The 115,343-nt window shown below is 66.9% G+C and carries 101 protein-coding genes and 1 pseudogene (2 of these 102 only partly in view); 22 read left to right on the top strand and 80 right to left on the bottom strand.

Annotation, left to right across the window (positions count from 1 at the left end; translation table 11 throughout):
- Window positions 1–4,739, bottom strand: partial view of a non-ribosomal peptide synthetase gene (locus HWX87_RS16210; protein WP_176048059.1) — the 5' portion only. 247 nt of this gene lie to the left of the window's left edge; 4,739 of the gene's 4,986 nt are visible here — the first part of the coding sequence; its start codon is at window positions 4,737–4,739; the stop codon falls past the left edge of the window.
- A gap of 9 nt (window positions 4,740–4,748) precedes the next feature.
- Complete coding sequence (locus HWX87_RS16215; RefSeq protein ID WP_176048060.1) at window positions 4,749–14,420, bottom strand: non-ribosomal peptide synthetase; 9,672 nt, start codon at window positions 14,418–14,420, stop codon at window positions 4,749–4,751.
- A 274-nt stretch (window positions 14,421–14,694) separates the two neighbouring features.
- Between HWX87_RS16215 and HWX87_RS16220 the strand changes: the two genes are divergently transcribed.
- Window positions 14,695–16,440: a cyclic peptide export ABC transporter gene (locus tag HWX87_RS16220; protein WP_176048061.1), complete on the top strand. Its 1,746-nt coding sequence runs from the start codon at window positions 14,695–14,697 to the stop codon at window positions 16,438–16,440.
- Between the two features lie 128 nt (window positions 16,441–16,568).
- On the opposite strand, the gene HWX87_RS16225 is transcribed toward HWX87_RS16220, so the two are convergent.
- From HWX87_RS16225 to HWX87_RS16255, 7 genes are all read right to left on the bottom strand, one after another.
- Entirely contained in the window at window positions 16,569–17,615 is a 1,047-nt protein-coding gene (locus HWX87_RS16225) for an iron-siderophore ABC transporter substrate-binding protein (RefSeq protein ID WP_176048062.1), read from the bottom strand.
- The gene (fhuF, locus tag HWX87_RS16230; RefSeq protein WP_176048063.1) at window positions 17,612–18,412 is read right to left on the bottom strand and encodes a siderophore-iron reductase FhuF; all 801 of its coding nucleotides are present in this window, start codon (window positions 18,410–18,412) and stop codon (window positions 17,612–17,614) included. The genes HWX87_RS16225 and fhuF overlap by 4 nt, the downstream gene beginning before the upstream one ends.
- The gene (fhuB, locus tag HWX87_RS16235) at window positions 18,409–20,499 is read right to left on the bottom strand and encodes a Fe(3+)-hydroxamate ABC transporter permease FhuB (protein ID WP_176048064.1); all 2,091 of its coding nucleotides are present in this window, start codon (window positions 20,497–20,499) and stop codon (window positions 18,409–18,411) included. The genes fhuF and fhuB overlap by 4 nt, the downstream gene beginning before the upstream one ends.
- The gene (locus HWX87_RS16240; protein ID WP_176048065.1) at window positions 20,496–21,344 is read right to left on the bottom strand and encodes an ABC transporter ATP-binding protein; all 849 of its coding nucleotides are present in this window, start codon (window positions 21,342–21,344) and stop codon (window positions 20,496–20,498) included. The genes fhuB and HWX87_RS16240 overlap by 4 nt, the downstream gene beginning before the upstream one ends.
- A complete protein-coding gene (locus HWX87_RS16245) occupies window positions 21,344–22,351 on the bottom strand; it encodes a TauD/TfdA family dioxygenase (protein WP_176048066.1) in 1,008 nt (335 codons plus the stop codon). The genes HWX87_RS16240 and HWX87_RS16245 overlap by 1 nt, the downstream gene beginning before the upstream one ends.
- A gap of 45 nt (window positions 22,352–22,396) precedes the next feature.
- The gene (locus HWX87_RS16250; protein WP_039358664.1) at window positions 22,397–22,639 is read right to left on the bottom strand and encodes an MbtH family NRPS accessory protein; all 243 of its coding nucleotides are present in this window, start codon (window positions 22,637–22,639) and stop codon (window positions 22,397–22,399) included.
- A gap of 86 nt (window positions 22,640–22,725) precedes the next feature.
- On the bottom strand, window positions 22,726–23,394 hold the full coding sequence (locus tag HWX87_RS16255) for an RNA polymerase factor sigma-70 (RefSeq protein WP_176048067.1): 669 nt from the start codon (window positions 23,392–23,394) through the stop codon (window positions 22,726–22,728).
- Window positions 23,395–23,719: 325 nt separating this feature from the next.
- Here HWX87_RS16255 and HWX87_RS16260 point away from each other — a divergent pair, with 325 nt between their 5' ends.
- Both HWX87_RS16260 and HWX87_RS16265 read left to right on the top strand, forming a co-directional pair.
- Window positions 23,720–23,986, top strand: a complete 267-nt coding sequence (locus HWX87_RS16260; RefSeq protein WP_176048068.1) for a hypothetical protein — start codon at window positions 23,720–23,722, stop codon at window positions 23,984–23,986.
- Window positions 23,987–24,034: 48 nt separating this feature from the next.
- Entirely contained in the window at window positions 24,035–24,172 is a 138-nt protein-coding gene (locus tag HWX87_RS16265; protein WP_176048069.1) for an HHHH-motif protein, read from the top strand.
- A 363-nt stretch (window positions 24,173–24,535) separates the two neighbouring features.
- Here HWX87_RS16265 and HWX87_RS16270 read toward each other — a convergent pair whose 3' ends face one another.
- From HWX87_RS16270 to HWX87_RS16300, 7 genes are all read right to left on the bottom strand, one after another.
- Window positions 24,536–25,528, bottom strand: coding sequence for a fimbrial protein (locus tag HWX87_RS16270; protein ID WP_244137682.1), 993 nt, complete (start codon window positions 25,526–25,528; stop codon window positions 24,536–24,538).
- 29 nt (window positions 25,529–25,557) lie between these two features.
- Window positions 25,558–26,304, bottom strand: a complete 747-nt coding sequence (locus HWX87_RS16275) for a molecular chaperone (protein WP_176048071.1) — start codon at window positions 26,302–26,304, stop codon at window positions 25,558–25,560.
- A gap of 16 nt (window positions 26,305–26,320) precedes the next feature.
- Window positions 26,321–28,774, bottom strand: a complete 2,454-nt coding sequence (locus HWX87_RS16280) for a fimbria/pilus outer membrane usher protein (RefSeq protein WP_176048233.1) — start codon at window positions 28,772–28,774, stop codon at window positions 26,321–26,323.
- Between the two features lie 121 nt (window positions 28,775–28,895).
- Window positions 28,896–29,408: a fimbrial protein gene (locus HWX87_RS16285; RefSeq protein WP_176048072.1), complete on the bottom strand. Its 513-nt coding sequence runs from the start codon at window positions 29,406–29,408 to the stop codon at window positions 28,896–28,898.
- A gap of 855 nt (window positions 29,409–30,263) precedes the next feature.
- Window positions 30,264–31,727: an efflux transporter outer membrane subunit gene (locus tag HWX87_RS16290; RefSeq protein WP_176048073.1), complete on the bottom strand. Its 1,464-nt coding sequence runs from the start codon at window positions 31,725–31,727 to the stop codon at window positions 30,264–30,266.
- On the bottom strand, window positions 31,724–34,861 hold the full coding sequence (locus HWX87_RS16295) for a multidrug efflux RND transporter permease subunit (RefSeq protein ID WP_176048074.1): 3,138 nt from the start codon (window positions 34,859–34,861) through the stop codon (window positions 31,724–31,726). Before HWX87_RS16295 ends, HWX87_RS16290 begins: the two co-directional genes overlap by 4 nt.
- 15 nt (window positions 34,862–34,876) lie before the next feature.
- Window positions 34,877–36,076, bottom strand: coding sequence for a MexX/AxyX family multidrug efflux RND transporter periplasmic adaptor subunit (locus HWX87_RS16300; RefSeq protein WP_176048075.1), 1,200 nt, complete (start codon window positions 36,074–36,076; stop codon window positions 34,877–34,879).
- 150 nt (window positions 36,077–36,226) lie between these two features.
- Here HWX87_RS16300 and HWX87_RS16305 point away from each other — a divergent pair, with 150 nt between their 5' ends.
- The gene (locus tag HWX87_RS16305) at window positions 36,227–36,874 is read left to right on the top strand and encodes a TetR family transcriptional regulator (RefSeq protein ID WP_027787459.1); all 648 of its coding nucleotides are present in this window, start codon (window positions 36,227–36,229) and stop codon (window positions 36,872–36,874) included.
- Between the two features lie 338 nt (window positions 36,875–37,212).
- The gene (locus HWX87_RS16310) at window positions 37,213–38,478 is read left to right on the top strand and encodes a M23 family metallopeptidase (RefSeq protein WP_176048076.1); all 1,266 of its coding nucleotides are present in this window, start codon (window positions 37,213–37,215) and stop codon (window positions 38,476–38,478) included.
- 28 nt (window positions 38,479–38,506) lie between these two features.
- Here the strand turns inward: HWX87_RS16310 and HWX87_RS16315 are convergent, their stop codons facing one another.
- The 16 genes from HWX87_RS16315 to HWX87_RS16390 form a co-directional block, all read right to left on the bottom strand.
- Window positions 38,507–39,232, bottom strand: a complete 726-nt coding sequence (locus HWX87_RS16315; RefSeq protein WP_176048077.1) for an amino acid ABC transporter permease — start codon at window positions 39,230–39,232, stop codon at window positions 38,507–38,509.
- 2 nt (window positions 39,233–39,234) lie between these two features.
- Window positions 39,235–39,957, bottom strand: a complete 723-nt coding sequence (locus HWX87_RS16320; protein WP_176048078.1) for an amino acid ABC transporter permease — start codon at window positions 39,955–39,957, stop codon at window positions 39,235–39,237.
- A gap of 94 nt (window positions 39,958–40,051) precedes the next feature.
- Complete coding sequence (locus HWX87_RS16325) at window positions 40,052–40,867, bottom strand: ABC transporter substrate-binding protein (protein ID WP_176048079.1); 816 nt, start codon at window positions 40,865–40,867, stop codon at window positions 40,052–40,054.
- A gap of 224 nt (window positions 40,868–41,091) precedes the next feature.
- A complete protein-coding gene (locus HWX87_RS16330) occupies window positions 41,092–41,784 on the bottom strand; it encodes an alpha/beta hydrolase (protein ID WP_176048080.1) in 693 nt (230 codons plus the stop codon).
- A gap of 203 nt (window positions 41,785–41,987) precedes the next feature.
- Complete coding sequence (locus tag HWX87_RS16335) at window positions 41,988–42,248, bottom strand: hypothetical protein (RefSeq protein WP_176048081.1); 261 nt, start codon at window positions 42,246–42,248, stop codon at window positions 41,988–41,990.
- 39 nt (window positions 42,249–42,287) lie between these two features.
- Window positions 42,288–43,463 carry a fimbrial protein gene (locus HWX87_RS16340; protein ID WP_176048082.1) on the bottom strand — a complete coding sequence of 392 codons (1,176 nt, stop codon included), beginning with the start codon at window positions 43,461–43,463 and terminating at the stop codon, window positions 42,288–42,290.
- A 53-nt stretch (window positions 43,464–43,516) separates the two neighbouring features.
- On the bottom strand, window positions 43,517–46,537 hold the full coding sequence (locus HWX87_RS16345) for a filamentous hemagglutinin N-terminal domain-containing protein (protein ID WP_176048083.1): 3,021 nt from the start codon (window positions 46,535–46,537) through the stop codon (window positions 43,517–43,519).
- A gap of 83 nt (window positions 46,538–46,620) precedes the next feature.
- Window positions 46,621–47,373: a fimbria/pilus periplasmic chaperone gene (locus HWX87_RS16350; RefSeq protein ID WP_176048084.1), complete on the bottom strand. Its 753-nt coding sequence runs from the start codon at window positions 47,371–47,373 to the stop codon at window positions 46,621–46,623.
- A gap of 55 nt (window positions 47,374–47,428) precedes the next feature.
- Entirely contained in the window at window positions 47,429–50,062 is a 2,634-nt protein-coding gene (locus tag HWX87_RS16355) for a fimbria/pilus outer membrane usher protein (RefSeq protein ID WP_244137683.1), read from the bottom strand.
- Between the two features lie 206 nt (window positions 50,063–50,268).
- Complete coding sequence (locus HWX87_RS16360; RefSeq protein ID WP_244137684.1) at window positions 50,269–51,039, bottom strand: fimbria/pilus periplasmic chaperone; 771 nt, start codon at window positions 51,037–51,039, stop codon at window positions 50,269–50,271.
- 12 nt (window positions 51,040–51,051) lie between these two features.
- Entirely contained in the window at window positions 51,052–51,630 is a 579-nt protein-coding gene (locus tag HWX87_RS16365; RefSeq protein ID WP_244137685.1) for a fimbrial protein, read from the bottom strand.
- Window positions 51,631–52,486: 856 nt separating this feature from the next.
- Window positions 52,487–53,998 carry an agmatine deiminase family protein gene (locus HWX87_RS16370; RefSeq protein ID WP_176048087.1) on the bottom strand — a complete coding sequence of 504 codons (1,512 nt, stop codon included), beginning with the start codon at window positions 53,996–53,998 and terminating at the stop codon, window positions 52,487–52,489.
- Window positions 53,999–54,149: 151 nt separating this feature from the next.
- Window positions 54,150–55,262 (bottom strand): agmatine deiminase family protein, encoded by a 1,113-nt coding sequence (locus HWX87_RS16375; RefSeq protein ID WP_176048088.1) that lies wholly within the window; start codon window positions 55,260–55,262, stop codon window positions 54,150–54,152.
- Window positions 55,263–55,312: 50 nt separating this feature from the next.
- A complete protein-coding gene (locus HWX87_RS16380) occupies window positions 55,313–56,425 on the bottom strand; it encodes a polyamine ABC transporter substrate-binding protein (RefSeq protein WP_176048089.1) in 1,113 nt (370 codons plus the stop codon).
- Window positions 56,426–56,435: 10 nt separating this feature from the next.
- Complete coding sequence (gene aguB / locus HWX87_RS16385; protein WP_176048090.1) at window positions 56,436–57,350, bottom strand: N-carbamoylputrescine amidase; 915 nt, start codon at window positions 57,348–57,350, stop codon at window positions 56,436–56,438.
- 45 nt (window positions 57,351–57,395) lie between these two features.
- Window positions 57,396–58,433, bottom strand: coding sequence for an agmatine deiminase family protein (locus HWX87_RS16390; protein ID WP_176048091.1), 1,038 nt, complete (start codon window positions 58,431–58,433; stop codon window positions 57,396–57,398).
- Between the two features lie 101 nt (window positions 58,434–58,534).
- Between HWX87_RS16390 and HWX87_RS16395 the strand changes: the two genes are divergently transcribed.
- Window positions 58,535–59,464, top strand: coding sequence for a LysR family transcriptional regulator (locus HWX87_RS16395; protein WP_176048092.1), 930 nt, complete (start codon window positions 58,535–58,537; stop codon window positions 59,462–59,464).
- A 77-nt stretch (window positions 59,465–59,541) separates the two neighbouring features.
- On the opposite strand, the gene HWX87_RS16400 is transcribed toward HWX87_RS16395, so the two are convergent.
- The 17 genes and pseudogenes from HWX87_RS16400 to HWX87_RS38325 form a co-directional block, all read right to left on the bottom strand.
- Window positions 59,542–60,846 carry an MFS family transporter gene (locus HWX87_RS16400; RefSeq protein ID WP_176048093.1) on the bottom strand — a complete coding sequence of 435 codons (1,305 nt, stop codon included), beginning with the start codon at window positions 60,844–60,846 and terminating at the stop codon, window positions 59,542–59,544.
- Between the two features lie 234 nt (window positions 60,847–61,080).
- Window positions 61,081–62,760, bottom strand: a complete 1,680-nt coding sequence (locus tag HWX87_RS16405; RefSeq protein WP_176048094.1) for a SpoVR family protein — start codon at window positions 62,758–62,760, stop codon at window positions 61,081–61,083.
- Window positions 62,757–64,025, bottom strand: a complete 1,269-nt coding sequence (locus HWX87_RS16410) for a YeaH/YhbH family protein (RefSeq protein WP_176048095.1) — start codon at window positions 64,023–64,025, stop codon at window positions 62,757–62,759. Before HWX87_RS16410 ends, HWX87_RS16405 begins: the two co-directional genes overlap by 4 nt.
- A 125-nt stretch (window positions 64,026–64,150) precedes the next feature.
- Complete coding sequence (locus HWX87_RS16415; protein WP_011351905.1) at window positions 64,151–66,073, bottom strand: PrkA family serine protein kinase; 1,923 nt, start codon at window positions 66,071–66,073, stop codon at window positions 64,151–64,153.
- A gap of 549 nt (window positions 66,074–66,622) precedes the next feature.
- Window positions 66,623–68,383 (bottom strand): methyl-accepting chemotaxis protein, encoded by a 1,761-nt coding sequence (locus HWX87_RS16420; RefSeq protein ID WP_176048096.1) that lies wholly within the window; start codon window positions 68,381–68,383, stop codon window positions 66,623–66,625.
- 295 nt (window positions 68,384–68,678) lie between these two features.
- Entirely contained in the window at window positions 68,679–69,608 is a 930-nt protein-coding gene (rbsK, locus tag HWX87_RS16425) for a ribokinase (protein ID WP_176048097.1), read from the bottom strand.
- Window positions 69,605–70,636 carry a LacI family DNA-binding transcriptional regulator gene (locus tag HWX87_RS16430; RefSeq protein ID WP_176048098.1) on the bottom strand — a complete coding sequence of 344 codons (1,032 nt, stop codon included), beginning with the start codon at window positions 70,634–70,636 and terminating at the stop codon, window positions 69,605–69,607. The genes rbsK and HWX87_RS16430 overlap by 4 nt, the downstream gene beginning before the upstream one ends.
- Before the next feature lie 35 nt (window positions 70,637–70,671).
- Window positions 70,672–71,691, bottom strand: coding sequence for an ABC transporter permease (locus HWX87_RS16435; RefSeq protein WP_176048099.1), 1,020 nt, complete (start codon window positions 71,689–71,691; stop codon window positions 70,672–70,674).
- Window positions 71,688–73,298 (bottom strand): sugar ABC transporter ATP-binding protein, encoded by a 1,611-nt coding sequence (locus tag HWX87_RS16440; protein WP_176048100.1) that lies wholly within the window; start codon window positions 73,296–73,298, stop codon window positions 71,688–71,690. Before HWX87_RS16440 ends, HWX87_RS16435 begins: the two co-directional genes overlap by 4 nt.
- A gap of 145 nt (window positions 73,299–73,443) precedes the next feature.
- A complete protein-coding gene (locus tag HWX87_RS16445; protein WP_176048101.1) occupies window positions 73,444–74,394 on the bottom strand; it encodes a sugar ABC transporter substrate-binding protein in 951 nt (316 codons plus the stop codon).
- Window positions 74,395–74,718: 324 nt separating this feature from the next.
- On the bottom strand, window positions 74,719–75,105 hold the full coding sequence (locus tag HWX87_RS16450) for a DUF805 domain-containing protein (RefSeq protein WP_176048102.1): 387 nt from the start codon (window positions 75,103–75,105) through the stop codon (window positions 74,719–74,721).
- 334 nt (window positions 75,106–75,439) lie between these two features.
- Window positions 75,440–76,366, bottom strand: coding sequence for a CysB family HTH-type transcriptional regulator (locus tag HWX87_RS16455; protein WP_176048103.1), 927 nt, complete (start codon window positions 76,364–76,366; stop codon window positions 75,440–75,442).
- A 75-nt stretch (window positions 76,367–76,441) separates the two neighbouring features.
- Window positions 76,442–77,500: a sulfate ABC transporter ATP-binding protein gene (locus tag HWX87_RS16460; protein ID WP_047900604.1), complete on the bottom strand. Its 1,059-nt coding sequence runs from the start codon at window positions 77,498–77,500 to the stop codon at window positions 76,442–76,444.
- Window positions 77,501–77,513: 13 nt separating this feature from the next.
- On the bottom strand, window positions 77,514–78,458 hold the full coding sequence (cysW, locus tag HWX87_RS16465) for a sulfate ABC transporter permease subunit CysW (RefSeq protein WP_176048104.1): 945 nt from the start codon (window positions 78,456–78,458) through the stop codon (window positions 77,514–77,516).
- Complete coding sequence (gene cysT / locus HWX87_RS16470) at window positions 78,455–79,348, bottom strand: sulfate ABC transporter permease subunit CysT (protein ID WP_176048105.1); 894 nt, start codon at window positions 79,346–79,348, stop codon at window positions 78,455–78,457. The genes cysW and cysT overlap by 4 nt, the downstream gene beginning before the upstream one ends.
- A gap of 121 nt (window positions 79,349–79,469) precedes the next feature.
- A complete protein-coding gene (locus tag HWX87_RS16475; RefSeq protein ID WP_059234392.1) occupies window positions 79,470–80,507 on the bottom strand; it encodes a sulfate ABC transporter substrate-binding protein in 1,038 nt (345 codons plus the stop codon).
- A gap of 183 nt (window positions 80,508–80,690) precedes the next feature.
- Window positions 80,691–80,801, bottom strand: a pseudogene (locus tag HWX87_RS38325) (sodium:proton symporter); the annotation flags it as partial.
- Between HWX87_RS38325 and lexA the strand changes: the two are divergent.
- The 3 genes from lexA to HWX87_RS16490 are packed head-to-tail and all read left to right on the top strand — an operon-like array spanning window position 80,772 to window position 82,521.
- Window positions 80,772–81,419, top strand: a complete 648-nt coding sequence (gene lexA / locus HWX87_RS16480) for a transcriptional repressor LexA (protein WP_006754655.1) — start codon at window positions 80,772–80,774, stop codon at window positions 81,417–81,419. The pseudogene HWX87_RS38325 and the gene lexA sit on opposite strands and share 30 nt — an antisense overlap.
- Before the next feature lie 26 nt (window positions 81,420–81,445).
- Window positions 81,446–81,781 (top strand): hypothetical protein, encoded by a 336-nt coding sequence (locus tag HWX87_RS16485; protein WP_006476078.1) that lies wholly within the window; start codon window positions 81,446–81,448, stop codon window positions 81,779–81,781.
- A gap of 29 nt (window positions 81,782–81,810) precedes the next feature.
- Window positions 81,811–82,521, top strand: coding sequence for a DUF2939 domain-containing protein (locus HWX87_RS16490; protein ID WP_176048106.1), 711 nt, complete (start codon window positions 81,811–81,813; stop codon window positions 82,519–82,521).
- Between the two features lie 85 nt (window positions 82,522–82,606).
- On the opposite strand, the gene HWX87_RS16495 is transcribed toward HWX87_RS16490, so the two are convergent.
- Window positions 82,607–83,104, bottom strand: coding sequence for a universal stress protein (locus tag HWX87_RS16495; protein ID WP_039358765.1), 498 nt, complete (start codon window positions 83,102–83,104; stop codon window positions 82,607–82,609).
- A gap of 332 nt (window positions 83,105–83,436) precedes the next feature.
- Here HWX87_RS16495 and nodI point away from each other — a divergent pair, with 332 nt between their 5' ends.
- Together nodI and HWX87_RS16505 are read left to right on the top strand one after the other, a co-directional pair.
- Complete coding sequence (gene nodI, locus HWX87_RS16500) at window positions 83,437–84,351, top strand: nodulation factor ABC transporter ATP-binding protein NodI (RefSeq protein WP_176048107.1); 915 nt, start codon at window positions 83,437–83,439, stop codon at window positions 84,349–84,351.
- A gap of 6 nt (window positions 84,352–84,357) precedes the next feature.
- Window positions 84,358–85,191: an ABC transporter permease gene (locus HWX87_RS16505; RefSeq protein ID WP_176048108.1), complete on the top strand. Its 834-nt coding sequence runs from the start codon at window positions 84,358–84,360 to the stop codon at window positions 85,189–85,191.
- Between the two features lie 37 nt (window positions 85,192–85,228).
- On the opposite strand, the gene HWX87_RS16510 is transcribed toward HWX87_RS16505, so the two are convergent.
- The 4 genes from HWX87_RS16510 to HWX87_RS16525 form a co-directional block, all read right to left on the bottom strand.
- A complete protein-coding gene (locus HWX87_RS16510) occupies window positions 85,229–85,651 on the bottom strand; it encodes a hypothetical protein (RefSeq protein WP_176048109.1) in 423 nt (140 codons plus the stop codon).
- Window positions 85,652–85,747: 96 nt separating this feature from the next.
- Complete coding sequence (locus HWX87_RS16515; RefSeq protein ID WP_176048110.1) at window positions 85,748–86,806, bottom strand: permease; 1,059 nt, start codon at window positions 86,804–86,806, stop codon at window positions 85,748–85,750.
- A complete protein-coding gene (mnmH, locus tag HWX87_RS16520; protein ID WP_176048111.1) occupies window positions 86,803–87,930 on the bottom strand; it encodes a tRNA 2-selenouridine(34) synthase MnmH in 1,128 nt (375 codons plus the stop codon). The genes HWX87_RS16515 and mnmH overlap by 4 nt, the downstream gene beginning before the upstream one ends.
- A gap of 64 nt (window positions 87,931–87,994) precedes the next feature.
- Complete coding sequence (locus HWX87_RS16525) at window positions 87,995–88,948, bottom strand: LysR substrate-binding domain-containing protein (protein ID WP_176048112.1); 954 nt, start codon at window positions 88,946–88,948, stop codon at window positions 87,995–87,997.
- A 165-nt stretch (window positions 88,949–89,113) separates the two neighbouring features.
- Here HWX87_RS16525 and HWX87_RS16530 point away from each other — a divergent pair, with 165 nt between their 5' ends.
- Both HWX87_RS16530 and HWX87_RS16535 read left to right on the top strand, forming a co-directional pair.
- Window positions 89,114–90,535 (top strand): M20 family metallopeptidase, encoded by a 1,422-nt coding sequence (locus HWX87_RS16530; RefSeq protein ID WP_176048113.1) that lies wholly within the window; start codon window positions 89,114–89,116, stop codon window positions 90,533–90,535.
- Window positions 90,536–90,570: 35 nt separating this feature from the next.
- The gene (locus HWX87_RS16535; RefSeq protein ID WP_176048114.1) at window positions 90,571–91,857 is read left to right on the top strand and encodes an MFS transporter; all 1,287 of its coding nucleotides are present in this window, start codon (window positions 90,571–90,573) and stop codon (window positions 91,855–91,857) included.
- Between the two features lie 78 nt (window positions 91,858–91,935).
- Here HWX87_RS16535 and HWX87_RS16540 read toward each other — a convergent pair whose 3' ends face one another.
- Both HWX87_RS16540 and HWX87_RS16545 read right to left on the bottom strand, forming a co-directional pair.
- A complete protein-coding gene (locus HWX87_RS16540) occupies window positions 91,936–92,988 on the bottom strand; it encodes an NADP(H)-dependent aldo-keto reductase (protein ID WP_176048115.1) in 1,053 nt (350 codons plus the stop codon).
- Between the two features lie 146 nt (window positions 92,989–93,134).
- Complete coding sequence (locus tag HWX87_RS16545; protein WP_021156998.1) at window positions 93,135–93,572, bottom strand: PaaI family thioesterase; 438 nt, start codon at window positions 93,570–93,572, stop codon at window positions 93,135–93,137.
- A 176-nt stretch (window positions 93,573–93,748) separates the two neighbouring features.
- On the opposite strand from HWX87_RS16545, the gene HWX87_RS16550 reads away from it, so the two are divergent.
- Both HWX87_RS16550 and HWX87_RS16555 read left to right on the top strand, forming a co-directional pair.
- Window positions 93,749–94,237, top strand: a complete 489-nt coding sequence (locus HWX87_RS16550) for a helix-turn-helix domain-containing protein (RefSeq protein WP_176048116.1) — start codon at window positions 93,749–93,751, stop codon at window positions 94,235–94,237.
- 140 nt (window positions 94,238–94,377) lie between these two features.
- Complete coding sequence (locus HWX87_RS16555; RefSeq protein ID WP_174991448.1) at window positions 94,378–95,001, top strand: phospholipase D family protein; 624 nt, start codon at window positions 94,378–94,380, stop codon at window positions 94,999–95,001.
- Between the two features lie 151 nt (window positions 95,002–95,152).
- On the opposite strand, the gene HWX87_RS38035 is transcribed toward HWX87_RS16555, so the two are convergent.
- A complete protein-coding gene (locus HWX87_RS38035) occupies window positions 95,153–95,368 on the bottom strand; it encodes a hypothetical protein (protein ID WP_244137687.1) in 216 nt (71 codons plus the stop codon).
- A 264-nt stretch (window positions 95,369–95,632) separates the two neighbouring features.
- On the opposite strand from HWX87_RS38035, the gene HWX87_RS16565 reads away from it, so the two are divergent.
- A complete protein-coding gene (locus tag HWX87_RS16565) occupies window positions 95,633–96,604 on the top strand; it encodes a sensor domain-containing diguanylate cyclase (protein ID WP_176048118.1) in 972 nt (323 codons plus the stop codon).
- Window positions 96,605–96,667: 63 nt separating this feature from the next.
- Here HWX87_RS16565 and HWX87_RS16570 read toward each other — a convergent pair whose 3' ends face one another.
- The 4 genes from HWX87_RS16570 to HWX87_RS16585 form a co-directional block, all read right to left on the bottom strand.
- A complete protein-coding gene (locus HWX87_RS16570) occupies window positions 96,668–97,141 on the bottom strand; it encodes a VOC family protein (RefSeq protein ID WP_176048119.1) in 474 nt (157 codons plus the stop codon).
- Between the two features lie 165 nt (window positions 97,142–97,306).
- Window positions 97,307–97,846 carry an aspartyl-tRNA synthetase gene (locus HWX87_RS16575; RefSeq protein WP_176048120.1) on the bottom strand — a complete coding sequence of 180 codons (540 nt, stop codon included), beginning with the start codon at window positions 97,844–97,846 and terminating at the stop codon, window positions 97,307–97,309.
- 107 nt (window positions 97,847–97,953) lie between these two features.
- Complete coding sequence (locus HWX87_RS16580) at window positions 97,954–98,184, bottom strand: hypothetical protein (protein WP_176048121.1); 231 nt, start codon at window positions 98,182–98,184, stop codon at window positions 97,954–97,956.
- A 205-nt stretch (window positions 98,185–98,389) separates the two neighbouring features.
- On the bottom strand, window positions 98,390–98,698 hold the full coding sequence (locus tag HWX87_RS16585) for a phosphatidylserine/phosphatidylglycerophosphate/cardiolipin synthase (RefSeq protein ID WP_176048122.1): 309 nt from the start codon (window positions 98,696–98,698) through the stop codon (window positions 98,390–98,392).
- A gap of 184 nt (window positions 98,699–98,882) precedes the next feature.
- On the opposite strand from HWX87_RS16585, the gene HWX87_RS16590 reads away from it, so the two are divergent.
- Together HWX87_RS16590 and HWX87_RS16595 are read left to right on the top strand one after the other, a co-directional pair.
- The gene (locus HWX87_RS16590; protein ID WP_176048123.1) at window positions 98,883–99,626 is read left to right on the top strand and encodes a DUF695 domain-containing protein; all 744 of its coding nucleotides are present in this window, start codon (window positions 98,883–98,885) and stop codon (window positions 99,624–99,626) included.
- Between the two features lie 533 nt (window positions 99,627–100,159).
- Window positions 100,160–100,513: a hypothetical protein gene (locus HWX87_RS16595; protein ID WP_176048124.1), complete on the top strand. Its 354-nt coding sequence runs from the start codon at window positions 100,160–100,162 to the stop codon at window positions 100,511–100,513.
- Between the two features lie 70 nt (window positions 100,514–100,583).
- On the opposite strand, the gene HWX87_RS16600 is transcribed toward HWX87_RS16595, so the two are convergent.
- Entirely contained in the window at window positions 100,584–100,994 is a 411-nt protein-coding gene (locus tag HWX87_RS16600; protein WP_176048125.1) for a hypothetical protein, read from the bottom strand.
- Window positions 100,995–101,307: 313 nt separating this feature from the next.
- Here HWX87_RS16600 and HWX87_RS16605 point away from each other — a divergent pair, with 313 nt between their 5' ends.
- Window positions 101,308–101,772, top strand: coding sequence for a hypothetical protein (locus tag HWX87_RS16605; RefSeq protein ID WP_176048126.1), 465 nt, complete (start codon window positions 101,308–101,310; stop codon window positions 101,770–101,772).
- A gap of 42 nt (window positions 101,773–101,814) precedes the next feature.
- Here the strand turns inward: HWX87_RS16605 and HWX87_RS16610 are convergent, their stop codons facing one another.
- From HWX87_RS16610 to HWX87_RS16620, 3 genes are all read right to left on the bottom strand, one after another.
- The gene (locus HWX87_RS16610) at window positions 101,815–102,330 is read right to left on the bottom strand and encodes a GNAT family N-acetyltransferase (RefSeq protein WP_176048127.1); all 516 of its coding nucleotides are present in this window, start codon (window positions 102,328–102,330) and stop codon (window positions 101,815–101,817) included.
- Between the two features lie 523 nt (window positions 102,331–102,853).
- Window positions 102,854–103,084 carry a DUF6566 family protein gene (locus HWX87_RS38330; protein ID WP_347880176.1) on the bottom strand — a complete coding sequence of 77 codons (231 nt, stop codon included), beginning with the start codon at window positions 103,082–103,084 and terminating at the stop codon, window positions 102,854–102,856.
- Window positions 103,085–103,439: 355 nt separating this feature from the next.
- Window positions 103,440–104,099 carry an SOS response-associated peptidase family protein gene (locus HWX87_RS16620; RefSeq protein ID WP_176048129.1) on the bottom strand — a complete coding sequence of 220 codons (660 nt, stop codon included), beginning with the start codon at window positions 104,097–104,099 and terminating at the stop codon, window positions 103,440–103,442.
- Window positions 104,100–104,179: 80 nt separating this feature from the next.
- Between HWX87_RS16620 and HWX87_RS16625 the strand changes: the two genes are divergently transcribed.
- Window positions 104,180–104,557 (top strand): hypothetical protein, encoded by a 378-nt coding sequence (locus HWX87_RS16625; RefSeq protein ID WP_176048130.1) that lies wholly within the window; start codon window positions 104,180–104,182, stop codon window positions 104,555–104,557.
- Between the two features lie 25 nt (window positions 104,558–104,582).
- On the opposite strand, the gene HWX87_RS38040 is transcribed toward HWX87_RS16625, so the two are convergent.
- The 5 genes from HWX87_RS38040 to HWX87_RS16650 are packed head-to-tail and all read right to left on the bottom strand — an operon-like array spanning window position 104,583 to window position 106,466.
- Entirely contained in the window at window positions 104,583–104,738 is a 156-nt protein-coding gene (locus HWX87_RS38040; protein ID WP_244137688.1) for a hypothetical protein, read from the bottom strand.
- 31 nt (window positions 104,739–104,769) lie between these two features.
- Window positions 104,770–105,108, bottom strand: coding sequence for a hypothetical protein (locus HWX87_RS16635; RefSeq protein WP_176048132.1), 339 nt, complete (start codon window positions 105,106–105,108; stop codon window positions 104,770–104,772).
- On the bottom strand, window positions 105,105–105,917 hold the full coding sequence (locus HWX87_RS16640) for a lysozyme (protein ID WP_176048133.1): 813 nt from the start codon (window positions 105,915–105,917) through the stop codon (window positions 105,105–105,107). Before HWX87_RS16640 ends, HWX87_RS16635 begins: the two co-directional genes overlap by 4 nt.
- Window positions 105,904–106,188 carry a hypothetical protein gene (locus HWX87_RS16645; protein WP_176048134.1) on the bottom strand — a complete coding sequence of 95 codons (285 nt, stop codon included), beginning with the start codon at window positions 106,186–106,188 and terminating at the stop codon, window positions 105,904–105,906. The genes HWX87_RS16640 and HWX87_RS16645 overlap by 14 nt, the downstream gene beginning before the upstream one ends.
- Window positions 106,185–106,466 carry a hypothetical protein gene (locus HWX87_RS16650; RefSeq protein WP_176048135.1) on the bottom strand — a complete coding sequence of 94 codons (282 nt, stop codon included), beginning with the start codon at window positions 106,464–106,466 and terminating at the stop codon, window positions 106,185–106,187. The genes HWX87_RS16645 and HWX87_RS16650 overlap by 4 nt, the downstream gene beginning before the upstream one ends.
- Window positions 106,467–106,720: 254 nt before the next feature.
- Between HWX87_RS16650 and HWX87_RS16655 the strand changes: the two genes are divergently transcribed.
- Together HWX87_RS16655 and HWX87_RS16660 are read left to right on the top strand one after the other, a co-directional pair.
- Window positions 106,721–107,002 carry an XRE family transcriptional regulator gene (locus HWX87_RS16655; RefSeq protein ID WP_176048136.1) on the top strand — a complete coding sequence of 94 codons (282 nt, stop codon included), beginning with the start codon at window positions 106,721–106,723 and terminating at the stop codon, window positions 107,000–107,002.
- Complete coding sequence (locus tag HWX87_RS16660) at window positions 106,999–108,141, top strand: hypothetical protein (protein WP_176048137.1); 1,143 nt, start codon at window positions 106,999–107,001, stop codon at window positions 108,139–108,141. Before HWX87_RS16655 ends, HWX87_RS16660 begins: the two co-directional genes overlap by 4 nt.
- A 1-nt stretch (window position 108,142) precedes the next feature.
- Here the strand turns inward: HWX87_RS16660 and HWX87_RS16665 are convergent, their stop codons facing one another.
- The 10 genes in view from HWX87_RS16665 to HWX87_RS16710 are tightly spaced (at most 8 nt apart) and all read right to left on the bottom strand, a layout consistent with a single transcriptional unit that may run on beyond the window.
- Window positions 108,143–108,355, bottom strand: a complete 213-nt coding sequence (locus tag HWX87_RS16665) for a hypothetical protein (RefSeq protein WP_176048138.1) — start codon at window positions 108,353–108,355, stop codon at window positions 108,143–108,145.
- On the bottom strand, window positions 108,355–110,346 hold the full coding sequence (locus tag HWX87_RS16670) for a hypothetical protein (protein WP_176048139.1): 1,992 nt from the start codon (window positions 110,344–110,346) through the stop codon (window positions 108,355–108,357). The genes HWX87_RS16665 and HWX87_RS16670 overlap by 1 nt, the downstream gene beginning before the upstream one ends.
- Before the next feature lies 1 nt (window position 110,347).
- Window positions 110,348–111,007, bottom strand: coding sequence for a DUF2612 domain-containing protein (locus HWX87_RS16675; RefSeq protein ID WP_176048140.1), 660 nt, complete (start codon window positions 111,005–111,007; stop codon window positions 110,348–110,350).
- A complete protein-coding gene (locus HWX87_RS16680; RefSeq protein ID WP_176048141.1) occupies window positions 111,008–112,243 on the bottom strand; it encodes a baseplate J/gp47 family protein in 1,236 nt (411 codons plus the stop codon). It abuts the gene before it with no gap.
- 8 nt (window positions 112,244–112,251) lie between these two features.
- Entirely contained in the window at window positions 112,252–112,602 is a 351-nt protein-coding gene (locus HWX87_RS16685; protein WP_176048142.1) for a hypothetical protein, read from the bottom strand.
- Window positions 112,602–113,357, bottom strand: coding sequence for a phage baseplate assembly protein (locus tag HWX87_RS16690; RefSeq protein ID WP_176048143.1), 756 nt, complete (start codon window positions 113,355–113,357; stop codon window positions 112,602–112,604). Before HWX87_RS16690 ends, HWX87_RS16685 begins: the two co-directional genes overlap by 1 nt.
- Entirely contained in the window at window positions 113,347–114,216 is an 870-nt protein-coding gene (locus HWX87_RS16695) for a hypothetical protein (protein WP_176048144.1), read from the bottom strand. Before HWX87_RS16695 ends, HWX87_RS16690 begins: the two co-directional genes overlap by 11 nt.
- A complete protein-coding gene (locus HWX87_RS16700) occupies window positions 114,213–114,515 on the bottom strand; it encodes a hypothetical protein (RefSeq protein WP_176048145.1) in 303 nt (100 codons plus the stop codon). The genes HWX87_RS16695 and HWX87_RS16700 overlap by 4 nt, the downstream gene beginning before the upstream one ends.
- Window positions 114,515–115,189 carry a hypothetical protein gene (locus HWX87_RS16705; protein WP_176048146.1) on the bottom strand — a complete coding sequence of 225 codons (675 nt, stop codon included), beginning with the start codon at window positions 115,187–115,189 and terminating at the stop codon, window positions 114,515–114,517. The genes HWX87_RS16700 and HWX87_RS16705 overlap by 1 nt, the downstream gene beginning before the upstream one ends.
- 1 nt (window position 115,190) lies before the next feature.
- Window positions 115,191–115,343, bottom strand: the 3' portion of a protein-coding gene (locus tag HWX87_RS16710) for a phage tail tip lysozyme (RefSeq protein ID WP_176048147.1). 1,716 nt of this gene lie beyond the right edge of the window; 153 of the gene's 1,869 nt are visible here — the last part of the coding sequence; the start codon falls outside the window, past its right edge; its stop codon occupies window positions 115,191–115,193.

Below are 115,343 nucleotides of genomic sequence, written 5' to 3' on the forward strand. Positions count from 1 at the left end.
GACGACGGTGCGTGGCCCCGTGCTTCCGTGCTCGCGTGTGCGCTGGACGCGGCGTGCGCGGCGGCGCATGCGTCGGGCATGCCGAGCGCCGCTTCCGACGCGCCGGCGAAGCGGGCCACTTCATCGTGATAGACATCGACGAGCGCATCGACGAAACCGCGGTCGAGCAGTTCGTCCGCATACGAAAACGCAGCGCTCACGCGGCCGTCCGGATGCTCGACGACGTCCAGCTCCAGCGTGAACACGACGCGATGGCGCACGTCGTCGAATTCCGCAAGCGACAGGCCGGCCCAGTCGCGCGCGGCCGCGCCGGTCGGACGCAGGTAGTTGAACATCACCTGGAACAGCGGATTGGCCTGCGCGGTACGCGGTGCGCGCAGCGCGGCGACGACGTCGGCGAACGGCACGTCGGCATGCGCGTACGCGGCGAGCGCCGTGTCGCGCACCTGCGCGAGCACGTCCGCGCGGCGGGCAGCCGGGTCGATCCGCGTACGCACGACGACCGAGTTGATGAAGAGACCGAGCGCTTCGCGGGCCGCGTCGCCGGTCAGCTCACGCGTCGACGCAAGCACGCCGACCGGCTGGTCGGCCGCGCCCGTCGCGCGGAACAGCGCGGTATTGAGCGCCGCGTGCAGCAGCATCGGCAACGTGGCGTGCGCGGCCGACGCGGCGTCGCGTGCGGCGCGAATCAGGTGGGTGTCGAATTCGAACGCGATGCGGGCGGCCCGCCATTGCGGGTTGGCCGGCGCGCCCGCACGCTGCGGCAGCACGCGCGACGGCAGATCGGCCAGCGCATCCTGCCAATACGCGACGCGGGCAGGATTGCTCGACACCGGCAGCACGAGCGGCAAGGCCGGTTGGGCGGCTTCCAGCGCCGGCAACGCATCGCCTTGCACGTGGGCGACGTAGCGTGCGCGTATCGCGTCGAACCACCGATCGATCGATTCGCCATCCGACACGATGTGATGGACCGTCACCGACAGCACGTGGTCGTCCGCCGCGAGCCGCAGCACGCGGGCGCGCCACAGCGGCGTATCGGCCGCGAGGTCGAACGACGTCAGTGCGTCCTCGTCGGTCAGCACGGCGGCTCGAGCAAGCGCATCGGCTTGCGCCGACAGGTCGATCACCGGCAGTTCGACCGAAACATCCGCATCGATCCGCTGGCCCGGCAGCGCGCCGTCGCGTGCAACGAGTCGCGCGCGCAGCGCCGGATGCACGGCCGCGACATCCGAGAACGCCGTGCGCAGTGCATCGACGTCGAGCGGGCCGCGCACGCGCAGCGCGACCGGAATGTTGTACGCGGCGCTGTCCGGCTGCGCGCGCCACAGGAACCACAGCCCGAGCTGCGCGGGCGACAGCGGCCACACGCCATGTGCATCGGGCCTGGCCACCGCGACGCCCGGCGCCGTGGCGCCGGCATGCACGGCGCGCGGCGCATCGACCACCTGCAACGCGTACTGCGCCAGCACGGGCGCCTCGAACAGCGCGCGCACCGGCACGTCGCGGCCGAGCCGTTCGGCCACGCGCGTCGCGACGCGTACGGCGGCAAGCGAATGGCCGCCGAGATCGAAGAAGTGGTCGCCACGGCCGACGCGCTCGAGATTCAGCACGTCGCACCAGATCGCCGCGAGCGCGGCTTCGTCGCCGTCGCGCGGCGCCTCGTACGCGCGCTCGACGCGCACCGGCGCAGGCAGCCGCGCGCGGTCGACCTTGCTGTTCGCGTTGCGCGGCAGCGCGTCGAGCACGATCAGCTGCGCGGGCACCATGTAATCGGGCAGCGTGCGGCGCAGGTGCGCGTCGAGCGTCGCGGCTTCGACCGGCTGCGCGGCGGCCTGTGCATCGGCGGTCAGTTCGACATACGCGACGAGCTGCGCGAGCGCGCCCTGCCCGTGCACGACCGCGCACGCTTCGCGCACGGCGTCGTGCGCGGCCAGTTGCGCTTCGATCTCGCCAAGCTCGATGCGCAGCCCGCGCAGCTTCACCTGGTGATCGACGCGGCCGATGAAGTCGAATACGCCATCCGCGCGGCGGCGCACGAGGTCGCCGGTGCGGTACAGCCGCGCGCCCGGCGCACCGTACGGATCGGGCACGAAGCGTTCGGCCGTCAGCGCCGGACGGTCGAGATAGCCGCGCGCGACGCCGATCCCCTCGCCGCCCAGGTACAGTTCGCCGATCACGCCGACCGGCAGCGGATGCAGCCGCTCGTCGAGCACGTGCGCGGTGCGCGCGCCGACCAGCGTGCCGATCGGCAAATACGCGGCGTCGCCGAGTTTCGCGAGATCGTCGCCGGGCCGGAACATCCACAGCGTCGGCGTGATGACCGTCTCGGTCGGGCCGTAGCCGTTGACCACGCGCACGTTCGGCAGCGCGCGGCGCAGCATCGCAAACGCTTCGCGCGACGTCGCCTCGCCGCCGACGGTCAGCGAGCGCAGCGTCGGCGGCGCGCCGTGCGCGAGCGCCCATTCGGCGAGCTGCGCGGCGCAGCCGGGCGGCACGTAGGTCATCGTCACGCCGTCGCGGACCATCATCGCGCAGGTCTGCGCGGGCGGCCACAGCACGTCGGCCGTCACCGACACGGCGGCGCCCGACATGTATTGCGAAAACCAGCCTTCGTGCGCGCCGTCGAAGTTGACCGACTGGAACAGCAGGAACACGTCGTCCTCGCCCGCGCCGTAGCGTTCGGCGATCGCCGCGCAATGCAGCGCGAACGACGCATGGTCGACGATCACGCCCTTCGGCTTGCCGGTCGAGCCCGACGTGTAGATCGCGTAGGCCGCGTGGCCCGGCAGCACGTCCGGCAGCGCGATGTGCGCGGCTTCGTCGAGTGCAGCGACTTCATCGGCACGCCATACGCGCAGCGCCGGCAGCTCGGGCAGCGACGCGGCGCTCGCGCCGTCGGTCAGCACGTGCGCGATGTTCGCGTCGCCGACGATCTGCGCCAGCCGTTCGCGCGGATGCGCGGGATCGAGCGGCACGAACGCGGCGCCCGACTTCAGCACCGCGATCAGCGCAACGAGCAGGTCGACCGAGCGTTGCAGCGCGACACCGACGCGCATCTCGGGTCGTACGCCGGCCGCGACCAGATGGCGAGCCAGGCGCGCCGCGCGCGCGTCGACCTCGCCGCGCGTCAGCGCGCGGTCGATATCGGCGACGCCACGTGCATCGGGCCGCGCCTGCGCATGCGACGCGATGCGTGCATGCACGGGGACGAATGGCTCGGCGTCGGCCGCCCCTGCCGGCGCGTTCCACGCAAAGAGCTGCGCGCGTTCGCCGGCCGGCAGCCAGTCGAGATCGCCGACCGGCATGTCGGGGCGTGCAAGCGCATCGCCGAGCAGCGTGACGAAGCGCGCGGCCAGACGCGCGATCGCGTCGGCATCGAACAAATCGAGCGCATAGATGAATGCCGCGTCGAACGTGCCGTCGGGCGTCGCCTCGACGGACAGCGTCAAATCGAATTTCGCGGACGGCGTGCCGGACGGCAGCAACGCGGCCGCCGCCGCGCCGAGCGCCGGCAGCGCACGGCGTTCGCCATACGCGGCCATCACCTGGAACAGCGGATGGTGGCTCGCGCTGCGCGGCACGCCGAGCGCGTCGACTACCTGCTCGAACGGCACGTCCTGGTGCATCTGCGCGTCGACGAGCGCGCGCTGCGTGCGCGCGACCAGCGACGAGAAATCGCCGTGCGCGGGCACGTCGACGTCGATCGCCAGCGTATTGACGAAGAAGCCGATCAGGCCGGCGACTTCCGCGCGTTCGCGGTTTGCGGCCGGCACGCCGACGCAGATCCGTGCGTCGCCGGTCGCGCATGCCAGCAGCGCATCGAGCGCGGCGAGCAGCACGGCGAACGGCGTCGCGCCCGATGCAGCGGCAAAGGCACGCAGTTGCGCGCCGACGCGCGCGTCGAGCGAAAACACCTGACGCGCACCGCGCGCGCTGCGGCGCGCCGGCCTTGCGGCCGCGCCCGGCAGCGTCAGCACGCCGCGCTGTGGATCGAGCCGTTCGCGCCAGAACGCGAGCTGGCGATCGCGCTCGCCGGCATCGAGCCAGCGGCGCTGCCACAACGCGTAATCGGCGTACTGGATCGGCAGCGGCGCGAGCGGCACCGGCCGGTCGGACGCATACGCACGATAGAACGCCGCGAGTTCTTCCAGCATCACGCCCGACGACCAGCCGTCCGACACGATGTGATGCACGGTCAGCGCGAGCCAGTGATGCGTCGCGTCGAAGCGCACCAGGTGCGCACGCACGAGCGGCGCCGCGCCGAGATCGAACGGCTCGGCTTCGTCGGCCGTCGCGACGGCTTCCGCGCGCGCCACGCGCTGTGCGTCCGGCAGCGCTTCGAGATCGGTTTCGCGCCACGGGCAGCGCAACGGCGCGTGGATCGTTTGCGCGACACCGTCCTGCGCTTCGTCGAAGGTCGTGCGCAGGGCTTCATGACGGGCAATCAGCGCATCGCATGCGAGCCGCAGCGCGTGCGCGTCGAGCGGGCCCGTCAGCGCCAGACGTTCGGTGATGTGATACGCGTCGGGCGCATCGATCAGCCGCGCGTGCAGCCATAGCCGCGTCTGCGCGAACGACGCCGGCACGCGTTCGCTGCGCGGCGTGCGCGGCGGGATCGGCAGCACGCGGAAGTCGATGCCGGCCGCGCCGAGCTTGTCGATGAAGACCGCGCGCTGCGCGTCGGGCAGTTGCGCGAAACGCGTCGCGAGCGCGAGCCAGTCGGGTTGAACCTTCGTCATCCGTCGTCCTTATTGGGTTTCCAGTTCGCCGAGCAGCGCGTCGATCGCGCTTGCCGCATCGGTCTCGCCGCGTGCGGCGCAGGCCGCGTCGATCGCTTCCGCGCAGCGCGCCAGCGTGCGCGTGTCGAACAGCGTGCGCAGCGGCAGCGCGAGCCCCCAGTGCAGGTTGGCTTGCGCATGGGCCTGCGTCGCGAGCAGCGAGTGACCGCCGAGCAGGAAGAAATCGCCGTCGCGGCCGATCGCGTCCACGTGCAGCACGCGCTGCCAGATCTCCGCAAGCGCGCGCTCGGTATCGGTCGCGAGTTCGACGGCTTCGGCCGTTTCGCGCACCGGTGCGGGCAGCGCATGGCGGTCGCACTTGCCGTTCGGCGTGACGGGCAACGCGTCGAGCTCGATCAGTTGCGACGGCACCATGTACGCCGGCAGTTGCGCGCGCAGTGCGTCGAGCAGCGCCGCGCGATCGAGCGGGCCGGCATCGCCGCGGGCGACGTAGCCGATCAGTTGCTCGTCGCGCACGATCACGACCGCATCGTTCACGCCGGGCGCCGCGCGCAGCAGCGCTTCGATTTCACCCGGCTCGATCCGCTGGCCGCGCAGCTTCACCTGCGTGTCGACGCGGCCGAGGTAGTCGAGCGCGCCGTCGGCGCGCCGGCGCGCGAGGTCGCCGGTGCGGTACATGCGCGCGCCGGGCACGAACGGATCGGGCACGAAACGATCGGCGGTCAGCGCCGGACGGCCGAGGTAGCCGCGCGCGAGGCCCGCGCCCGCGAGGTACAGTTCGCCGGTCGCGCCGGCCGGCACCGGCTGCCAGGCCGCATCGAGCACGTGCAGCTGCAGGTTCGCGATCGGATGACCGATCGGCACCGCGACCGCGTGCGCGTCGTCGGGGCCGCAGGTCCAGTGCGACACGTCGATCGCGGCTTCGGTCGGCCCGTACAGGTTCACGAGCGTTGCATTCGGCAGCAGCCGCGCCATCTTCGCGACGAGTTCGGGGGCGAGCGCCTCGCCGCTCGCGACGATCAGGCGCACGGTGTCGCATTGCGCGGCGGCCGAGAAGTCGTCGAGATGCGCGGCGAACGCGGCCAGCATCGACGGCACGAAATGCAGCACCGTCACGCCGTGCGCGTGGATCGCGGCCGCGAGACGCGCCGGGTCGCGATGGTCGCCGGGCGCGGCGATCGCGAGCTTCGCGCCGATCGCCAGAGGCCACACGAATTCCCAGACCGACACGTCGAAGCCGAACGGCGTCTTGTGCAGCACGACGTCGTCGCGCGTCAGCCGGTATGCGTGCTGCATCCACGCGATCCGGTTCGCCAGTGCGCCGTGCGTGTTGCCGGCGCCCTTCGGCTTGCCGGTCGAGCCGGACGTATAGATCAGGTAGGCGAGCCGTGCGTCGTCGATCGTTGCGGCTTCGCCCGCGGGCAGGTCGTTGACTTCATCGGCAAGCAGGTCCGCCACCGTCAGCAACTGCGTGTCGGCGCCCTCGCCCAGCGCGGCCTCGACCTGCTCGCGCAGATGGTCCTGCGTGATCGCGACGGCCGCCCGCGCGTCGCGCAGCAGGTAGGCGATGCGCTCGGCCGGATAGTCGGGATCGACTGGCAGGTACGCGGCGCCGGCCTTCAGCACGCCGACGAGCGCCATCACCATGTCGAACGAACGCTCGACGCACAGCGCGACCGGCGTGTCGGGTTGCACACCACGCCGACGCAACGCGGCCGCGATGCGCGACGTCGCTGCATCGAGTTCGCGATAGGTCGCGCGATGCACGCCGCCGTGTACGTCCGCGTATTCGAGCGCGATCGCGTCGGGCGTCTCCCGTGCCGCGTCGGCGAATTGCAGGTGCAGCGGCTGTCGTTGCGACGCCGGCCATGCGCGCGCCGTATCCTGGGCGAGCGTGAGCGCGTCGCGGGTGGCGTCGTCGGCAATCGACAGCGTGCCGAGCAGCGCGTCCGGCGTACGGGCCAGTGCATCGAGCGCACAGGCAAACGCACGGTGCCAGGTCTCGACCTGCCGCGCATCGACGCGTGCGGTGTCGTAACCGTAGTCGATCGTCAGTTCGGCGCCGCTCTCGATCACGAGCGTCAGCGCGAAGTCGGTCGATTCGATGCTGCGTACGCCGCTCAACGCCAGCGCACGCGGATCGGCGTCGCGCGCCGTGTCGTCGACCGGGTAGTTCTCGAACACGACCAGCGTATCGAACAGTGCGCCGCCCGCACCGCGCGCCCAGCGCTGGATGTCGGCAAGCGGCGTGTGTGCATGCTCGGCGGCGGCCGCGTTCTCGCGTTGCAGCGTCTGCAGCCAGTCGGCCGCGCGTTGCTGCGGCGCCGGCGCGGTGATGACCGGCAGCGTGTTGATGAACAGGCCGAGCACCGAGTCGACGTCCGCGAGCGCGTCGGGACGACCCGCGACGGTCGCGCCGAATGCGACGGCCGGTTGATGCGTCATCCGCTGCAGCGCGAGCGCCCATGCGCCCTGCACCAGCGTGTTGACGGTCAGCTTCAGCGTACGCGCCGTCTGCGCGACACGCGTCATCGTGTCCGCATCGAGCGTCGCGCGCCACGTGACCATCTCGGCATCGGCCCGATCGGCCGTTCGTTCCGCGATCAGCGTCGGTGCATCCAGGCGGGCAAGACGCTCGAGCCAGAAACGTTCGTCGGCGTCGCGATCGCGCGTGCCGAGCCATGCGATGAAGTCGCGGTAGCGCAACGCCGGACGGCTCGCGAACGGCGACACGGCGTCCGGGTCGCGATAGTCGCGCAGCACGTCGCCGAGCAGGCGTGCGGTGCTCCAGCCGTCGAGCAGCACGTGATGACGCGTCCACACGACGCGCCAGGCGTCGGCCGACACGCGGATCAACGTGAGCCGCATCAGCGGCGGCTCGCGCCAGTCGAAGCCGCGCGCGCGGTCGGCGGCGAGCCAGGCGTCGAAATCGGCGTCGAGCGTGTCGCCGCGCTCGCGCCAGTCGAGCTGCTCGACCGGCGTCCGCGCATGACGGTGGACGCACTGCAGCGGCGCGGCTTCGTCCGGCATCACGCTCGTGCGCAGGATGTCGTGACGCGCGACGGACGCGTCGAACGCGGCCGCGAGCCGGCCGGCGTCGAGCGCGGTCGCGGTTGCGACGAGCTGGTTCACGTAGCTCGCGTGGCCCGGCGCGAACAGCGCATGGAACAGGATGCCCTGCTGCATCGGTGACAGCGGGTACACGTCGTCGATCGCGCGCCAGTCGAGCGGCGTGCGCTCGATCGCGGCCTGCGTGAGACCGGCGGCCTGGGCCAGCGGGAAATCGCCCGGCGTCGCGCCGGCGCCGCGGTGTGCAATGCGCGACGCGCACGCGTCGACGAGTTCGCGCAGCGCCGACGCGAAGCGTTCGGCGAACGCGTCGATCGTCGCGCGCTCGAATTGCGGCGCGCCGTAGACCCAGTGCACCTTAAGCGTGCGCGCGCCGTCGCGGTCCGTATCGAGGTACGCGTGGATCGCGAGCGTATTGCCGAGCGGGCCTTGCGGATCGCGTTCGACGCCGGTGCCGCCGAAGCGCGGCACGAGCGTGGCATCGCGCGGCGCGTCGAACTGGCCGAGGTAGTTGAACGTGACGCGCGGACGCGGCACGGCGGCCAGCGCCGCGCGCGTCGCCGCATCGCCGTAGTGTGCGAGCACGCCGAAGCCGAGCCCCTTGTGCGGCACCGCGCGCAGCGTGTCCTTGACGGCGCACAGCGTGTCGCGCGCCGTTGCCGCGACCGGCAGCGTCACCGGGTAATGGCTCGTCAGCCAGCCGATCGTCCGGCTCGCGTCCGCGTCGTCAAACAGCGCCTCGCGGCCATGCCCTTCCAGTTCGACACGGCACGATGCGGCGTGGCGAGCGCCGGCCAGTGCCAGCGCGAGCGCCGCACCCAGCAGCTCGATCGTCTGCGTGCGATAGGCGGCATGCGCATCGGTCAGCGCCGCGCGGGTCAATGCCGCGTCGATCGTCTGCACGACGACGGCCGCATCGGCGTTCGTCGCCGCTGCGCCAGGATGATCCGGTACGACGTCGTCGCCCTGCGCCATGCCGGCCCAGTACGCGGCCTCGCCGGCGAATGGCGATGCGGGTTCCGTCGCGGCACGCGCAAGCCGCGCGGCCCATGCGTCGGCACGCAGGCCCGGCTGCGACAGGCGGATCGGCGAACGTTCGCATGCGGCGCGGTAGGCCGTGTCGAGGTCGTCGAGCAAGATGCGCCACGACACGCCGTCGACGACCGCGTGGTGAATCGCGAGATAAAGCTGCGTCGAGCCGTCCGGCAGCCGTGCCGCGCACGCGCAGGCGAGCGGCCCGCGGCCGAGGTCGAGACGGCGCTGCAGCGCGTCGAAGCGTGCGAGCGCGTCGGCTTCGTCGTGCGCGACGACTTCGACGAACGGCAGCGCATCGTACGGCTTCGCGGCATCGCTCGCGTGCCACGAGCCGTCCGCGCCGCGCGCGAAGCGCTGGCGGAATGCGTCGTGATGCGTCAGCAGCGCGTCGAAGGCGTGCGCGAATGCGTCGGCATCGAACGAACCGCGCGCGTCGAATGCAACCGACTGGTTCCAGTGACCTGGGTTCGGGATATCGAGCGCGAAAAAGCGTTGCTGCGCGGGCGTCAGGATCGGGGCGGCTGCCGGCGTCGCGGCTGCCGTTGCGGCCGCGCCCGCAGGCAGTACGGCGGCGGCCGTGTCATCCGTCTTCGCGATACGCGCGAGTTCGGCGACCGTCGGGCCGTCGAACAACTGCTTCGGCGTGAAGCGCACGCCCCGCTTGCGCGCACGGGCGATCACCTGCAGCACGAGAATCGAATCGCCGCCGAGTTCGAAGAAGTTGTCGTCACGGCCGACGTGCGGCGCCTTCAGCACGGCCTGCCAGACTTCGGCAAGCACGGTTTCGACCGCGCCCTGCGGTGCGTCGCCGGACGCGACCGCAACCGCAACCGTTGTAGCAGCCAGTTCGCGCAATGCCGCGCGATCGATCTTGCCGTTCGCCGTCACCGGCAGGCGAGCCAGCGCGACGAACTGCGCAGGCACCATGTAGTCGGGGAGCTTCTCGGCAAGCGCCGCACGCACGGCAGCCTCGTCGAAGTTCGCGCCGTCGCGCATCACGACGAACGTCGCGAGCCGCAGGCGGCCATCGTGTTCGATGGCAAGCGTTTCGGCCTGTGCGACCGGGCCGGCTGCGCGCACCGCCGCACTCACCTCACCGGGTTCGACGCGATAGCCACGGATCTTCACCTGGTCGTCGATGCGGCCGAGGAAGGCGAGACGGCCGTCCGCGCGCAACCGCACGCGGTCGCCCGTGCGATACAGCCGCGCGCCGGGCGTGAACGGATCGGGGACGAAGCGCTCGGCGGTTTGCGCCGGGCGGCCGAGATAGCCGCGCGCGACGCCCGGCCCGCCCAGATACAGCTCGCCCGTCGAACCGGCCGGTACGCACGCGCCGAACGCGTCGAGCACGAGCGCACGCGCATTCGGCAGCGGCTGGCCGAGCGGCACGCCGCTCGCGGGATCGCGTGCATCGGCGGCAATCGACGCCGTGTCGCAGGCGATCGCGCCGACCGTCGCTTCGGTCGGCCCGTAATGGTTGATCACGCGGCAGGCCGGTGCGAGCGCGGCCAGGCGCGCGACGAGCGCCCACGTGAGCGTTTCGCCGCCCGTCACGAGCGCGTGGCGCGGCAGCACGTCGGCCGGCACGCGCGCGTCGAGCAGCGCCTGCAAGTGACTCGGCACGATCTTCAGCACGCCGACTTCACGACGGCGCATTTCGTCGGCGAACAGGTCCGGATCGAACGCGCAGGCGGCCGGCAACAGGTGCAGCGTGCGGCCCGCGCACAGCGCGCCGAACAGCGTCGTGTGGCCGAGGTCGGCCGCGACGGTCGAGACCATCGCGAACGATGCATCCGGTGCGAACGCGAGTTCGTCGAGCATCCCCTGCACGTAGTCGGCCAGTGCGCCGTGCGACACGACGACGCCCTTCGGCGTGCCGGTCGAGCCCGACGTATAGATCAAGTACGCGCCCTGTTCCGGGTGCGGCGCGACGCGCACGCCGGCCGCATGGGCGAGCGTCGCATCCTGCGCGAGCGTGTCGACGTCGAGCGGCTGCGTGTCGATGCCGGCCGGCCACGCGGCCGTGTCCGCGACGAGCGCCCAGCGAGCGCCACAGTCGGCCGCCGCGGCACCGAGACGTGCGGCCGGCTGCGCGGGATCGAGCAGCACGGCGAGCGCGCCGGCCTTCAACGCCCCAAGCAGGCCGACGACGAAACGTGCCGACCGTTCGATGCAGACGATCACGGCCGCTTCGGCGGCCACGCCGCGCTGCGTCAGTGCGCGTGCGACGCGGTTCGTCGCGTCGTCGAGTTCGGCGAACGTCAGCGATGTCGATGCGTCGGAAAGCGCGACGCGATGCGGGTAGGAAGCCGCCTGCCGCGCGAACGCGGCGACAATGTCGGCGTGCTCGATACGCAGCGCGCGTCCGTCTCGCGGCTGGCGCGATGCGGCCGATGCGTCGCACGGCAGCGCGGCCGTCGTGTGGTGCGGGTCGTGCGCGGCTGCGCCGACGAGCGCCGCATAGCTGTCGAGCCATGCACGCGCGGTGTCGGCGTCGATGCAGTCGGTTGCATACGCCGCGACCAGTTCGATGCCGTTCGCGTCGTCGGTGAAATCCAGTGCGAAGTCGAAGCGCGCGGCGAGATCGGGCCCCGGCGTCGCGACTGCCGTGGCGCCCGGCAGCACGCTGTCGTGCCGCGCGTCGAACTGCTGCGCGAACTTCACGCGCAGCCATTCGTCGCCGCGCTTGACCGGCGGCTTCACCGCATCGACGACGCGCTCGAACGGCACGTCCTGGTGTGCGACCGCGTCGAGCGCCGCCGTACGCGCCGCGTCGACGAGCGCGCGGAACGGCAAGGTGGGCGCCACCTGCACGCGCAGCGCGACCGTATTCAGGAAGAGCCCCAGCAGCGCACGCGTTTCGGGATGCTGACGATGTGCGACCGGAACCGCGACGACGATATCCGTTGCGCCGGTCACGCGCGACAGCCACGCGTCGAGCGTGGCCAGCAGCACCGTGAAGACGGTGGCCTGTGCGTCGCGTGCGAGTTGCCGCACGTCGGCCGCCGCCGCATCGGGCAGACGCACCGACACGCGTGCGCCGTGTAGCGTGCGCACGGCGCCCGGCTGGCGGTCGACCGGCAGCGCGAGCGAGCCCGGCACGTCGCGCAATGCGCCGCGCCAGTAGTCGAGCTGGCGTGCGCCCTCGCCGCCGGCCAGCATGTCGCGCTGCCAGTCGGCGTAGTCGGCGTACTGGATCGGCAGATCGGGCAGCGACGGTTCACGGCCCTCGGCAAACGCGCGGTACGCGGCCGACAGTTCGTCGAACGCGCAGCGCGAGCTCCAGCCGTCGGTGATCGCGTGATGCGCGGTCAGCAGCAGGCGGTGACGGTCGTCGGCGAGCGCGACGAGCGTCGCGCGCAGCAGCGGGCCGCGCGCGAGATCGAACGGTTCGGCCGCGTCGCGCTCGGCGAGCCGCGTCGCTTGCGCGTCGCGTGCAGCGGGCGGCTCGTCCCGCAGGTCGATATCGGCGATCGACACCGGCAGATGCGCATGAATCCGCTGCATCACGACGCCGTCGTCGTTGTCGACGAGCGTCGTGCGCCACGCTTCGTGACGCCCGATCACGTGATCGAGCGCGCGCTGCAGCGCGTCGCGGTCGAGTGCGCCGTCGATCGTCCAGTGCGCGGCGATGTGATACGCGGCGCTCGCGTCACGCGTTTGCGCGAGCACCCAGAAACGTTGCTGCGCAAGCGAAGCCGCACGGTCGACATGCGGTGCGCCCGATACAGCCGCACCGGCCGGTGCGCGGCGTGCGGAAATCGTGGCCAGCGGCTCGCCGGTCTCGCGTTCCGCACCATCGACCTGCTCGGCCAGTTCGGCCAGCGCCGGATCGGCGAACAGCGTGTCGAGCCGCAGGTTCACGCGCACGGCCGCCCGGATCGCGGCCTGCAGCTGCATGGCCGCTAGCGAATCCGCGCCCAGCGCGAAGAACCGGTCGTCTCGCGACGGGATGACATCGAGGCCCAGCAGCGTTTGCCAGAGGCCGGCGATCTGCTGTTCGGTCGGCGTACGCGGCGCATCGCCGGCACCTTGCGTCGTGTCGCGGGCAGCGGCAATCCGTTCGCGCAGCGCGGCACGGTCGATCTTGCCGTTCAACGTATACGGCAACGCGTCGCAGCGCACGAACCGGTGCGGTTGCCACGCAGCCGGCAATTGCGCCGCCACGTGCGCCTTCAGCGCCGCATCGTCGGCCGCCGCGCGCAGCGCGACGCATGCGATCAGCCGCGTCGGCCCGTTGCCGGTTTCGGCAACCACGGCCGCGTCGGCCACGGCCGGATGCGAACGCAGGCACGCGGCGATTTCCGCGGGCTCCACGCGTACTCCGCGCACCTGAACCTGATCGTCGAGGCGGCCGAGGTAGTCGAATGCGCCGTCGTCGCGCAGCCGTGCAAGGTCGCCGGTGCGATAGACGCGCGCGCCGGGTTCGCCATCCGCATCGGGAATGAAACGCTCGGCCGTCAAGGCCGGGCGGCCGTGATAACCGCGTGCGACGCAAACGCCGCCGAGCAGCAGTTCGCCCACGCCATCGGCCTCGGCGCCGTCGACACGCGCGACGCGCGGGCCGATCACGCGGCCGATCGGCAACGAGGCATACGCATCGTCCGCGGCCAGCACGGGTGTCTCGCCCGGCTCGACCGGCCACAGCATCGGCGAGATCACGGCCTCGGTCGGCCCGTAGCCGTTGATCAGTCGTACCGACGGGAACGTGCCGCGCACGAATTCGAATGCCTGTTGCGGCAGCGCCTCACCGCCGAACGCGAGCACGCGCAGCGCCGGCGGCACGCCGTCGCGCGCGGCGACGGCCGCGAATTCGCGCAGGTAGGCAGGCGGGAACGCGGCGACGTTGACCGACTCGCGCACGAGCAGCGCATGCGCGGCGTCCGGTGCGAACGGTTGCGGCGGCGCCACGACGATGCTGGCGCCGACGGCGAGCGGCGCGAGCCAGCATTCATGCGCGGCATCGAAATTGACCGATGCGAAATGCAGCAGACGGTCGCCGGCCTCGATCGGCAGCGCGGCCGCGAGTGCGGCGCAATGTGCGGCAAGCGGCCCGTGCTCGACGACCACCGCCTTCGGCGTGCCGGTCGAGCCCGACGTGTAGATCATGTAGGCGGCCGAACGCGGATGGACCGGTACCGCTTCGTCGTCGGCGCCGGGAGCCGGCCCGCCCGCGGCTTCGGCTGCGGGGTCAAACGCGTGTTCGAACGGCGTGCCGAGCGCTGCACGGCCGGCGGCATCGACGATGCCGTGCCGCAGTTGCGCATCCTGGACGATCCAGTCGAGGCGCGCGGCCGGATGGCGCGGATCGAGCGGCACGAACACGCCGCCCGCTTTCAACACGGCCAGCAGCGCGACGAACAGTTCGCACGAACGCTCGACACACACGCCGACCCGCACTTCCGCGCCGACGCCGGCTGCGCGCAGCCGCCGGGCCAGGTGCGACGCTCGTGCGTCGAGTGCGCCGCGCGACAGGCGCAGGTCGTGCTGGAAAGGGACCGCGATGGCGGGTGCGTCGGGCGCGATGCGCGCCAGTTCGCGGATTCGGTGATGCAGCGCAGTCGGGAAACTCGTCATGTGCGTGAAGTCCTTCGGTCCGGCCGCTTCGGCCAAGTCTCGGGGCCGCTTGGGGCGGCTTCACTGGTGTGACGAACGACGCGGCCGATTTTTTACCGTTTTGCGCGCAAAGTGCGTGCGGCCGCGTTTTTTTGACGGTGCTGCTAAATATTTGCGTGGCCCGTTCGTCTATCAGGGAGGAAAGCCGGAACGGGGCCCCGCCTCGCTCGCTGCTTTCGCGTCAGATTCGCCGTTTCCGCGTTTTTTGCTTGCCTTCCCTTTACCGACGTTGCCGATGACAGCCGCCCACGAGCCTTCTTCCCCGCCGTCCCTCGACGCCTCCCCCGGCCGCCCCGCTGCGCGCCTGATCCTTGCACTGCTGCGCGAGAGCCGCGTGTCGCTCACGCTCGCGCTCACCGCGTGCGTACTGAACGGCGTCGCGAGCGTGCTGCTCGTCGCGACGCTGAACCGCGCGCTGTCGCAGCCCGGCGCGGCCGATGCGTCGCTCGCGTGGCGCTTCGCACTGTGCGCGGTGATCGCGCTCGTCACGCGGATCGTGTCGGGCACGCTGTTCGCCCGCCTGTCGCAGGACACGATGGCGCGGTTGCGCGTGCATCTGGCGCGGCGCGTCGGCGCGGCCGAGCTGCGCGACATCGAGCGGATCGGCGCGGCGCCCGTTCAGTCGGTGCTGACCGACGACGCGACCAACGTGTCGATGCTGTTCTTTGCGCTGCCGAACCTGGTCATGCACGGCTCGATCGTGTTCGGCTGCCTCGGCTATCTCGCGTGGCTGTCGTGGCCCGTGTGCCTGCTGGCGCTGGCCGCGATCATCGCCGGCTCGCTCGGCTATCACACCGGCGACCGCCGCGCGATCGCGTCGCTCGAGGCGGCCGGCCAGGCGCAGGACCGCCTGTTCGGTTATCTGGGCTCGCTGTTCTCCGGCGCGAAGGAGCTGAAGCTGCACGATGCGCGCGCCCGCCAGTTCGTCGACGGCCAGCTGGGCGCCGCGATCGGCGAAGTACGCGACCACCGCCGCCGCGCGTTCAGCGCGTATGCGGTCGGGGTCGGCTGGATCATCTTCCTGTTCTACGTGTTCCTCGGCGTCGCATCGTTCTGGCCGCAGCTCGGCGTGCACGCCGACCCGGCCGCGGCCGCCGGCTACGTCGTCGTGTTCCTGTTCATGCTCGTGCCGCTCGACGGCCTGCTGAACAACCTGCCGACCGTCAATGCCGCACGCGTGTCGCTCAAGCGGATCGAAGGCGTGATGACCGAATTCGGCGCGCTGCGCACGGTGCCGCCCGCGGCCGATGCGCCCGACGTGCCGCCGGCCGGCGCCGTCACGCTGCGCGGCGTCACGCACGCGTACTTCCACGAACGCGACGAGCGGATGTTCAGCATCGGGCCGATCGACCTGACGATCAAGCCGGGCGAGCTCGTGTTCATCGTCGGCGGCAACGGCAGCGGCAAGACGACGCTTGCGAAGGTGCTGACGGGGCTCTACGAGCCGGAGGAAGGCACGATCGAGGTCGACGGCCGCACGATCGGCTGGCGCGAGCGTGCCGCGTACCGGCAGCGCTTCAGCGCGGTATTCAACGATTTCCACCTGTTCGATGCGCTGCTCGGCATCGTCGACCCCGACGCGCCGTCCCGCGCACAGGCCGATGCCCGCGCAAACGCGCTCGTCGCGAAGCTCGCGCTCGACCACAAGGTGAAAGTAGTCGACGGCGCGTTCTCGACGCGCGCGCTGTCGACCGGGCAGCGCAAGCGGCTCGCGCTCGTCGTCGCCTATCTGGAAGACCGGCCGTTCTACCTGTTCGACGAATGGGCGGCCGACCAGGACCCGTCGTTCAAGGCCGTGTTCTACGAGCAACTGCTGCCCGAGCTGCGCGCGCGCGGCAAGGCCGTGATCGTGATCACGCACGACGACCGCTACTTCGATCTCGCCGACCGGCTGCTGAAGCTCGACAACGGGCGCATCGTCAGCGACACGATGCCTGCGCGGCTGCGTGCGCAGGATGGCGTCGATGCGCTGAGCGCTTAAGAAGCAATAAGAAAAATCGCCGACGCGCTGCCATGGCAGTGCGTCGGCGATTTGCATTTCGGAAGGGAATGTTGCCGATGCGTGGCGCCCCGGTTACGCCGGTCGCGCCGAATGCGACACCCTGCCCGTCACGTTTTGCTCACGGCCGGCAGCTTCAGCATCGTGTCGGTCATCACGTCGGCCAGTTTCAGCGCCGACATCGGCCCGCCGAACCCCCAGATATTGCGTTCGATCAGCGCGATCCGGTGTTCCTTCATCGCGGGAACGAAACGCCACACCGGCGAATCTAGTTTCGCGGACAGCGGCACGTCCAGCCCCGATGCGGTCACGAACATCACGGCGAGGTCGCGCTGCCGGAGCAGATCGGCCGACGTCACGTACAGCGTGCCTTCCCGCGTCGGCTTCTTCGGCCACGGATCGAGCCCGAGCGCACGCGCGAGACCAGCCGACGTACTGTTGCCCGTATAGGCCCAGTAACGATCGGGCAAGCCGAGATCCTGCAGCAGCGCGATGCGCTCGCCGTTGCGGCCCGCACCCGCGAGCCGCGCCGCATTGCGCGCGATGCCCGCATCGAGTTGCGCATCGACCGCCTGCGCGCGCGCGTCGCGCCCCGTCACCGCACCGATCGTCCGGAAGATCTGCCGCATCCAGTCGAGCTGCGTGACGGGGACACCGCCGTCGGACACGTTCGGGCTGAACTGGAACAGGATCGTCGGCGCGATCCGGTCGAGCGCCTCGAAGATCGGCGCATGGCGGAAGCCGACGCCGATGATGAGATCGGGCTTGACCGCCGCGATCGCCTCGAGCCCCGGCTCCTGTCGCGAGCCGATGTCGGTCACGTGCGCGAGCCGCTCGCTCTGGTAGCCGAGCCAGCCGGGATAGAACGCCGTATCGGCCATCCCGACCGGCACGATGTCGAGCGCGATCACGCTCTCCGCGAACATGAAGTCGAGCGCGACCACGCGCTGCGGCCGCACGGGCATCGTCGCGCTCGCCTGCGACACGACGGGGTTGCCGGCCAGCGACACGGCGCCCGGCGCACGCACGCCCTGCGCGCGATGTGCATCGAGGGTCGCGGCAACGGCGCCGGACGATGCGCCGAGCGCACCGCAGCACGCAGCGCCGAGCGCCGCCGCAAGTGCGCCGAGCGCATGCCGGCGGCCGGCGTGCGTCACCGGATCGCGTCCTGCTCGGCCAGCGCCGCGTCGTCCATCGTCAGTAGCAGGGGGCAGCTTCCACACAGTTGCGTTTCTCCAGGAATTTCATAGCGCAGGCAGCACACGCGGCGTGCGCGAAACGGTGTCGGCAACAACGCCGAGCGCGGCACGGCATCGCGCACGGGCATGCGCAACGGATTCGGTTCGCACCCGAAACACGTCGCGCCGAACAGCCAGCCCGCGTCGCGCACCGGATCGGCCACGCACGGCAGCGCACGATACGTGTCGAGCAGATAGTCGAGCAGATTGCCTGCGTTGCTCCACAGCACGCGCGGCGTGACGCGGCCCATCGCCGCGAGCAGGTCGATCACCGCGCCGAGATGCGCGATGAGCGGTGCATAGCGCGGCGCCGGATCGTCACACGGCGCGCCGAGCGCGTCCGGCGCGAAATACAGCGCGGCAGGCATGCCGTCATCGAGCGCGACGAACGTACGCTCCGGGTTCATGTCGAGCGGCCGGCCGAGCGTCAGCGCGGCAACGACACCCGCCGGCGCCGCGCGGCCGAAATAGTATTTGCTCCATTGCGACATCAGCGCGCGCGCATGCTGCGCGGGATCGCCGCCGTAGTGGTCGACCATCGCGCCGAGCACCGTATCGCGATGCGCGGGCAATGCGCTGACGGGTACGACGATGCGGCCCGGTGCGCGCGCATCATCGGGCATGCCGAGCCAGACGACGTCGAGATGGTCGGCGAACGGTTCCGGCGCGAACGCCGAAAAGCGCGTGGCGCGCGCGCCGTCGAGCGCCGGGGTCATCGCCCTGCGCGCCGCGCGCGGCGCCCCTCGAGAATCAGCAACCCGAGCAGGTACGGCGCGCCGATCAGCGCGGTCAGCACGCCCGCCGGCACTTCGCGCGGCGCGACGACGGTGCGCGCCGCGAGATCCGCGACACCGAGGATCAGCGCGCCGCACGCAGCCGCGAGCCACAGCCGCGTGCGATGCCGGCGCGCGCCGAGCATCGTCGCGACGTGCGGCGCCATCAGTCCGATGAAGCCGACCGGCCCGACCGCCGCGACGGCCGCGCAGGCGGCGAGCGTCGCGATCGTCAGTGCGAGCGGCCGCAGCACGGCCACCGGCAGGCCGAGCGCGGCCGCCTGGTCGTCGCCGAGCGCGAGCATGTCGAGCGGCTTCGCGAGCCATGCGAACACGGGCACCGCGAGCACGCACCACGGCAGCAGCATCGACACCTCGCCCCAGCTGCGGCCATAGGTACCGCCGACGAGCCACACGACGAAGCGCGCGGGCTGCACGCTTTCCTGCGTGATCAGCCATTGCGCGAGCGTGGTCCACAGCGCGCCGATCACGATGCCCGTCAACGCGACCGCGAGCGGTGCATAGCGATGCCGGTGATTCAGCGCGAGCGTGATCGCGAGCGACAGGCCGCCCCCGATCAGCGCGGCGGCCGCAAGCGTCACATGGCCCATCAGCGGCCACGTCGACAACGCGAACAGCGTGACGAGCCCCGCGCCCTGCGTGACGCCGAGCACTTCGGGGCCCGCGAGCGGATTGCGCACGACGCTCTGCATCGCGACGCCGCTGACGGCGAGCAGCGCACCCGCGAGCAGCGCGCACAGCAGGCGCGGCATGCGCAGGTCGATCAGCATCCGCGCGAGCGCGTCCTGGCCCGACAGCGCGGCCGACCAGCGCGCGGGCGACAACCATTCGGGGCCGGCCGACACGCCGCCCCACACCACGAGCGCGCCGACCACGACGAACAGCGCCGTGCGCAGCGGCCAGCCGAGCCGTTCGAGCCAGCCGACGAACCGCGTCGAACCGCCACCCGCCGCGCGCTCTGCATCCGCATGCAGCACGCCCGACCATGCGGCGCCGCGCCGGATCATCGCGAGCATCAGCGGCGTGCCGACCAGCGCGATCGCGACGCCGGTCGACAGCGTCGCGTCGAGGCCCGACGCGAGCACCGCACTGTCGGTGACGAGCACGAGCGCACCGCCGGTGAGCGCCGACAACGGCACCAGCACGCCGAGCCGTGCCGCACGCGCCCCGCGTACCTGGCGCAGCAGGTTCGGCGCGACGAGGCCGACGTACGACAGCGGGCCCGCGATGCTGACGGCCACACTGGTGAACGCGACCGCGACGATCGTCGCGGCGAGCCGCGTCGCGTCGACGCGCACGCCGGCCGCGGCCGCCGCGTCGTCGCCGAGCGTGAGCGGATTCAGCGGCCGGATCACGAACGGCAGCGCGACGAGCGGCACGACGAGCCAGCGCGCGGCGAGCGCGAGGCCCGCTGCGCCCGGCTGGTACAGGCTGCCGTTGGTCCACAGCGCGGCACCCGCGATGTTCTGTTCGAAGAACGCGAGCACGAGCGTCGACAGCGCGGCGAACAGCAGCATGCACACGCTGCCCGCGAGCACGAGCCGCAACGGCGTCGCGCGCCAGCCGCCGGCCGCGACGATCGCGCACGCGGCGGCGGCCAGCCCGCACACGAACAGCAGCGGCACCGACGCGACGCCGGCCAGCGCCGGCACGAGCATCGCCGCGAGCAGGCCGAGCTGGGCGCCGCCCGTCACGCCGAGCAAGTCGGGCGACGCGAGCGGATTGCGCGTGAGCGACTGGAACAACGCGCCCGCGATGCCGAGGCAGCCGCCCGCGACGAGCGCGGCCGCGACGCGCGGCAGGTTGAGGTCGAACAGGAACACGTGCGCGAGCGACGCGGCATCGCTGCCGGGCACCGCGCCCCACCACACGCGCAGGTCGGGCGCGACGCGCAGCGCCGCGAGGATCGCGATCAGCGCGACGAGGCCGAACGCGATCGCGCCGGCCCGCCCCGTGGCCGCCCCCTTCCCCGTCGCCGCGAGGCGCTTGCGCATCGCGAACGTGGTCATACGGCGAGATCCCGGTCGAAGACGCCGGCCGCCTGCGGCGCGCCGTCGGTGGTCGGGCCGTAGGCCGGCACGCACATCGGCGCGCCCGTCTGCGGATGCGCGAGCTTCAGCATCTCGACGCCGAATGCCGCGCGCAGCCGCGCCGGATCGAGCATCGCGTCGGGCGTGCCCTGCGCGACGAGACGGCCCGCGCGCATCAGCACGATTTCGTCGCTGTATGCGGCCGCCTGGTTCAGGTCGTGCAGCACCCACACGATCGTCAGCCCGCGCGTGCGGTTCAGCGTGCGCAGTGCGTCGAGGATGTCGAGCTGGTGATGAATGTCGAGATAGGTCGTCGGTTCGTCGAGCAACACGATCGGCGCCTGCTGCGCGAGCGCCATCGCGATCCACGCGCGCTGGCGTTCGCCGCCCGACAGCGCGCCGACGTCGCGATCCGCATCGTCGGCGAGGCCGCTCGTGGCGAGCGCCTCGTCGATCGCCGCATGGTCGGCCCGCGACAGGCCGCGCAGGAAGCCGCCGTACGCATAGCGCCCGTAGGCGACGAGTTCGCGCACCGTCAGGCCAGACGGAATCTGGTTGAACTGCGCGAGCATCGTCAGCTCGCGCGCGAGCGCGCGTCGGCGAAACGCCGCGAGCGGCTGCCCGTTCACTTCGACATGGCCGGCACGCGCGGGCTGCAGGCCCGCAAGCGTGCGCAGCAGCGTGCTCTTGCCGCAGCCGTTCGGTCCGCACAGCGCGGTTACGCGGCCGGCCGCGATCGACAGGTCCAGCCCGTCGATCACGACATGGTCGCGATATCCTACCGACAGCCCGCGCGCGGCAAGCGCGGCGGTACTACGCGTCATCAATCCTCCGTTCGGTCGCGCGGGACCGTATGACTCTGCGCCATCGCGACGACGACCTTGCGCGGCCCTTCGAACGGGTCGCGTGCATGCGCGGTCAGCATGTTGTCGAGCATCAGCACGTCGCCCGTGCGCCACGGAAACACGATGCGCTGCTGGTCGAGCACGCCGCGAATCTCCGCGAGCGCGTCGGCCTCGAGCGGTTCGCCGTCGCCGTAGTACACGTTGCGCGGCACGTTCTCGAGCCCGACCGCGTCGACGAGCGCTTCCTGCATGTCGTCGTCGAGCGCCGACAGGTGAAACAGGTTCGCCTGGTTGAACCACACGCGATCGCCAGTGCGCGGATGGCGTGCGACGGCCTGGCAGCGTTCGCGCGTGCGCAGCAGCAGCTCGCCGTCATCGTCGGTGCGCCATGCGCATTCGATGCCGCGCGCCGCGCACATCCGTTCGACCTCGGCCGGTTCGGCGGTGCCGAACGACTGCTGCCACGGCAGGTCAAGCCCCTGGCCGAAATTGCGCACGTACAGCAGCTCGCGCTTCTCGAAACGCGCGACGAGCGCCGGATCGAGCGCGCGATACACCGCGCGGCTGTCGGCGATCGGCGTCGCCCCGCCCTTCGGCGCGGCGAGCGCGCAGTGGAACCAGATCCGCAGCGGCCATTCGCGCGTGTACGACTGCTCGTTGTGCAGCGGAATCGCGCGATGCGGCGGATATTCGGTCGACGTGTAGACGGCGCCCTCGACCTGGCTGCGCGGCGTCGACGCGTATTCATAGCCGATCAGCGGATCGCCGAACGATGCCGCGAACTGCTGGAACGCATCGATCGACGGCACGTGAAAGCCCGTGAACAGCACGCCGCCCGCCCGTTCGAGCGTGTCGGCCGCGATCTCGCGCGCCAGCGGCGCGACGTCATCGATCGACAGGCCGTCGCTGCTGCGCGGCGACACGACGGTGGGCAGCCCCGGCTCGATACGCAGGTCGTCGAGCGTCGGCAACGAAAGCAGGGTCATGCAACGTCCTCTTCAGGTGGCGCGCCGCAAACGCGGCGCAGCAGGTCACGATGCGCGCGACGCGCGCTCGCCGTCCATGGCGCGGCGCAGGCTCGCGGGGCGCATGTCGGTCCAGACCGTCTCGATGTGCGCGAGACAGTCCGCCTTCGGGCCGCTCACGCCGACCTCGCGCCAGCCGGCCGGCACGGGCCGGAACGTCGGCCAGATCGAGTACTGTTCTTCGTCGTTGATGACGACCGTGTAGACGAGATCGTCGGTGTCGGCGGAAGGCGTCGGGGCTTGCGTCATGATCGGAAATCGCTGAGACGGTTGAAGGAGGCGAAGCGGCGGTTTCGGCCGCTCCTGCCTGATAGACGATTGGCCGGCGCGTTTTTTTACCGCCGCCGCGCGCGGCCGCCCAGGAACACCGGGCACGCGACGCCACGCTGGCACGCGTCGAGGCATTCCGCGCAGTGACGCTCCGCGTCGCGCACCATGAAATGCACGAGCGTCTGCGACACGTTCAGCGCGCGCGCCGCGGTCTGCAGCGTTTCCTCGCGCAGCCGCACCATCTCGAAGGCCGCGCGGCTGCGCGCCGGCAGGTCCTCGAGCGCGGCCCATACGCGCCGCAGCGTATCGCGCGTCATCAGCGCGGCTTCCGGTGTCGGCTCGGGCGACGGCACGTCGAAGCCGTCGTCCTCTTCCGTGTGATAGACGTTCTCGAGGCTTTGCCGGCGGCATGCGTCGATCGACGCATTGCGCACCATCCGCGTCACGTACGCGACCGGCTGGCGCACCGCGTCCTGGTTCGGGAATTCGACGAGCTTCACGAAGACGTCGTGCACGACGTCCTCGGCGCGGCTCGCGCAGCCGACGAAGCCGCGCGCGACGTTGACGAGCATCGATCGATGCGAGATCAGCACGTCGAGCAGCGCACCCTGCGCGCGGGGCTCCGCGGCACGGCGCGCCCGTGGCGCGGCGCGCGGCGGCAGGTCCGGATAACTGCCGAGGAACGGGTTCGCCGCTGCTGCCGCCGGTCGGTCGAGCACTTCCGCCATGGCCATCGATCTGCTCCGTCTAATTCCGAGATAGCGCAATTTAACGTAAACGCAAATCATTCTCAATCTGATTACCGAATGGCCCTTTCAGTTGTCAGGATTTGTCTGAACAATTACCGGAATCGTTGCTGGGGTAGATAGGACGCGTGTCGGTGGGCGTGGTACGCGGTCGTCGGTCAATCCGAACGGCGTGACCGGCTTGCGGCGCGCCGACACGAGCTTTCACCCGTCTGACGAAGCGCCTGCGCCTGTCATGTGCGGTAGCAACTTCTTACCACGTGAAATTTTGGGGGCTCGTACGATCGGGGTGCCGTTTCCAAGGGAGAAAACCATGAAATCCATCGTGTTATCCGCCGTCATCGTTGGCGCGCTGTCGAGCGTGATGCTGACCGGGTGCGTTGCCTATCCAGCCGGCCCGGCTCAAGTCACGATCGGCTGGCATGGCGATCGTTACTGGGACGGGAATCGCTACTGGGAGCGCCGCGACTGGGAAGCCCAGCATCAGCGCGGATATGACGACCGCCGCGACGATCGCCGCGACGATCGCCGCGACGACCATCGGGACGACCGGCGCGACGATCAACGGCCGCAGTGGTAAGGCCCGCCCGCTTCCCGTGATTCACTTTTCAACGACAAGGACTTCAACATGAAAACGCTACTGAAATCGCTCGCCGTCGCGGCCGTTGCCGCCGCCGTGCTCGTGCCGGCCATCGCCGAAGCGCATCCGCACCGCGTGTGCCACTTCGACCATCACCATCACAAGATGTGCCGCTGGGTGCGTTGAGCATCACGCAGCAGATAAAAAGAACGCCGGCTTGCCGGCGTTTTTTGTTTTACCCGCGTTGCGGCAGCGACCTGCAGCGAACGAGCCACGCGCGCCCGGTTGGCGTGTGGCCTCCATCGCCGCGCGTCGCAGGCGATCGTTTCGCCGCCGACGCGCGTGCCTCGAGTTTCAGCGTGGATGTCTGCACGCGTTTCGCATCGGCACTCGGCGCGGCAGGCGGCAGGCGCCAATGCACGCAACGTCGCTGCCTCGATATGCACTTGCCGGAACCGAGGCCGCCCCTCGGGGTCGTCCTCACGGTATCCCTGGCCCGTGACGGTCTGCCCGTCCGGACTCAGTCCGCTCGGGCCGTGCCTGCATGCGTCAGTAAATAAACAGGCGGATCGTCGCCGTTGCGTCGAACCTGCCGATCTTCGGTGGACCGAACGACTTCAGCACCGCGTCCATCAATACGCTCTGGTTCATGACGTTCGACGCGAATTGCGCGAGCGTGAACTGTTCGTTGAACGGAATCGCCTTGCCCTGGCTGTCCTCGATGCCGATCCCGAAATTGCTGTCCGACGCGGGCACCAGCAAACCGTTCTGCACCGGATAGCTCGTTTCGAAGTACCCGTCGACGCGTACCGCGACGTTGCATTTCTTCGTCAACGACAGCGAAAACCGCTTGCGCGGTACCGCGGGCATGAAGCCCTTGCCCACCGCCTGCACCTGTCCGAAATTGATGATGCCCGGCTCGGGCGTCACGAGCACGTCGACGAAACACGGCGTCGGCTTGAGATTGCGCAGCCCGCTCAGGCGGTACTGGAAACTCGGATTGATTGCATTCAGCCCCTTCGCGCCGTCGAACTGGAATACCGTGTAGATGTCGCTCGGCGGTTGCACCCATGAACCGCGCTTGCGAACCACCACCTGATAGGCGATATCGATCGGAACTCTCGGGCAACGACCCGCGCTCAGTTCGCGATCGGTACATGGCGGAACCGTCTTGCCGGTCGGCACGCCCGTGCCGGGCTGACTCCCCGCGCCGAAATAGTCGGTGCCCAGATAGCGGATACCGATTTCCAGCCCCCAGGCCGCCGGGTTCTGCTTGTTCGGATTCGCATAGAACGAGATCGGGTCATCGATGTCGATGTTGCCCTTGCCGCCAAGGTCCTTGAAGCAGTAGCCCGTCGTCGTACGCATCGGCGACACCCAGATGACATAACCATCCGGCGCATCCGTCGGATAAGACGCAACACCCCCGATCGGTTCCGTCATCGACGTCGCGCCGCTGTTGGTCACGCAACGTACGGCAAGAGCGGGCTGCATGGCGACGACCAGCGCCGCGAACATCATCCAGCGCAGCCAGGACGCCATCGCTCGCCCTCCTCGTTGTCGGTCGCCGCTCATTTCTTCACGCTCTTGCAGGCACCGCCCTCACACGCATACTCGACCGCCACCTGGCCGCCGTAATCGTCGATATGCGTGACGAACAGCGTGGAAGGCGTCGCGGCCTTGAACGGCACGTCGGCCGTGCTCATCGGGCTCACCATCACCGGCTCGATCGGCGCCGGCGTCTTCTGCGCGCCCGATGTCACCTCGACCACCGTCACGTGATACGGCGTCGGATTGTCGAACACCAGCTTGTGCGCGGCAGCGTCGATGCGCAGCGTCATCGGCAGCGTCCAGTCCTCGTCGCGCGCGGGCTGCACGGCCTTCGGCCGGTAGAACAGCTTCATCTGCGTATGCAGTGCGATCTGCAGCGTGTTCGGCGTGTCGGTCTTCGGCGGCACTTCGCGGATGTTCAGGTAGAACACCGATTCGCGATCGGCCGGCAGTTCGGTGCCCGGCAGCTTCGCGATCCGCAGCACGTTGCGCTCGTTCGCCTCGATGCGCTGCAGCGGCGGCACGACCATCAGCGGCGTCGTGATCTTGTTGCCTTTCGCGTCCTCGAGCCACGACTGAACGAGATACGGATACGTCGTGCTCTTGTTCGTGATCGTGACGATCGCGGCCTGCTCGCCTTCGTTGAAGATCACGCGCGTGCGATCGGGGACGATCGCCGCCTGCGCGGCGCCTGCAAGCAGCGCGCCGGCGGTCGCGAGCACGCACCACGCGCGCCGCGAAAAGGAAAGGGAGAAAGCGTTCTTCATCACTGGATCCATGAAATCATCGTTCGAGCCGCGCGGCCGCTGCATGCGACTCGCCGGGCGTCTGGCACGTCACCGGGATCGGCGTGCCTTCGAGTTGGAGCTGGTTCGGCAGTGCATCGACCGTGCAGAGCGTGCGCTCGCCCGCGCGCACCGCCAGCGTGGACTTCGGCTGAACCTGGGTCAGGAACGCCGCGCCGCCCTCGCCGACGATGCCGAGTTCCCTGCCGTTCGCCGCGTCCTGCACCGACGCGCCGAACGGCAGCGGCTTGCCGGCCGGGTCGGTCAGTGTCAGGTACAGGTTGCTGCCGCGCGCGGCGGAGAACTTCACGAAGCCGATCGCGCCGTCGGTCAGCACCATGCGCTGGATCGGGTTCGACACCTGCACTTCGAGCGGCAGCTTCTCGACGTTGACGGTCGCGTCGTACACGTTGTACGGCGAGATGCCGTCGAGCACCGCATAGCCGCGCGAATCGGTGTGCGAGAGCGTGCCGGACAGCGGCACGTCTGGCACGCCGTCGGTCGACACCAGCAGCCGCGTATCGCCCGCATTGCCGTTCGCATGCGCGGACACGCCGTACTGCGTCGCGACGAACGAACCGTCGACTTCCAGCGACGCGGCCGCGTAGGAATTGGCCACCGACGACGCCTGCGCGGTGAGCTGGTACGCCGACGTGCGCTGGCGGAAGCTCGCGTTCGCCGACGCGCGGCCGTCGGTCGCGCCCGCATTGACCTGATAGGTACGGCCGTCCGGATCGTCGTAGATATAACCGGCGTTCACGCTCGTGCTGCCGCTGCCGGTCGTCAGGTTCGACGTGACGGTATGGCGGCCGCCGATCGGCAGCGTCGCGGTGACCGAGAACTGGTTGCCGCTCGCGCCCGCGCTCTGCGTGCGGAATGCCGACACGCTGACGTTCACGTTGCGCAGCGTGCCGATCGAGAACGCGCGCGTCAGCGTGAGGCCGACACGCTGCTCGGACGAACGCGCCCAGTAGGTCGTCTGGTCGTACGAGAAATAGGTCGACGTGTCGCCGAAGCGCTTCGACATCGTCGCCGAGTAGCGCTGCTTGCTGTTGGCGAGGCCGTACGCGGTCGGGTCGCCCGAGAATTGCGCGAAGTTCGTGTAGTCGCGTTCGGAGAAGCGGTAACCGAAGAAGCGCACGTCGGCATCGAGCCCGTCGAAGTGCTTCGAATAATTGATGCGATACGAGTTGCCGTTGCGCGTCGCGCCGCTCCACCACAGACGCGCCCGCGCATGCGTGACGTCGGCCGATACCGCGCCGAACGTCCCGAAATCGCGGCCGACGCCGAGCGCGACCGACGTATAGCCCGACGCGGCGATGAAGCCGCCGTACGCGGTAATGTCGAACGGCAGGCCGTACGCGATTTCACCGAAGCCGAAGAAAGGCGTGATGCCGGCGCCGCCGAACAGGCGCGGCTTGCCGACGGCGGCCTTGTAGCGCAACTGCCCGGTGCGCGCGAGGAACGGCACGGCGGCCGTGGTCACCTGGAAGCGCTGCACGCTGCCGTCCTCTTCCTCGACCGCGACGTCGAGCGTGCCCTGCACGCTCGTGTTGATGTTCTGCAGCGCGAACGCGCCCGGCGACACGCGCGTCACGTACAGCACGCGGCCCGCCTGCGACACGGTCACCGTCGCGTTGGTGCGCGCCACGCCCGAGATCAGCGGCGCATAACCACGCAGCGAAGGCGGCAGCATGCGGTCGTCGCTGCGGATCGACGCGCCCGTCAGGGCGAACGTGTCGAAGATGTCGGAGGTCAGGTAGTCATCGCCGAACGTCACCGTCGACTGGATCGACGGCAGCGCGCGAAATGCATACAGCCGGCTGAAGCGGAACGTGCGGTCCGCGTATGCCGTGTTGCCCACGTTCGATTGCGCCTGGTAGTCGCCACGAAAGCGCCACGCATCCCAATTCGCGCCAACCGTCCCGTAGGCCTGGATCGAATTCGTCTGCCCGCCGCTCGTGCCGAAGTTGCGGTTCGTGTTCGCGATCACGCGATAGTCGAGCATCGCGCCGGGGATCCCTTCCGACCACCGCTCCGGCGGCAGATAGGTCGAGTCGCTGAATTCGAGCGCAGCCTGCGGAATCGTGATCTTGAGCCGTCCGTCGCTCTTCAGGTAACGCACGGTCGCGCCCTCGATCGCGCCGAGGTCGACGCAACGTCCGCCCTGGAAGCGCGGCAGGTCCTTCGCGAGCGACGGTTTCAGCCCGAACTGCGCGACGAGCTCCGGCGGCAGGCAGGGCTTGCCCGCGCCGGACGTGTCGACGGCGATGAATTCGATCGCCTGCAGTCCGTAGAACAGGTCGTTGACCTGCACGTCGAGCATGTACTCGCCCGGCAACGTGAAGTCGGCCTGCGAGAACTGCGACAGGTCGACATTGCTCGTTCCGTCGATGTCGAGGAACGACGAATTGAATTCCGTCGCATGGCTCTGGCTGCCGACGACCAGCACGGAGACGCAAAGGAAGGAATGTCTGATTCGCACGCGGCGCTACCGGAAGTCCGAGGAGAAGGAAACGGGAGGAAAGCAGAAGGAGGAAGGGATGCACGCATCCTTCCTCCGGTACGGACGCTTACTGGTAGCGGACCGTGAAGTTCGCGACGCCGTCGGCGGTACCCGGCGTCACGTCGGCAGCCGTCGACTCGTACATCGCCGCGAAGCGCACGACGTTCGTGCCGTTCGCCAGCACGGTCGGCGCCTTTTGCTCGACACCGTTGTCGAGGTATTCACCCGACGCGGACTGCAGGCGGATGCCGACGTTGGTTGCCGAACCGATCGTCGCGATCAGCTTCGGCTGGCCTGCGCTCGACGTGCCCGTGAACGTGAAAAGCGCGGTCTTCGAGATGCTGGTGTCGCAGTCGGTCAGGTTGATATCGAACTTGACCGGCGTGGACTTGTCGCCGACTTGCTTGAACGTATGGGTCGGCACCTTGCCGAGCTGCACCGTCTGGTTGACCGAGCCCGAATCGATGCCGCATGCGCCCGCGACGATCTCGCCCGTGAAGTTGATCGTGCCGGTGCCCGCTGCGAAGGCCGAGGTCGACAGGGCCGCGAGTGCGACAGCGGTCAGGATGGATTTTTTCATGACGTTTCCCGTAAGGAGTGCAAATGGATTGGACGACGTGGCGGACACAAACGGCAGCGCATGGTGGCTTCCGTCCGACACGAGGCGGCATTATCGAGATAATCGTGAAAGATTTCTGTAAATCATTGTCAAATGCATCTTACAATGTCCGATTTACCCCTCCAGATCTCCATTCTTTCCACTCAATTTTCAATCCCGTATTCTTTATCCGCAGTCCTTTTTTATTTCACGGAACCGATTGAAGATTAAGGGAAATTCTTTCCGATAACCGCCCGCACCCCGCACTGCCTTGCCAGCATTGGCCGCGACGACATCCATCGCCCCAAAGACAAAATATTGTCCAATGCCGCCATCGTTGCCCGACGGCAACGCCAATATCCAATCATTTTCAACTGACAGGAAATTAACCGAGGCATTTCATCAATACGAATTTGCCGCGCAAACGATTGCGAATAAATACAAACGTTTTACTGCGACACTTTGCCACCCTCATTGATTCCAATTCATTGATTAATCCGCCCGCCAATTCAAGATTGGAAATCGCACGCATGCGCGGTCATCGGAATGCGATTTTCCGGCCTGGATGGACGCGATGAAATGACGAGGATGCAGCGCAACCGTTTGCGCCGGTGGGCGGCATGATCGGTCGCCGGATGCGGATTCTGCGGAAGGTGTGCTTCGGCCCTGCCGCGAGATGAAGACGTCGGGATGGTTCGCCGGACAGCGAAAGGAAATGCCGGCCGTGATCGGCGATACGGCGGGCAGCACGACAATCGAAGCGGCGGCCGCACGTCGGATCGTACGGCCGCCATCAGGTCGCCCGACACGCAGCGGCGTCGGGCGATGGCACACACCTCAAGCGGAAGCCGCGGCCTCCGCCGATGCCGGTGTCCAGCCGCCGCCGAGCGCACGGTACAGCGCGATCGCATTTGCGAGCCTGAGCTGCTTGAGCCTGATCAGCTCCTGCCCCGACTCGTACGTGCTGCGCTGTGCGTCGAGCAGTTCGAGATACGTCGAGACGCCCCCCGCATAACGGCGCTCCGCGAGCTTCAGCCGCGCGCCGTCGGCCGCATACACGTCCTGCTGCGCGGCAAGCTGGCGATCGATCCAGTCGCGCGCGGCGAACGCGTCGGCCACTTCGCGGAACGCGGTCTGCACCGTCTTCTCGTATTCGGCGACCGCAATGTGCTTGCGCGCGTTCGCGACGTCGAGGTTCGCGCGGTTGCGGCCGCCCGCGAAGATCGGCAGCGTGATGCGCGGTGCAAACGTCCACACGCTCGTGCCGGCGGAGAACAGGCTCGAGAACGCGTCGCTGACCGAGCCGTAGTCGGTCGTCAGCGCAATGCGCGGAAAGAACGCCGCGCGTGCGGCGCCGATCTGCGCATTGGCGGCCTTGAGCCGCGCCTCGGCCTGCCGGATGTCCGGCCGCCGTTCGAGCAGCTCGCTCGGCGCGCCCGGCGCCACCGGTGCGATCGACAGCGTGTCGAGCGCGCTCGCCTCGCCAGGCGCGTGACGCGCGAAATCGCCCGCCAGCAGCTGCAACGCCCGCACGGCCTGCGCATGCTCGCGCTGCAGTGCGGCCTGCGACGCGCGCGCCGATGCCACCAGCATCTCGGCCGAGCGCAGCTCGATCGCGTCGCTCGTGCCGGCCGCGTAGCGGCGCTGCGTGAGCGCGGCCATGCGTTCGCGCGCGTCGAGCGTGCGCTGCGCGAGCGCAAGCTGTTCGTGCAGCGAGCGTTCCGACACGTACGCGCCCGCCACTTCGGCAATCACGCCGATGCGAACCGTGCGCTGTGCATCGGCCGTCGCGAAATACTCGGCGAGCGCCGCATCGGACAGGTTGCGTACGCGGCCGAACAGGTCGAGCTCGTACGCACTGACACCCACGCCCGCGCGGTACAGCCCGCTGATCGCGCTTTCGCGTACGACCGGGTCGTACTGCCGGGCGCGCTCGTAGCCGAGATTCGCGTCGACCGACGGCATCAGGTCCGCGCGCTGCACGCCGTACAGCGCGCGCGCTTCGTCGAGCCGGCCGGCCGCGATCCGCAAATCGCGGTTGTTCGCGAGCGCGGCGTCGATCCACGCCTGCAGCGCCGGATCGGTGAAATACGCGTGCCAGTCGTCGAGCAGCGCGGCGTCCTGCGCCGCGGCGCGTTCTGCAGCCGGCGCCGCGCTGCCGTCGACCGGCGCATAAGTCGCCGGCACCGGCGCCGCCGGCCGCTCATAACGCGGCGCGAGCGAACACCCGACGAGCGCGAGCGCGGCGGCCAGCGCGAGCTGAACCCGCAGCGCGGCGCGTGCATTCAGCGCAAACTTCATTGCGAACCCTCCATCGCCGCCGGCTGCGCCGCGCCGCGTCGGCGCGGGCCGACGTCGAACAAGCGGCCGACGATCACGAAAAACAGCGGGACGAGAAACACCGCGAGCACGGTCGCCGTGATCACGCCGCCGAGCACGCCGGTGCCGATCGCCATCTGCGCGCCGGATGCGGCGCCCGACGCGAACGCGAGCGGCAGCACGCCGACGCCGAACGCGAGCGACGTCATCACGATCGGCCGCAGCCGCAGGCGGGCGGCCTCGAGCGCTGCGTCGACGAGCGACATGCGCTGCGCCACGAGATCCTTCGCGACTTCGACGATCAGGATCGCGTTCTTCGCGGACAGCCCGATCGTCGCGATCAGCCCCACCTTGAAATAGATGTCGTTCGGCATCATCCGCAGCGTGACGCCGAGCACCGCGCCGATCACGCCGAGCGGGACGACCAGCATCACCGCGAACGGAATCGACCAGCTCTCGTAGAGCGCCGCGAGCGCAAGGAACACGACGAGCACCGACAGCGCGAACAGCATCGGCGCCTGCGCGCCCGACAGCCGCTCCTCGAACGATTGCCCCGACCACGAATAGCCGATGCCGGCCGGCAGCTTCGCGGCGATCCGCTCGATCGCGGTCATCGCCTCGCCGCTGCTGTGGCCCGGCGCGGCCGAGCCGTTGATCGTGAACGACGGATAGCCGTTGTAGCGCGTGAGCTGCGGCGGCCCGAGCGTCCAGTGCAGTGTCGTGAACGCCGCGAGCGGCACCATCTCGCCGCGCGCGTTGCGCACGCGCAGCTTCTTCACGTCGTCCGGATCGAGCCGGTGCAGCCCGTCGGCCTGCACCATCACGCGCCGCACCTGCGTGCCGTGCATGAAGTCGCCGATATAGTCGGAGCCGAACATCACCGCGAGCGTCGTATTGATCTCGTCCATCGACACGCCGAGCGCGGATGCCTTCGCGCGATCGATGTCGAGCTTCAGTTGCGGCGCGTCCTGCGTGCCCGCGAACATCAGGTCGGTGAGCGCACGGTCCTTGCCGCCCGCCGCGAGCAGTTGCTCGCGCGCGGCGCTGAACGTCGCGTAATCGAGCCCGCCGCGGTTCTGCAGCCGGAAGTCGAAACCGCTCGACGAACCGAGATCGGGCAGCGCCGGCGAATTCATCGCGAACACCGTCGTGTTCGGCGTGCCCGTGAAGCGCTCGTTGACGCGCGCGACGATCGACTGCACGTGATCGCGCTCGGCCTTGCGCTCCTTCCAGTTCTTCAGCGTGACGAAGATCATCCCGCCGTTCGGCCCTTCGCCGTACAGGTTGAAGCCGCCGAGCGCGAACGTGTACGCAGCCGGTTCGTCCTTGCGGATATACGACTCGACCTCGCGCACGCTCTGCATCGTTTCCGCGAGCGGCGTGCCTTGCGGGCGGATCACCATCACCATGAAGTTGCCCTGGTCCTCGTCCGGCAGGAACGCGGTCGGCAGTTGCGTGAGCATCAGCGCCGCGGCCGCGGTCAGCGCACCGTATACGACGAGCCAGCGCACCGGCTTCTTCAGCATCGCGCCGACGCGTGTCGCATAGCGCTGCGTCGCACGTGCGACGCAGCGGTTGAACCAGCCGAAGAAGCCGCGCTTCTCGTGATGGTCGCCGGACACGGGCTTGAGCAGCGTCGCGCACAGCGCGGGTGTCAGCGACAGCGCGAGGAACGCCGAGAAGCCGATCGACACCGCGAGCGACAGCGCGAACTGCCGGTAGATGTTGCCCACCGCACCGCCGAAGAACGCCATCGGCACGAATACCGACGTCAGCACCACGGTGATCCCGATGATCGCGCCGCTGATCTGCTTCATCGCCTTGACGGTCGCGTCGTAAGGCCCGAGCCCTTCCTCGACCATCAGCCGCTCGACGTTCTCGACGACGACGATCGCATCGTCGACGAGGATGCCGATCGCGAGCACCATCCCGAACATCGTCAGCACGTTGATCGAGAAGCCGGCCGCATACATCACGCCGAACGTGCCCGCGAGCGCGACCGGCACGACGAGCGTCGGGATCAACGTCGCGCGCAGGTTCTGCATGAACAGGAACATCACGAGGAACACGAGCACGCCGGCCTCGATCAGCGTCGTGACGACCTTGTTCATCGATACGCGCACGAACGACGACGTCTCGTACGGGATCTGGTACTTCACGCCCGGCGGAAAGTACGCGGACAACTCGTCCATCGTCGCGCGCACGCGCTTCTCGGTGGACACCGCGTTCGAGCCCGGCGCGAGCTTGATGCCCATGCCGGTCGCGACCTTGCCGTTCACGTACGACGGATAGTTGTAGTCGTTGCCGCCGAATTCGATGCGTGCGACGTCGCGCAGAAACAGCGCGGACCCGTCGGCCTGCGCACGCAGTGCGATCGCGCCGAAATCGGCCGGCGTCTTCAGCGGCGCGTCGGCGAATACGGTCGCCGCGATCGGCGCGCTGTCCGGCACCGCGCTGCGGCCGATGTCGCCGATCGTCACGCGCGCGTTGTGCGCACGCACGGCCGACGCGATGTCCGACGCGGTGAGGCCGTGCCCGGCCATCTTCACCGGGTCGGGCCAGATCCGCATCGCATATTCGGCGCCCCAGAACTGCACCTTGCCGACGCCCTCGACGCGGCGCAGCGCCTGCACGACGTTCGCCGACGCATACTCGCCGAGCTGCACGTCGGTCATCCGGCCGTCGTCGGACGTCAGCGACACGACGAGCTGGATGTTGTCGGCGGCCTTCTCGACCTGGATGCCGTCGCGGCGCACGGGCTCGGGCAGGCGTGCGTCGACCGTCTTCAGCCGGTTCTGCACTTCGACGGCCGCGAGATCGGCATTCACGCCCTGCTTGAACGTCAGGTACAGCGACGCCATCCCGGCGCTGCTCGTCGCGGACGTATACATCAGGCCCGGCGCGCCGTTCATTTCGCGCTCGATCAGCGCGGTCACCGATTCCTCGACGACCTGCGCGGATGCGCCCGGATACGTCGCATAGATGCTGACGACAGGCGGCGCGATGTCCGGGTACTGCGCAACGGGCAGCGCGCGGATCGCGAACATGCCGCCCAGCATCATGAAGATGGCGATCACCCACGCGAAGACGGGGCGATCGATGAAGAAACGTGCCATGTTGGTTTGAACCGGTCAGGTTTGACGGGCGGCCGTCTGCGAAGCGGCCGCTGCCGGCGCCGCCTTCGACGGCGGCGACTTCTCGACGGGCTTGACGGCCGTATCGGGCGCGAACTGCGCTGCGTCGTCGACGATCACGCGCTCGCCGCCCGCGAGGCCGCGCGTGATGCGCCAGTCACGGCCGCTCATCTGGTCGGCCGTGACTTCGACGTCCTTGACCTTGCCGCTCGTGCCGACCACGCGCACCGACGTGCGGTCGGCCGTGCGCAGCAGCGCGTCGCGCGGCACGAGGATCGCGCGCTGGTCGACCGCCGTGTCGAGCGCGATCCGCACGTACGCACCCGGCAACAGTTCGCGTTCGGGGTTCGGGAACAGCGCGCGCATCGCAACGGTGTCGGTGGTCGGATCGACCGCGAGATCGCTGAACAGCAGCTTGCCCTTCAACGGATACGCGGTGCCGTCGGCACGCAGCAGCGTCACCGCGACGTCGTGCTGCGCGATGCCCGTCGCGCGCCCGCTCTTCACCGCGCGGCGCAATGCGTCGACGTCGGCGGCCGGTTGCGAGAAGTTCACGTAGATCGGATCGAGTTGCTCGACGGTCGTGAGCGGCGTCGCCTGGTCCTGGCCGACGAGCGCGCCTTCGGTCACGAGCGCGCGTCGCGCACGGCCCGCGATCGGCGCGGTAACGGTTGCATAGTCGAGTTGCAGTTGCGCACGCGCGAGTTCGGCCTTCGCCGATGCGACCTCGGCCTTCGCCTGCGTATCGGCCGCAACGGCTTCGGTATGGTCGCGCTCGCTCACGGCGCGGTCGCGCACGAGATCGTCGTAACGGCGACGCTTGTCGCTCGCCGCCAGCACGGCGGCCTGCGCCTTCGCGAGCGCGCCCTGCGCGGCATCGCGTGCGGCCTTCAGCGGCGCGGGATCGATGCGGAACAGCACCGCGCCCTGCTTCACTTCCTGGCCTTCCTCGTAGGTGCGCGCGGTGACGACGCCCGCGACCCGCGCACGGACTTCCGCCTGCCGGTATGCGTCGAGCCGGCCCGGCAATTCGACGGTCATCGGGACGGCCGTCGGATGCACCGTCACGACGGTGGCCTGCTTCGCGGTCTCCGGCGCGGCGTCCTTGTCGCCCTTTCCACATCCGGCCACGGCCAGTACGGCCGCCAGCGCGAACGGCGCCAGCCCGTGGCGCAACAGGGAGCGATTGTTATTCATATGTGACCTCGGATCGTTCGCCGCCGATACAATGCGGCGGCTCAGGGTGGCCGATTATAATCAGTCACGACTGATTAAATACATGCGGTTTCAATCTGACCGACACTCTGTCTCAATAAAACGACAGCGAATTGTAAGGAATTTCACGACATGGCCCGCAAGACCCGGGAAGAATCGCTCGCCATCAAGCACCGGATCCTCGACGCCGCCGAACTGGTGCTGCTCGAGAAAGGCGTCGCGCAAACCGCGATGGCGGACCTCGCCGAGGCTGCCGGGATGTCTCGCGGCGCCGTCTACGGCCACTACCGCAACAAGATGGAGGTGTGTCTCGCGATGTGCGACCGCGCGTTCGCGCGCACGTCGGAAGGCTTCGACGCAGGCGACGGCCTGCCGCCGCTCGCCACGCTGCGGCGCGCCGCGTCGCACTACCTGCAGGAATGCGGCGAGCCGGGCCCGATGCAGCGCGTGCTCGTGATCCTCTATACGAAGTGCGAGCAAAGCGAGGAGAACGGCGCGCTGCAGCGGCGCCGGATGCTGCTCGAACTGCAGATGCTGCGGATCACGAAGGCGCTGCTGCGCCGCGCGATCGCGGCCGGCGAACTCGCCGCCGATCTCGACGTGCATCTGGCCGCCGTCTATCTCGTGTCGCTGCTCGAAGGCGTGTTCGCGTCGATGATCTGGACCAACCGGCTGCGCGGCAATTTGTGGAACGACGCCGAAGCGATGCTCGACGCCGGGTTCGACACCGTCCGCACGTCCGCCGCGTTGCGCGGACGCGCGCACAAATTGCCGGACTGATGGAATTTATCGTAACAAATGCTGATTTAGCCCGATTTACCGCACTGCGAAACGAATGAGCTGACCCCCTTTAAAATTTTTAACGTTTCGCGGAACATCGGTAGACTGACGCTGTCATCTTTCTTTAGCGTCTTCGTGATAACCGGGTTCGACCCGGTATGCACGCCGCCGTTCGAAGCGGGCCCGCCCCGTGTGTTGGGTCGAACGGAAACGACACAGGCCCCTGGCGGGGCCTGTTTTGTTGCACGCCCGCCACCCGCCCCGTCGCCGTTCGACGGATGAGCCGCCGGCGGCCCCTGCCCACACCCCTTTGAACCGCTTTCCTGGATGTGGACACCTTGGTCAAGTCTGCCGCTACCCCTGATGCTTTCGCGCCCGGCCGCGCGCAGCGCGTCGCGCGCGCGCTCGTACCGGCCGCCGTGCTCGGCGCCCTCGCCGCATTCGGTCTCGCCGCCGCGCTGCCTGCCGTATCGCAACTGCCCGGCGCCGTCGATTCCGGCACGGCCGCGCTGCCGCAGCGCGTGCTGTCCGACACGCCGTTTCCCACCGCGCAGCATTTCGTGACGAGCGAACTCGCGCGCACGATCGGCGAGCGCAACGAACACGCCGATCGCATCGACCGCAGCCCGCAGCCCGGCCTGTTCGCACCGCTCAGCGCGCACCGCAACGACATGCTCGGCTATGCGAGCCTGTTCCAGTTCGCGCCGGCCGAGAGCCAGCACGGGATGCGCGCGGGCGACATCGAGCTCACGCTGTCCGATACGCTGAACCGTCTCGACGTCCCGCCCGAAGTACGCATCCAGCTCGGCGATCTCGTCACCGGCAAGGTTGCGATGCGCGCGAGTGCGCAGCGCGGCGACTACTACCGCGTCGCGTTCGACACGAACGACGGCACGCCGCGCCTCACCGCGCTCGAGCTGCGCGTCGCCGGCCGCACGTTCGGCGCGATCTGGTTCCGCGCGCCGGGCGCCGACCACGGCGCGTACTACACGCTCGACGGCTCGCCGCTCGAAGCCGCTGCCTTCACGATGCCGGTCAAGTGGACGCGCATCAGCTCGTTCTTCGGCGAGCGCATCCATCCGCTGTCGCAGGCGATGGCGTTCCATACGGGCGTCGATCTCGCCGCGCCGAGCGGCACGCCCGTCGACGCGGCGGCCGACGGCGTCGTGTCGTTCGCCGGGTTCGATCCGGGTGGCTACGGCCGCTACGTGGTCGTCGATCATGCGGATGGCTACTCGACCTACTACGCGCACCTGTCCGCGTTCGCACACGGGCTCAAGGTCGGCGAAACCGTCAAGCAGGGCCAGCGGATCGGATCGGTCGGGATGACGGGCGCCGCCACGGGCCCGCACCTGCATTTCGAGGTGCGTGTCGCGAACGATCCGGTCGACCCGCTCGTCACGCTCGCCAACGCGCAGACGGCGCTGTCCGACATGCAGCTCACCGCATTCCGCCAGGAAGCCACGCAATGGCGCTTCCGCCTCGCGTCGATCAATACGACGCCGTTCGCGTTCGCGCAGAGCGACGGGCCGCTGTGGGGTGATTTCGCCACCGACACATCGACGCTGCGCGCGGTCTTCAACACGCACTACTCGGCGTCGTGATGCACATGCCGCAGGGTGCGGCACGCCGTTACCGCGCGGGTTCCGTGTATTCCGCCGTCGCCTGCGCGGCGCGCTCCGCGCGCGGGCGGCGCGACAGCAGCCAGCGTGCCGCGCCGTCGAGCGACGTGCACAGCACCAGATAGATCACGGCGACGAACAGGAAGATCGGCGCCGGATACACCATCAGCCGGTTGTTCACCTGCGTCGCGACGAACGACAGTTCCGGCACGCCGACGATATACGCGAGCGACGTGTCCTTCACCAGCGCGACCCACTGGTTGACGAACGACGGCGTCATGATCCGGATCGCCTGCGGCAGCAGCACGTAACGCACCGTCTGCCAGCGCGTGAGCCCGAGCGACAGCCCGGCCTGCCACTGCCCGTCGCCGGCCGCGACGATGCCCGCATGCACCGCATGCGCGAGATACGCGCCGCCGATCAGCGCGAGCGCGCACACGACCGTCGCGAGCCCCGGCACGTCCATGTGCAGCAGCACGGGCATCAGGAAATACGTCCAGAAAATCAGCATCAGCACCGGAATCGCGCGAAAGAAGCCGATGAACGCGAGCAGCAGCACGCGCACCGGCCCGCGAGCGAGCGCCATCGCGACTCCGAGCGCCACGCCGAGCACGGCCGACGCGACGGCCGACGCGATCGCCAGCACCAGCGACAGCGCAGCGCCGCCGAGCGGGCCGTCCGGAAACGCGCCGACGAGCAGGTACGGGAGGTTGGAGAGAAGCAGCGAAAGATCCATCGTCAGCGCCCTGCTCCGAGCCGGTCGCGCCATTGCGTGGCCGCATACGCGCCGGCCTCGATCGCGGCCACCGCCGCGACGTACAGCAACGTTGCGACGCCGAACGCGGCGAACGTCTTGAACGTCTCGGTCTCGACCTGCCTCGATGCATACGACAGTTCGGCCACGCCGATCGCCATCGCGAGCGACGAGTTCTTCACGAGATTCATGTACTGGCCGAACAGCGGCGGCAGCGCGATGCGCACGGCCTGCGGCAGCACCACGTAACGCAGCGACTGCATCGGCGTGAGGCCGAGCGCCGCCGCCGCGTCATGCTGCGCGCGACGCACGCCGCGCAGGCCGGCTTCGCATTCCTCGGCAACGAACGCGGCAGTATACGCACTCAGCCCGACCCAGCCCGCGACGAATTCGAACGACGGCCACGCAAGCGTGAACGGGCCCGCGCTCAACGCATGGCGCGCATTCAGCCACGCGATCCACGTGTCGGGCAGCAACGACGCGACGCCGAAATACCAGAACAGCAGCTGCACGAGCAGCGGCGTGTTGCGGAACGCGACGACGTACGCGGCGGCGGCCGCGCGCGGCGCCGCGCCGCGTGCGTGACGCATGACCGCGAGCAGCAGCCCGCCCGCGGTCGCGGCAATGGCCGACGCGGCCGCGAGACCGAGTGTCAGCAGGAAGCCCTGCCAGAGCCAGGACAGATATTTGGGAGCCAACCCGAGCATGCTGGGGGGCGCGTGCGAGGCACGCGATCGGAAGAAAACGAAAAGCGCCGCGACGCCGAGGTTCCGGCCGGCCGCGGCGCGCGTGCGGCGAAGGTCAGGTCTTGTCGCCGATCCGGAAGATGCGCGTGAGCGGCGTCTTCGTCGCCGGTCCGAACCATGCGTCGTAGATCTGCGTCGCGCGGCCGTTCGCCTCGAGGCCCTTCAACGTGTCGTTGACGAAACCGAGCAGACGCGTCTCGCCCTTCGGCACGCCGACGCCCATGTAGTCGTTCGAGATCGTGAACGCCGGGATCTCGTAGTTCTGCTTGTCGGGCACGTTCGCGAGCAGGCCGATCAGCTTCGGGCCGTCCTGCGTGATCGCCTGCACGTTGCCGGCGCGCAGCGCGGCGAACGCGAACGGCGTGTCGTCGTACGCGACGATCGTCGCCTTCGGGAATTTCTCGCGCAGCGTGATCTCGTTGGTCGTGCCCTTGTCCGCGCCGACGCGCAGGCCGTTCAACTGGTCGGCCGATTTCAGCACGCCCTTCTTCGAGAGAAACTGCTGGCCCGACGAGAAATACGGAATGCTGAAGTCGACCTGCTTCGCACGCTCGTCGGTGATCGTGAAGTTCGCAAGCACGAGGTCGACCTTGCCGGACGTCAGGAACGGAATGCGGTTCGCGGGATTGGTCGGCTGCAGTTGCAGCTTCACGCCGAGCTTGTCGGCGAGCGCCTTCGCATAGTCGACGTCGAGGCCGACGATGTGGTTGTTCTTCGCATCGACATAGCCGAACGGCGGGTTGCTGTCGAACGTCGCGACGCGCAGCACGCCGGCCTTCTTGATATCGTCGAGCCGGTCCGCATGCGCGACGGTGCCTGCGGTAATGAGCGCGGCCCCGACGAGCCACGTAGCGAGAGTGTGGAATTTCATGAGCACGACCTGATTTGTTATGAAGGCCGCCGCGGATCGCGCGGCGGCCCGGTTCGAAGAACATCGCGACGGAGTGTGTCGTCGCGAAGCCGCTAACGTATCAGTGCGTGCGGCGAATCCGAACCAACAAATGGTGCTTTGCTCTGCGGGTTTCGTGATGAACCACGTGGGGCACGGGCGCGGCATCGCGCCGTGCCCTGCCCGTCATCGCTGCTTCCCGCGCTCTACCCGGCGAGTGCCGTCGCGGCCTCGTCGATCAGCGCGGCAACGGCCACCGCTTTCGACGCAAGCGACGCATGGCTCGCATCGAGCGTGATGATCTTGCGCGCGCCCATCCGCGCCGACATCCGCTGCTGGTTTTCCGGCGCGATCATCCGGTCCTCGCTGGAGATCTGGTACCACGACGGTTTCGAGCGCCATGCGGGCGTACTGATGGTGTCCGCGAAGGTACTCGCCACCGGCGCCTTCTGCGTGACGGCCATCACCAGTGCTTCGTCCGACGAAAGATCCTGGCAGAAGCTCTCGTGGAACTTGTCGGGCTTGATCCACAGATAGCCGTCGCTGTCGGGCGCGAGATTTGGCGCGGCTTCCGGCAGGTGTTCCTGCGTGATCGCGCCGGGGCTTTCGCCGGCATCCGGCGCGAACGCGGCGATGAACACGAGGCCCGCGACATTCGGCAGGTTGCCTGCCTCGCTGATCACGGCGCCGCCGTACGAATGGCCGACCAGCAGCACGGGGCCGGCCTGCTGCGCGACCATCTTGCGCGTGCGTTCGGCATCGTCGGCGAGCGACGTCAGCGGTACCTCGACCGCATGCAGCGATGTACGGCCTTTGCGCGCGAGTTCGACGATTACTTTTGCCCAGTGCGCGGCGCCGCCCCAGAAGCCGTGCACGAGCACGATCGCGGGTTTGCTCATCGTGTATCTCCTTGACGTGGCATGTCATCGAACCGTCACCGGCCCGGCCGATCCGGACCGGCGCGCGGACACGCAGCAACCAGCATAGGCGAGCGGCCGCACGCCACCAACCCTGCCGGTGCCGGCATGCGGTGCAGCGCACAAAAAAAGACGCCCGCTGCACGCAGCGGGCGCGAATCCCAGTCAAGGAGGTGTTACACGAACTACGCCGTCAGGGTGCGGAAATCTCGCGTGATGAACAACGAATCGATTTCGATATCGATATGACGGGACACGCATTCGTGGAATCTTCCCGCGTCGAGCCGTGAACGCCGCAGCCCGACGCGAGGCCGGGGAGCGCGGCGGCCCGGCTCGACGAACATCGCGAAGCGTGCCGGTCGCGAAACCGCCAGTGCATCGGCGCGCGTCGCGAATCCGAACCGGCAAATGGTGCTTTGCGCCACACGCAGTGCGATGAAGGCCACTGCACGCATCTTCTCCGCATGCGCGCAGTGCCGGGGCCGTTACGGAAACGTGAACGTAAACTCCGCGGCGCCGCCCGCGTAGCCGGCCCTGAGTTCGCTGTCGGTGCCGGTCCGGATGTACTGCGCGCTCAACGGCATCACGGCGGTGTCGCCGACGCGCTTCATCGGATACTGCTTCGCGCTGTCCGGTTCATCGTAGCTGATCCGCTCGCCAGTCAGGCCGTTCGTCATCACGATGTTGAAGCCGCGGGCGGTCGCCTGCCCTTCGGGCGCGCTGAGCTGCAGCAGCGTCTTGTCCGCATTCGGCTGGACGGCCTTGTCGCGGAAGCTGATCGTCGGTTTCGCCGCCGCCGCGCACCGGCTGAGCGTGATGTTGAAATCGACCGGCTGCGACGTTGCATGCAGGCTCGGGAACTGACCGAGCGACGCTCTGCCGAGATTGACCGGAACGATCATGTTCGACTCGACTTCGCATTGCTTCGGTATCGGAATGCCGCCACCGCCGCCGATCGTCAGGTTGCCGACGCCGGTATAGCTAATCGACTGCTTGCACATGTTCCATGGAAGCGGTGGGGTCAAGATCACTTCGTTGCCGAGCGACGCGGCGTTTTCCGGCAACGTATACGCGTACAACGTGATGCGCGGCGTCCCGAGCAGGTCGTTCACGACGATCTCGCCCTCCGGCAACGAGGTCGCCGCCTTGGTCAGCATGAGGTGCTGCTCGAAATAGACCATGATCGTATCGCCGGCGGACGTCCCGCCCCCCTCCACGCGATTGATCGCCGACTTCGCGACCGCGGTCGGATAGACACTCTGCACCAGCTTGCGCGATTCGCCGTCGCTGTCGACACCCGACCAGCGCAACGCGATGCCGTCCACGTTCGTCCGCGCGAGGCCGTCGGTAACGACCGTCCCCACCTCCCAGTGCCCGGCACTCACCAGCTCGTACGCGTAGGGCCCTTGAGGTCCGTACCTGTACGCCACCATGAGCGACACCATGCGCTGATAGAGCACGGCGCCGACCGGTGTGCTGTTCGTCAGGCGCGTGACCTGCCTCCAGCTCGTCGCCTGGACGTTGCTGAACGTGCAATCGACGGCCGTCGTCCCCGCCGTTGCCGCATAGACATAGCATGCGCACGCCGCGCACACGGCGGCCCTGAACAAGCGCGCGGGCGTACGCCCCCATCGACATACGCGCCGCAGTATCGTTGTCATGCTGTCTCCCGTTGAAGCGGCGACGGGCGTCGCATCGCCCGTCGCCGAATGCCTTACTGTTCGATCACACCGAGGTTGACGCCCGCGATCTTTTGCTGCGCGGCGGCACCGACCGCATGGCTCCACCGGAACGTGCCGCGATTGACGCCGACGAGGCCGCCGTAAACCTGCTGCCACGACGAATAGGCGCTGTTGTTGACGCGACCGCTTGCCGCCGAGCTCTCGACCAGCCCCGCGTTCAGCCCGACCAGGCCGCCGAGCGTTGCCTGGCAGCCACCGCCGACCGTGCCCGACGCCGACGAGCCGAAGATCTCGCCGAGGTTGTCGCCGACGAGCCCGCCCACGACGCTCGACGTACTGCCCTGAACGTTGCCCGTCGCCGATGCGACGGCGAGCGTGCCCGACGTTGCGTTGGTACCGGCAAAGCCGCCCACCGACGCATACATGCCGGCGGATACGTCGCCGCTCGCATCGTTGTCGGCCAGTACGCTCTCGTTGTAGCCGGCGAAGCCGCCCGTCTTGCTGTAGTTGCCGCCGGTCGTCTTGCCACGCGCGACCGAATGCGCGATCGTCCCGTTGATGTGGCTGCCGACGAAGCCGCCGACGGTGCCCTGCCCGCCGGAGACCGTGCCGTGTGCCTGTGCATCGTCAATCAGCGCATCGCGGCCCTGGTTGATGCCGACAAAGCCGCCGGTTGCGCCGGACGACGCGCTGGTGACCGCGCCCAGCGCCTTGCTCTTGACCACGGAGCCCTGGTTCAGCCCGGCGAACCCGCCGATGGCTTGCGCGGACCTGCCGTCGACCACACCGCTTGCAGTCGAATCGGAAATCTTGCCGGTGTTGTAGCCGACAAAACCGCCCGCCGTACCGGCCGTGCCACCCGTCGTGCGTCCGGAGGCGCTGCCCTGCACGACCCCGTTGGCCAGGTTCGCGCCGACCAGGCCGCCGACGTTGACGCCCGACAAGCCATAGGCGGATGTCGAGCCGAGGCTCGTGCCGTTGCGAATCGCACCGTCGCGGTTCAGGCCGACGAGACCACCCAGCGATGCGATGTTCGACGCGCCTCCCGACACGGTGGCGTTCGCCGTGCCGTCGGATATCGTTGCCATCGCATGCCCGGCAATCGACGCCTGCTCGCCGACGAGGCCACCCGCGGCGTAAGTCATGCCGTTGCCTTCCACCCTGCCGGTAAACGACGATTGCGCCACGCTGCCGCGGTTGATGCCGACGAGGCCGCCGAGCACGTTGCTGCGGCTCGCGCCGGCTCGCACCAGCGTGTTGTCCGACACGACGACGTTCGCGATCTCGCCGCGATTCTCGCCAGCCACCGCACCGATCGCGACCGGTCCCGGGCCTGTGGCCGCACCGACGCTCGACGATTTCAGCACGAGGTTCGCGATGCGGCCCGTATTGAGGCCGAACAGGCCCGCATAGGGGCTGCCGCTCGTCATCGACAGCCTGCTGACCGAATGACCGAGGCCGTCGAACGCACCGGAGAACGGCGTGTCGGCGCCGATCGTCTGGAACGTGGTGTTGTAATAGCCGCCGGCGATGTCGTTGCCGAGCACGTACAGGCCGCCCAGGTTCGCGTTGATCGCCTGCAACTGCGCGAGGGTCTGGATCACCGTATGGAGAAACCCGTTCGACTCGAACCCTGCGCCCGCACCGGACAGCGTGACGGATGCGCTGTTGCCGAGCGAATACGCGCCAACGTAGTCGAGCTTGAAACGGGCGTTCGCGCCGGTCAGCGCGACCGGCGCGTTGATCTGCGCGCCTTGTGCCGCGTCGATGGCCACCCCGGCGTTCGCACCCGTTGCACGTAGCGCGCCGTTCACCGCGACGTCGCCCTGCCGGCTCGTCAGCGTCAGCTGATTGCCGGTTGCCCAGTTCACCGGGCCGTCGACCGACAGCTTGCCCTGCTCGGCGACGAGTTCGATATCCGTCATCCCCAGGTTGCGCGACAGCGTATCGGCGACGATCGTCCCCTGCCGGCTCGCACCCGGCGTGACCGACAGGTCGGACGACGCAATGCGCCACACGCCGTTGCGTCCGTTGGTGGCACGGGTATCGACCGTCGCGCCGAGCGCAACCTTCACGTCCGCACCGCGCGTGTCGATCGTGCCGCCGTTGCCGGGGGTCGTCGCGCTGGCGTTCAGCGTACCGGCAACGTTGACCGTCCCTGCATCGTGACCGTCCAGCGAGATCCGCCCGGCGGAATTCCTGAGCGTGCGCGCCTCGATGGCGCCCTGGTTGTTCACCACCGTCTGCAACAGCGCATTGGCAGTGCGCGCGCTCATCAGCACCTGACCGCCATCGGCCTTGAGCAGACGTTCATTGCTGACCAGCGCGCCGACCGCACGCTCGTCGACCTGCAGGTTGAGCAGCTTGCTGCCGTCGAAGTTCAGCGTGACGGCGTCGCCCGCGGCGAGCGCGACGGTGCCCATCTGGGCCTGGACGACGCCACGGTTCACGACCTGCGCGCCGAGCAACGCAATAGCGCCGCCTTCGGCCGCGACGAGGTTGCCGCGGTTCTGTACGTTGCCGATCGACGAGCCGGAGAATCGATAATTCCCGGCGGCGAAATCGGCATTCTTGATGTCGAGCGTCGAGGCCACGAGGCCGCCGACGTTGACCTGCGCACCGTTGCCGAACAGGATCCCGTTCGGGTTGACGAGAAACACGCGGCCGTTCGCGTCGATGCTGCCGTGAATCGTACTGCCTTGCTGCCCCACGACCCGGTTCAGCGCGATCGACGACGCGGACGGCTGGTTGAACTTGACGCGCTGCCCCGCATCGACGTTGAACGACGACCATTCGGTCAGCAGCTTGTCGCTGTGCTGGTTGATCGACATCTGCCGGCCGTTGTCGTAACGCAGGATGTCGGCACTCCCGGACACGACGTTCTCGCCGACCGGCAACGCATGCGCGGCGCTCATCGCACCGCCGGCGACGCATGCGACGGCCAGCATCCTCCTGGTGCGCGTCGATGCCTTGCCTCGGCGACGCGCGCGTTCACCTGCAACCTGCCACACTCCCTGCCCGCTGTTCCACACCAGAGCGTAGGTTTTGTTCATTGTCGATTTGCCTCGTAATGGTTGAATCCCTGCCGATATCCCCGGCAGGACGGGTATTGCATGGTTTGCCGGGGTACCGGCGATCAATGCGCATCGAGCCGCCCCCGGTGCTCGCGCGACCGGCCGCCGTCATCGACCGCGTCAAAGAGGATGTCGTCCGCCGGTGGGCCTGACGGCGCATCGAGCGGAATCTCGGTGCGACCGAACGGCTCGACGTCGACCGCGCCGCCGGCCAGCACGATGGGCCGCCCTTGCACGACGACGCGCGTCAGCGTCACGTAGTACGGCGTCGGGTTGACCGACACGAGGACGGGATGCGCCCGCGCATCCGACACCGTCCACCTCAGGCGATCCGGTGCGTCGCGCGGATCGCCGTCGATGCCGCGCGGCCGGTACAGCAGCTTCATGCGCAACCGGTACGCGATGCGCAGCATGTTGTCGGCCTGCCCGGCAGGCGGAACTTCGAGCAGGTTGATCCAGAAGCGGGATTCCCGATCCGTTGCCAACTCGTCGCCCATCGCGCGCACCTGTACCGCCAGCGCCTGCTGCGGGTCGAGCCGCGCAAGCGGCGGCGCGACGACGAAGGGCACACGAAGCCCGCCCGGATCGGCGTTCGCGTTGCCGTCGTCGAGCCAGATCTGAACGAGGATCGGCGTGCTGCCGAGATTGCGGGCGGCGATCGTCTGCGCGCGCGCACCGCCGGAATAAATGAAGCGCGTGCCGACGACCGACAGCGCTGCCGACGCGGGGACGGAAACGATGGCCGGCACGAACACGGCGGCCGCGAGCAACGCCACCCGTATCACGTGGGGCAGAATGTGCGCGTTGCGCCGCATGGACGGCCTCCGGGCCGCGAGCGATACGAAACGGGAGAGAACGACGCGCATCGAACTACGGCCTCCCGGCCCGCGGTGGCAGTGACGCGGGCGCACGGCACACGCGCGTGAGCGTCACATAGCCCGTGCCCGCGCGTTGCTCCGCCGGCACCGAATAGTCGATCGCGCACTGCTGATCCTGTCGCTGACCCCACTCGACCCGGATTCGGCCGTCATGCTCGCCGCTGCGCACGAACAGACGACTGCCCTGGCCGACTGCCCCGAGCGGTGCGCCCGTCCGCGCATCGAGCGCGCGCGCGGCGAACGGCAACGGGCGGCCGTCCTCGGTTGTCGCGTCGATCAGCAGCGCGCGCGCCTTCACCGTATCGTATGAAAGCATCACGACCGCGCCGGCGCGGGGCGCGACGCTGCGCGAGACCGTCGTCATCTCGACGTCGTCCGCCACGTCCTTCGGATCGATGTCGACCCGGTTGAGTTGATAAGGGACGAGACTCGGGACGATCGCATAGCCGAACCGGTTGACCCTGGCATCCGAATTGCCGACCGACGCGCCTTGCGCGTCCGGCGCGCGCACGACACCGACCGTCTCGCCCAGCGTCGGCCCGGGCGTCACGCCGCCCGGGTGCACGACCAGCCCGCCCGACGCACTGAGCGACGCCTGCTGGTAGCCGCTGCCCATCCCGAAGTTACCCGCGAGCGACGCCGTCGGCATCCGGTAGCCGACACCGACACTGCCCGACGACGCGCGGTTGCTGCCGTCGTAGGTCGCCGACAGCGAGTACGAGCCGTCGCCCTGTTCGCCGAAACGCCCGGACACGCCTGCCATTGCACTCGTGCCCGCGCTGCTGTCGTGCGTGACGAGCGTGTTGAACGTCGGTGCGCGACGCGCGTTCCGGTCGAGCGGAATCGACACGCTCACACTCGCGAGCGTGTTGCCTTCCGGGCGCCCGAACGACGACATGCCGGCCGACATGTTGCGCACCCGCTGGACCGACGCGCTCAGCGTCACGTCACGCCACTGCTTGCTGTAGCCGAGCGTGAAGCTGAGCGTCTGGCCGCGTCCCGCCCAATAACTGAGCGACGAGCCGTTCAGATAGACATTGCCGGCCTGCCCGATCTGCTGGCTGATGTTGAGATCGACGCGATTGCGCAACCGGGGAAACGCGTCGGCCGACAGCCCCTGGGCCGTCCTGCCGGCCAGTTGCAGCGCATCGCTCAGGCCGAGATAGCCTTTCGTCGAATAGCGATACGCAAGCAGCGAGAAGTTCGTGCCGCTGTTCGGCAAATTCTTGCTGTACGACACGCGGATACTGGACCCGTTCATCCGCTCGGCGCCGGCCGGCTGCGTGCGCGCAACCGTGACGTCGGCCGCGATGCCGCCGATCGGTGTATTGAACGCGATGCCCATCAGCGCCGACTGGTAGCGCCCGGTGAACGCGCCGCCGCCGTATGCCGTCACCAGGTTGTTGATCCCCCGCTGCACGGTGAACTGGCCGACATACTGCGCGCCGCCGCCGGTACCTGAACCGAAATCGATCGCGCGGCCCGCCATCGCGCTGAATCGTGTGCTCCCCGGCCGCAGCAGCTGGACCGTCGTCGCGAACGGCACGATGAAGCTGTGCGCGTCGCCGTTCGCTTCGGTCACCGTCACGTTCAGGTCGCCGCCGTAACTCATCGCCTGCAGGTCGTCGATCTCGAACGGACCCGGTGCAACCGTCGTTTCATGCACGAGATAGCCGCGCTGGCGAATCGTCACGCGCGCATTGGACTGGGCAACGCCGCGCACGACGGGCGCGTAGTAGCGCAGCGTATCGGGCAGCATCCGGTCGTCGCTCGAGATCTGGACGCCGCGAAACGATACGGCGTCGAACAGGTCGCCGCTCGTCGAGCTTTCCCCGACGAGCAACTGGGCCCGCCATGCAGGCAGATCCGTCTGTGCGTAGACGTTGCCGCGCTGGTAGCGCACGACACCGCGCTGCGACCAGGTGAAATTGCCCGTATGGCGAATCCGGAACGGCCCGGCGCTCGCACCCATCGTCAGCCCCGTATAGAGCTGCGCGAACTCGTAGCCGCCGGCGCGCGTCGTAAACGCCATCGCGTTGTAGTTCACGAGGGCGGCCGGCACGCCGTTCGTCCAGGTCGACGGGTCGACGTAAGTGCTCCGGTTCGCGAGCCGCATGTAGAACTGCGGGACGACCAGATACAGCTTCTGTTCGTCCTGATCGAACGACAGCTCGGCCCCGGGAACATGGCGGGCGATCGGCTCGCAAAGCAACCCGTCGGGCATCGGTTCGGGCCGCGCATCGCGATCCTGGCCGCGCTCGCTGCGCGCCAGATCGACGCCCGCGCGCTGCAGCATCGCACGGTCGTAGCACGGCCGCACGCGGCCGTCGCCGGCGCGCCGGAACGCGATCTCTTCCACGCCGCGCCATTGCCCGTTGACGACGAAATCCACGCGACGCTGCCCTTCCGTCAGCACGTTCGGACGCTCGTAGGGCGTCGTGTCGATCGGTGTGGCCCCGGCCCCGTGCATCAGCATCGATTCGTCGAAGCGGACCGTGTCGCCGGCCTGCGATGCCGGCTCCGCCGCAACCGGCGTGTCGTGGCCTGTGTCGTCGTGCGCCAGCGTTGCGGTTGCCGCGGCCGCGCGTTCCACGAGCAGGCCCGCGCTCGCGACGGCGACCGCCACCGGCGTCAGTGCCGATGCGATCGCCCGCCGACGCGATCGCGATCGGCGGCGCGACGCCGGTACCGGAGCGTGCAAGGTAGGAATAACCGAAAAGCTCTGCATGAGAAATTTCGTTTTTTCGCATGCCGAATCAACTGGTCGTCCATATCGACCCGTGAAACGGCATGTTGAATCGTGCCTCGATACGGTGTGGCCTGACGCCCTGCTCAGTCCGCCAGTTTTTTCGTTATCGTGGTGCGACCGCCGTAGTCGTCGATGACCATGTACCGCACGGTTGCCGGCTTCCGCGTCGATGCGGCAACACCCGGCAGTACAAACCGGGCGTGGTCGAACGGTGCGACCATTCCGCCGCCTGCCGATACGAACGTGCCACCCGCATCGCTCTCCACCTTGCCGAACGAAACGTAATACGGCGTGGGGTTGGCAACCTCGAGTACGACCGTGCGGCCGCCCGCGCCCGGCGCTGCCGCGGCCGCTTTCCAGATGAGTTGATCGGGTGCGGCATCCACGCCGTCGGCAATCGCCGCCGGTCTGAAGAAGAGCTTGATGCGCGTCCGGAATCCGAAGCGCAGCTGGTTACCGGCATCCTTCGGGCCGGCCGGCACCTCGAGTACGTTCAGCCAGTAGATCGATTCGCGGTCGCCGGGCAGCGATGCCGGCGTGTGCGTGATGCGTAGCACGGCACTGCGGCCAGGCTCGACGCGCTTCAGGGACGGAGCGACGATGAACGGCACCTGCAATTGTTCGGGCGGCACGTCGACACGGCCATCGTCGACCCAGCTTTGCGCAAGCACCGGCTGCTCCGACGTGTTTTCGACGCGCACCGTCACGTCGCGCTCGCGTTCCGGGAAAACCACACGCGTGCCGTTCAATACAAGCGCCGCCTGCGCCGGCACGGCGCAGGCAGCCCATGCCACGACGCAACACGTCACCACATAATTAATAGTCCGAAATGACAAGATCATGGCATGGAACATGGACAGCAACGATCAGTAGTAAGCGAGCGTGTAGCGGATGAACGAATTGCCCGAGCCGGTCTTGATGGCGGCCTGGTCGACCGTCGACACGTAGACGGCCGAATAGGTCAGCGTCGCCGTATTGTTCTTCACGGTTGCGACCTGCGCATCCGCCAGGTTTTGCGGCTTGCCGAGCCAGATCTTGCCGGCCTTGCCGTTGCCGGCGTCGCTGACCTGAATCTCCACGCCTACGGCCGGTTTCGTCCCGACGAGCTTCAGGTTGCCGGTGGCCGGATTGACGTTGACCGATGCCGGGTCGAAATCGATCACGACCTTGGTATCGTCGGTACAACCCGCGTTGCCGCCGATATTCAGCGCAAACGGCACGGGTGTGGACGTCGAGCCGGCCGTGGCGAACGTGCTGGGGTTGATATGGTCGCCCAGCGACACTTCGCGGATATTGTCTACGCCAGGCGCCTGGCCGTTGATGTTGCACGTCACGTCCGAGATGCTGCCCTCGAACTTGATCGTCCCGTCGTATGCATGGGCAACCGTCGGAGCCAGGACCGCGCTTGCGATACCGGCCGCAACCCAGCACTGAAGAAGTTTCATCTTCATTTCCACTTTCCTATGAGATTGATTGGCTTGTGGCATACCGGCCGACATGCGCAATACCGCTTGCTTCAACGACATGACGCGAAATGACGGCCGCGCCGTCATTCCCGGAGAAACGGAATGCTCCGTTCCCCTTCGAATATTGACGACCACGCAATTCTATTTATCCGAGCCTGAAATTAATATCGTACAAGTAAGAAATTGACGGAACCGAAAGCATGCGTGAAGAACCGGATTCGGGCAGATTATTTTCGCATCCGCTATCGAAACGGCTCTCCAGTCAACGAGGCCATTCCGGCACGCCGGTGCCGCCGTCCCGGCAGGCCATTCAACGACCGGCTCAGGCATGGATAAATAATCGTGTCAATACGCTCAACGGCAGAGATTTTCGGGTCAGCAGAAAAGTCCTAATTCAATACACAAAGTCGGGATAAAACCCAATCCAGCTACCGTGATTCATGATTGAAATGGAAAGCGGCCCTGTCCGCGAGAAAAAGCAATGCGCCAGTGTCCGATGTTTTCGTTTTTTATTACTGCGGCACGTCGGGAGAACGCGCGGTGTCCATTACCGCAAATCCGAACGGCCTGGACCCGAAGGCAAGGAAATATCGTGATGCAGGCCGGCGCCTGCATGCGTCGGTCGGGCGGCCGCGCGCGAAGTCCGCGCGCTTCGGCAGACGTGAAGGGACCGATCGTGGCGCCGTGGCCGGCGGCACGCAAAAAAAGACGCCCGCTGTACGCAGCGGGCGCGAATCCCAGTCAAGGAGGTGTCACACGAACTACAGGCCCAGATTAAGGAAATCGCGTGCAACGGACAACGAATCGATTTCCATATCGATATGACGGGATACGCTCATGCCGGTACTTCCCGCGTCGCACAGTGGATGCCGCCACCGCCGGACGCGATGCCGAGGATGTCGACCTGCACGATCGCGCGGTTCGCCGCATATGGCCGGATCGCGGCAACCGCGGCCGCGTCGGCCGCCGCGTCGTTGAACTTCGGCATCACGATCGCGCCGTTGCACGTGTAGAAATTGATGTAGCCGGCCGCGAAATGCGACATCTGCCGCGCGCTCAGCGTCGTACCGGCCGACGTGCCGTAGTTGACCGGCGGCACGAGTTCGACGATCTGCAGCGGCCGGCCGTTCGCGTCGGTCTGGCCGGCCAGGCGTTTCCGGTTCGCATCCGTCAATGCGCGCTCGCCGGTCGAATTCGACGCGTCGTAACAGCATGCGACCACGCCGGGCGCGAGAAAGCGCGCGTAGAAATCGACGTGACCGTTCGTGATGTCGCTCTCGTCAGCCGGCGACGCCGCGCCGCCGGCGCCACCCACGCCGCTGCCGCGCGGGTAGGTCGCCGTGCCCGGCAGCCAGATGATCTTCTGCACGCCGAGCGTGCGCTTCAGTTCGGCCAGCACGGTATCGCGGGCCGTCGGCAACAGCGTCGCGTTGGCGATCGCGCCGTTCGGGATGTCGAACAGCTGCGGATTGCGGTTCACGTGCAGCACGGCCGACTCGGTGAGGATCGCCGTCGCGTCGCCGTCGAATTCGATCGCACCGCCTTCGAGCGTCAACGTGCTGCGGATCAGGTTCGCGCCTCTGGTCTGCGCCATCCAGCCCGCCACCCTGCTGTCCTGGCTGAACGACTGGAAGAACTTGCCCGCTTTCGACCGGTTGCTCGCGGCCAGGATCGCCGGCGGAATCGTCCCCGCACTCTGGCCGGCGCCGTCGGTGTTCGCGTTGCCCCAGCCGTTGAAATTGAAGCCGATCGCGTTCAGCGCATTGCCGTTCGCCGTATCGCGGACGAACACGCAACCCGTGTCGCGCACCCAGAAATCGTTGAAGCCGCCGGCGAGCGGCACGAGGGTGATCCCGCCGGTACCCGCGGCGCGCGTCGCATAGCGCGCATGCAGGTCCGGATTCGCGACGCTCGCGGTCGCGAGCAGCGTGCGCGCCGCGTCCAGATCGACCGGCAGCACCAGCATGTTGACCGGCTCGGTTGCGCCGATCGCCTTCGCGACGTCCATCAGGTCGGCCCGCACGCGGTCGATGCCGGCATCCGTACTCTGTGACGTGACGGGCGCCCAGATGCCGTCCACGGCGGACGCGAAGGTCATGTAGGTCAATGCGTGCGGCGTATCTTCGGCCGGCATCCGGTACCCGGCCGGCCGTGCCGACGGCGTCGGGCGCGACGCGGACGCCGCGTCGGACGTGCCGCCGCCGTCGCCGCCGCCGCACGCGGCCAGGCTGCCCAACAGCGGCATGCCGAGCCACGCGGCCGAACAGCGGATGAATCCGCGTCGGCCGGCATCCGGCATGGGCGGCGCGTGCGGGTTCGTGCTCGCGTTGTTGCCTTTCTTCGTCATGTATTTCAACTCCGTTGCGCGGACGGCGCGCAGGCGTGCACGCCGGCTTCCGTCCCGTGGGACGGATTCCGCCTTGTTTTCAGTAGTCCGGAAAGACTGGAAAATGGAAGCAGCCTGCGGACCGGTCACGCGGACCGGCCCGTCGCCGTGCTCAGGCCGGCTGCTGTTGCGTGGTGCAGTGGATGCCGCCGCCGCCCGCGGCGATGCCGTCGATGTTCAGCTGGATGACCTCGCGGCCGGGGAACAGGTCGACGAGCGTGTCGCGCGTATTGCGGTCGGCGCGACTGTCGCCGAACTGCGGTGCGATCACCGCGCGGTTGCACACGTAGAAGTTGATGTAGCCGGCCGCGAACTCCGCGTTCTCGTAGGTGTGCCGGACGGTCTTCGGCCCCGGCAGCACGACGACCTTCAACGGGCGCCCCTTCGCATCGGTGGATTTCCGCAGGATCTCCAGATGCTGCCGCGTCACCGCGTGATCGTACGACGACGGATCGGTGTCGAGCCCGGCCACCACGACGCCCGGGCTCGTGAAACGCGCGTAGAAGTCGGTATGCCCGTCGGTGATGTCCTTGCCTGCGATGCCGGGCAGCCAGATGATCTTCTTCAGCCCGAGCAGGCGGCTCAGTTCGGCCTCGCACTGCGCCTGGCTGACGCCCGGGTTGCGGTTCGCATTCAGCACGCAACTGCGCGTGATGATCGCCGTACCCTCGCCGTCCACCTCGATGCCGCCGCCTTCCAGCACGAGCTTCGTGTCGATCAGCCGCACGCCGGCGCGCTCGGTCACGAACGGTGCGACTTCCGCATCCTGGTCGTGCTCCTGCTTGTTGCCCCAGCCGTTGAAATTGAAGCTCACGCCGCCGAGCTGGCCCGACGCGTTCTTCACGAACACGGGCCCCGTATCGCGCATCCACAGATCGTCCACCGGATGCTGGACGAGCTCGACCGACGAACCGCACAGCCGCGATGCGATCGCATAGTCCTGCTCCCGCACCAGCATCTTCAGCGGCTCGTGCGCCGCGATTGCCTTCGCGACGGCCGCGAGGTTCTCGCGCACCACCGGCAGCAGCCGCGCGCCCCAGATGTCCTCGCTCGGGCCGAACGCCATCCAGGTCGCCGTGTGCGGCGCGCCCTCGTCCGGCATGTGCCAGGTGGCGCCCTGCTGCGCGTACGCGGCGCGGCCGAACAATCCGCCCAGCGTACCGGCGGCCAGCGCCGCGCCCGATACGGACAGGCCGCGTTTCAACAGTTGACGTCGTGTGGTCATGGCATTCCTCTTTCGCTTGCCGGTTGCTTCAATGATTTCATGGTGCGCCGTCACGGCCGCGCGGTCTTGAAGCCGAGCCAGGTCCGGCCTTCCAGACGCATCGCGGCCGGCGACTCGGCGATCGGCGTGAACAGTGTGCGCCGGGTCGCGTCGTCCGGATAGATGCCCGGATCGCGAACCAGCGCCGGGTCCATCAGCTTCAGCGCGCCCTGGTTCGCGTTCGCGTAGCGCGTCGAATTCGAGATCTTCGCGATCACGTCCGGACGCAGGATGTAGTTGATGAACGCGTGCGCGTTGTCCGGATGCTTCGCCGACGCCGGGATCACCATCGCGTCGAACCACATCAGGGTGCCGATGCGCGGGATGTCGTACACGACGTCGCGCTTCGGATCGCGCGCCTTCGCCTTCTGCGCGGCCAGGTTGATCGCGCCGGAGAAGCCGACCGTCACGCACAGCTCGCCTTCGATCAGCTCGTTGGCGTCGGACGACCCGACGAACTGACGGATGTACGGCCGGACCTTCATCAGCATCGCCTGCGCGGCCGCGTAATCCTGCGCGGACGGACGCATCGGATCGCGGCCGATGTAGCGCAGCGCCAGCGGCAGCACCGTGCTCGCGGAGTCCTGCAGGCCCAGCCCGCATTTCGCGGCGACGCGCGCCGCGATCGCCGGGTTGAACAGCAGGTCGAGACTGTCGGCCGGCATGTCCTTGCCGAGGATCGCGCTCACCTTCGCGCGGTCGTAGCCGACGCCCACGGTGCCCCACATGTACGGCACGCCATACTGGTTGCCGGGATCGGACTGCGCCATCTGCTTCAGCAGCGACGGGTCGAGATACTTCAGGTTCGGCAGCCGGCCCTTGTCGAGCTTCCGATACACGCCGGCCTGGATCTGCTTGGCCATGAAGTCGTTGGTCGGCCACACGAGGTCGTAGCCGCTGTTGCCGGTCAGCAGCTTCGACTGCAGCGTCTCGTCGCTGTCGTACGCGTCGTAGCGCACCTTGATGCCGGTTTCCTTCTCGAACGCGGCAATCGTATCCGGCGCGAAGTAGTTGCTCCAGTTGTACAGGTTCAGCACCTTCTCTTCGTCGGCGCGGGCCGCAGCGGCCAGCACGCACAACGCGAGGCCCGGCGCCGCGACGCGCAGCCATCCTTTCCGTTTCATGGCGAATCCCTTATCGATAACAGGACGACACGCCGTCGCTGGTCAGCAACGTGCGATACATCTCCGGGCGGCGATCGCGGAAAAAGCCCCACGATTGGCGGTCGGCGCGGATCGCGTCGAGGTCGAACGTCTGCACGAGCACGGCTTCGTCGGTGCGGTTCGCCTCGGCCCGTTTCTCGCCGGTGTGATCCGCGATGAAGCTCGACCCGTAGAACACGCCGGTCAGCCCCTGCTGCTGCGGATTGCCGTTGCCGAAGCCCGTTTCGCGGCCGATCCGGTTGGCCGCGACGACCGGCACCATGTTGGCCGCCGCATGGCCCTGCATCGTGCGCTGCCAGTGGCCGGCCGAATCGAATTCGCTGCTGAACGGCTCCGAACCGATGATGGTCGGAAAGCACAGGATCTCGGCGCCCATCAGCGCGAGACTGCGCGCCGTCTCCGGATACCACTGATCCCAGCAGATGCCGATGCCGATCCGCCCGAAACGCGTGTCCCACACCTTGAAGCCGGTGTCGCCCGGCGTGAAATAGAACTTCTCCGTATAGCCGGGCCCGTCCGGGATATGCGTCTTGCGATAGACGCCGAGTACGCGCCCGTCCGCATCCGCCACGGCGATCGAGTTGTAGGCGGCATTGCCCGCACGCTCGAAGAAGCCGATCGGCAGCACGATGCCGAGCTCGCCGGCCAGTGCCGCGAACCGGGCGATCTGCACGTTGCCTTCGAACGGCTGCGCGAGTTCGAGATGGCGCACGTTCTGGTCGAGACAGAAGTACGGCATCGCGAACAGCTCCGGGCACAGCACGAGATTCGCGCCCTGTGCGGCGGCCACACGGATCAGGCGCTCCGCGGTGGCCATGTTGTCTTCGAGATTCCAGCTGCCCGACGCCATCTGCACGGCGGCGACGGTAATGTATTTGGACGGCATTGCGTTGCTCCTCGGTAGGACCGGAAACCGCTGATGGAACGTCGCTCAGCGCGCGACGGACGGCTGCTGCTGCGTCGAACAGTGGATGCTGCCGCCGCCGATCGACAGCGTCGGAATCGGCAGCATCTCCACCTTACGCCCCGGGAATGCCTGGCTGAAAGCGTCGCGCGCGGCCTCGTCCTGCTCGACGCCGAACGCGGTCACGATCACCGCGCCGTTCACCAGGATGTAGTTCGCATAGCAATCGCAGTAGCGCTCCGAGCCGAAGCGTTCGCTGACGATCGGCGACGGCAGGTCGAGCAACTCGAAACGGCGCCCCGCCGCATCGGTCGCGAGTTCCAGCGCGCGGCGGTTTTCGCGCATCACGCGGAAATAGTCGCCCTGCTCGGGTACGGCGGTCTGGCACAGCATCCGGCCGGGCGCGATGAACGACGCGATGCCGTCGACGTGCCCGTTCGTCTCCACTTCGTCGGGGTTGCCCGGCAGCCACACGATCTTCTCGACGCCCAGCATCCGGCGCAGCTCCGCCTCGATCTCCGTGCGGCTCAGGTGCGGATTGCGGTTGGGATGCAGCAGGCAGCTTTCGGTCGTGACCAGCGTGCCCTGCCCGTCGACGTAGAACGAGCCGCCTTCCAGCACCATGTGCGAGTTGAAGATCTCGGCGCCGGCCGCGCGCGCGATGTCCTGCCCGGCCTGCTGGCAGCCGTCGTACGGCTGGTACTTCTCGCCCCAGCAGTTGAAGCGGAACACAGCCGCGCCGAGCCCGTGCTGCTCGCTCACGAGGAAGATCGGCCCGCAGTCGCGCAGCCAGTTGTCCTCGGCCGCGACCGGCAGCACGTCGACGCTCGGGCCCATCAGCTCTCGCGCGGCGTCGGCCTGGCTGTGGTGCGCCGCGACCACGCAGCGCTGGTAGCGCGCGATCGTCCGCGCGACCAGCGCGAATTCGCGGCAAACCTGCGCGTAATGCGTCCCCCACAAGTCCTCGCGGTCTTCGAGAACCGGCCATCCGAGCCACGTGGCGTGCATGGATTCCCATTCGGCGGGCATCCGGTAACCGCGCTGGCGAGCATCAAAGCGACCCATCGATCCGACTCCGTTGTGATTGATGAGCGATTGTCCGTCAGGTTAAACTTGATGAATATTGATATTTCTTGGCCGAATTAATCAATTCACCTCATACCTTCATGCAACGCGTTCCGTCCCTGAAACTGCTGAGCGGCTTCGAAGCCGCAGCCCGGCTGGGCAACTTCTCGCGTGCCGCCGACGAGCTGCACCTGTCGCAATCGGCGATCAGCCATCAGATCCAGCAGCTCGAAGCGCAACTCGGGCAGCCCCTGTTCCGCCGGCGCGGCCGCGGCGTCGAGCTGACCATCGCCGGCGAGGTCCTGCAGCGCAGCGTGCAGCGTGCGATGGACACGTTGCGCGGCGGGCTCGACCGCATCGCGACCTACCTGAACCCGGGGCTCGTCGTGCTGGTGTGTCCGGCGCCGTTGCTGCACGGCTGGCTGCAGCCGCGCCTCGAGCAGTTGCAGCAGGTGCTGCCGGACCTGTGCCCGCTGCTGTCGACCGACGAGACGGCGCGCTATGTCGACGAGATCGACGTCGACATGACGATCGGCACGCGGCCGATGCTGCAGCCCGGCCTGGTCGATATCCCGTTCATGCGCGACGAGTGGGTGACGGTGTGCGCGACGCCGCTGGCCGAGACGCTCGCCCGCGTGCCGCGCGCCGAACACGCGCGGCACGCGGGGCTCGTCTGCCTCGAAGCGAGCCTGACCGACGAGCGCATGGCGACCGTCTTTCGCGAGCAGCTGTCGGACTTCCGGATGCAAGCGATCTATGACGATCAGCGGCTCGTGCTGGACGCCGTGCAGCGCGGTCGCGGCATCGCGTGCCTGCCGCGCCTCGTCGCACAAGCCGGCCTCGACCAGCACGCGCTGACCGTGCTCGCCGACTACCCGCGCCTGCCCGGCACCACCTGGTGGCTGTCGCGGATGGAAGGCCCGTCGCGCTCGCCGATCGTCGAGCAGATGTTCGACTGGCTGGTCGAGCAAGGCATCCTGTCGAGCGTCGCCGACCCGGCGCCCGACCGCGCGAAGCCGCCGTCCGCGTAATCGCGCGCCGCAAAAAAAACGTCCCGCCGGTTGGCGGGACGTTCGTCATCACACACATGCGCGCAACGCGCAGCCGATCACGGCTCGTGACGCAGATAGCCTTCCTTGCTCGGGTCGCGCATCCGCCACGACACGATCAGCGAGATCGCGCACAGCACGGTCACGTACCAGTAGAAGGTTTCCTCGCTGCCGATCGACTTGAACCACAGCGCGACGTACTCGGCCGAACCGCCGAAGATTGCGTTCGCAACCGCATACGACAGGCCGACGCCCATCGCGCGCACTTCGGGCGGGAACATCTCGGCCTTGATGAGGCCGCTGATCGACGTGTAGAAGCTGACGATCGCGAGCGCGACCGTGATCAGCACGAACGCGGCCACGGGGCTCGTCACGTCCTTCAGCGCATGCATCAGCGGCACGGTGCCGATCACCGCGAACGAGCCGAACAGGATCATCGACGTACGGCGGCCGATCCGGTCGGACAGCGCGCCGAACACCGGCTGCATCAGCATGTAGACGAGCAGCGCGACGGTCATCACGTTGCTGGCCGTCTTCGCATGCATGCCGGCCGTGTTCACGAGGTACTTCTGCATGTACGTCGTGAACGTGTAGAAGATCAGCGAGCCGCCGGCCGTGAAACCGACCACCGTGAAGAACGCGCCCTTGTGCTCCCACACGCCGCGGATCGTGCCGGCATTCTTCTTGTCGCGCGATTCGCTGGTCGACGTCTCGTCGAGCGATTTCCGCAGGTACAGCGAGATCAGCGCGGCCGCCGCGCCGACCACGAACGGAATGCGCCAGCCCCATGCCTTCAGCTCGTCGGTCGACAGCGTCTGTTGCAGGATCACGAGCACCAGCAGCGCGCACAGCTGGCCGCCGATCAGCGTCACGTACTGGAACGACGCGAAGAAGCCGCGGCGCCCCTTCAGCGCGACTTCACTCATGTAGGTCGCGCTGGTGCCGTACTCGCCGCCCACCGACAGGCCCTGGAACAGGCGCGCGACCAGCAGCAGCGCCGGCGCGAGCGCGCCGATCTGTGCGTAGGTCGGCAGCACCGCGATCACGAGCGACCCGCCGCACATCATCAGCACCGAGATCATCATCGCCGCGCGGCGGCCGTGACGGTCGGCGATGCGGCCGAACAGCCAGCCGCCGATCGGACGCATCAGGAAGCCGGCCGCGAACACGCCGGCCGTGTTCAGCAGCTGCGTCGTCGTGTTGCCGCTCGGGAAGAACGCCGGCGCGAAGTACAGCGCGCAGAACGAGTAGATGTAGAAGTCGAACCACTCGACGAGGTTGCCCGATGAGGCGCCGACGATGGCGAACACGCGCCGCCGGGTGTCATGCGCGGACAGCGCAGCTTGGTCGGTCTGGACGTCCATGGGTTGGTCTGTTCCTTTTAGTGCTTTCTGGGCGAGACGGCTGGGGGCCGCCGCGTGCGGTCGCACGTGGCACCGGTTCCGGCGCACGGCGCTACGGGATTTTAGCGAAATGTAAAGTAACAAGCGCTCCGGGTTCGTCCGGATGTAGAAAAATTTTCTCCCGCCACGTGTTCGTCATATGAAAACGCCAGCCGTCAGGCTGGCGTCCGATGCAAACATTTTCGAAGGCACCGATCAAACGCGGATCTCCGGCGGCACGTAGCGGCACTCGTAGCGCTTGCGCACCGTACCGGCCTCGTCGACGCTTTCCAGGTACACGTCGAACTGCCAGAGCCGCGCCATGTGCTTGAGCACTTCGTCGCTGTCGTTCGACAGGTGACGGTTGTCGGTCATGAAGTGGCGCAGCGTGAGGCTGCGGTCGCCTCGCGTGTTGACGGCCCACACCTGGATATTCGGCTCGCGGTGATGGATGTCGTACTGCCGCGACAATGCCTGCCGCACGTACTGGTAGCCGGAATCGTCGTGGATCGCCGACACCTCGAGCGAATCGCGCATGTCGTCGTCGAGCACCGAGAAGAGCCGCATGTCGCGGATCAGGCTCGGCGACAGGTACTGCGCGATGAAGCTCTCGTCCTTGAAGTTGCGCATCGCGTAATGCATCGCCGGCAGCCACGGGGTGCCCGCGATCTCCGGAAACCACTTGTAGTCTTCTTCCGTCGGCGCTTCGCAGATCCGCCGGATGTCGCTCATCATCGAGAAACCGAGCGCATACGGGTTGATGCCGCTGTAGTACGGCTTCGTGACGGGCGGCTGGTAGACCACGTTGCTGTGCGAATGCAGGAACTCCATCATGAAGCTGTCTTCCAGCTTCCCCTGGTTGTACAGCGTATTCAGCAGCGTGTAATGCCAGAACGTCGCCCAGCCTTCGTTCATCACCTGCGTCTGCCGCTGCGGGTAGAAATACTGGCCGATCTTGCGCACGATGCGGATCACTTCCCGCTCCCACGGCTCGAGCAGCGGCGCATTCTTTTCCGCGAAATACAGCAGGTTTTCCTGCGGCTCGGGCGGATAACGGCCTTCCTGCTCTTCCATCAACTCGGGCTTCTTGCCCGGCAGCGTGCGCCACAGTTCGTTCACCTGCGACTGCAGGTATGCCTCGCGTTCGCGCCGCAGCGCGGCTTCCTTCGACAGCGAAGGCTTCTGCGGCCGCTTGTAGCGGTCAACGCCATAGTTCATCAGCGCATGGCACGAATCGAGCAGTTCCTCGACGCGATCGAGGCCGTAGCGCTCCTCGCATTCCGCCACGTAGTTCTTCGCGTACACGAGATAGTCGATGATCGCGTGCGCGTCGGTCCACAGCCGGAACAGGTAGTTGCCCTTGAAGAACGAGTTGTGCCCGTACGCCGCGTGCGCGATGACGAGCGCCTGCATCGTCATCGTGTTCTCTTCCATCAGATATGCGATGCACGGGTTCGAGTTGATGACGATTTCGTACGCGAGCCCCATCTGGCCGCGACGATAGCTCTTCTCGGTCGACAGGAAGTGCTTGCCGAACGACCAGTGACGGTAGTTGACGGGCATCCCGACCGACGCATACGCGTCCATCATCTGCTCGGCGCTGATCAGTTCGAGCTGGATCGGATAGATGTCGAGCTCGTATTGTTCGGCGACCTGCGAGATGTGCGTGTCGTATTCCTCGAGCAGTTCGAACGTCCAGTCGGACGGGCACGGCAGCGGCTTGCGTTCGGCAACGTTCATACGCGCTTCCTTTTGCCCTGAGCCGGGCAAGTCGGCGGCCGGCGGCGGCGGTTCGGCCTGCCCGCGTTGCTGCGATGCGGCAGAGCCGGCCGGGTCGTCGCCGGAGGGGCGCGGCGCGTAGCCGCGCGACTCGTTGTGCAGATGGCGGGTCGTCATGACATTTCCACCTGCTTTTCGAACAATTCGCGAAACACCGGGTAAATGTCGGCAGCCGATTCCACTTTTTTCATCGCGAGATGCGGCTGCGACAAGGCCAGTTGCGCGTATTCCAGCCACAGGTTCTGCTCTTCCGGCGCGACCTGGATATACGCGAAGTAACGCGTCTTCGTGAGGATATCCTCTTCCAGGATTTTGCGACACTTGGGCGAATCGTCGGTCCAGTTGTCGCCGTCGGACGCTTGCGCGCCGTAGATGTTCCACTCGGTCGGCGAGTAGCGCTCGTTCATCACCTTGCGCATCAGCTCGAGCGCACTCGACACCACCGTGCCGCCGCTCTCGGTCGAATGGAAGAAGGTGTCCTCGTCGACTTCCTCGGCACGCGTGTGGTGACGGATGAACACCACCTCGATGCGCTCGTAGTTACGCTTGAGGAACAGGTACAGCAGGATGAAGAAGCGCTTCGACAGATCCTTGCGCTGCTCGTCCATCGAGCCCGACACGTCCATCAGGCAGAACATCACGGCCTGGCTCGACGGTTGCGGCTGCTTCACGCGGTTGATGTAGCGCAGGTCGAACGGATCGATGAACGGAATCCGCCAGATGCGCCCCTTCAGGTGATGGATCTCGGCCTCGAGCACCGCGATCTCCGCGCGCCGGTCCTCCGGATCGCACTTCATCGCCTCGAGCTGCGCCTCGAGCTCGCGCAGCTCGTTGACGAGCGGCGAGCCGAGCGCGATGCGACGCCCGAGTGCGCTGCGCAGCGAACGCACGACATCGATGTTGTTCGGCGTGCCTTCCGCCGACCAGCCCGCGCGTACGTTCTTCCAGCTCGGCACCGTCAGCAGGTGCGTCTTCACGAGGCGCGGCAGTTCGAGATCGTCGAAGAAGTACTGCATGAACTCGTCGCGCGACAACTCGAACACGAAGTCGTCCTGCCCTTCGCCCTCGTTGCTCGCCTGACTGCCTCCGCCGCCCGAGCCGCCCTGCGGACGCGGGATCTTGTCGCCGCGCACGTAGTCCTCGTTGCCGGGGTGCACGTATTCGCGACGCCCGCCCGGCCCGTGCCGGAAATTCGGCTCTGCGATGTCCTTGCGCGGGATCGTGATGCTCTGCGTGCTCTGGATATCCTTGATGCTACGGTCGCGCACCGCGTCGGACACGGCACGACGAATGTAGTTCTTGACGCGACGCAGAAAGCGTTCGCGGTTGGCGATACTCTTGTTCTTGCCGGCCAGCCTGCGGTCGATGATTTGATGAAGCACTGCCGGTCTCCCGCTCGAAAGTCGATCTGCCGGGACGCTCGCCGCACATGCCGTCTCCCGTCATGCGGGCGGCGCCTCTGAAAGCGCCCGCACGGCGAGGCCGTACGGGCGCGGTACCGCGCGCGTCATGATGACTTGCGCACGCGCAGGTACCAGTCGCAAAGCAGCCTCACCTGCTTCGGCGTATAGCCCTTCGCGACCATCCGGTTCACAAAGTCCTCATGCTTGCGCTGTTCCTCCGCCGAACCCTTTGCGTTGAACGAAATCACCGGCAACAGTTCCTCGGTATTCGAGAACATCTTCTTCTCGATCACGACGCGCAACTTCTCGTAGCTCGTCCACACGGGGTTCTTGCCGGCGTTCGCCGCCCGTGCGCGCAACACGAAGTTCACGATCTCGTTGCGGTAATCCTTCGGATTACTGATGCCTGCCGGCTTCTCGATCTTCTCCAGCTCCGCGTTCAGCGCGGCACGGTCGAAGCTCTCGCCCGTGTCGTGATCGCGGAATTCCTGGTCCTGGATCCAGAAGTCCGCATACGTGACGTAGCGGTCGAAGATGTTCTGGCCATACTCCGAATACGACTCGAGGTAGGCCGTCTGGATCTCCTTGCCGATGAATTCCGCGTAGCGCGACGCGAGCACGTCCTTCACGAAGGACAGGTACTTCTGCTCGGTTTCCGGCGGGAACTGCTCGCGTTCGATCTGCTGTTCGAGCACGTACATCAGGTGCACGGGGTTGGCCGCGACCTCGCTCGAATCGAAGTTGAACACGCGCGACAGGATCTTGAACGCGAAGCGTGTCGACACGCCCGTCATCCCTTCGTCCACGCCCGCGTAGTCGCGGTACTCCTGGTACGACTTCGCCTTCGGATCGGTGTCCTTGAGATTTTCGCCGTCATACACCTGCATCTTCGAGAACAGGCTCGAATTCTCCGGCTCGTGCAGGCGCGAGAGCACCGAGAACTGCGACATCATCTTCAGCGTGCCCGGTGCGCACACGGCCTCGGCCAGCGACGAGTTGCGGATCAGCTTCTCGTAGATCTTGGTCTCTTCCGATACGCGCAGGCAGTACGGCACCTTCACGACGAAGATCCGGTCGAGCAGTGCCTCGTTGTTGCGGTTGTTGCGGAACGCCTTCCACTCCGACTCGTTCGAGTGCGCGAGGATGATCCCGTCGAACGGAATCGCGCCGAAGCCCTCGGTGCCCTTGAAGTTGCCTTCCTGCGTGGCGGTGAGCAGCGGGTGCAACACCTTGATCGGCGCCTTGAACATTTCGACGAACTCGAGCAGGCCCTGGTTCGCGAGGCACAGGCCACCCGAGTAGCTGTACGCATCGGCGTCGTCCTGCGCGTACTGTTCGAGCTTGCGGATATCGACCTTGCCGACCAGCGACGAGATGTCCTGGTTGTTCTCGTCACCCGGCTCCGTCTTCGCGATGCCGACCTGCCGCAGGATCGACGGATAGCGACGCACCACGCGGAACTGGCGGATATCGCCGTTGTATTCGTGCAGGCGCTTGACGGCCCACGGACTCAGGATGTTCTTCAGGTAGCGGCGTGGAATGCCGTACTGTTCCTCGAGGATCGGGCCGTCTTCGTCATAGTCGAACAGCCCGAGCGGCGATTCGTTGACGGGCGAGCCCTTCAGCGAATAGAACGGCACGCGCTCCATCAGTTGCTTCAGACGCTCGGCGATCGACGACTTGCCGCCGCCCACCGGGCCCAGCAGATAGAGGATCTGCTTCTTCTCTTCGAGCCCTTGCGCAGCGTGGCGGAAGTACGCGACCACCTGCTCGATCACTTCCTCCATTCCGTAGAACTCACGGAATGCCGGATAGACCTTGATGACCTTGTTCGCAAAGATGCGCGACAGGCGCGGATCGTTGCGGGTATCGATGTGTTCAGGTTCCCCGATTGCTTCCAGCATGCGTTCACCAGCCGTCGCGTACGCGGATGGATCGTTCTTGCAGAGCGCGAGATACTCCTCCAGCGAGAGCTCTTCCTCTCGCGTTTTTTCGAAGCGGTTCGCGAAGCTGCTGTAAATATCCATGCTACCTCCCTCGCCTGAGTCTGAAGACGTGCCTGCCTTCGTACGACTGCGCAGAAGCAAGCGCGTTCGAATTCATCCTAAACCCTTTCTTATTTTTTTTCACGAACTCTTCGTATGAAGTTCGTCATTCTCGACAACACCGCTTGGACAACGCATTTCGTCGTTTTACAATTGTCGTCCCGAGCCGCAGAAACTGCATCCGTCACGTCTCGTTGAACGACGGAACGTCTTGTGCGTTGGACACATCCGACGTCGTCACTTCCTCCCTTCATCCCTATACGTTCGAGCAGCCGCGTGCGATGACACGCCGCGCGCACCGTTACAAATTTTTTCGCAGCGCCCTTACGGAGATACCCGTACGACGGATGCGGGAACATGATTGATGCTGCACGCGTACACGTATCCATCGATGCGGGACGAGCAGCGCTCGCGACGATGCACGATCGATCATGCGCGCTGTCACATTTCGTCTGCCGCGGAAACGACAACGCCCGCATGTCGCGGGCGTCGTTCGTCACCAAATGGGGATAGATGCGCGGCACGCGCGAATCAGAAGGTCTCCCAGTCGTCACCGCCGGCGGTAGCAGCAGAGGCAGCCGGTGCCGGTACGGCTACGGCGGGCTTGCGTGCCGGCATCGTCGCGGCCGTGCGCTTCGGCGGTGCATCGCGATCGTCGCGCGCAGCGACCTGCACGGGCGCGGCAACCGCGGCGGAAGGCGCACGCGATACGTGACGCGCCGCAACCGGCGCGACAGCGCGTGCCGCTTCATCATCGAGCTGGAATACGGCTGCCGTCTCACGCAAGCGCCCGGCCTGCTCGTCGAGCGACTGCGCGGCGGCCGCGGCTTCCTCGACGAGCGCCGCGTTCTGCTGCGTGACTTCGTCCATCTGCGCGACGGCACGCGCGACCTGGTCGATCCCGCCGCTCTGCTCCTCCGACGCCGCCGCGATCTCACCCATGATGTCGGTCACGCGCTGCACCGCGCCGATCACGTCGCTCATCGTGCGCCCTGCTTCATCGACCAGCGTCGAACCCGTCCGGATACGCTCCACCGACGCGTCGATCAGCGCCTTGATTTCCTTCGCCGCGCTCGACGAACGCTGCGCGAGGCTGCGCACCTCGCCCGCGACGACCGCGAAGCCGCGGCCCTCCTCGCCCGCACGTGCGGCTTCGACGGCCGCATTCAGCGCAAGAATGTTGGTCTGGAACGCGATTCCCTCGATGATCGCAATGATGTCCGCGATCTTCGCCGAGCTGTCGTTGATCTCGCCCATCGTGCCGACCACCTGGCCGACCACCGTATTGCCCTTGTTTGCAATCTCCGACGCATTCGCGGCCAGCGAACTGGCCTGGCGCGCATTGTCCGCGTTCTGTTTCACGGTGCCGGTCAGCTGTTCCATGCTCGACGCAGTTTCCTGCAGCGCGGCGGCCTGCTCCTCGGTGCGCGACGACAGATCGATGTTGCCGGCCGCGATCTGGCGCGCCGCGGTCGCGATCGACTCGCTGCCGCCGCGCACGGTGCGCACCGTGTCGACGAGTCCGCGCTGCATCTTCGCGAGCCCTTCGAGCAACTGGCCCATCTCGTCGCGCCGGTCCACGACGATCGGACGGCGCAGGTCGCCGGCGGCGATTGCGTCGAAATGCGACAGCGCGTCGGCGATCGGGCGGCCGATCGCGCGGCTCAGCGTCAGCCACGACAGCAGCGCGGCGCCGATGCCGGCCAGCAGCGCGACGATCGACAGCACGCGCAGTGTGTCGAACACGGATTCCGCCTGGTTGAAGCTCGCCTGCGCATCGGTGAACTGGAAATTGCGCAACGCTTCGCTGGACACCGCGAGGTCGTTGTAGAGCGCCTGGAGCTGCTTGGCGCCGTCGCCGATGCGATCGCGCTGGTCGGCCCCGAGGAGGCTCGCGAACGCGTCACAGGCGCGCTGCAGCGCCTGCCGCTTCGCGGCGACGTCCTGCGCGAGCCGATCCTCTTCCGGCCCGCGCGGCAGCGCGAGGTACTTCTGCCACCATGCGTCGGACTGCGTGCGCATCCCGTGGCTGCGCTCGACGGCCGCCGCCGAGTCGGGCGTGCCGGCCAGCAGCGCCGCGCGGTCGAGCGCGAGGCGTTCGCGCGCAGCGAACATTTCCGCGACGGCCACGTCGACCGCGCTCGGCATCTGGTTCGTGAAAATTTCGCGCGTCGAGTCGTTCGAACGCGTCATCCCGTACAGCCCGAGCACGCCTGTTACGCCCAGCAGCACCGCCAGAAACGCCATCGTCAAACCGATGCGCGCACGAATCGTCAGGTTCCTGAACACCATCATCCATCCTGTGTTGCGTCGTCATGAACGGGCCCGGCCCGTTGCGTGGAAGCATTGCTTCACTCGGTGCATTTACGACCGTGCAGCGCACAACTTGATGGTTTTCTGCGGTTTTTTTCGAATTATTCGTCTGCTTATTACAAACAGCTGAACAATTATTTCAGCACCCGACGGACGCGAAAAACATGACGGAACCGCGACGCGCCGCGGTTTGAGCGCGCTGCAGTCGGCGCGACCGGCCGTCCCGGGAGACTGGCCGGTCGCGATACGGGATCGTGAGCAGGAGGATCCGGCCCTAATCGGCCAGTTCGGCGCGGGTCGGAATCGACGGTTGTGCGCCCGCGCGCGTGACCGACAGCGCCGCCGCGCGTTGCGCGAAGCGGATGGCCGTGTCGACGTCGGCGCCGGCCGCCAGACGGGCGGAAAAACCGCCGATGAAGGTGTCGCCTGCGGCCGTCGTGTCGACGGCCTGCACGACCGGTGCCGGATAGTGCCGCGCGGTGCCGTCGGCCGTCAGCGCGAGCACGCCGCGCGCGCCGAGCGTGACCAGCACGTTGCGCGCGCCGCCGGCCTGCAGCGCCCGTGCGGCAATTTCCGCCTCCGCCGGGTCGCGCACGGGCAGCGCGGTCAACGCGGCCGCCTCGACCTCGTTCGGGATCAGGTAATCGACGAGCGGCAGCCAGCCGTCCGGCAGCGGCGCGACGGCCGGCGCCGGATTGAGCACCACCGTGCGGCCGAGCCGACGCCCGGCCGACAGCGCCGCGAACACGGCGTCCGGCGGCGTCTCGAGCTGGCAGATCAGCACGTCGGCCGCCGCCAGTGCGGCCTCGTGCCGCGCAACCGTCCCGGTCGTGACCTCGCCGTTGCCCCCCGCGACGATCACGATCGCATTCTGGCTCGCATCGTCGACGACGATCAGCGCGACGCCGGTCGACGCCGACGCGCTCGTCGCGAGCCCCGCGCAGTCGATTCCCTCGGCTTCCAGGCCCGCGCGCAGTGCCGCGCCGTGCGCATCCGCGCCGACGCAGCCGATCATCGCGACTTGCGCACCGAGCCGTGCGGCGGCCACGGCCTGGTTGCCGCCCTTGCCGCCCGCCGCCTGTGCAAACGCATGCCCGGCGAGCGTTTCGCCGGGCAGCGGCAGCCGGGGCGCACGCACGACGAGATCCATGTTGAGGCTGCCGACCACCGTCACGCGGCCGGTGTTCGTTGCGGGCGCCGTCATGCGCGACCGCCCGACACGGGCGGCTCGCGGTAGACGGCCGTCGATTCGCGCAGCACGAGGCGCGGCGACACCACGCGGCGACGGCTCGGCACGGCCGTCGAGCCGCCGCCGATCCGCTCGATCAGCGTCTGCGCGGCCATTTCGCCGAGCGCGCGCACCGACTGGCCGACCGTCGACAGCGCCGGATACGTGTAGCGGGAAAATTCGATGTCGTCGAAACCGATGATCGAGCAGTCGTCCGGCACGCGCAGCCCGCGCTCGGCCGCCGCGCGCAGCGCGCCGACGCCCATCAGGTCGTTGCCCGCGAAGATCGCGCTCGGCCGCACCGATTCGAACAGCCGCGACGCCGCGTGATAGCCGCCAAGGCACGAGAAATCGCTTTCCGCGATCGCGCCCGGCACGATATCGACGCCGCGCTCGGCCATCGCGCGGATGAAGCCGTGCACGCGCATCGCGCTGACGGCCGTGTCGGTCGGCCCCGTGATGCAGCCGATCTTCGCGTGTCCGAGTTCGAGCAGGTGGCGCGTCGCCAGATACGCGCCGCGCTCGTGGTCGATCTGCACGAGATCGGCCGCGAGCCCTTCGATGTTGCGGTCGACCACGACGAGCGGCGCATGGATATCCGCGAGCGTCTGTGCGAGCACCGCGTCCTCGCCGGCCGATGCGACGATCAGCCCGTCGATGCGCTTTTCCTGCAGCACGCGCAGATAGTTGCGCTGCTTCACGGGATCGTCGTCCGAGTTGCAGAAGAACACGCAATAGCCGTTGGCCGCGCACTGATCCTCGATGCCGCGCGCGAGCTCGGCAAAATACGGATTCGTGCTGTTCGGCACGACGAGGCCGATGGTCGCCGTCGCACGCGCCTTCAGCGAGCGCGCCACGGCCGACGGCACGTAATTCAGCTCGCGGATCGCACCCTCGACCTTCGCACGCACGTCCGCGGACACCGGCCGCGAATTGTTCACCACGTGCGAGACGGTCGTAAACGACACGCCCGCCATGGCTGCCACATCCTTGATCGTCGCCATTTCCCGTTTCTCTCTGGTCTGTTCTGTCTGTCTTTCTACCGCACGCGCGAGCGCCGGCTGCGATACGTATCGAGCACGACGGCCACCACGATCACCGCGCCGGTGATGATCCGTTTCGTCGGCTCGTTCGCGCCGATCTGCGCCAGCCCCGCGGCCAGCACGGAGATGATCAACACGCCGAAAAACGTGCTGATCACCGAGCCGCGCCCGCCCATCAGGCTCGTGCCGCCGATCACGACGGCCGCGATGACCTGCAGTTCGAGGCCCACGCCCGCATTCGGGTCGGCCGCCTCGAGCCGCGAAATCTGGAACAGCGACGCAAGCCCCGCGAGCGCGCCCATCAACGCGAATACGAGAATTTTATACGGACGCGGGTTAACCCCCGCAAGTCTGACTGCTTCTTCGTTCGTGCCGATCCCGACGAGATAGCGTCCGAACACCGTACGCGAGAGCACGAACTGGGCCGCGATCATCACCGCGACCGCAATCAGGAACGCGGGCGAGATGCCGAGCGCGATCGGGTTCGACAGGAAATCGAACGCGTCGCCGATATACGCCGTACGCGAATTCGTCAGCTGGTACGCGAGGCCGCGCGCGGCCTCCAGCACGCCGAGCGACACGATGAACGACGGGATCCGCCAGCCGACCGTCACCGCGCCGGTCAGCGCACCCGTGACGGTCGCGACCGCGATCCCGATCAGCGCGGCCGGCAGCGGCCCCCACTGCCATTTCAGCGCGGCGACGCTGACCATCGACGCGGCGAGCGCGAGCACCGAGCCGACCGACAGGTCGATCCCGGCGATGATCAGCACGAAAGTCATCCCGACCGACATCACGACGAGATCGGGAATCTGGTTCGCGATCGTGCTGAACGTGTCGTAGGTCAGGAAATGCGAGCTCAGCACCGAAAACAGCGCGATCATCGCGGCGAGCGCACCGGCGAGCCCGAGATAGTTCGACAGGCCGAGGCGCGTGCCGGACAGCATGCGCGCGCGGCGCCCCGTCACGTCCTGCTGGGCGCCTGCGTCGGTCGGGGAAACGGGAGGCTGGGTCATTGCTGTCGTCCTGTCGTCGAATTGCCCGGAGCGGCGCCTGGCGCCTGCCCCGCGTCCGGATGCTGCGCGCCCTGCGGCGTCTCGCGGCCGAAGCCGGCGAACGCCGCGGCCAGCAGCCCATCCTGGGTCCAGTTGCCGCGCTCGAACACGGCGGTCATGCGGCCGGCCGACATCACGCCGATCCGGTCGCAGATCAGCATCAGCTCGCGCAGGTCGCTCGACACGACGACGAGCGCGCGGCCTTCACGCGCGAGCGCGCCCATCAAAGTGTAGATCTCGAACTTCGCGCCGACATCGATCCCGCGCGTCGGCTCGTCGAACAGCAGCACGCCCATGTCGCGCGCGAGCCAGCGGCCGATCACGACCTTCTGCTGATTGCCGCCCGACAGCTCGCCGACCGCCTGCGCCGCACCGTGCGTGCGGATCCGCAGCGCATCGATCTGCTGCTCGGCGAGTGCCGTTTCACGCGCGGAGTCGACGATGCCGCCGCGCGCGAGCCGGTCGAGCTGGCCGAGCGACACGTTCGCGGTGATCGACTGCGACAGCAGCAACCCCTCGCCCTTGCGATCCTCGGTAATCAGCGCGATGCCCAGCTTCACCGCATCGACGGGGGAATCGATCTTCGCCGGCTTCAGCGGCTGGCCGACCGCGATCATCCCCGCATCCGGCGTATCGGCGCCGTAAATCAGCCGCAGCAGCTCGGTGCGCCCCGCGCCGATCAGCCCCGAGATGCCGAAGATCTCGCCCGCGCGCACCTCGAGCGACACGTCGCGCACGGCCGTCCCGCGCGTAAGCCCCGACACGACGAGCCGCGGCGAGCCGATATGGCGCTCGCCGAGATCGATCTGCTCGCCGATCTCGCGTCCGACCATCAGCGTGACGAGCCCGTCGGACGTCGTCGCGGCCATGTCTCCCGCATGCACGAGCCGGCCGTCGCGCAACACCGCGACGCGCTCGGCAACACGCGCGAGTTCCTCGAGCCGGTGCGAGATGTAGACGATCGCGACGCCGCGCGCCTTCAGCCGGTCGATCTGCTCGAACAGCAGCTCGACTTCGCGCGCGGTCAGCATCGCGGTCGGCTCGTCGAGAATCAGCACGCGGCAGTCGCCGATCAGGTTGCGCGCGATCTCGACCATCTGCTGATGGCCGATGCCGAGTGCGCCGACCGGCGTATCGGGATCGACCGCGTCGAGCCCGACCTGCGCCATCGCGGCACGCGCGTCCTCGCGCAGCCGCGCACGATCGATGATCCCGAAGCGGCGCGGCAGGCGGTTCAGGAACAGGTTTTCGGCGATCGTCAGCGTCGGCAGCAGGTTCAGCTCCTGCATCACCATGCGCACGCCGAGCGCCTCGGCCTGCGTACGGCTGGCCGGCGCATACGCGTGGCCGCCGAGCTGCATCGTGCCGGTGGTCGGGTCGACGAGCCCGCCGATGATCTTCGACAGCGTGCTCTTGCCGGCGCCGTTCTCGCCCGTCAGCGCGAGCGCATGGCCCGCCTCGAGCGTCAGCGTGACGTCGGCGAGCACGGGTTCGGCATAGGTCTTGCCGATGCCGGATACGGACAGCACGGGAGGGGCTGAACGGGAGGGTTGGAAGGTCGGTTCCATCGCGATCCTGGTTGCGGCCGCGCGCACGCGGCGCGCGGGTGTGACGCTCACAAGTGCATGTGCATGCAGTGGCCGTGATCGCGCTCACTCCGGATAACGGCCGCCACGCCGGATTCTTGAGGGCGGCGGCCGGCCCGGAGCCGCGTCACTTCGTCACGAGATCCACCGGCGTCTCGACCACGCCGGACATGTCGGCCTGCTTGCGATGCTCAGAGATCGCCTTGAGCGCGGTGTCGATGCCGAATACGGCCTGCTTCGCCGCGTACTGGTCGGCAGTCGCGAGCACACGGCCGTCCTTCAGCATCGGCTTGATCGCGTTGATGTTGTCGTAACCGACCACGAGCACCTTGCCCTGCTTGCCGGCCGCGCGCACGGCCGACACGGCGCCGATCGCCATGTTGTCGTTGCCGCACAGCAGCGCCTTCAGGTTCGGGTATTCGTTGAGCATCGCGGCAGCCACCGCATTGCCCTTGTCGATTTCCCATTCGCCCGACTGCACCGACACGACCTTCATCCCGCCCGCCTTCATCGCGTCCTGGAAACCGGCCGTGCGCTGTTGCGCATTGGTCGTCGTCGACACGCCTTCGACGATGCCGACCTGGTCGCCCGCCTTCAACCGCTTCGCGAGGTAATCGCCGATCTTGCGCGCCCCCTTGCGGTTGTCCGGGCCGACGAACGGCACGTTCAGGTTCTTCGACTTCAGGACGTCGGGATCGAGCCGGTTGTCGATGTTCACGACGATGATGCCCGCGTCGACGGCCTTCTTCACGACCGGCACGAGCGCCTTCGAATCGGCCGGCGCGAGCACGATCGCATCGACCTTCGACACGATCATCTGCTCGACGATGCGGATCTGGTTCGCGGTGTCGGTCTCGTCCTTGATGCCGTTGGTGATCAGGTCGAACTGATTCGCGTTGTGCTTCTGGTATTCCTTCGCGCCGGTTTCCATGGTCAGGAAGAACTCGTTGGCGAGCGACTTCATCACGAGCGCGACCTTCGGCTTGGCCGCAGATTGCGCGTGGACGGCCGGGGCGGCAGCAACCGCGACGGCGGCGAGCGCGGCGGTCAGGAAGCGACGGCGAAAGCGGACATTCATACACATCTCCTGGCGACTGGCCCGTAGGGCCGGACTGTTGTTTGACTGTTGTTTTAATGTGAGCAAACGTTTGCGCCACACTACCCGGGCAATGGCCATCGATGCTGCTGTCGGTACCACGGAATGGAAGCGAGGCAGACGGCCGACTGCCTGGCGCGTGCTGTCGTTGACGCGCCGCCGCCGGCGGGACGCCGGCGGAGTGGAAGCTATGCTGTACCGATTCGCTTCGACGCGCAACCTGTCTGATCAATATTTAAGGGTTTATTCGGAGTGCCAGATCGTGCCGCGCGACGCGCAAATGCGACAGTCGCAACGCCGCACGCATCACGCCGGATCCTGCGACGCGGGTTCGTCTTCGTCGATCGCCGGCGGCTCGCCGAAGCGGTTCGCATGCGGCGTACCGGCGATGAAACCGTTCATCACGAACAACGCGATCGCACCGACGATCGGCACGAACAGCAGCAGCATCCACCACCCCGACTTGTCGATGTCGTGCAGCCGCTTCATGGTGACCGCCAGCCACGACCACGTCGCGACAACGGCGATCGCGACCGCGACAAGCACCGCCAGCAGCGGCAGATCGTCGTTCGACGAACCGCGCGAACCCGCGTCGAAGAACACGCCGATCGTCCCGGAAACCAGCGTGTAGATCCACCACGGCAGGCGCTCGGTCCGGCCTTTGAAGGAAAAGAGAAACCACTTGAGATTCATTGTTCGCCTCTTCGTCGTGCGGCGTGAACACCCGCCATCGGACAATGCCCGCGCATTGAATCATATCTTCCGAAACATGGCGCGGCCTGGATGGCCGGCACCGGATCGAAGCGTTCGCCTGTGCCGTCTTGTTGTTCTGTGGGCACGAGAACGCGCGTCGATCGCCGCTCATGGCGAAGAACCGGGCCGGGAGCGGCAACCGCAACCGATGGTTCGATGAATCATGCAACCGTGACGGCGGCCATTCCGCTGCCGCCGCCCGGTGTACGGCGCGATGCGCGCACATCGCGCCATCCGGGGCGACTGACCGGACGGCGCGCGCGGCACGCAACCGTCAAACGGCTTCGCGCAACAGCGCCGCGATTTCCGCTTCGTTCAGGTGCGGTGCAAACATCTCGATCAGCCGGTACGCATACGCGCGCAGGAACGCGCCCTTGCGCAGACCGACGCGCGTCGTGCTCGCCTCGAACAGGTGCTGCGTATCGAGCGCGACGAGCCCCGTGTCGCGCTGCGGATCGTAGGCCATCGCGGCGACCACGCCGATCCCCATCCCCAGCTCGACGTAGGTCTTGATCACGTCCGCATCGATTGCGGTCAGCACGACGTCCGGCACCGCGCCCGCCTGCGTGAACGCCTGGTCGATGTGCGAACGGCCCGTGAAGTCCTGGTCGTACGTGATGATCGGGTACTCGGCGATTTCCTCGAGCGTCAGGTTCTCGCGGCCGACGAGCGGGTGCCCCTTCGGCACGACGACCGTGTGATGCCACGAATAGCACGGGAACGTGACGATGTCCGGGTAGCGGTCGAGCGCCTCGGTCGAGATGCCGAGATCGGCTTCGCCGTTCAGGATCATCTGCGCGATCTGCTGCGGGCTGCCCTGGCGCAGCGCCAGATGCACCTTCGGGAACACGTCGGTGAACTGCCGGATCACCTTCGGCAGCGCGTAGCGCGCCTGCGTGTGCGTCGTCGCGACGACGAGGTGGCCGCTGTCCTGGTCGGCGAACTGGCGCGCGACACGGCGCAGGTTCTCGGCGTCGAGCAGCATCCGCTCGATCAGCTGGTGCACGGCCTTGCCGGGCTCCGTGAGGCCCGTCAACCGCTTGCCGCGCCGGATGAAGATGTCGACGCCCAGTTCATCCTCGAGATCCTTGATCTGCTTCGACACGCCCGACTGCGACGTGTACAGCACGTTCGCGACTTCCGTCAGGTTCATGTTCTGGCGCACCGCTTCGCGCACGAACCGCAATTGCTGAAAATTCATGGGTATGCCTCTTAGGCTGTCGTTGTTTGATTGTCGATTCGGAGCGTGTTCCGCCCCCTGCCCTGCATTTTCTCGTCAACGCGCGGGAAACACACGCACCGCGCGCGGCACGGCCGTCGCACCGTCGCCGACCTGCAGCGACAGCGCCCGCCACGCATCGCGATCGAGTTCGGCCTCGAGCGCACCGCCCGCGCGCGCCTCGAGCTCCACGCGCACCGACCCGCCAAGCGGGATCACGCGGCGCACGTCCACCGCGATGCCGTCGCGGTGCCCTTCGCCCGCCGGCCACAGCTGCAGGTCGTGCGGTCGCACGTAGGCGTTCGCGGGGCCCGCGAAATCGGCGTCGACCTCGATCGGCGCAGCCGCGCCCTCGGCGACGAAGCCGCGCCCGGCCACCGTGCCCGGCAGCCGGTTCGCCGCGCCGAGAAACTCGTACACGAACGCGCTTTGCGGATGATCGTAGACGTCCTGCGGGCTGCCGACCTGCTCGACGTGGCCGCGATTCAGCACGACGATGCGGTCCGCGACTTCCAGCGCCTCCTCCTGGTCGTGCGTGACGAAGATCGTCGAGATGTGCAGGTCGTCGTGCAGCCGGCGCAGCCAGCCGCGCAGTTCCTTGCGGACCTTCGCGTCGAGCGCGCCGAACGGCTCGTCGAGCAGCAGCACCTTCGGCTCGACCGCGAGCGCGCGGGCCAGCGCGATGCGCTGGCGCTGGCCGCCCGACAGCTCGGACGGATAGCGTTGCGCGAGCCAGTCGAGCTGCACGAGCTTCAGCAATTCATGCACCTTGTCGCGAATCGCCGCCTCCGACGGCCGCTCGCGGCGCGGCTTCACGCGCAGCCCGAATGCGACGTTCTCGAATACCGTCATGTGGCGGAACAGCGCGTAGTGCTGGAACACGAAGCCGACCTGGCGGTCGCGCGCGCCGACCGACGCGACATCGAGCCCTTGCAGCACGACCTGGCCGGCGTCCGCGTGCTCGAGGCCCGCGATCACGCGCAGCAGCGTGGTCTTGCCGCAGCCGGACGGCCCGAGCAGCGCGACCAGTTCGCCCGGCGGAAAGTCGAGCGATACGTTGTCGAGCGCCGTGAAATCGCCGAAGCGCTTCTGAAGGTTACGGACGGTGATACCCATTCTGGTTGCCTCTTTACGATTTCGACGAAACGGCGGCGACGGGGCCGGCATGTGCGGGAACGGTGTCGCTCGCGCCGGCCAGTTCGGCGGCGAGATGACGCTCGGCGATCAGCTTCAGCGCGAGCGTGACGAGCGCGAGCAGCGCGAGCACCGACGCCACCGCGAACGCCGCCGCGAAGTTGTATTCGTTGTACAGGATCTCGACGTGCAGCGGCATCGTGTCGGTCACGCCGCGGATGTGGCCCGACACGACCGACACTGCGCCGAACTCGCCCATCGCGCGCGCGTTGCACAGGATCACGCCGTACAGCAGGCCCCACCGCACGTTCGGCAGCGTCACGCGCCGGAAGATCTGCCAGCCCGACGCGCCGAGCACGCGCGCGGCTTCCTCCTCGTCGGTGCCTTGCGCCTGCATCAGCGGAATCAGCTCGCGCGCGACGAACGGGAACGTGACGAAGATCGTCGCGAGCACGATGCCCGGCACCGCGAAGATGATCTGCACGTCGTGGTCCTGCAGCCACGGCCCGAGCCAGCCCTGCGCGCCGAACAGCAGCACGTACACGAGGCCCGAGATCACCGGCGACACCGAGAACGGCAGGTCGATCAGCGTCGTCAGCAGCGCCTTGCCGCGGAATTCGAACTTCGCGATCGCCCACGACGCGCACACGCCGAACACGAGGTTCAGCGGCACGGCGATCACGGCGACGGTCAGCGTCAGCTTGATCGCCGACCACGCATCGGGATCGGCCAGCGATTCGAGATAGAAGCCGACGCCCTTGCGCAGCGCCTCGACGAACACCGCGGCGAGCGGCACGACGAGGAAGAACGCGAGGAACGCCAGCGCGATGCCCGTGAGCAGCCAGCGCACGACGCGCGACTCACTGACGGGGTCGCGCCGTTTCGCGGCGCGCACGGCCGGCGACGGGGTTTTCAGCACGACGGTGGCCTCCTGGCTCATTGCTGGCCTCCTGCTGCGACGGCGGTGACGGCGGCGGGCGCGGGGCCGCTAGCGCCCTTGCTCGTGCGGCGCTGCAGATACCACTGCAGCGTATTGATCAGCAGCAGCATCAGGAACGACACGACCAGCATCACGACCGCCAGCGCGGTCGCGCCCGCGTAGTCGTACTGCTCGAGCTTCGTGATGATCAGCAACGACGTGATCTCGGATTTCATCGGCACGTTGCCGGCGATGAAAATCACCGATCCGTATTCGCCGAGCGCACGCGCGAACGCGAGCGCGAACCCGGTGAGGAGCGCCGGCAGCACGGCCGGCAGCACGACGCGGCGGAACGTCAGCCAGCGCGATGCGCCGAGGCATGCGGCCGCTTCCTCCTGCTCGCGCTCGAAATCCTCGAGCACCGGCTGCACGGTGCGCACGACGAACGGCAGCCCGATGAAGGTCAGCGCGACCAGCACGCCGGCCGGCGTGAACGCGATCTTGATGCCGAGCGGCGCGAGATACTGGCCGACCCAGCCGTTGGTCGCGTAGACGGCCGCGAGCGAGATGCCGGCGACCGACGTCGGCAGCGCGAACGGCAAATCGACGATCGCATCGACGAGGCGCTTGAACGGGAACGTGTAGCGCACGAGCACCCACGCGACGAGGAAGCCGAACACGGCGTTGATCAGCGCGCCGCCGAGTGCGGACGTGAACGTCAGCCGGTACGACGCGAGCACGCGCGGCGACGTGACGGCGGTGACGAACTGGTCCCACGACAGCGTCGCGGTCTTCAGGAACGTGGCGGCGAGCGGGATCAGCACCACGAGGCTCAAATAGGCCACCGTGATACCGAGTGTCACGCCGAAACCGGGCAGCGCGCTCGGCTTGCGAAAGGTGTACGTCGTCATCGGATGCTCTTGCTGGGTCGATGCTGCTCATGGGTCCGACGCAAACGCCGGCGCAGTGAATCGCGCCGGCGGGCCGTCGGGGATGCGGCGCGCTGCGTGGCGCGCCGCTGTCGTTATGGCGTTACTGCGGCTTGTAGATCGAATCGAACACGCCGCCGTCCGCAAAATGCGTCTTCTGCGCATTCGTCCAGCCGCCGAACGTGTCGTCGACCGTGTACAGCTTCAGCTTCGGGAACTGCTTCGTCAGTTCCGCCGGCACGTTCTTCGAACGCGGCCGGTAGTAATTGCGCGCCGCGATCTCCTGGCCCTGCGGGCTGTACAGGAAATTCAGGTACGCGTCGGCCAGCTTGCGCGTGCCCTTCTTGTCGACCACCTTGTCGACGACCGCGACGGGCGGCTCGGCCAGGATGCTCACCGACGGCACGACGATCTCGAACTTGTCGGTGCCGAATTCCTTCACCGACAGGAATGCCTCGTTTTCCCATGCGATCAGCACGTCGCCGATCCCGCGCTGCACGAAGCTCGTCGTCGCGCCTCGCGCGCCCGAATCCAGCACGCCGGCGTTCTTGTAGAGCTTCGTGACGAATTCCTTGGCCGTCTGCTCGTTGCCGCCCGGCTTGTGCACCGCGTACGCCCATGCGGCCAGGTAGTTCCAGCGTGCGCCGCCCGACGTCTTCGGATTCGGCGTGACGATCGAGATGCCAGGCTTGGTCAGGTCGTCCCAGTCCTTGATCCCTTTCGGATTGCCCTTGCGCACCAGGAACACGATCGTCGACGTGTACGGCGACGCGTTGTCGGGCAGGCGCTTCTGCCAGTCCTTGTTCACGAGCCCCTTGTTCGCGAGCGCATCGATGTCGTACGCGAGCGCCAGCGTGACGACGTCGGCCTGCAGGCCATCGAGTACCGAGCGCGCCTGCGCGCCAGACCCGCCATGCGACTGCTTGAAGTTGACGGTCTCGCCCGTCTTCGCCTTCCACTCCTTGCCGAACGCCTGGTTGAAGTCCTGATACAGCTCGCGCGTCGGGTCGTACGACACGTTCAGGAACGTCGTATCGGCCTGGGCATGCGTCGCGACGCCCAGCGCCGCCGCCGCGCCCAGCGCGAGTGTTGCGATCAGGCGGCCCACTCCGCCCACCAGCCCCGTATTGCGCTTCGCCATCCTTGGTTCTCCAGTGTTGTCGGTATTGCGATGTCGGGCCAGTCTAACGAACGGGTTACATGATTAAAAATAATCGTTCTTCATTTTTTAATACTCAAAAGTGCTAACGCAGACGGGATGGACGGTTGCGGCAGATAAACCGCCGTCCGGACGTCGCGAAATCACGCCGGAACCGGCGTGATCGCGTCGAACCTCAAGTAACACTTGAAATTCCCGAAGTACTGTATAAAAATACAGCTCACTGTCTATCCATACAGTTGAGCCATGACCAAACTCACCGCCCGTCAGCAGCAAGTGTTCGACTTGATCCGTCGCGCGATCGAGCGCTCCGGATTCCCGCCCACCCGCGCCGAGATCGCGGCCGAACTGGGCTTCAGCTCGCCGAATGCGGCCGAGGAGCACCTGCGTGCGCTGGCACGCAAGGGCGTGATCGAGCTGGCTGCCGGTGCGTCGCGCGGCATCCGCCTGCTCGGCATCGACGATGCCCCGCACCAGTTCACGCTGCCGCACGCCGGCCTGATGCAGTTGTCGCTGCCGCTCGTCGGCCGCGTCGCGGCCGGTAGCCCGATCCTTGCGCAGGAGCACATCTCGCAGCACTACGCATGCGATCCCGCGCTGTTCACGAGCAAGCCCGACTACCTGTTGAAGGTGCGCGGCCTGTCGATGCGCGACGCCGGCATTCTCGACGGCGACCTCCTCGCCGTGCAGAAGCGCACGGAAGCGAAGGACGGCCAGATCATCGTCGCGCGTCTCGGCGACGACGTCACGGTCAAGCGCCTGATGCGCCGGCCGGGCGGTCTCGAACTGATCGCGGAGAACCCGGATTACGAAAACATCTTCGTCAAGGCCGGCAGCGCGGAATTCGCGCTGGAAGGCATCGCCGTCGGGCTGATCCGCTCGGGCGAACTCTGACATTCCGTCTCGCTGAGGAGAACATCATGGAACGCCTTGCCCGCCTGCTGCCTTTCCGTCAATTCGGTCGCCTGCGTCATCTGCGCGGCCGTACGCCCTGCGCACCGCTGTCCGCGGCCGCGCCCGTGCAAGAAGAAGTCGCAGTCGAACGGCAGGCGTCCCTGCTGCCGTCGGCGCTCCCCGCGTTCGCGCGGGTATCGCTGAACGCCGGCCTGAATCACGCGGAACCCGCGCGCCGCGCGCCGGTGCGCGTCTATCACGGCCGTTCGCGCCTGATCATGGTCGGTACGATCGATGCCGTGTGCCGGATGATCGACCGCTGCATCGCAGAGGAACGATCGGCTACACCGGGCGGTCTCTGATTGCGGAACATCCCCGCACCGGAGGCAACGTGACTGGATCTTCGGGCCGCGCATGGCGGCTCAAGCCCCTGCTGATCGTCGTGCTGGCCGTCGCCGTCGTGGCGGCGATCGGCTATGCGTACGCGTCACCGTATGTCGCGCTCGGTCGCCTGAAATCGGCGATCGATGCGCGCGATGCGCAGGCCATCAGCGAATATGTCGATTTCCCGTCGCTGCGCATCAGCCTGAAGCAGCAGGTCACGGAAGAGTTGATGCGCCGGATCGACGCGGTGAAGAAGAACAATCCGTTCGCGGTCATCGGCGCGCTGATCGGATCCGCTCTGGTCGGCCCGCTGGTCGATGCGTATGCAACACCGGAGGGTGTGGCCGCGCTGATGAGCGGATTGCCGCCACGCGGCAATCCGGGCGAGCGTCCACCCGACTGGTCGAATCAGCCGCAAGGCAATGCACCGGCGGATACGCCGGCCACACCGCGGGCCAATCCGGCACCGGCAAGCGCCGCCGCTCCGGGCAACGACCCGGCGGCTGCGTCATCGCCGGCACCTGCCTCTGCCGCACCGGCCAGTGCGAACGATGCAACGCATGCGCCGCATCAGCAGCAAACCAGCGCGGGCTACCGGAATATCGATGAATTCGTCGTGACGTACCAGCGCAGTGCCGACGGCACGCGCTACGCAGCGATATTCCACCGCTTCGGGCTGTTCTCGTGGAAATTGTCCGCGATCGACCTGCACGCGTAGCAGGCCGCGCGGTATCCGTGCCGCTGATGCGGCACGGCGCCTGACCGGCGCGCATCGCCGGTCAGGCCGTCATCGAATCATTCGATCATTTGCCGTTCGCCGTGGCGGCTTCCCGCTCGCGCGCGATTTCTTCCTTCTGCTCCTGTGCCGACGAACACGCCACCAGGATGCTGCAGTTCACGCGATCGAGCAGTTGCGTATTGCCCGACCCCATCCACCATCTCGACAGCCCGCTGCGGCAGCGGTGGCCGACGACGACGAGGTCAGCCTTCAGTTCCGTCGCGAGATTCGCGATTTCGTCGATCGGGTAGCCAAATGCGAAATGGCCTTCGGCCTGCACACCGCGCTCACGCAGCCAGTTCACGCCTTCCTGCAGGATTTCACGCGCGGTTTCCTCGAACCGTCCGCACGCGACATCGGTCAGCAGACCTGCGCTTTGCGCAATGCTCGAACGCATGTCGACGACCGACAGCAAGTGCGTTTCGGCCTTCAGGTCCATTGCGAGATTGGCACCGCAGCGCAGTGCCTTGCGCCCTTCGAGCGTGCCGTCGTAACACAGCAAAATCTTGTTGTAGCTAGCCATGAAACCTCCCTATCGCGACAACGAGCCTACGCATTCATCATGGTGCGCCGCAATTCAGGACGCAAGGGATGGAAAACGCTGATTCGCCCCGCTCGGCGCGTGCGCGATGATGCAGTGCACGATCGGTGCGCGCATGCATCGCACCGTGCAGGCGTGCCCTGAAGAGACGCAGCCGATGCACTAGAATGGCCCGTTCGTACTCCAGCGGGCCATCGACACGCCGGCGTCGCGCGCTTCGGTCATGCCCGTGTGACAAGCAATCGCGCGATCCGTTCGCCAACCGGCCACGCATCGGGCCGCCAGGCGCGCCCGCTTACAACGACAACATGCCCATGTCCGTCGCACCGATCGATTTCCGCAACGTCGAAAAGCGCTATGGCGACAAGCTCGTCGTCAACGACCTGTCCTTCAACGTGCAGGCCGGCGAATGCTACGGCCTGCTCGGGCCGAACGGCGCCGGCAAGACCACCACGCTGAAAATGCTGCTCGGTCTCGCGCATCCCGATGCCGGCACCATTTCCCTGTGCGGCGAACCGGTTCCATCGCGTGCGCGGCATGCACGCCAGCGCGTCGGCGTCGTCCCGCAGTTCGACAATCTCGACCCCGACTTCACCGTCCGCGAGAACCTGCTCGTGTTCAGCCGCTATTTCGGAATGTCAGCGCAGGCCGCGCGCGCGCTCGTGCAGCCGCTGCTCGAATTCGCGAAGCTCGAGAGCAAGGCCGATGCGAAGGTCGGCGAACTGTCGGGCGGCATGCGGCGGCGCCTCACGCTCGCCCGCGCGCTCGTCAACGATCCCGACGTGCTGGTGCTCGACGAGCCGACGACGGGCCTCGATCCGCAGGCGCGGCACCTGATGTGGGAGCGGTTGCGCTCGCTGCTCGCACGCGGCAAGACGATCCTGATCACCACGCATTTCATGGAAGAAGCCGAACGCCTGTGCGATCGGCTGTGCGTGATCGAGGAGGGTCGCAAGATCGCCGAAGGCGCGCCGCACGCGCTGATCGAATCGGAGATCGGTTGCGACGTGATCGAGATCTACGGGCCGGATCCGGTCGCGCTGCGCGACGAGTTGTCGGCATTCGCGAAACACACCGAGATCAGCGGCGAGACGCTGTTCTGCTACGTCAGCGACGCGGAGCCGCTCAGCGCGCGACTCAAGGGTCGCGCGGGGTTGCGCTATCTGCATCGCCCGGCCAATCTGGAGGATGTGTTCCTGCGGCTCACGGGCCGCGAAATGCAGGACTGATCGATCATGGACGTGCGCAACTATTCCGCCGCCACACCGTCCGCGCCGCCGCGCGAGTCACGCTTCGCGATCGCGATGCCCGCGAACGCAACGAACTGGATTGCCGTCTGGCGGCGCAACTATCTCGTCTGGCGCAAGCTCGCGCTCGCGTCGATGTTCGGCAATCTTGCCGATCCGATGATCTATCTGTTCGGGCTGGGTTTCGGGCTCGGCCTGATGCTCGGCCATGTCGACGGCGTGTCGTATATCGCGTTCCTGGCGGCCGGCACGGTCGGGTCGAGCGTGATGATGTCCGCGAGCTTCGAGTCGATGTATTCGGGCTTCTCGCGGATGCACGTGCAGCGCACGTGGGAAGCGATCATGCATACGCCGCTCGCGCTCGGCGACATCGTGCTCGGCGAAATCGTCTGGGGCGCCAGCAAGGCGATGCTGTCGGGGGTCGCGATCATGCTGGTCGCGAGCGCGCTCGGCTATGCGCAGTTTCCGTCGATGCTCGCGGCGCTGCCCGTGATCGCGCTCGCGGGCCTCGCGTTTGCCAGCATCGCGATGATCGTCACGGCGCTTGCGCCGTCCTACGATTTCTTCATGTTTTATCAGACGCTCGTGCTGACGCCGATGCTGCTGCTGTCGGGCGTGTTCTTCCCGATCACGCAGTTGCCGCCCGTCGCACAGCACGCGGCGCAGGCGCTGCCGCTCGCGAACGCGGTCGAGCTGATCCGGCCCGCGATGCTCGGCCGGCCGGCCACCGACATCGCGTTGCACGTCGCGGTGCTCGCCGGCTACGCGGTCGGCGGATTCCTGCTGTCCGCGTGGCTGTTCCGGCGGCGGATGATGCGCTGACAGCCGGCGCATCGGGCGCCGGCTTCATGCGACGACGTTATTCGTCGTCGTCGCTCCACGGGATCTCGACGTCGGTCAGGAACGCGACGGTCGCGAGCGGGCCGCCTTCCTGGCGACCGAGCTTGCCGTCCGCGCGATGCCATTCGACGCGGAACTGCGTACCCGGATCGTCGGCCACCAGATAGACCGAGCGCAGTTCGTCCGCATCGGCTTCGTCCACCGGGCCGTCGAACGATACCAGCATCTTCTGCGGCCACAGGCCGTTGACGGGATCGTAAATGCGGTCGCCCTGCGGAATGTCGATGCTGGCTTCGACGCCGATCGTTGAAGAGGCTTCGATGATCATCGTGCCGAGCGCGTTCAGCACGGCAGTTGCCCGCGCGGAATTGGCCTGGCGGATCGCGAGATCGCCGCGCGTCAGCGCCTTTTCGAGTCGAGGATGGATCTTCGGTTGGGTCATGCGTTTTCCTGTTTGCTTCTTGTAAAGGGCGCCGCACGCGTGAAGCCGCGGCGCCGGATGAATATGAATACGGCTATCGCACCGGGCCGGCGCGCGTCAGAACCCGAACGCGATCGCGAGCAAGCCGCTCACGATCCCGAACACGACGACGAGCGTCGCGACGATCGCCAGCATGTACGGCTTGAACGAACGCGCGAGCATCGCGAGCGACGGCACGCTGATCGGCGGCAGCGTCATCAGCAGCGCCGCGGCCGGGCCGACGCCCATGCCGAGCGACAGCATCGCCTGGATGATCGGCACCTCGCCCGCCGTCGGGATCACGAACAGCATGCCCGCGACCGCGAAGGCGACGATCCAGCCCAGATGATTGCCGATGTCCGGGCCGATATGCGGAAACAGCCATGCGCGCGCGGCGCCGAGCAGCAGCACGAGCACGATGTATTCGGGCACGAGCCGCACGGCCATGCGGGCGAGCAGCTTCATCCAGCGGACGAACGGATTGCCGGCCGCAGCCTGCTCGGCCGCCAGCGCGGCGAGTTGCGCATCGTCGATGCTGCGGTCTTCAGGTCGCGCAATGCGGTTCAGCAGATAGCCGATCCCGAACACCATCGCGATGCCGAGCACGAGGCGCAGCGCGCTCCAGTGCCAGCCGAGCACGAAGCCCATGAACACCAGCGCGGCCGGGTTCAGCACCGTGTTGCCGAGCCAGAACGCGACCGCGCCGCCCGGCGACGCATGGCGCGCACGCAGGCCCGCCACGACCGGCGCCGCGCAGCACGTGCACATCATTCCGGGCAGCGACAGCAGGCCGCCCGCGGCGACGCTGCCGAACCCGGTACGGCCGAGCACGCGCGCGACCCAGTGCGCGGGCAGCAGCGCCTGCACGGCCGAGCCGAGCAGCAGGCCGAGCACCATCGCCTGCCAGATCGCCTTGCCGTACGCCCATGCGTAATCGAGCGCGGCCTTCAGCGACGGCTCGGGGGCGGTCGCCGACGTGCCCATCAGGATCGACTGGCCGATCGAATGGTGCTCGGCGGCAACGAACGCCTTGTTGTAGTACGGAAACCATTTCACATAGAACAGTCCCGCGACCGCGATCAGCAGGAAGGTCATCCAGCCGAGGGCCGGACTGGGTTGGGTGCGTGTGGTCGTCATCGTGTGGTCGTCGATTGGTTTTTGTCGGTTTCGGGTTTCGCGACTGCGGCAAGCGCGGCCGACGCGGGCAACCCGGTTTGCGCGAGTTCGGCCAGCAGCGTGCGCGCCTGGTCGCGCACGTCGGCCGCGTTGGGTCGAAACGTGAACGTCAACGCCCGGTTCGGCTTGTTGTACGCCGCGCGGTAGGTCCGTGCGTAGGCGGGATCGTAATGCTTGTCGATCAGCTCGGTGAACAGGTCGGCGCGCGCGTTCGCGTCGATCAGCGCATTCCAGTGCGTCACCTGTTCACGGCTATGCAGGCCGATCAGCCGATGAAGCTGCGCCTTGAATGCGTCCGGTTCGTCGAACAGGTGCGCGTAATCGTCGAGAAGGAACGCGATCCGCTCGTCGTGCGCCGCGTCGACATGCACCCACGGCCCCGCGTGAAACGCCTCGATCAGCGCGATCGGCAACTGAACGAGCCCGATCCTGCGGCTTTCCGATTCGACGAACACCGGCCATTCGGGGTCGAAACGTCCAAGCGTTTCGACGAGCCCCGAATCGAATCCCTTCTGCGCCGGCTGCGGCTTGCCCGGCATCGCGCCGAGCAGCGAGCCGCGATGGCACGCGAGCGCCTCGAGATCGAGCGTCTGCGCGCCCACGTCGTGCAGCGCGTTCAGCAGGCGCGTCTTGCCGCAGCCCGTATGGCCGACGAGCGCGATGTAGCGAAAGCGCGTCGGCAGCGAATCGAGCGTCGCGCATACCGACTGGCGGTACGCCTTGTAGCCGCCGTCGAGCTGGCGCGCCTTCCAGCCGATCAGGTTGAACCAGGTCGTCATCGAGCCCGAACGCTTGCCGCCGCGCCAGCAGTAGATCAGCGGCCGCCAGTTGCGCGGCCGGTCGGCGAACGTCGTGTCGAGATGGCGCGCGATGTTGCGCGCGACGATCGCCGCGCCGACGCGCGTCGCCTCGTACGGCGACACCTGGCGGTACATCGTGCCGACGAGCACGCGCTCCTCGTTGCTGAGCACGGGCGCGTTCAGCGCGCCGGGAATATGATCCTCGGCGAACTCGAGCGGCGTGCGCACGTCGATGATCTCGTCGAACTCGCCGGCGCGATCGAGGGTGACAATCAGGTTCTTCAATTTGGCGTCGAACAGGGGCGATGCGGCTCGATGAGCCGCATGGACACGGAAGGCGGATTGACGATTATCTCACGGGCCGGCGTCTCGGGCCGCGCACGGCAGTCGGCGGCGCCGATGCAACCTGCATCGCGTCGATCAGGTGATCGCGGAACGCCCGTACTGACGCGGGCAGATCGCGCCCCGCCATCGTCTGCACCTGGATGCTGCGCTCGCGCAGTTGCGGGTTCGTCACGGGCACGACGACGAAGCCGTCCGCATCGAAACGGTCGCGCACCGACAGCAGCCCCGTGAACATCACCGCGCCCGTGCGCCGCGCGTAGCCGTACATCGCCGCGGTGTTGTTGCTCGTCAGCTCGGGCTCGAGCAGCAGCCCGTCGAGCGCGCACGCAATGTCGATCAGCTGGCGCACCGTCGTGCCGGCCTCGGGCAGCACATGCGCGTGCCGCGCGACATCGGCGAGCGACACCGCGTCGCGCGTCGCGAGCGGATGGTCGTGCCGCACCAGCGCAAAGACCGGCGCGCGCTCGGTATGCTCGACGCGCACACCCTTCTCCGGCGCGAGACTGAAGGTCAACGCGATGTCCGCGTCGCCGTCACGCACGCGTCGCGTCGCTTCCGCCGGCGACACGACCCACACGGTGAAATCGACGCCCGGGTGGCGCGCCTTGAAGCTCGCAAGCGCGCCGGGCAGGAAATCGATCGCGAACCCTTCCGAGCACGCGAGCTTCAGCAGGCTGCCGTGCAGCGCGTCGAGCCCGCCGATGTCCTTCATCACGTGCTCGGCTTCCAGCAGGCTGCGCTGCGCGAACGCCAGCAGCCGCTCGCCGGCCTCCGACAGCGCCATCCCGCGCGGCCGGCGCTCGAACAGCGGTGCGCCGAGCTCGCTCTCGAGCTTCGCGATCTGGCGACTGATCGCCGACACGGCCACGTGCAGCCGCGCGGACGCGTCGCTGATCGAGCCGGTGCGCGCCACCTCGACGAAATACCGCAACGCCAGGCCATGCAGGAAAGCCGCCATCGTTCTGTCTCCACGCCGCATCCGGCCGCGCTGCTTTGCCTTTTCGGCAAAGAAAGGTTCGAAATTCGATCATTGTGACAAAAAAAACGGCTTTCTAGAATCGATCGCACTTCACGTTGCATGCGCGGCCCGCGCGCGTAGCGCCCCTGCCAGAGGAGACCCGACTTGAGCCGTACCGCCGCCATCCAGCACGCACTGAACCAGTTCGAATCCGGTGCGTTCTTCACGACCCTGAGCCGCCGCGTCGGCCTGCGCACCGAAAGCCAGGACAGCGGCAACGAAGCCGCGCTGCGTGCTTACCTGACCGACGAAATCGCCCCCGAGGCTGCCCGCCTCGGCTTCACGTCGCGGATCGTCGACAACCCCGTCGACGGCGGCGGCCCGTTCCTGCTCGCCTCTCGCCATGAAGACGACGCACTGCCGACCGTGCTGATCTACGGCCACGGCGACGTCGTGCGCGGCTACGACGCGCAGTGGCGCGCGCCGCTGTCACCGTGGACGCTGACGGCCGACGGCGACCGCTGGTACGGCCGCGGCAGCGCCGACAACAAGGGCCAGCACACGATCAACCTGGCCGCGCTCGCCAGCGTGCTCGACGCACGCGGCGGCCAGCTCGGCTTCAACGCGAAGCTGCTGATCGAGATGGGTGAGGAAACGGGATCGCCGGGCCTCGACGCGCTGTGCCGCCAGGAACGCGACGCGCTCGCGGCCGACGTGCTGATCGCGTCCGACGGCCCGCGCATCGCCGCCGCACGCCCGACCGTGTTCCTCGGCTCACGCGGCTCGGTCAACTTCAAGCTGAGCCTGCGCGCCCGCGACGGCGCGCATCACTCCGGCAACTGGGGTGGGCTGCTGCGCAACCCGGCGATCGTGCTCGCGCATGCGCTCGCGAGCCTCGTCGACGCGCGCGGCACGATTTGCGTCGAAGGACTGCGCCCGCCGCCGATCCCGGCCACCGTGCGCGACGCGCTCGCTGACCTGTCCGTCGGCGGCGGTCCCGGCGACCCGGCTCTCGACGCCGACTGGGGCGAGCCCGGCCTGTCCGCGGCCGAGCGCGTGTTCGGCTGGAACACGTTCGAGATCCTCGCGTTCAAGGCCGGCAATCCCGAGCACCCCGTCAATGCGATCCCACCCGTCGCGTACGCGCACTGCCAGTTGCGCTTCGTCGTCGGCACCGACTGGGAAGCGCTGCATGCGCACCTGCGCGCGCACCTCGATGCGCACGGCTTCGCCGACATCGAGATCGACGTCGAACGCGGCGCTCCGGCGACGCGCGTGCCGCCGGACGATCCGTGGGTCCGCTGGGCCGTCGCATCGCTGGCGCGCACCACCGGCAAGAAACCCGCGATCCTGCCGAATCTCGGCGGCACGCTGCCGAACGAAGTGTTCGCCGACACGCTCGGGCTGCCGACGCTGTGGGTACCGCACTCGTACCCGGCATGCTCGCAGCACGCGCCCGACGAGCACCTGCTCGCGAGCGTCGTCAGCGAGGGGCTGCAGATGATGGCCGGCCTCTTCTGGGATCTCGGCGACGACGCGCCGCCCGTTCGCCGCGCGGCACCCGCCGCGGCCGGCGCCGCCCTGTAACGCGCTTCGCCCCTTTCACGGGACCTGCACATACGATGAACACGACCACCCTGACCTCGCAGGAAGCCGCCCGCCCCAGCGCCGCGAAGATCCGGCGCCTCATCTTCGCGGCGTCGATCGGCAACGCGCTCGAATGGTTCGACCTGATCGTCTACGGCTTCTTCGCGGTGACGATCGCCAAGCTGTTCTTCCCCGCGACGAGCGAAGCGACGTCGCTGATGCTGACGCTCGGCACGTTCGGGCTGTCCTACCTGATCCGGCCGATCGGCGGCTTCGTGCTCGGCGCGTACGCGGACCGCGCGGGCCGCAAGGCGTCGCTGCTGCTGTCGATCGCGATGATGATGGCCGGCACGCTGCTGATCGCGCTGATGCCGACCTACGCGTCGATCGGCATTCTCGCGCCACTCGGGATCATGCTGTCGCGGCTGATGCAGGGCTTTTCCGCCGGCGGCGAATTCGCGAGCTCGACCGCGTTCCTCGTCGAACACGCACCGCAGCGGCGCGGCTTCATGTCGAGCTGGCAGTTCGCGAGCCAGGGCCTCGCGACGCTGCTCGCATCGGGCTTCGGCGCGCTGCTGACAGCCACGCTGACAACCGCGCAACTCGAAAGCTGGGGCTGGCGCGTGCCGTTCCTGTTCGGTCTCGCGATCGGCCCGGTCGGGCTGTACATCCGCCGCTACGTCGACGAAGGCGTCGAGTTCAAGACGCAGGCGCGCTCGGAGGCGCCCGTGCGCGAGCTGTTCGCGGAACAAAAGCTGCGGGTACTGCTGTCGATCGGCGCGCTCGTGATCTCGACCGCGATCAACTACATGATCCTGTACATGCCGACTTATGCGATCAAGCAGCTCGGGCTGCCTGCGTCGACGGGCTTCGCCGCCACGCTTGCGACCGGCTTCGTGCTGACGCTCGTCACGCCGATCGTCGGCCATCTGTCCGACAGCACCGGGCGGATCCGCATGATGGCGGTCGCGGCGCTGCTGATGCTCGTCACCGTGTGGCCGACGTTCGCGTGGCTGACGCGTCACGCGTCGTTCGCGACGATGCTCGCCGCACTGGTCTGGATCGGCATGCTGAAGGCGATGTACTGCGGCGCGCTGCCGGCGCTGATGGCCGAACTGTTCCCGTCGCAGACCCGCGCAACGGGGCTCGCGGTCAGCTACAACACGGGCGTCACGCTGTTCGGCGGCTTTGCGCCGTTCGTGATCACCTGGCTGATCAGCACGACCGGCAACCGGCTGTCGCCGGCGCTCTATCTGATGGGCTGTGCGGTGTTGAGCCTCGCCGCGCTGTTCGTCGCGCGCACGCGGCTCAAGATGCGATAACCCCGGGAAGCGACGGCGCAGCGATGCGCCGCCGGTGCGGCCCGTCCCGGAGCAATGCCGCGGCGGGCCGCGCGCCGTTTACGGCGCCGGGTTCGGCTGCAGGTCGTGCAGCGCGTCGATCTCGGCGAGGATCTCGTCGGACAGCTTCACGTCGATGCTGCCGATGTTCTCCTTCAACTGCTCGATCGACGTTGCGCCGACCAGGTTGCTGCGCACGAACGGCCGGCTGTTGACGAACGCAAGCGCCAGTTGCGCGGGCGACAGCCCGTGACGTTGCGCGAGCGCGACGTAACGCGACGTCGCCTCGACGGCCTGCGGCTTGCTGTAGCGCTGAAAGCGCTCGAACAACGTGATGCGCGCGCCGGCCGGACGCGCGCCGTTCTCGTACTTGCCGGACAGCCAGCCGAATGCGAGCGGCGAATACGCGAGCAGGCCAACGCCGTCGCGATGCGTGAATTCCGACAGCCCGTTCTCGAACGTACGGTTCAACAGGCTGTACGGATTCTGGATGCTCGCGATGCGCGGCAGCCCGAGCTTCTCGGCCGCACGCAGGAACTGCGCGACGCCCCACGGCGTTTCGTTCGACACGCCGATCGCCCGCACCTTGCCCGCCTTCACGAATTCCGCGAGCACGCCGAGCGTTTCCTCGATCGGCACCGTGTACGCGTCGTCGACCCACGGATACGCGGGGCGGCCGAACGTCGTCGTGCTGCGATCGGGCCAGTGCAGTTGATAAAGATCGACATAGTCGGTCTGCAGGCGCTTGAGACTGCCGTCGAGCGCCTCGGTCAGGTTCTTGCGGTCGAACTGGTTGCCCTCGCCACGGATATGGCGCGGGTTGTGCGGCTGCCGCGCCGGCCCGGCGATCTTCGTCGCGAGCACGATGCGCTCGCGCTGCGCGCGATGCTGCGCGAGCCAGGTGCCGATGTACTGCTCGGTGCGGCCCTGCGTGTCGGGCTTCGGTGGCACCGGGTACATCTCCGCGGCATCGATCAGCGTCACGCCCTGGGCGATCGCGTAGTCGATCTGCTCGTGCGCGTCGCGCTCCGAATTCTGTTCGCCCCACGTCATCGTGCCGAGCCCGACCAGGCTGACCTCGATGCCCGAATCGCCGAGTGTGCGGTATTCCATGCTGTTCCTGTCGCGTCGGTGGAAAGCAGGAACGCTATCACATTGAAGCGACCGCTTCAGTCGCGCGCCGCCCATGCTTACAGGCGGCCTTCGACGCCGCTCCGGAGGTTCACGCGTGGCCCCGACGACGGCGCTGCCGCCCGCCGTTACTGCGGCCGCTGAATGAAGCAGGTCGCCGACGCATGCGCGACGATCTTGTCGTCCGGCGTCTTCAGCGTGCCCTCCGCGACGCCCAGCGAACGCGACAGGTGAATCACGCGCCCTTCCGCGACCAGCTCGACGTCGCGCGGCACCGGCCGCAGCATCTTCACGTGCAGATCGACCGTACCGTAGCCGACGCCGGCGTCGAGCATCGAATGCACCGCGCACCCCGTGACCGAATCGAGCACCGTGGCGGCGAACCCGCCATGCACACCGCCGAGCGGATTCAGGTGCCGGCCGTCCGCCCGCGCCGAAAATTTCACGTAACCGAGCTCGACGTCGAGCGGACGCATCGGAATCGTCTCGGAAATCGATGCGAGCGGCGCATCGCCCGACACGGCTGCGCGCAGCAGATCGAGACCTGACAGGGAAAGCGGATTCATCGGGTTGTCTCCGGGTTGAAAGCGCGTCGCCGCGCGAGTAAGTTCCAAATTGGAACTTATTATCGACAACGATGCCGGCCGTTGTCAACGCAGCCGCGCCCGTGACGACCGATGACGGGTTCTATAATAGAACCCGCTTGTTCGCTGAACCGCCGCAAGAGGCAAGAGACTCGACGATGAAATGGGATGACATCGGCACGCTGAACTGTTCGGTCGCGCGCACGCTCGCCGTGCTCGGCGACCGCTGGACCATGCTGATCCTGCGCAACGCCTTCCTTGGCTGCCGCCGCTTCGATGCGTTCCAGACCCAGCTTGGCCTCACGCGCCACGTGCTGGCCGAGCGGCTCGCGCGGCTCGTCGACGAAGGCGTGCTGGTCAAGCGTGCGTATCAGGAGCGGCCGCCGCGCTTCGAATACCGGTTGACGGACAAGGGCCTCGACCTCTACCCGGCCCTGCTTGCGCTGATGGCATGGGGCGACCGCTGGAAGGATGACGGCCAGGGGCCGCCGGTGCAACTGCGCCACCGTACCTGCGGCCAGCTGATGCATGCGCTCACCGTATGCTCGGCCTGCGGCGAACCGCTCGATGCGCGCGACGTAGAGCCCGAGCCTGGGCCGGGATGGATCGCATCCGGCGAAACCGGCGCGCCGACGGTCAAGGATTGACGCTCGACGCAACTTTGCGTCATCGCCTCTGCCACGAGTGAACATCGCGCGAGCAATCGCGTCGCGATACTCGCGTGACCGCGCCGCTACGTCTGCGTTACACTCACGGCCCGCTGTCTCGAAATTATTCGCTGTCCACGATGTTGTCGCGCAATCGCCTCGCCGCTGCCTGTCTCGCCGCTTCCCTGCTCGCCACACCCTTCGCCGCCTTCGGCAAGACACAAAGTGAATCGCTGCTCCAGCAGGCGATCGACCTCGTGTCACGATGGCTGCCTGCGCCCACTCACGAAGCACCCGCGACACAAGTCGTCGAATCGGCATTCTCGCCCGACGGCGGCGCCGAGGCACTCGTGCTGAAAGCGATCGGCGCCGCCCGCAGCTCGATCCGGGTTGCCGCGTATTCGTTCACATCGCCGCCCGTCACGCGCGCACTGCTCGACGCGAAGCGACGCGGCGTCAATGTCGCGGTGGTCGTCGACGACAAGGGCAACCGTGCCAAGAGCAGCAAGCAGGCGCTGAACCTGCTCGTCAACGCCGGCATCCCGACCCGCACGATCGACGCCTATGCGATTCATCACGACAAGTACCTCGTGATCGACGCCGAGCACGTCGAAACGGGTTCGTTCAACTACAGCGCGTCGGCGGCCAGCCGCAACTCGGAAAACGTCGTCGTGGTCTGGAACAATCCGCAACTCGCGTCGCGCTACCTCACGCACTGGCAAAGCCGCTTCGATCAGGGCACGCCGTACCGCTCCAGCTACTGACGCACGCCGCACGCTTGACGCCGTTTCTCGACACTGCGCATTCGAACCGTCGTGTTGCAGATGATCGGCGAGCATGGCGCGATGTTCAATTCGGCCGAATGGCCAGTACGCCGCGTCACGCATCGAACGACATGCGCGACGGCCGCCGCGCTCAATGGATTTCGGGCATCCGCCCGGTGGCGGCGCCAGCCTGCGCGGTCGGCGCACAGCGGTTCGCGTGCCCGTCCACGCCGCTTGCCGAAGACGTCGACAAACCAGGCAGCGCATGGCGCACGCAATCGGTGCTGAATGCCAGGGTGTTCTGAACCATCGGGTAAAGAAGATACAGCGCAAACGCGAGATAGCCCGCGTACAGAATTCGAACCATGGTGCGGTGGGGTGCGATGAACGATTGGACTCGCCCTATTTACGGCATTGCGCCGAGCACCTTGAGACGTCGCGCAGACGATTCTGCATCGTGATGCAACGCAGGCCCATGACACCTGCTTCTCACCGCATCTGCATCGATCGGGACGATGCCGAAAATGCCGGTCGCCGGACTGGTGAGTTGGCGATGCGCCGAATAATGCGCGATACTGTCTGACATACGATCCTGTGACCGGCCCTGCAGCCGGGACAAGAGACCAGGCCCATGCAAATCGCACCGAAACCGGCCGACGAGGCAGCCCGGCTCGACACGCTTCATTCGCTCTCGATCCTCGACACGCCGCCCGAAGAGCGATTCGACCGCCTGACGCGTCTCGCGCGCCGGCTGTTCGACGTACCGATCGCGCTCGTCAGCCTCGTCGACGAGAATCGCCAGTGGTTCAAGAGCCATGCGGGCCTCGACGCCACGCAGACGTCGCGCGACGTATCGTTCTGCGCGCACGCGCTGCTCGCGGGCAATACGATGGTCATCCAGGATGCGCTGAACGACAACCGCTTCCACGACAACCCGCTCGTGACCGGCACACCAGGCATTCGCTTCTACGCCGGCCGGCCGCTCGCGGCACCGAACGGTGCTCCTATCGGCACGCTGTGCCTGATCGACACGCGGCCGCGTTCGCTCGAACCCGAAGAGCTCGCGCTGCTCGGCGATCTCGCCCACATGACCGAACGCGAGATCGCCGCACTGCATTTCGCGACCACCGATGAGCTCACGCAACTGACGAACCGGCGCGGCTTCGAGATCCTCGCCCGCCACGTGCTGAGTCTGTGCGATCGCCTCGCCCGTCACGCGGTGCTGCTGTTCTTCGACCTGAACGATTTCAAGGCGATCAACGACCGCTTCGGCCATGCCGAAGGTGATCGTGCGCTCAAGACATTCGCCGAGACGCTGACCGGTGCACTGCGCGACAGCGACGTGATCGCCCGGCTCGGCGGCGACGAATTCGTCGTGCTGCTGAGCGCCACCGATCCGGCCGACGTCGTCGAGCCGGTCGAACGCGTGACGCAGGCGCTCGCGTTGCGCAACGCGGCCGACGCGCGCGGTTACGCCATCCGGTTCAGCGTCGGGCACGTCGCTTACGATCCCGCGCGCCATCCGGCCGTGGCCGACCTGCTCGCCTCGGCCGATCACCTGATGTACGAGGACAAGCAGCGCGGCAAGACGACTGGCGCGTAACCGCGTGCAAACCGGGGGCGGGCGCTTGCCGCCGCCCCTTTCAGCCGCGGTTGCGCGGTTGCATCAGTTCCCGCACGGCGGCGCGCTGGCCATGGCCTCCGCGATCTGCTCGGGCGTCAGGTCGCGCTGATGCGTCGCGAGCGACCAGCGATGGCCGAACGGATCCTCGACCTGGCCATAGCGATCGCCCCAGAACATGTCGGCAGCCGGCATCGTGACCGTCGCGCCGGCCGCGACGGCCTTCGCGATCGCGGCATCGGTATCCGGTACATACAGATGCAGGCAGACCGGCGTGCCTTTCAGCGCCTTCGGCCCGAGCGCGCCGTGTTCGGGCATTTCATCCACCAGCATCAGCGTCGAATCGCCAATCATGAGGCACGCGTGCGCGAGCCGGCCGTCAGGCATCGCCAGGCGAAACTGTTCGATCGCATTGAATGCGCGCTTGTAGAAGTCGATGGCTGCTGTCGCGCCGGCGCAGATCAGGTGCGGCGTCAGCGTGCGCATCCCTTCCGGGATCGGTTTGACGGACGTGGACATGGGTGTCGCTCCTTCAGTCGGTTGTCGTATCGAAAATCGGGACGGACGCGCGATGCGCACGCCTCCGATGCTACGACGGACGACCTCGGCGGAAATCGACACGACGCCCCACATTTTTTTGTTTTCTTGAATCGCGGATCGCGCGAGCGCCCGAATCGGGCAGCGTCACTCCATTCGGTCGGCCCGGTCATCCGCCGTGCCGAACTGACGGCGGCATGCCTCCAGCAACCCGGCCACCGCGTCGAGCGGCAGCTCGACAAACCGGGCGATCGGCAGCATCACGCCACCCGGCACCTTGGTGCGCGACGAATGCGGCGAGAACTGGTAGCCGATGTAACGATTCCCGGCCACGCTGATGATCCTGAATTCAGTAACGTCGCGCCATGGCGTGACGGGCTTTTCACGTGCGGCCCCGATCAGCCTGAAGCCTGTTTCGTCGATATGCAGCGCCATCTTGCGCCGCGACGAGATAAAGAAGACCGCGCTGGCCAGCACCAGCATCGCGGCCAGCACCGCCACGGGCCAGAGCGTCGGATCGGCCGCATAACCGCACAGGCTCGCCAAAGCCAGCACCGTACACACCATCGCCCTACTTTTCAGGCTCCGGCCGTCGACCGCCAGCGTCATCGGCAACTGACCGATGACAGTTCCCTCGGCGGGGTCGCCAGGCAAGCCGGAATCGTTTGTCGTGAGTTCCTCATTCATTGTTCGATTGCTCGCGTCGACGGCAACCGGCCCATCGGCGCGGGTGCCCGGTCAAGGTTCCGATCGCGTTCACGCGGAACAAGTGCCACGCCGTCGGCTCCAGTCGATTAATTGCACACCTTGACGGTGCCGTTGGTCGTGCACTGACCGACGGCCCAGTGACTTTGCCCTGCCAGATGGGGCGCCATACCCATGCCGCGAATCGGCTCGGCCGGCGACGATGCCGGCACGGCTGCCGATGCGGTCTCGGGCGACGGCGGCGGAAGCGGCGTCTCGGGCGCGGACTGGCAGGCAGCGAGCGCCAGACAGAGTGCGGATGCGATGACAGGTCTGGACATGATCTCGTACGCGTTTGCGCCATTCGATTTGGATACCGGCTCACCGAACATCGCATGCCCCTCCAAACCGTTCTGGCGCAACCGGCATGCAGTACGGTGATGATCCGATACTACGCCTCGCGATCGGCGTTGTGCGAACGGCCGTCCGGCCGGGCACCGCAGTCGATGCAGAAGCGCACGCGGATGCCGGCGCAGGCCGTTCCGGTCAGATTTGCGGAAGATCGCGCAACGTGCGCGACTCGCTCGTTGCATCGATGTCGAGTTCGATGCCTTCCGACGCATCGCGATACCGCACGCGTTTCAGCCTGGGCCCGATCGCGGTGTCGTCAGATGCCGAGAAGATCGCGCGGACATCGCTGCCGGACGCAAGTGCACGCGCCACGTCGGCCACCGGCGCCTCGCTCGGCGTCGCCGCCCACGAACGGTCGGCCGGATTCACGGCCGCCCAGCGCACGTGCGTCACGCGCGCGGTGAGCAGATCGATTCGAACACCATTCACCGCAAACATCGACATCGGAATCTCCTTCGAATTTCTTGCGGCCCGTCGCACACCTGCGGCGAGTCACGGGCGGCCGCGAATCTCGCCTGCGCTTCCGGCGCGGCCGCAATCATGCGCGCTTCCCCTGCCAACGCGATTTTCGATGATACATTGGGACGCTTTACAACCGTCAACAGACAATCGTGTACGGGAGAAACACATGACCGACGCCTGGGGAACCTTCCCTGCCAGAATGGGCGACCATCAGGCTTTCATCAGCTTCAACCACAGCTTCGCGGAAATCGCCGAAGGCGATCCGCGCACGTCGCTGCTCACCGTGCGCGTGCCGTTCGCGCATCCGACGCCCGAAGGCCTGCCGGCCGGCGACGAATTCGCCGATCTCGCGAAGATCGAGGATCTGCTGGATGCGACTATCACCGCGAAAGGCGGTGTGCAGGTCGGCCGCATCACCGTCGACGGCAACCGGGATTTCCTGTTCTACGTGCCGTTCGACGAAGAGACCGCGACCGAAATCGTCGACGCGCTGGCCGAACAGACGGCCTATGCGCTTCAGTACGCGCATCAGGACGATCAGGACAAGGGAGCGTACTGGCAGACCCTTTACCCGACCGACGACGACTGGCAGATGATGCGCGACATGCGCGTGCTGGATGCACTGCGGGAGAAAGGCGACGTCAGCGACGTGAGCCGGCGCGTGATGCACTGGGCGTACTTCCCGGACCCGAGCGACGCGCACCAGTTCGCGGACTGGGCCGAAGCGAAAGGCTATCCGGTCGAATCGGTCGCGCCGACCGAAGACGGCAAGTCGGCCGTGCGGTTTTCACACGAAGGCACGATGGCGCTGGCCGACATCACGCGCCATACGATCGCGATCAATCGCGAAGTGCGTTCGCTCGGCGGGGAATACGACGGATGGGAAACCAGCGTCGAACAGGCTGGCTGAATAGATCGGCGTGACTGCTGCGCACGACGTGACGCAATGCGTCTGGCGCAAAAAACATCCCGGCAGCGTTGTGACGCGCCGCCGGGATCAAGGCATCACCGGCCGAAGCCGGCGATGGGCCTGAGGGTTCGCTCAGGCACGAGGAAAGTGATTCGTGCGGATCAGGCGAACGGTTGCCGGGGCGCGCAGTGGGTGCCGTCGCGCAGCCTGCCGAACGCCTGTCCGGTTCCGCCGACGCAACCTTCCGGCGTCGGACGGGCAAAAAGCCCCCGCTCCTGCGCGAGCGAGCGGGGAAATGGTTGACCGGGCCGGGGAAGAACGGTCAACCGGCCAAATTGTGATCGCGGGTCACGCGATGGTCTGTGCGGCAACTCACCCTTTGGTGACAATGCGGCGGCGGCCGACAGCCTCACTGGCCGGGCGCGAGAGCCGCGGTCGATGCGAACACGCCGACGAGAATGGGCGTCAGCGCCATCACCCCGATCGTCATCACGCGGTCGGCAGTCGGTCATAGCGGCGCAGTGAAGTGCGACATGGAATTTGCCCGCGATCCTTCCACCCCGCGCGACGAGCCCGTATCGCGATACCTCGATCGATTGCCGGCAAGGCAACGCCAATACGGCGCCGCGATACTCGGACGTGTCGAAGATGCAGGAATATTTCTGCCGTCATCGAACGGCATGTGGCCTGCCAGGTCGGCAGCGATTTTGGTCGCGCCAGCCGTCAGCGGCTTTCTTCTTTTCATGTCTGGCGTTCTACTTTTTTATTTAGTACAAGCGGACGTCCTCGGAATCCGGGCAGTTTCCGGTAAGTCACGCATATTGTCAAAGCAGCGTTATTCTATTTTTTCAAGCGCCGTGATTTCGGCTGCATTTTCTTGCGCCTGATTTTGTAAAACCTCATTTCACGAGCGCAGTACCGGAATCGCACCAGAATCGCGACCATCCGGTTTCGCCATCAAGGCGAACCGCTGGAAAACCAGTCGACAACCATGTCGATCCAGTCCAGATCGCTGACGATTTCAATGACGGTTTCGCCGACGATTTCGGTAGCCGATGCGTCTGTCGCTACTCCCCCGGCAGTCGCCGCCCCTGAAGCCACCGCACCAGCCTTCGTGATCTCGGCAGATGCGCCGGACCTCGGGTCAGCCAGCCGCTCCAGCCAGTCGACGATATTGGCACGCGCATCTTCTTCATCGGCGAAGTCGTTCCGCGCGAGAAAGCGATCGAACACGATCCACGCGAGCGTCTTGCTTCGCGCGTCGGACTCGAGTTGCCTGTCGACAACGGCTGTCCGGCCGGACGCCCTGATTTCGAGCGTCGCGGTGAACCGGAAATCGAGATACTCGATCTCAAGTTTCGACGACATGGTTTGCTCCCGTCACTTCGCCCCCTCCGTTCTCACGATGAGCCGCGCGTGCCGCGTTTCGCGCCACTGCGTGAATCTTGCATGACTATTGCACAGTGTGTCATTTCGGCTGGCAGTATCGCGATATTCTCGCAACCTGTCGATATCGACTGCCGACGCATGACAGCCTCTACTTGGCCGCCTGTTTTCTCTGCAACTCCGGCTACGCAGCGATTCGCTCCGTTCTTCTATTCCGGGTATCGACCTGCTCCGCAGCCGCGGTCGCGCTGCTAAACTCAAACCAAAGAGACCGATTGCGCCAGAAGAGGAAATAATGACACTCGCCCACGCACAACAGAGCGGCGTAGATGTCTGGATTATCCAGCTCCCCGGGCATGCCCCGTATGCCTATACGCACCTCAAGCGGGTGTTCTCGTCCGACGACTCGCGACATCGGGTCGTGACGATCGACCTGAAGAAATTGCTGGCCTGCGCCGACCGCGACACCACGGACTATGTACTGCCGTCAGTTCAGTACTGGGCTCCCGGAAAAGCCGCGGGTATTCGCGAATTCCTCGATCCGGATCAGGACAGGATTCCCGACATGCCGTTCATCACGTTTCGCGAGACCAGAACGCGAACGCTGTTCGGCATTCCCGGCCTGTCGAAAATCGGCGTCGCGTCGTTTCGCAACGGCCAGCATCGCGCGCGCTATCTTGCCTACGCAGGCGCGACAACCCTGCCCGTGGAGATCCACGAGACCGAAGCTGATTTGCTCGTCCGGTACTGCGGCGAGTAACGGCGAAGCGCGTCCGGCTTTCGCCCCGATGCCGGCAAGGCTTCAAGCCTGTATCGCGTAAATCCGATCGGTGACTTCCGTCGGGCCGATGCGGCTCATTTCAATACCGGCCAATTGCCAGCCGTTGTGCTCGTAGAAGCCGATCGCACGCACGTTGCCGTCCAGCACCTGCAGGTGGACCTTGTCCACGCCGATCGACCGCGCCCACGCGCGTACGGCTTCGATCATGCGCTTGCCCGTCCCGCTGCCGTGATGCGAAGGATGGACATGCAGGCAATCGAGCAGCACACCGAGCGCCGGTTCGACGGGACGTTCCGCACTGACGAAGCCGACGGGCTCGCCGTCCAATTCGGCGATCAGCACCAGGCCCCACTCGTCTTCGTTGCGATCGAGATACTTGCGCCACCGGATCGCGTGCTCCGTCGGCACCTCATCGGACAGATAGGCGGCCGGAAGGATATGGCTGTATGCGGTCTGCCAGCTCAGCGTATGCAGGCGGGCGACGAGGGGTGCGTCGTGCGTAGTCGCGGCGCGCAGCGTGGTCCGGATGTCCGGCATGGTTCGGCGACTCCTTGTAGCGTGTTCTCTCGAACGGTATGTCTCGTCGCAAAATATACCGTGCTTTGCGGAATGCAATTCTCGGTGGCACGGCGCGGGGCCGTCAGCGCGTACGCAAAAAAAATCCCGGCGCCGTCATGGGTCGTCGGGATCGAACGGCCCTGCAAAGCATGAGGGCACGAGGAAGACGACACATTACACCAACGTAAGACTGTCGCGCTTTGTCGGCTCGTGCCAAGTCCCTGTTCCATTCCGCCAATCAGCCCTCGATGAAGCGCCGTAAACGAAAAAAGCCTGCTCACGCGTAACGCGAGCAGGCAAGAAAACGGATCAGCATTCGAGGCACGAGGGCTGTCCAGGGAAGATAACGGCACGGAACGCGCGAACCTTAGCGGGAAAACAGCGACGTATACGATCGAGTGTGGACGTTGCTGGCGCAACGACAAGGAAACGCGGCGGGAATCGGGCTCGGGCCTTCTTTCGCCTCCGCGCGATCCACGTTGCAGAGGTCAAAGAAGTCGCACTATCGATTGATGTCGCGCACGATCGCGCGCCCAATTTCGACGCCTGCCTGCTGCGCCTCATCCGAGGTTTCGTACTCGGCGTCGAAGTCATATCGCCTGGGCGATTCGACTCCGTCTTTGCGAACCCGAACGTTCGCCATCCATGTGCTGCCGGGTGCCGGCTGTACGGACTCGACGATGATTTCGTAACCGTCGAATTCGTCGATATGGAATTCGATTCTTTTGTGCATATGGTGTCCCCGCACATTCGCCCGATGTTGCTGTCGGGCAAGCGGCTTTACGAAGCCGCTCTTTGGAAGATCAACATCGAAACTACGCCGTGCTCGATGAGTTGAATGCGGGCATACAAACTCGTCAAAGACACCCTGACGAAAAACCACCGCGCCGTGCCTGCGCCGGAAAGCAAAAAGCCCGGCTCATTGAACCGGGCTTTTGCTTGAATTTTTGGGGTGGCTGATGGGACTCGAACCCACGACGACAGGAATCACAATCTTAGTGGTCAAACCTTGTCGGATAAGGGTCTCGGCGATTCTCGTGGAATTTTAGCGAAAAATCACCCTTTGATTTTGCTGCCTTTTTTTGCCCTCATTCCACGGTTTTCCCAGCCTTCGGCGCCGCCTCCGCGACCATTTCATCCGCTGGATAGAGTTGCAGCATCGCGCGCGCGGCGTCGACGTTCGGCGTGGTCAGCCATTCCTCAAAGTCATGCGGCTGCAGGATCACAACCGACCGTTTCTCGTCTCCCGGCTTGTGCATGTGCTTCATCACCGGGTGCTCGTCCGCGTTCACGGTCAGCATAGCCATCGCGAGGGTCTCCGCACCGTCCGGACCGCGCCATGCTCGCCAGATGCCAGCGACGCAGTACGGTCGCCAGTCGCCGACGCCGATCCGGTAACGCACGTGCTTACCAGTCTCCCAGTTCGGTTCGTAGATCCACGCCGCCGGGATCAAGCAGCGCTGCCCCGCGCGCCACGCCGCTCGATAGGCCGGCTTCTCGGCCACGGTCTCGGATCGAGCGTTGACGGTCATGAAGTGCTTCCCGGCCGGCTGGAACGCCTTCGGCATCATCCCGAAGTTCGCGACGACCGCCTCGGCGCCGGCGGCTGCCGCCCGTATGATCGGCGCGGGATAGTCCGGCCAGACGTCGGCCTTCCACGGCGTGCGGCGGAACAGGTCGCCGAAGTTGTCTATCCTCAGTTCGCTCAAACCGTCTTCTTCGCCCGGAGCGCGGTAATTTGTGCACATTCCGACACCTTTTTAAGGGGTTGACGGTCGCATCATACCCCCGAGTACACTGTATAGCCATACAGTGTATTTTTTGGATCATGGAACCGCTTTGGGAATATCAGTGGGAATTCGTGCCGTATCCGTACGAGGGCCGGCCGGAGAGCACCGGTTTCTGGATGACCGACGAAGAGGCTGCGCACTGGCATCCCGGCAAGCACGAACGATCACGCCGGCTCGATGAGACGCGGCGCGACCGGAATGTGCAACCGAAGCCGCCGATCGGCCTTTTCCCACCCACGGAAGCGCCGATGAAGCGACGCGCCGCCGATCGGCCGCTGCCGGCATTTCGTCCGCCGGATGTGCAGGAGCTTCGACTGTGGTGGATCGATCCCCGCGGTTGCACGTTCGACGACATCCATCGGCTGATCTTGGAGGTCGTCAGCCTGCGGCGGCAATTCGACGAGAAAGGGAGGTGACGGCCGGCGTGCGGCGCGGCCGTCGTTACTTGCCGCTCGGCTTCCAGCCGCAGTTCTTCGCGCCGGCCACGTTGTGGGCGAGGAGCTGTTTCGCCGTCTCATCGCTCAGGACGTCCGTCTTGCTGACGTAGATCGGGCGCGTCCAGTCGCATGCCGTGTCGACGACGCGCGTCTTCGTCACGATCTGCGGCTCGCACGGTACCGCCGATGGCTTAGTCGCGGGACCATCCGTCGCGCAGCTGCTGCTCAGCACCGCCAGCAGGCAGAGCGCCAACGTTCGTTTCTGCATCGCTTCTCTCCTTTGCTGCGGCCGCGCCGGCCTGCGCGGCGTCGGCATTCGCCTGGGCTTCCGCGTTCGCGGTCTGTGCTGCCTGCTCGCGCGCCTGCGCGGCGCTCGCCTGTGCTTCGGCGGTCTGTTGGCCGGCCTGAGCCACCTTCGCGGCGGCCGACTTCGATTTCGTCCAGCCGACCAGCGCGCCGGCAGCGACGCCGCCCACGGCAACCAGGTACGGCCAGAACTTCGCGAACAGGGAAATGAGGATCGTCGTCATGCTGCACTCCAATGTCCGGTCAGGAAGAGATCGCGCTCGGCCGCGCGCCGCCGTACGAGTCCGGCCAGCACAACGCCGCCGCCGCGGTTCCACGCCGGGAACTGATCGGCCGCGCCGATCATGTCCCCGATGTTCAGGTGACGCAGCAGCGTCGACGGCTGGCCGCTCGCGAGCGTGATGATGCCGTCGCGGCCAGGATCGTCGGCGCGCCGCGCACGGCCGGGCCCGACGTTGTTCACGATGCTCACGAGCGCCGCCTTCTGCTGCGGCGACAGCGGCACCCGTGCGGCCTGGTCGACGAGCGCAGCCGAGGCGCGGAGGTTCGCGTCGTGCCGCGCGTCGGCCGTCGCCTGCGTCCAGACGGTTCCCTCGCGCACGTCCGGGCCAGTCGAGCCCCACCCGCACGTCCACGGCGCGCCGCTCAGCGCGCGCAGCACCGGATCGCTCGGGATCGGCGCGCCGGCGAGCACCTTGTACCAGAGGCCGCGCGCCTGCAGCGCTTTCCCGAGCGGCGATGCCGGATCCGGGTAGGCGGTCAGGTAGCAGTTCTCAAAGTGCTGCGACAGCGGCCGACAGAGCGCAAGCCATGCATCGCCGTCCGTATCGGTTGGAACGTTTTTCGGTACGGCCGGCGCGATTTCCGCACCACCCACCGCGAAACCCGTATCAGGAGCGGCAGGAAGTGGTGCAGCGAATTCCGCGATGTCCGTTTTCGTCGGCGCGATCGACGGCGTCGGCACGTCGACGATCGGCGCCGGATTCACGCCGAACAGCCGCGCGATCGCGCCGAAGAGATCACTGAGCGCCATCGCCGCTCCCCTGCGCGGCATCGGCCGTCGGCGCCGGCACGCGCCGCACCGCGGTGTAGCGCACGACGAGGATCAACGCGAACGCGACGAGCGCCGCGTAGCGCTGCACGCCTTGCGGCAGCAGTTCCTTCAGATCGGCCGGCATCGAGTTCCACGCCTCGACGATCGCCGGGCCCGCGGCCGTCACGACTGCGAGCGCGCCACTTACGATCACGGTGCCGCGGCGGTGCAGCGTGCGCCAGTTGTCGGCCAGCGTGATTTTCCATTTCATCGCGTCCACCTCTTCGTGTCGGGCCGGTTGCCGGCGGCGCCGAGGACCAGCTGCGAGACCATGCCCTTGATGTCCTTCAGATCGTCGCGCATCGCCTGATTGCTCTGCTCGAGCACGGTGACGCGGTTGTTCAGCCCCGAGTAGAGGCCGATACACCACGCCAATGCGCCAACGAGAGCGGCCAAAATAGTCACGAGTCCCGCGACCGTACTGACAAAGGTTTTTGCATTAACAAGCCAAGAACCCGGGTTATTTTGCGGAATATTTTGACTATTCATTTAGCCGATTCCATTAATCGAAAATCAGATGAGTCGATTATCGGCCAAATGTTTTATTACGAATTAAGCGGAATTGCCGAGCACAAATTAATCCGTCGCCGCACGCGAATCACGCGATTCAATTTCCCTTGACGATCAGCCCCCTTGGGTCTACATTTCCGGACAGCGGTAGCGCATCCAGCGCGGCCCGACATCCCGTAAGGAAACGACCATGAAGCCCCTCTTTCGCTCGCGCGCGGCGCGCACATGCCACCATGCCAATCAAGTACACACCGCCCGGAACACGGGATCTCGCGACGCTGAAACACGAGCTGAACATGACGGGCAAGCAGATGGCCGACCTGTTCTGGCTGGCTGGCGATCATCAGTGGCGCAAATACACCGGCGGCCAGACGCCGCGAGAAATGAACCCGCACATGGCTTTCGTGGCGGCCGCGAAGCTCGAGCTGACGCAGGACGAGTTCTCGCGCGTCCTTGTGCGAATGGCAACCTTCGGCGCGATCGTTTCGGAAACAGACGGGGAAGACGAATCGTGAAAGGCGTACTGATCTCCCTTCTCGGTGCGCTGGTCGTCTCGTGCAGTGGTTGCGGTGGTGGTGGAGATGGTCAAACAACTACTGCGCCTCCGGCGCAAGCGCCGGCGCCGGCCCCTGTTGCTGGCGCGCAGATCGTTCCGACAGCGCAAGTGCCCTATCGCGACGGTCGCCCCTCGGTGAAATACCGCCTGCCCTCGCAAGATGCGGGGGTGGTACTCAAGCACGGTGATCCGCAGGACGTCAACGGTGCACGCGACGTGTACGTCTACCAGAGCGGGACTACGTACTACATGATGTACGACGGTTCCAATGTGAATGCGTGGCTGGCAAATCTGGCGACAAGCACCGATCTCACGCACTGGACGAAGAAAGGGGCCGTCCTGCAACTGGGCGCACCCGGAACGAACGATTCGGGGAGTGCCAGTTACGGAACGGCGTACTACGACGGCCAAGCGTGGAACATGTTCTATCTCGGCACGCCGAATACGACCGGCTCGCCTGATTACATCCCCGCGTTTCCGTACACGACCATGAAGGCGAAGAGCAATTCTCCCGAGGGTCCATGGGTAAAGCAGCCGAGCATCACGCCTTTCTCGCCGCAGCCCGGCACGTATATGTCAGTGACAGCGAGCCCCGGGCAGATCGAGAAGATCGATGGCCAGTACTGGATGTTCTTCAGCGCCGCATCGGGCAACACGGGCGACACCAAGCGCATGATCGGCCTCGCGCAAACGTCCAACCTCGACGGTACCTGGACGGTGGGGACGTCGCCGCTCCTGCCGCCTACCGAGCAGCTCGAAAACGCGGCGATGTACTACCAGCCGTCGACGAGCACGTGGTTCATGTTCGTGAATCACGTCGGTATCGGACCGACGGAAGGAATCGGCGAATACACCGATGCGGTATGGGTCTACTGGACGCAGGATCCGTCGAAGTGGAATCCGGACAACAAGGCTGTCGTCGTCGACAACACCAGCGAGACGTGGTCGAAGACCATCGTCGGGTTGCCTTCCGTGGTGCAGATGGGGAACCGTCTCGCCGTGTACTACGACGGCGCGGCTGACGGTTCCGCTTCGCACATGAATCGCGATGTCGGCCTCGCGTGGATCGACCTGCCGATCAATACGCCGAGGCAATGATCTATGCCGGCACCTTGAACTCATTCCCGTCGTAGGTCCACCACTGATCGGGAGTCGGTGCGACGCTGGTTACGTCAACTAGCGTCGCAACGAACTCCGGAGTGAATCTTTCGGTGACCGGAATTTCGTTCCCTTCATCGTCTTCGATCGGGTGGATGATTTCCATCACCATGTCGACGCCTCCAATCGATCCGATCCGAGCGTAGGTACTCATTACGCGTACTCCCTAACGATCACTGCACCAGAAGTCCCAGCCGCGCCTGCCGTGCTGGACGTTGAAGCTCCGATAGCGGCCCCCCCGCCGCCCGCGCCGAATCCGCTCCCCGCGACCGACGCAGCGATCGTGCCGGGTGAGTTTCCGCCCGAACCCAGAGGCGAATCGCCCCCGCGCCCGGGAGCGATCACGCTACCGCTGATGCCGACGGCGAACGCTCCTGCTTGCCCTTTCTTATTGACGTAACCACCAGTCGCGGCCGAATTATCCAGACCACCCTGCGTGATCAGGCCGGATGTATTGCTTGCAGGCGCCTGCGTAACGCTCGCATTCCCCCCCGGCGCGGTAAGTAGCGCGCCAAACGACGAACTTCCGCCGTTGCCGCCATTGTTCCCACCAGCGGGGCCGCCGCCGCCAGCAGCACCGCAGGTGATCGTCACGCCGCTGAATCCGGAGGTGTAATAGCCGCGCCCATACGAGCCACCCTGACCACCGCCAGTTGCGCAATATTGTCCGGAGCTGGTCGTCTGCGTGCCGCCTGAACCGCCGCCGCCGCCCACGGCTTCGACGTCGACTGCATTCGTCGTGGACAGCGGCGTGAACGTGCTCGACGCATTCGCGAATGCACCGCCATTGATCGATACCTGCAGCGTGCCCGCGTTGTTGAAATACACCGACGTGCGCAGCAGTCGCCCCGAGTTGGCGCCCGCGATGCTCGCTTCCATTGAGTAAAGCGATGGCGCACCGCCCGCCTCGACCTTGCATCTGCGAAACGTAACACCGAAGGCTGATGCGCTCAGCCCGGATAGCAGCGCAATGACCAAGGAGACCGAGGCGGTACCACTCGGCGTCGTGGCACTCAAACTGTATCGCGTCGTCGCCACTCCGTTGGCGATGTTGACGACGCCGATACCACCTCCAAGATTGCTGCCGGAACTATCAAACGGCTGCAAATACAGCAAGACCCCACCCGACGTAACGCCTGCAGTTGAGATGTCAACCGATGCGGATACGGAGACACTGGGGCCGATCGAAATCTTGGAACTCGAGTTGTACACCGTTACCCCAGACAACGGAGCGGTATTCGAAAAGAAAGTGCCGAAGCCCCCGCTGTTGTCTGTCACCGCGAAGAATCCAGATGCAAGGCTCCATCCGGCGCTCCCAAACTCGCCCGAACCGTTGAAAAGCAGGTTGGGATTGTTTACGCCATTGATCTTCGCCGACGTGTTGATCGGCAGACTGCCCTGCGAACCGATCGCACCGATCTGGCCGGCGGTCAGCGCGTGGCTTGCCAGCGTCGCGGGTGCGATGCTCTCGGCCGGCTGCGTGATGTTCGTGCCGTCGCCAACTACGCGCGACGGGCCGGTCGGAATCACGACACCGGTGCCCGAAGCCGTCTTCGCAGTGATCGAGAACGCACCGGTCGTGTTGTTCACGATCGTCCATTCTCGCGTCCACGTCGGCAGGATGATCTGCACGTTCCCCGTCAACGCCCCGGTCAGCACGATGCGCGACTTCATCGCCTGCGCGGGCGTCAACGTGACGTTCGTGTTCGTGAGGCCCGAGATCGCGGAAAAACCGTAAGCCTGAGACGGTGCCCACTTCGTGCCCGGGCCGGTGTCAGGGTTGTCGCTGTTATTGTCGACGAGGCTGAGCCATGTCCCGAACCCGTCCGCGCTCATCAGCATCGCGCCAGCCGGATAGCCGCCGACGTTCGTATCGGCCGCGAAAGCCGAGTTGAACGCGTACCGGCCGCCGCCATGCGTCCACCGCGTCGACTGCGTGATCAGGTTCAGCACGCCGTTCATGTCGAGGCCGGACGGCGGGATGCCTCCGGCCGCGATCGGCGTGCGCGTGAGCGGCGGGAAGCCGTCGACCAGCGATGCGCCGCCCGGGTTCGTCACGATCTGCGATGCTTCCGGAATGGTGTTGAATGCGCCCCCCGCCGCGAAGGCCAACGGGACGAGCGTCGGAGTCTGGTTTGCTTGCATGTTAGACCTCAGAGTAGAAGGTGCCTTGACCGAAGGGCGCCGCGCTTCCGACGCCCGCCTCGGAAAAACCGAAAGTGCTGTTCTGCGGCTCCTCGAGAACCGTCACGAGGACGCCGGTCGGTCGCGGCAGCGCGCCGGACTGCGTGATGATCGCGAGCTCGAACGGCTGCAGATAGAACTCGAACGTGTAGCGCATCCGCATGTTGCCGAGGTCGTTCACGTAGCAGCGCCCACGACCGGCGAACAGGCTCTGGAGCAATCGGTTGTAGCTCGGGATCGAGCCGTCGGAGATGTTCGCCGCGGCCTTCACCAGGATCAGCGTGCGGAACGCATCGTCCGACAGATAGTAGTTCTGCGTGATCTGCTGCCCGGCGTAGAACACGCCCGAGTTGAACGTCGTCGCGCTCGCCGTTCCGGCCTCGTTGAAACCGAGATCAATCTCGGCAGAAGGGATCTTCAGCAGGCGCCCGTTTTCGAGCCCGACGATCTTCCCCCAGATGTCGAGACCGCGCCCGACCGCCGTCTGGATATTCCACACGTTGTCGTAAAACGCGTCGATGTCCGCACTCGGGTCGATGTACCCGTTCATGTTCTGAACGAGCTGAACGAGCGTCGGGCTGTTCGCGTATTGGGCGAGTACTGTCTGAAGGACGTTATCCATTTAAACGAGCGTCACCGAAATATTCGACGCGGTAATGGTCGGGGTTTGCGCGACGCCAATGTCGACGGAATTCTGATTCGCAGTCGTCGTGCCGAGCTGGATCGAGAGAAGCTCGACCGACGGATCGATCGCCATCACGCCCGGGTAGTATCGGCCAGCAAACACGGTGCTGTTGCTGCGCGCACGCGATCCGCCGTCGGCGCCAGTGAACGCCGAGATGATCGCGTTCTGCACCAGCTGCGTGATGTTCGACGGAAGGTTCGAGTTGTTAGTGATCTGCACGGCGAACAGGATCGGCACTGCCGTCAGCGTCTGATACTTCACGGCATAGCTCGGGTACGGCTGCGAGCCGACGCTCGAATCCTGCACGGTCACCGTCGTGTTCCCGTTGTAGTTGCAGCCTGGCGCCTTCTTGCTCCAGATCGCGTTGCCGATGTCCTGCGCGGCGCCGCCATACACGCCCACATACAGGGAGTTCGGCAAGAGCGTGTAGCCGCCGATCGTGACCGACGTGCCGAGCGGGTTATCCAGCACGCACGCATCGAGGACGCCAGCCACGTCGAGCACCGCGCCGCGCACCGACGGCACGGCGCCGCTCGAATTCTTCGCAACCGACTGCCGGCGGCGATTCTCGAAGTCGGCGCGCGACTCGACATCGCTCCCCTGTACACCCGAGACGACCGTCACCATGTCCCACCCAGGGATCGCCTGGTAGATCGACACCTGGTTGGCGGCCGGCACCGGAATGGGCCCGGTCGTCTTGCAGGCGAACCCGAGCGTGATCGTGCCGCTCGCCGGGATCGTGCCGGCCTGCGTGCACAGATAGACGTTGTTGCTCGAATCCTTGATCAGCGCGCCCACCGGGATCGGCGTGTTCACCGCACCGACGCAAGCCACCTGCAACGCCGTCGGCTCGGCCGGATCGCGCTCGATGAAATAGATGCGGCCGATCGCGTCCTGCCAGCGGCCGTCGGCGAGATCCGGATCGACGCCGTTCGTCACCTCCAGCATGTCGTCGTTCTTCGACGCAATGATCGCCGTCAGGCTCGACGCGAGCTGGCCTTGCGGCGCTGTCACGTTCGGCGTGCCGTCCTCGTTCGTGATGTTCAAGTTGCCGCCGAACGCCGCGTTCGTATCGGCGAGCACGCCGGTCAGGATCGCCGACTCGGCCGGCACCACGGGCCCGGTCGGGGCCCAGTTGATCGGCGGGACGCTGGAGGTGGGAGGAGTCGACATGCGGAGCCTCAGAAATTGACGGGAAGCACGCCGGCGGCCGTGGCGACTTGCACTTGGCCGCTCACGACGCGGTTGTTCATGGACGTGATGAAGCACTGCGCGGCCTGCACGCTGTACACGCGCCGCGCTTCGGCGACGATGTCCTTCTTGATGAGCGGAAGCGGCGGCCGCTTGCCGAGAATGTCCTGCCAGTACGGCACGCCGATCGACGTGTCGTACCATGCCTCGCCGCGGAACGTGCGCACCGCGCTCGCGACGTCCTGCGCGATCGCGTACGGCTCGGCCGCGACTGCGATGTTCCCGTAGGCATCGAGGCAAAGATCCCAGCTGGTTTGGTCGAGGAGAAGGGTCGAAGGCATCAGTTCGGTACTCCAGTGTTGCCGCCGCCGGTCTGCACGCCGCCGTGTGTGTGCGCGTGCACGCTCGTGCCCTGCGCGGTGACATCGTTGACGACGGCGAGCGGTCCCTGCATCGCCGCGTTGCCGCCGAGCGGGCCTTCGCCCTGCGTCATCTGGCCGTCGATTTCCACGGCCGGCGCCGAGTTCGTGATCTGACTTCCGGCCGTCAGACCGATGGTGTTGTCGGCCTGCAGCACGATCGACGGCGCGGCCATGCGGATTTGCGTCGGCGAGACGATCTCGACGCCAGCCGCCGAAAACCGAACGTACTGGGTCGGCGCGCCGTTCAGGAATCCGCCGAGATACAGGCCGTCGGCCATGTCGAAGATGCGCTTCGAGCCCGGATTCGCCGGGCCGCGGTTCGCCTTCACGGACGAGATGTCGCGGTCTTCGATGATCGCCACACCGATATCGCCCACCTGCGGGTCGATGATCACCGCGTTCGCACCACCCTGCAGCCGGAAGTACGGCAGGTTGTGGATGACGCCGTGCGGCATCGCGTTGTCGGAGCCATCGAGCTGGTTCACAAGCGGCAGCACGTCGACGAAGCCGACCGGCGAGACGCCGCCGGCGTTTGTGACCGCCTGCACCTGAACCAGGCGCGCACCCGAGATGGTGCGCAGGATCTGCCAGACGACGAACGACTGCTCGTTGAACGGAGACGTGCTGGACGTCGGTCGCTGGCTGCCGCGATAGCCGAAAGCGTTATCCACCATTTTGCGGGTATGCCGATAGTTGAGTGAACCACGCGCCGTCCGGCACTTCGCTTTCCAGCGCGTGCGACAGGTCGAACACGTTCCAGATGCCGCAGGCGACCGGCAGCGAGCTTTGCACCTTCACCTGGGCGCCGTTCTTGATGTTCGGGTTGAACTCCGTCGATACGCCGAGCCCGTTGCTCGAGAACGTCGGATAGCCGCGCATGCCCGTCTCGGGCGAAATCAGCGGGATGTCGCCCGTCGTCGCACGCGCGCCGGCGCGCGGCCAGATAGCGAGCGTGTCTCGGTCGATCAGGTAGTTGATGTCCGCGGCGCGCGCGCACGCGCGAACCTGCGCGAGCGCGGTGCCCGGAAAGTACGGATTCGACAGCTGAACCTGCACGCCGCTGTTCTCGAACGTGAAGCCCATCTTGTTCGCGAGTTCCTGCATGATCGTCGCGACGTCGACGGTCCCGACGTAGCTGAGCGCGCCGACCGGCTTCACTGCCTGGATCAGGCCGGCGTATCCGATGATGTTCAGCGGCACGTCCGGCGTGCCCTGAAAGTCGCCCCACGCCTCGCCGATCGTGCCCGAATAGACGACATGCATCCCGTTCTCGTCGTCGCCCGCAGCGAGCTGTACGGCGTTCTGTGCGCGGATTGCCGTGTTGATCGGGCCGACGGTCGTCAGCTGATTGATCATCGACAACGGGATGCCGAACGCGCGGATCTGCGCGGCCGCCATCGCATCGCCGCCCGGCACCGTAATGAGAGACTGCACGCGCAGGCCGGTCAGCGTCACCGTGTTCGAACCGTCCTCACCGAACTCGCCGTCGCCGAGCGTGATCGTCAGATCGATGCGTTTGCGCGTGAAGCTCATGCGAGGTCTCCCGCTTCGAGGTAGACGAGCTGCCAGCGCGTGCCGAGGCCGGTGTATTGCGGATCGTCGACGCCCTGCGTATCGAAGAACGTCAGGTCGCCGATGAATCCAAGGTACGCGTACCGGATGAGCCGCACGCGATCCCGGCAAACGATGCCACCCTTGATCGACGCGTTGTTGACGGAGAGGTCGAGATACAGGCCGGTCGTCTTCTGGTAGACCGAGATCTGACAGTTCTGGCCGGCGAGCAATACGCTGAAGTTCTGCGCGGGCCGTGCGGTAAGGGGTAGGTTCAGCATCACAGCACCCCGCCGACGCCAGTCGTCACCGAGACGGGTCCGTACAGCCCGGACTGCGCAGCGGTCGGCGTCTGCCCCTGCACCTGCCCAAGACTGGCCGAATCCTGCGACGCGGCGTTCTGTGTGTTGTCGAACTGAGCGACGACCGTCTGGCGAACCTCTTCGAGGAACACCTCGGCGACCACTAGGGTCACGCCGTTCTTCGACGTGCGCCGGTAGTCGTACGCGACGACGTTCGCGCTCTCGTACGTTGCGTCGGGCGTGATCACGGTGAACAGCAACGTCGACTGCTTCGACGCTTCGATCGAGGACAGAAACGCCGCGCGCCGCGCGTCGCTGCCGCCGCATGCCAGTTGCACGCGTGCGTTATACGGCATCTGCACCTTGTTGTAGTCGGCGAAGCCGCCCTGCTCCTGCGGATACTTCGAGATGCGCGAGTCGCCGCGGTACTCGATGCTCAGTGCGGTATCGGCGACGGCCATCGGTGCGCCGAACTCGTCGAAGATGCCCCATACCGGCGCCAGCAGCCCTTCAAGCAGCCCGATCGCGTCGGTCGTGATCAGCGAGATCGCGAACGACCCGAGCGATTCGCCCGGCGCGCGGATGAGCGGCGGCACGCCGGGTAAGTTCGGCACGTTCGGAAAGCTCGGGACGATGATGTTCGGAAACGGCATATCAGCTCAAACCCGTGTTGGCCTGTGGCACGACGAAGCTGTAGCGCTTCATCGCGCCGCCAATGTCGCGCGCAATGCCGGCGGCGTCAGTCGCCTGCGTGTGCACGGTGATCGGCCCGTTGATGTTCGTCTCGTTCGACGTCGTGCTGGTGGA

The organism is Burkholderia sp. BCC1644 (assembly GCF_902833225.1).
In the GTDB taxonomy this organism is placed as follows: Bacteria; Pseudomonadota; Gammaproteobacteria; order Burkholderiales; family Burkholderiaceae; genus Burkholderia.

Coding starts and splice junctions, on each gene's coding strand:
- HWX87_RS16290 (WP_176048073.1), bottom strand. CDS start 31,727: ATGAAGTTTGCGCTGAATGCACGCGCCGCGCTGCGGGTTCAGCTCGCG.
- HWX87_RS16690 (WP_176048143.1), bottom strand. CDS start 113,357: ATGGTGGATAACGCTTTCGGCTATCGCGGCAGCCAGCGACCGACGTCC.
- fhuB (WP_176048064.1), bottom strand. CDS start 20,499: ATGACCACGTTCGCGATGCGCAAGCGCCTCGCGGCGACGGGGAAGGGG.
- HWX87_RS16255 (WP_176048067.1), bottom strand. CDS start 23,394: ATGGCCATGGCGGAAGTGCTCGACCGACCGGCGGCAGCAGCGGCGAAC.
- cysT (WP_176048105.1), bottom strand. CDS start 79,348: ATGACGACGTACACCTTTCGCAAGCCGAGCGCGCTGCCCGGTTTCGGC.
- HWX87_RS16345 (WP_176048083.1), bottom strand. CDS start 46,537: ATGAACAAAACCTACGCTCTGGTGTGGAACAGCGGGCAGGGAGTGTGG.
- HWX87_RS16445 (WP_176048101.1), bottom strand. CDS start 74,394: ATGAATGTCCGCTTTCGCCGTCGCTTCCTGACCGCCGCGCTCGCCGCC.
- HWX87_RS16380 (WP_176048089.1), bottom strand. CDS start 56,425: ATGAAACGGAAAGGATGGCTGCGCGTCGCGGCGCCGGGCCTCGCGTTG.
- HWX87_RS16455 (WP_176048103.1), bottom strand. CDS start 76,366: ATGAATTTTCAGCAATTGCGGTTCGTGCGCGAAGCGGTGCGCCAGAAC.
- HWX87_RS16375 (WP_176048088.1), bottom strand. CDS start 55,262: ATGACCACACGACGTCAACTGTTGAAACGCGGCCTGTCCGTATCGGGC.
- HWX87_RS16460 (WP_047900604.1), bottom strand. CDS start 77,500: ATGGGTATCACCGTCCGTAACCTTCAGAAGCGCTTCGGCGATTTCACG.
- HWX87_RS16620 (WP_176048129.1), bottom strand. CDS start 104,099: ATGTGCACAAATTACCGCGCTCCGGGCGAAGAAGACGGTTTGAGCGAA.
- HWX87_RS16585 (WP_176048122.1), bottom strand. CDS start 98,698: ATGTCGATGTTTGCGGTGAATGGTGTTCGAATCGATCTGCTCACCGCG.
- HWX87_RS16675 (WP_176048140.1), bottom strand. CDS start 111,007: ATGGATAACGTCCTTCAGACAGTACTCGCCCAATACGCGAACAGCCCG.
- HWX87_RS16330 (WP_176048080.1), bottom strand. CDS start 41,784: ATGAGCAAACCCGCGATCGTGCTCGTGCACGGCTTCTGGGGCGGCGCC.
- HWX87_RS16320 (WP_176048078.1), bottom strand. CDS start 39,957: ATGCTCGGGTTGGCTCCCAAATATCTGTCCTGGCTCTGGCAGGGCTTC.
- HWX87_RS16405 (WP_176048094.1), bottom strand. CDS start 62,760: ATGACGACCCGCCATCTGCACAACGAGTCGCGCGGCTACGCGCCGCGC.
- HWX87_RS16220 (WP_176048061.1), top strand. CDS start 14,695: ATGACAGCCGCCCACGAGCCTTCTTCCCCGCCGTCCCTCGACGCCTCC.
- HWX87_RS16670 (WP_176048139.1), bottom strand. CDS start 110,346: ATGCAAGCAAACCAGACTCCGACGCTCGTCCCGTTGGCCTTCGCGGCG.
- HWX87_RS16655 (WP_176048136.1), top strand. CDS start 106,721: ATGCCAATCAAGTACACACCGCCCGGAACACGGGATCTCGCGACGCTG.
- HWX87_RS16365 (WP_244137685.1), bottom strand. CDS start 51,630: ATGAAACTTCTTCAGTGCTGGGTTGCGGCCGGTATCGCAAGCGCGGTC.
- HWX87_RS16295 (WP_176048074.1), bottom strand. CDS start 34,861: ATGGCACGTTTCTTCATCGATCGCCCCGTCTTCGCGTGGGTGATCGCC.
- HWX87_RS16485 (WP_006476078.1), top strand. CDS start 81,446: ATGGAACGCCTTGCCCGCCTGCTGCCTTTCCGTCAATTCGGTCGCCTG.
- HWX87_RS16400 (WP_176048093.1), bottom strand. CDS start 60,846: ATGGACGTCCAGACCGACCAAGCTGCGCTGTCCGCGCATGACACCCGG.
- HWX87_RS16215 (WP_176048060.1), bottom strand. CDS start 14,420: ATGACGAGTTTCCCGACTGCGCTGCATCACCGAATCCGCGAACTGGCG.
- HWX87_RS16510 (WP_176048109.1), bottom strand. CDS start 85,651: ATGACCCAACCGAAGATCCATCCTCGACTCGAAAAGGCGCTGACGCGC.
- HWX87_RS16575 (WP_176048120.1), bottom strand. CDS start 97,846: ATGAATGAGGAACTCACGACAAACGATTCCGGCTTGCCTGGCGACCCC.
- HWX87_RS38330 (WP_347880176.1), bottom strand. CDS start 103,084: ATGCACAAAAGAATCGAATTCCATATCGACGAATTCGACGGTTACGAA.
- HWX87_RS16650 (WP_176048135.1), bottom strand. CDS start 106,466: ATGAATAGTCAAAATATTCCGCAAAATAACCCGGGTTCTTGGCTTGTT.
- HWX87_RS16420 (WP_176048096.1), bottom strand. CDS start 68,383: ATGGTGTTCAGGAACCTGACGATTCGTGCGCGCATCGGTTTGACGATG.
- aguB (WP_176048090.1), bottom strand. CDS start 57,350: ATGCCGTCCAAATACATTACCGTCGCCGCCGTGCAGATGGCGTCGGGC.
- HWX87_RS16700 (WP_176048145.1), bottom strand. CDS start 114,515: ATGCTGAACCTACCCCTTACCGCACGGCCCGCGCAGAACTTCAGCGTA.
- HWX87_RS16240 (WP_176048065.1), bottom strand. CDS start 21,344: ATGACGCGTAGTACCGCCGCGCTTGCCGCGCGCGGGCTGTCGGTAGGA.
- HWX87_RS16325 (WP_176048079.1), bottom strand. CDS start 40,867: ATGAAATTCCACACTCTCGCTACGTGGCTCGTCGGGGCCGCGCTCATT.
- HWX87_RS16265 (WP_176048069.1), top strand. CDS start 24,035: ATGAAAACGCTACTGAAATCGCTCGCCGTCGCGGCCGTTGCCGCCGCC.
- HWX87_RS16595 (WP_176048124.1), top strand. CDS start 100,160: ATGGAATTTGCCCGCGATCCTTCCACCCCGCGCGACGAGCCCGTATCG.
- HWX87_RS16340 (WP_176048082.1), bottom strand. CDS start 43,463: ATGACAACGATACTGCGGCGCGTATGTCGATGGGGGCGTACGCCCGCG.
- HWX87_RS16580 (WP_176048121.1), bottom strand. CDS start 98,184: ATGTCCAGACCTGTCATCGCATCCGCACTCTGTCTGGCGCTCGCTGCC.
- HWX87_RS16370 (WP_176048087.1), bottom strand. CDS start 53,998: ATGACGAAGAAAGGCAACAACGCGAGCACGAACCCGCACGCGCCGCCC.
- HWX87_RS16680 (WP_176048141.1), bottom strand. CDS start 112,243: ATGTCGACTCCTCCCACCTCCAGCGTCCCGCCGATCAACTGGGCCCCG.
- HWX87_RS16435 (WP_176048099.1), bottom strand. CDS start 71,691: ATGACCCAGCCTCCCGTTTCCCCGACCGACGCAGGCGCCCAGCAGGAC.
- HWX87_RS16315 (WP_176048077.1), bottom strand. CDS start 39,232: ATGGATCTTTCGCTGCTTCTCTCCAACCTCCCGTACCTGCTCGTCGGC.
- HWX87_RS16450 (WP_176048102.1), bottom strand. CDS start 75,105: ATGAATCTCAAGTGGTTTCTCTTTTCCTTCAAAGGCCGGACCGAGCGC.
- HWX87_RS16565 (WP_176048118.1), top strand. CDS start 95,633: ATGCAAATCGCACCGAAACCGGCCGACGAGGCAGCCCGGCTCGACACG.
- HWX87_RS16525 (WP_176048112.1), bottom strand. CDS start 88,948: ATGGCGGCTTTCCTGCATGGCCTGGCGTTGCGGTATTTCGTCGAGGTG.
- HWX87_RS16350 (WP_176048084.1), bottom strand. CDS start 47,373: ATGCGGCGCAACGCGCACATTCTGCCCCACGTGATACGGGTGGCGTTG.
- HWX87_RS16475 (WP_059234392.1), bottom strand. CDS start 80,507: ATGGCGAAGCGCAATACGGGGCTGGTGGGCGGAGTGGGCCGCCTGATC.
- HWX87_RS16610 (WP_176048127.1), bottom strand. CDS start 102,330: ATGCCGGACATCCGGACCACGCTGCGCGCCGCGACTACGCACGACGCA.
- HWX87_RS16550 (WP_176048116.1), top strand. CDS start 93,749: ATGAAATGGGATGACATCGGCACGCTGAACTGTTCGGTCGCGCGCACG.
- HWX87_RS16665 (WP_176048138.1), bottom strand. CDS start 108,355: ATGAGTACCTACGCTCGGATCGGATCGATTGGAGGCGTCGACATGGTG.
- HWX87_RS16515 (WP_176048110.1), bottom strand. CDS start 86,806: ATGACGACCACACGCACCCAACCCAGTCCGGCCCTCGGCTGGATGACC.
- rbsK (WP_176048097.1), bottom strand. CDS start 69,608: ATGACGGCGCCCGCAACGAACACCGGCCGCGTGACGGTGGTCGGCAGC.
- HWX87_RS16505 (WP_176048108.1), top strand. CDS start 84,358: ATGGACGTGCGCAACTATTCCGCCGCCACACCGTCCGCGCCGCCGCGC.
- HWX87_RS16705 (WP_176048146.1), bottom strand. CDS start 115,189: ATGCCGTTTCCGAACATCATCGTCCCGAGCTTTCCGAACGTGCCGAAC.
- HWX87_RS16305 (WP_027787459.1), top strand. CDS start 36,227: ATGGCCCGCAAGACCCGGGAAGAATCGCTCGCCATCAAGCACCGGATC.
- cysW (WP_176048104.1), bottom strand. CDS start 78,458: ATGAGCCAGGAGGCCACCGTCGTGCTGAAAACCCCGTCGCCGGCCGTG.
- HWX87_RS16300 (WP_176048075.1), bottom strand. CDS start 36,076: ATGAATAACAATCGCTCCCTGTTGCGCCACGGGCTGGCGCCGTTCGCG.
- HWX87_RS16440 (WP_176048100.1), bottom strand. CDS start 73,298: ATGGAACCGACCTTCCAACCCTCCCGTTCAGCCCCTCCCGTGCTGTCC.
- HWX87_RS16590 (WP_176048123.1), top strand. CDS start 98,883: ATGACCGACGCCTGGGGAACCTTCCCTGCCAGAATGGGCGACCATCAG.
- HWX87_RS16360 (WP_244137684.1), bottom strand. CDS start 51,039: ATGTTCCATGCCATGATCTTGTCATTTCGGACTATTAATTATGTGGTG.
- HWX87_RS16570 (WP_176048119.1), bottom strand. CDS start 97,141: ATGTCCACGTCCGTCAAACCGATCCCGGAAGGGATGCGCACGCTGACG.
- HWX87_RS16640 (WP_176048133.1), bottom strand. CDS start 105,917: ATGGCGCTCAGTGATCTCTTCGGCGCGATCGCGCGGCTGTTCGGCGTG.
- HWX87_RS38035 (WP_244137687.1), bottom strand. CDS start 95,368: ATGGTTCGAATTCTGTACGCGGGCTATCTCGCGTTTGCGCTGTATCTT.
- HWX87_RS16600 (WP_176048125.1), bottom strand. CDS start 100,994: ATGTCGTCGAAACTTGAGATCGAGTATCTCGATTTCCGGTTCACCGCG.
- HWX87_RS16535 (WP_176048114.1), top strand. CDS start 90,571: ATGAACACGACCACCCTGACCTCGCAGGAAGCCGCCCGCCCCAGCGCC.
- fhuF (WP_176048063.1), bottom strand. CDS start 18,412: ATGACCCCGGCGCTCGACGGCGCGCGCGCCACGCGCTTTTCGGCGTTC.
- HWX87_RS16555 (WP_174991448.1), top strand. CDS start 94,378: ATGTTGTCGCGCAATCGCCTCGCCGCTGCCTGTCTCGCCGCTTCCCTG.
- HWX87_RS16245 (WP_176048066.1), bottom strand. CDS start 22,351: ATGACCCTGCTTTCGTTGCCGACGCTCGACGACCTGCGTATCGAGCCG.
- HWX87_RS16275 (WP_176048071.1), bottom strand. CDS start 26,304: ATGAAGAACGCTTTCTCCCTTTCCTTTTCGCGGCGCGCGTGGTGCGTG.
- HWX87_RS16260 (WP_176048068.1), top strand. CDS start 23,720: ATGAAATCCATCGTGTTATCCGCCGTCATCGTTGGCGCGCTGTCGAGC.
- HWX87_RS16285 (WP_176048072.1), bottom strand. CDS start 29,408: ATGAAAAAATCCATCCTGACCGCTGTCGCACTCGCGGCCCTGTCGACC.
- HWX87_RS16685 (WP_176048142.1), bottom strand. CDS start 112,602: ATGCCTTCGACCCTTCTCCTCGACCAAACCAGCTGGGATCTTTGCCTC.
- HWX87_RS16270 (WP_244137682.1), bottom strand. CDS start 25,528: ATGGCGTCCTGGCTGCGCTGGATGATGTTCGCGGCGCTGGTCGTCGCC.
- HWX87_RS16540 (WP_176048115.1), bottom strand. CDS start 92,988: ATGGAATACCGCACACTCGGCGATTCGGGCATCGAGGTCAGCCTGGTC.
- lexA (WP_006754655.1), top strand. CDS start 80,772: ATGACCAAACTCACCGCCCGTCAGCAGCAAGTGTTCGACTTGATCCGT.
- HWX87_RS16250 (WP_039358664.1), bottom strand. CDS start 22,639: ATGACGCAAGCCCCGACGCCTTCCGCCGACACCGACGATCTCGTCTAC.
- HWX87_RS16430 (WP_176048098.1), bottom strand. CDS start 70,636: ATGGCGACGATCAAGGATGTGGCAGCCATGGCGGGCGTGTCGTTTACG.
- HWX87_RS16695 (WP_176048144.1), bottom strand. CDS start 114,216: ATGAGCTTCACGCGCAAACGCATCGATCTGACGATCACGCTCGGCGAC.
- HWX87_RS16645 (WP_176048134.1), bottom strand. CDS start 106,188: ATGAAATGGAAAATCACGCTGGCCGACAACTGGCGCACGCTGCACCGC.
- HWX87_RS16635 (WP_176048132.1), bottom strand. CDS start 105,108: ATGACGACGATCCTCATTTCCCTGTTCGCGAAGTTCTGGCCGTACCTG.
- nodI (WP_176048107.1), top strand. CDS start 83,437: ATGTCCGTCGCACCGATCGATTTCCGCAACGTCGAAAAGCGCTATGGC.
- HWX87_RS16605 (WP_176048126.1), top strand. CDS start 101,308: ATGACACTCGCCCACGCACAACAGAGCGGCGTAGATGTCTGGATTATC.
- HWX87_RS16415 (WP_011351905.1), bottom strand. CDS start 66,073: ATGGATATTTACAGCAGCTTCGCGAACCGCTTCGAAAAAACGCGAGAG.
- HWX87_RS16395 (WP_176048092.1), top strand. CDS start 58,535: ATGCAACGCGTTCCGTCCCTGAAACTGCTGAGCGGCTTCGAAGCCGCA.
- HWX87_RS16390 (WP_176048091.1), bottom strand. CDS start 58,433: ATGGGTCGCTTTGATGCTCGCCAGCGCGGTTACCGGATGCCCGCCGAA.
- HWX87_RS16545 (WP_021156998.1), bottom strand. CDS start 93,572: ATGAATCCGCTTTCCCTGTCAGGTCTCGATCTGCTGCGCGCAGCCGTG.
- HWX87_RS16495 (WP_039358765.1), bottom strand. CDS start 83,104: ATGGCTAGCTACAACAAGATTTTGCTGTGTTACGACGGCACGCTCGAA.
- HWX87_RS16625 (WP_176048130.1), top strand. CDS start 104,180: ATGGAACCGCTTTGGGAATATCAGTGGGAATTCGTGCCGTATCCGTAC.